The following is a 115343-nucleotide window of genomic DNA, read 5'->3' as shown; positions in this document are numbered from 1 at the left end:
CACTTTTAATTCAACTATAACTTTATTATTTACTAGAATATCAACTCTATATCCACAATCCATTTTAATATCTTCATAAATAACTGGAAATGGATATTCTTGTTTAACTTCTAATCCGCATTTTGTTAACTCATAAGCTAAACATTCTCTGTACACTTTTTCCAACAATCCTGGACCTAACTTTGTATGAACTTTATAGGCACAATCTAAAATTATTCGGCTTATTTCGTTTTCTTCAGTCATATTTATTTTTTTGTTACACTATGTTACTCAAAGTTTTCACTAAGTTTCGCAATGTTAAAAATATCTTTGTGTGACTTTGTGCATTACATTGTGAAACTTCGTGCTACCATTACTTCTCAACAACATCCAACTCCACTTTCAAATTATTGATGATGAAATCTTGTCGGTCTGGGGTATTTTTACCCATGTAGAACTCTAACAACGTTTCAATCGTTGTGGCTTTATCTAACATGACTGGATCTAAACGAATGTCTTGCCCGATAAAATGCTTAAACTCATCTGGCGAAATTTCTCCTAATCCTTTGAATCGGGTGATTTCTGGTTTTGGTTTTAGTTTTTCGATGGCGTTAACTCGTTCTTCTTCGCTGTAACAATATATCGTTTCTTTTTTGTTTCGTACACGGAATAATGGCGTTTGTAGAATATACAAATGTCCGTCTTTGATTAACTCAGGGAAAAACTGCAAGAAAAACGTAATTAACAACAAGCGAATGTGCATACCATCCACGTCGGCATCGGTGGCGATTACGATATTGTTATAGCGCAAATCTTCCATCGATTCTTCAATGTCTAATGCGGCTTGCAATAAGTTGAATTCTTCGTTCTCGTAGACGATTTTTTTCGTCATTCCATAAGAATTCAGAGGCTTTCCACGTAAACTGAACACCGCTTGTGTATTTACATCGCGACTTTTGGTAATCGAACCCGAAGCCGAATCTCCCTCGGTAATAAAAAGCGTACTTTCTAAACTTCTTGGATTTTTAGCATCGGTTAAATGGACACGACAATCGCGTAATTTTTTATTGTGTAAACTTGCTTTTTTAGCACGTTCTTTGGCTAATTTTCGAATTCCTGAAAGTTCTTTACGTTCGCGTTCGGCTTGTAAAATCTTACGCAATAACGCATCGGCTACTTCTGGATTTTTATGTAAGAAGTTATCTAAATTCGTTTTGATGAAATCATTAACAAACGTACGAACCGTTGGACCATTCGGACCGATATCGGTTGAACCTAATTTGGTTTTGGTTTGCGATTCGAAAACAGGTTCTTCCACTTTCACTGAAACTGCAGAAACAATCGATTTACGAATATCAGAAGCTTCGAAAGGTTTGTTATAAAACTCTTTGATAGTTTTTACAATCGCTTCACGGAAAGCCCCTAAATGCGTTCCTCCTTGTGTTGTATTTTGACCATTAACAAACGAATGGTACTCTTCTGAATATTGCGATTTACTGTGCGTAATGGCTACCTCGATATCGTCTCCTTCTAAGTGAATGATTGGATACACCATATCTTCTGCCGAAATATTCTCTTCTAATAAATCTTTCAATCCATAGTCCGAAACATACTTTTCGCCATTGTAATAAATCGTTAAACCACGATTTAAATAACAATAGTTTTTAAGCATTTTGATGATGTACTCGTTTCGGTATTTGTAGTTTTTGAAAATCGTATCATCGGCAACGAAAGAAACTTTTGTTCCTTTACGTTTTGTTGTTTCTTGAACGTCTTCTTCAAGTGTCAGATTTCCTGCAGAAAACTCCGCTGCTTTTTGTTGGTTATCACGAACGGATTCTACTCGGAAGTAATTTGAAAGCGCATTAACTGCTTTTGTTCCGACACCATTTAAACCAACAGATTTTTTGAAGGCTTTGGAATCGTATTTTCCACCTGTATTCATTTTGGAAACAACATCGACTACTTTTCCAAGCGGAATGCCACGACCATAATCGCGAACGGTTACCAATTTATCTTTGATAGTAACTTCAATGGTTTTTCCGGCCCCCATAACGAATTCATCGATACAGTTGTCCATTACCTCTTTTAACAGAATATAAATACCATCATCGGGCGACGAACCATCTCCTAATTTTCCGATATACATTCCGGGACGCATACGAATATGTTCTTTCCAATCGAGAGAACGTATGTTGTCTTCGGTATACTGATTTTGCTCTAACATAGACAGATTTTGGATTTTGTGCAATATAACATATATCTTAAAAGAATGAAAGTAATAAAACCAGAAGTTATTGACAATAAAAGTAACAATTAAAAAAAATAAAATTTATTGTTTTATAATAAATATTTTTTATTTTTGAATAAATTTTAAAACTAATTCAATATGAACAATCAAACAACAAAAATAATTGTAACTATAATGAATGTATTATTTTGGATAATATTCATTGGATTGAGTATCGAAACTGGAGCTATATTAGTTAACTACTTTTATAGTGTATTCATTAATCCAGAAGCAACTTATAATTTATACAATAAATTAGACTTAAGTATTTTATACAAAAAGGATATTTTGAGATACCATGTAATTATGTCGTCTTACTTAATATTCTCCTTTTTAAAGGTTTTCATATCATATAGAGTAATAAAATTGTTTACTTTTTTAAAGTTTGACAAACCTTTTAATGCAAAAAGCACAAAAAGCATTTTTGATATAAGTTATTTTACTTTTACAGCGGGTATTTTTAGTTCAGTTGCAAAATCACAAGCAACTTTCGTTAGTCATAAAATTCAAAATGTACCAATTGAATGGAATACAAATGAAATGTTGTTTTTTGCTGGTTTAATTTACATAATAGCAGTGATTATGCAAAAAGGAACAGAAATTCAGGAAGAAAACGACTTAACCGTATAAATTATGCCAATTATAGTAAACCTAGATGTAATGATGGCAAAACGAAAAATGTCTTTAAACGAACTTTCTGAAAAAGTTGGTTTAACATTGTCTAATTTATCTATTTTAAAAACTGGAAAAGCAAAAGCGATTCGTTTTAATACGTTAGAAATGATTTGCAAAGTATTAGAATGTCAACCAGGAGATATTTTAGAGTATAAGGAAGACTAATTTAGTTATAATGCCTAAAGAAAATCACTATACAGCCTTTCAAATTAAGAGAACACAACTCATGCTGTCTTGTCCACGGTATACTAAGTTTTAATTTTCTACAAATTTACATTTATTTCCAAATTTAAGTCCTAAATACAAAGTGTTTTTATTAAAATAGTTCAACAAAAGACAAGTCAATTTATGAATTAAAAATCGAACTTTAATCAAAATAAAAATATCTATATTTGCACTTATCTCTCAAAACTCTAAAAGCAAAATAAGAATGTTACAACTTAAGGAATTGAACAATAAAGTAACTCATAATTTTACAAAAATTAACTTTTGGTTTTTAGTCTTTCCGTTCTTGATTTTACTAGCTATCTTTTTATATTTTTCTTTCGTATTAGAAGGTAATTTTATCAAAAACTATAGTGCTGTCCAAAAAGATTTATTTTATTTTTTAAATCATAAATTATCTCAATTTCCGAGTTTTCAATTTAACATTACGCAATTAGGAGACGCTTTAATCGCATTTTCATTTTTGTCTTTATTATTTGCTTATGCTCCGAAATTTTGGCAAGCACTTTTGGCTTCTTCATTACTTTCTTTAATTGTTTCAGCAGTATTAAAAAGAATATTTGCAATGCCAAGACCTGCAGCGGTTTTTAACACGGACGAGTTTATAATAATTGGAAAAAAACTAACAGGCGCAACATCTTTGCCATCTGGACATTCGATGACTATTTTTATGGTAATTACTTTGCTTTTATATGCTTTTATGCCAAGTAAAAATAAATATAAAGTGTTCTGGACTTTGCTCATTCTTAGTTTAGGACTTTTATTTGCCTTTTCTAGAGTTGGCGTAGGAGCTCATTACCCACTTGATGTTATTATTGGATGTTTGATTGGCTATTCAGTTGCTGTTTTAGGAATCATCATCAACGAGAAAAAAAAATGGCTAAATTGGATTGGTAACTTAAAATTCTATCCTGTTTTTATTTTACTTTTTATAATTTTCATTGCAAGTCTTACTAAAAAAATCTTTGAAAACAATTTAGTTGTTTTTTACCTTTCTATTGTTGCGTTGCTTATTACATTATACTTAATGATTACCATTTATGTTAAAAGAAAAAATTAAATTAGGCTATTTAGTATTAGTATTTAGCGTTGTAAATATAATTTTATACAACATTCCTTTTTTTAATTTTGTTATTGATTCTATTGATATCAAAAGCTTTAATGGGATTTTATTATTCTTTAGTTTAATTATTTTAGCAATTGTTTTAAATGCTTTTGTATTTTTTCTATTGCTTTTTCTATTACGTAAAATTGGGAAATGGTTAATTGCCTTATTGTTTGTATTGAATTCGGTTGCGTTATATTTTGTAAACACTTATAACATATTAATAGACCGAACAATGATTGGTAATGTTTTCAATACCAATTTTGAAGAGTCGAGTAGTTTTTTATCGGTTTCGATGATTTTATATCTTGTTTTTTTAGGAATAATTCCCGCTTTTTTTGTTTTAAAAACATCATATATTCAAATAAAATTAAAAACTTTCTTAATTAGTTTTTCGCTTACTTTAGTATTCTTATTGTCATTGATTTATGCCAATGCTACTAACTGGTTATGGATTGACAACAATTCTAAAACATTAGGCTCTTTAGTTATGCCTTGGTCTTATGTGGTAAATACTTGCAGATACTATCAAAAGAAAAACAAAGAAAACAAACAACAAATTTTACTACCTGATGCAACTATAAAAAACAAAGAAAAGTCTATTGTTGTGCTTGTAATTGGAGAATCTGCGAGAAGTCAGAATTTTTCGTTATATGGTTATAATAAAAACACGAATCCATTGCTAGCTGAAATTTCAAATGTTCATGCTTACAAAACCCAATCTTGTGCTACTTATACCACTGCAGGCGTAAAATGTATTTTAGAATATAAAAACTCTAATGAATTATATGAAACTTTACCCAACTATTTAGATAGAAATGGCGTAGATGTTATTTGGAGAACAACAAATTCTGGAGAACCTAAAGTTAAAATTAAAAACTACTTTAGTAAAAGTGATCTTGAAAAGAATTGTAACAACGCTAATTGCGAATACGACGAAGTTTTACTTAATGGACTAAAAGAACAAATCGCATCTTGTAAAAAGGATAAGATTCTAATAGTTTTACATACAAGTACTAGTCATGGTCCAACCTATTACAAAAAATACCCATCTCAGTTTAGTAAATTTAAACCTGAATGTAAAAACGTTGAAGTTGCAAAATGTACTCAAGCTGAGCTTATAAACTCATACGATAATACCATTTTGTATACTGATTATTTACTTGCCACTATTATTGATGAACTTACGCAATTAAAAGATTTCAAATCTTCTATGATGTATATATCCGATCATGGTGAATCGTTAGGTGAAAACAATTTATACATGCATGGATTACCAGTAAGCATTGCCCCAAAAGAGCAATTTGATATTCCATTTATTGTTTGGGCTTCAGAAAAATCTAGAACTTTAAAGAATGTAAAAAACGCGGAACAACACAATGTATTTCATAGCGTTTTGGATTTTCTAGATATCGAAAGTCCTATTTATGATAAAAACATGAGTCTTTACGAAAAGAAATAACCCAATTATTTAAATAAATAATTGCTTTCGTATTCGAATCCATCTTTTCGTAAAAGTTTTCTAAAATGAGCTCTCGAAGGAGTTAAAGTAACATGAAGTGTGTCATTTTCATTCATTTTAGTTGCGAATGGAATTTTTAGTTCTGAATTTAACTTCTTGAAATCCTTTTTGGTTCCTAGTTGAATGTGTTTTGCTCCAATAGTAGATAATTTTAAAATACTTGTTTGGTATTTTCCATCTACTTCCTTATTTAAAACAATTGAAGATTTATATTGTTTAGCGATTTCGTTTTTGGCGAAGGAAAAAATGGTATCCAAACGTTCGATTTCAAAAGCTATCGTATCGCCTTTTACAAACGTTTTATAAGCTTTATTTTCCGACTTATCAAAAACTTGATTGTTACGCAATTCAAATTCTGGAATAGAATCTAATTCCGATTTTAAAGCAGTTAAAGTTTCAATTTCTAGAATATATGCACATTTGGATTGTACTACTAAACGGTGTGAATAATCCATGGAATACGTTCTAACAAACCTCTTTGGAAATTCATCTATCTCATCCACATTTGTGGGTTGTGCTTCAGAAAAATATATAAAACTGTTATTTAATCCTGAATCTTTACAAGAAACCATAGCCAAAGCAAATGAGGCTAGAATAAGATATTTTTTCATGGTAGTTTGTTTTGTTTTGCAAACGCAAATGTTGTGCCACAAAAAAACCGCTGAATTGCTTCAACGGTTATATCTATTTTCTTTATTCTAATTTCTTTGCTCTAAAAATTACACATTAAAACGGAAATGCATTACATCACCATCTTTTACAATGTATTCTTTTCCTTCTACTCTTAATTTTCCAGCTTCTTTTACTTTTGCTTCTGAACCAAAGCTTGAATAATCATCAAAAGCAATTACTTCAGCTCTAATGAATCCTTTTTCAAAATCAGTATGAATTACACCAGCTGCTTTTGGCGCAGTATCTCCAATGTTAATAGTCCAAGCACGAACTTCTTTAACACCTGCTGTGAAATATGTTTGTAGATTTAATAATTTATAAGCTGCACGAATTAACACTGCCGAACCTGGCTCTGTTAATCCCATATCTTGTAAGAACATTTGACGCTCTTCGTAGCTTTCTAATTCGGTAATATCAGCTTCTGCTCCTACTGAAAGCACAATAACCTCAGCATTTTCATCTTTTACCATTTCACGAACTTGGTCTACATATTTGTTTCCGTTTACAGCCGAAGCTTCATCAACATTACAAACATATAAAACTGGTTTTGTAGTAATTAATTGGAAACTTTCCAACATTACTTCCTCATCTTGATTTTGAGGAACCACTGTACGAGCTGATTTTCCTTCTAATAAAGTTTCACGAATTCTATCTAACAAAGCTTTTTCTGCTTGTGCTTCTTTGTTTCCTGTTTTTGCAGCACGATTTGTTTTTTCTAAACGTTTTTCAACCGTTTCTAAATCTTTTAATTGCAATTCAATATCGATAGTTTCTTTATCTCTAATTGGATTTACATTTCCATCTACGTGAACAATATTATCGTTATCAAAACAACGTAAAACGTGAATAATTGCGTTACACTCTCTAATGTTTCCTAAGAATTGATTCCCTAAACCTTCTCCTTTACTTGCTCCTTTTACTAAACCTGCAATATCAACAATATCAACAGTTGCCATTTGCACACGCTCTGGTTTAACCAATTCCTCTAAACGAGCAATACGTGGATCTGGAACGTTTACTACTCCAATATTTGGCTCAATAGTACAAAACGGGAAGTTTGCACTTTGTGCTTTAGCATTTGATAAACAATTAAATAAAGTTGATTTTCCAACATTTGGCAATCCTACAATTCCTGCTTTCATATCTATTTGATATTTTTATTAAGTGATATGCAACGCAAAGCGTTTCATTATGAATGTATATTTTTAAAAAGTGTGCAAATATACTTCAAACTTGAATAGTATCAAAGAATTAAATAAAGGTATAAAAGAACCCCTTAGGTGAAATTAATTATTGTTTTCGTTTTTCGTCAGTTTGAGTGATTTTCTGAAAGAAAATTGTATCGAAAACAAGAAAAATGTTATTCAAAAAAAAGTTCTCGATACATTTTTTGTTTCATTTTATTACACAAAAAACACTCGAACAGACGTTTATAACAATAACACCAACGAGATATAAAAGAGTTGGAATTATTCTGTTGGGCTTTCCTTTTCATCAGGGTCAACATCTGGTCCTTTTGCCAATCTTTCAATTATGCCTTTTTCTTCAGAAGTAGAAACAAATCCGGACTCAACATCCCAATAATTAGTAAAAAATGACGTTTTTTTATTAATTAAGGACTTGTCTTTAAAAACATTTCTATCGCTATATTCGAATGTTTTTTTATCAAAATCAGTAATTACCATGTGATTTTTTACCTCAATTCGTCTTCCTTTATTTTTAAATTGTTTTTCAAAACCAATAACTTCTTTTGAATTGGCCAAATAATAATAACTTCCTTCTTGACGGAAAATATTTTTAAATTCCAATTTGTAAACCTTTCGACTCGAAAACAAACTTTCTTTATACTCTTGAAGACGAGCAGATGAAACATAAGAACTTACTTCAACTATGATTTTTTTATTACTATCATAAACCACAATAAAATCAGACAATATTCCTTTCGATTCTGGTAGCGGAACAACTTTAATTACTAAATAATCTTCATTTGAAGGATAAGTTTTAACCGAAAAATCATAGGTTTTCTTTGCTCTTGAATCCAAAATCTCATCCAAATATTTAAATTGGTAATAATTTTCAATAATGTTATTCAAATTATAACCCAAAACATCAGGCGTAATATCACCATCTAAAACCCCAACAGATCTGTTTTGCTCAACTAAAATATCAGTTTTTATATTCTTTTCACTTCCTAAAATTTGAAAATTGATTAATCCATCATTAAAAAAAACAATTTGATTGTCTTGCTTGTAAAACTCCCGTAAATAAACTTTGAGATTAATAGGGATCGTTATTTTACTTTTTGAATTTTCAATAACACGTTTTAATATTTCTTGTGGATGATCTTTTGTTATGATGTATTCTTCTAACTCTTGCGTATATGGTTCCATATACACAACATTCTCTTTTTTATTTAGTGTGGAAATTTTTACGATAACGGACTTGTAGGTTGAATGTACAAATTCTAAATCTGAAGATTTTGACAAACTTATAAAAGCCTTACCCTCTTTATTAGTTAAAAAACCTTGACGACTTCGTAAAGAAGTAATAGTTACTTCTTCTATAGGCAAATCGGTATCATAGTCTTTTACAATTACCGTAAACTCGAGGCTTTGAGAAAAGACAATTGAATTTAAAAACAATAATAAAAAAGTAAGTTTTTTTATCATAAAATACCGATTATCAACCAAATATAATGATTTTAAATTATATTTAATAAAATTCAGTAGTGTTAAAAAACAAAAAAAGAGAACTTTCACAAGAAAGCTCTCTTTTTTGATATTTATAAAAAAATATCTTATTCGTTATGTAAAAACGATTGTCTGTTTAACAATGTTTCTTCGCTTTCAACATGATTATCATCAGGAACACAACAATCAACAGGGCAAACAGCAGCACATTGTGGCTCTTCATGAAAACCTTTACACTCTGTACATTTACCAGGAACAATATAATAAATATCGTCAGAAATTGGAGTTTGAGCAGCATCTGCATCCACTTCAGTTCCATCAGGTAAAATTAATTTCCCACTTAATTTTGTACCATCTTTCCATCTCCAATCGTCAGCACCTTCATAAATAGCTGTATTAGGACATTCTGGTTCACAAGCACCACAGTTGATACATTCGTCTGTTATTATAATTGCCATATCTTCAAAAGTTAGAAGTTAGAAGTTAGAAGTTAGAAGTTAGAAGTTAGAAGTTTTATAAAAATCTACTTTTAGTCTAACTAAATGATTATTTTTGTGCAAAAATACAACGTATACCAAATATAAACAAGTTACAAATGTTACAAAGTGAAATTAAATCGAGTTTTATTGAATTAGGAAAATTTTTACACCAATTTTCAGTAGACGGAAACGTTAAATCGTCATCGGTTTTACAAAACGATTTGTACTTTGATAACTTCGTAAATTTAATCGAATTATCGCAATCGCATAACGGTTGGTTTACTCCAGAACAAGTCTGTTTTAGTATTCAAGCTTGGGCAAAAGCCTTATCATATGAAAATTTAACGCAATGGCTTTCCAATTATGATTTTTCTAAAACTGAAACTAAAAAAGTTGGACTAGTTTTAGCAGGAAACATTCCATTAGTAGGTTTTCATGATTTTCTTTCGGTTTTAATTTCAGGTCATGATGTTTTAATTAAAACGTCTTCAAACGATCAACATTTATTGAAATTTTTAGCTAATTATTTAATTTCGGTTGAACCAAAACTTACTTCCAAAATAACTTTTGTAGAAGGAAAATTAGAAGGTTTTGATGCCGTAATTGCAACAGGAAGTAATAATACCGCTCGCTATTTTGAATACTATTTTAAAGATAAACCAAGTATTATTCGTAAAAATAGAAATTCTGTAGCTGTTTTAAATGGAAAAGAATCTTTAGAAGATTTAGTAAATTTAGGTGAAGACATTTTTAGATATTTTGGATTAGGTTGTCGAAATGTTTCAAAACTATTTGTTCCAAAAGGTTACAACTTTGATAATTTCTTCAAAGCAATGTACGAATATCGCGACGTAATTCAATACGAGAAATATGCAAATAATTATGACTATAACAAAGCGGTCTTCTTGATGAGTAATTTCCAATTATTGGATAACGAATTCATGACTATTAAAGAAGACACGAGCTATTCCTCTCCTATTTCATCTGTTTTTTATGAGTTTTACGAAGTCTTAGAAGAAATACAAACAAGACTAAATCAAGATTCTGAACAAATTCAATGTATTGTATCGAATAATTTGATTCCTAACTCAGTTTCATTTGGACAAACACAGCAACCTCAACTTTGGGATTACGCAGATAATGTGGATACTTTGGATTTTTTATCTAAAATTTAATTCGTTTTTTCCTAAAATTTTTCATTTACGCAAACGTTTTCGTTAATAACCTCTAATAATTTAAGGTTATTTGACTTCTGTTTTTTGTGTAAGAATCACGAAATTTGTTTTTTTATAACAAAATAACTACAACAACAATGAAAAAACACAATTACAGTGCCGGTCCATGTATACTTCCTCAAGAAGTTTTCGAAAAATCGGCACAAGCTATTTTAGATTTCAACAACTCAGGATTATCTATTTTAGAAATTTCACATAGAAGTAAAGATTTCGTTGCCGTTATGGACGAAGCTAGAGCTTTAGTATTAGAACTTTTAAACTTAGAAGGAAAAGGTTACGAAGTATTATTTTTAGGTGGTGGTGCCAGTTTAGAATTCTTAATGGTTCCTTATAATTTAATGAAAGAAAATGGTAAAGCTGCTTATTTAGATACAGGAACTTGGGCAAGCGGAGCTATTAAAGAAGCAAAACATTTTGGAGAAACAGTTGTAGTTGCCTCTTCAAAGTCTGAAAATTACAACCACATTCCAAAAGGTTACACGATTCCTGCAGATGCAGATTACTTTCACTGCACGAGTAACAACACTATTTTTGGAACACAAATGAAATCATTTCCAGAAGTTGGTATTCCAGTTGTTTGTGATATGAGTTCTGATATTTTCTCACGTGTATTAGATTTTTCCAAATTTGATATAATTTATGCTGGAGCTCAAAAAAATATGGGACCTGCTGGAACAACATTAGTAGTTGTAAAAACAGAAGTTCTTGGAAAAACAGGGAGGACAATTCCAAGCATGTTAGATTACCAACAACACGTTGCAAAAGAGAGTATGTACAATACACCACCAGTATTCCCTGTTTATGCTTCTTTATTAACTTTACAATGGTTGAAAAAATTAGGTGGAATTGCTGCAATAGAAAAAATTAATGAAGCTAAAGCGAATTTGTTATATAACGAAATCGACAGAAATCCATTATTTAAAGGAACTGCTTCAAAAGAAGACAGAAGTAACATGAATGTAACTTTCTTATTAGAAAATGAAGCACATCAAGAAAAATTTGATGCTATGTGGAAAGCAGCTGGAATTTCCGGATTAGCTGGTCACCGTTCTGTAGGCGGTTATCGTGCATCAATGTACAATGCTTTACCTATCGAAAGTATACAAGTTTTAGTTGATGTAATGCAAGAATTAGAGAAAAACATTTAGTAATTAGTGACTAGTAAACTAGCAAAATAAAATATAAAATTAGAATGAAAGTTTTAGCAAATGATGGGATTTCTAAAAGCGGTATTAAAGCTTTAGAAAAAGGTGGTTTTGAAGTAATCACTACAAAAGTAGCACAAGAACAAATTGCCAATTTTATTAATACTCACGACGTAAAAGTAATTTTAGTTAGAAGCGCAACTAAAGTTCGTCAGGATATTATTGATGCATGTCCTGGATTAAAAATCATTGGTCGTGGTGGTGTTGGAATGGACAATATTGATGTAGAATATGCTCGCAGCAAAGGATTACATGTAATTAATACACCAGCTTCATCATCTGAAAGTGTTGCAGAATTAGTTTTTGCTCATTTATTTACAGGTGTTCGTTTCTTACATGACGCAAACAGAAATATGCCTTTAGAAGGCGATACTAATTTTGATGGTTTAAAGAAAGCTTATGCAAATGGTATTGAACTTAGAGGAAAAACTATTGGTATTATTGGTTTTGGTCGTATTGGTCAAGCTGTAGCAAAAATGGCTTTAGGACTTGGAATGAAAGTAATTGCTGCTGATAAATATGTAAACGAAGCGGTTATTCGTGTAGATTTCTATAACGGACAATTTATTAATGTAGAAATTGTTACAGAATCTTTAGAAGATGTAATCAAACATTCTGACTTTATTACATTACACGTTCCAGCTCAAGATGGTTATGTAATTGGTAGAGAAGAATTAAAATTAATGAAAGAAAACGTTGGAATCATCAACTGTGCTAGAGGTGGTGTAATTGATGAAGTAGCATTAGTTGAAGCTTTAGACGAAGAAAAAGTATTGTTTGCTGGTTTAGATGTTTTTGAAAACGAACCTACTCCTGAAATTAGAATTTTAATGCACCCGAAAATTTCTTTAACTCCACATATTGGTGCTGCTACATTAGAAGCGCAAGATAGAATTGGAACAGAATTAGCCGATCAAATCATTAGCCTTTTAAAAAACAATTAATTTTTGTACATTAGTAGATTCAACAAATAAACTAAAATTATGTTTGATCAACTTTCAGAATTAGTAAAACAATTTGGTAATGATGCTGTAGTGAATAATCCTGCAGTTCCAAATGAACAAAATGACGCTGTAATGAATGAAGCCGGAAGCTCTATTCTTTCGGGTTTAAAAGATATGGTAGCAAATGGTAACATTAATGATTTATCTGGATTATTAAGTGGAAATTCTGCTATTAATGCAAACAATCCTGTTGTAAAACAATTGACAGATAAAGTTACAGGAAACTTAGGTGAAAAATTTGGTTTATCATCTGATGCTGCAGGAAGTGTTGCAGGTGGTTTAATTCCTCAGATTTTAGGAGGATTGGTTAATAAAGCCAAAGATCCAAATCAGCCAGGATTTAACATGAGTGATTTAGTTAGTGCTATTTCTGGTGGTCAAGGCGGTGGACTTATGGATGCCGTTTCAAAATATGGAGGGCAATTTGGATTGGACCAAAATAATGACGGAAAAGTAGACATGGGAGATATTACTTCTGCTGTTTCTAAAAAAGGAGGTTTAGGAGGTTTATTAGGTAAACTTTTCGGAAAATAGTATTTCCTATATTAAAGTTAAAAGCATCGACTTTGTCGATGCTTTTTTTTATCTTTATACTTTCAAAACTTAAGCTATGAAACGTATATTATTACTTTTAATTGCTACACTTTTTATCCTGATAGCTTGTAATTCTACTCAGAACAGAAAGAGTTTTGATGATAAACCAAAACTAGAAAGCGACACTATTCGTATTGCAAATGACGAAATTGAATACGAAGTTTTAATTTTTGATCCTGGATTTTCGTCATGGTTCAATAGCAATGCAAAACCTAGAAATTATTATTCGCAATCTTTTTTAGAATCTAGAAATAGAATTTGGGTAATTGAATGGAACAGAAGAACAATGTTATCTTCACAATACAATCCTAATTTATATGAAATGTCAATTAACTATGAGCAAAGCATTGATTATGGTTACGAAGTAAACTACATGCTATACAATTACTTAGTTTACTTTCAACTCAAAAATAATCAAAGATTAGGAGGATTTACCCCAAGAATTTAATTTTATGAACAAACTAAAAGAACGCTGGAATATAAAATCAAACTGGCAGTTAATTATTATTTTCATTGTATTTGCAATAACTGGGTCGACTGCAGCTTATCTTTCTAAACCATTAACAAATTTACTAGGAATTACTAAAGAAAATCTATCGCTTTGGTTGTATTGGCCTATACGATTACTTATAATATTCCCAGCTTATCAAGTTTTATTGGTTATAATAGGTACTATTTTTGGACAATTTACATTCTTCTGGGAATTTGAAAAGAAAATGCTAGATCGAATGAAATTAGGATTTATAGGAAAATATATAGATGCTCAACTAAATAAAAAGACCGACTAAATAGTCGGTCTTTCTTATTATAAAGGAATATTTCCGTGTTTGCGTTTTGGAGTGTCGACTACTTTATTTTCCAACATGCTAAAAGCTTTTATCAGTTTTCTTCTGGTATCTCTTGGTAAAATAACCTCATCAATAAATCCGCGTTGCGCCGCTGTATATGGATTTGCAAATAACTCTGCATATTCTGCTTCTTTTTCTGCTAATTTAGCCACAGGATCTGCTGCTTCACCAATCTCTTTTTTGAAGATAATTTCCGATGCTCCTTTTGCTCCCATTACAGCGATTTCAGCGCTTGGCCAAGCAAAATTCATATCAGCTCCAATATGTTTTGAATTCATTACATCATAAGCTCCACCATAAGCTTTACGCGTAATTACAGTAACTCTTGGAACAGTAGCTTCGCTAAATGCATATAATAATTTTGCTCCATGTGTAATGATTCCGTTCCATTCTTGATCTGTTCCTGGTAAAAATCCTGGTACATCTTCTAAAACTAAAAGAGGAATATTGAAACAATCACAAAAACGAACAAATCGAGCTGCTTTAATAGAACTATTTACATCTAAACATCCTGCTAAAACCATAGGCTGATTAGCTACAATTCCGATACTTCTTCCTCCTAAACGAGCAAAACCTACAATAATGTTATCGGCAAAATCTTTATGAATTTCAAAAAATGAATCTTCATCTATAATTCCACCAATTACTTCATGCATATCATAAGGCTTGTTTGCACTATCTGGAACAATAGTATCTAATTTTTCGCGAATTTCTTCTTGAAAAACGAATGGTAATTTCGGAGTAGTTTCTCTATTGTTCTGCGGAATATAACTTAACAATCGTTTGATATCCTCCAAACATTCAACCCCGTTTGGAGATGTAATATGACAAACTCCCGATTTTGAAGCATGAGTTGCTGCTCCACCTAATTCTTCAGAAGTTACCTCTTCATTTGTTACTGTTTTTACAACATTTGGCCCCGTAACAAACATATAACTGTTGTTTTCTACCATCATGGTAAAATCGGTCATTGCTGGAGAATAAACTGCCCCACCAGCACAAGGTCCCATAATTGCAGAAATTTGCGGAATAACACCAGAAGCCTGAACATTTCGGTAGAAAATATCAGCATATCCACCAAGTGAACGTACACCTTCTTGAATACGAGCTCCACCAGAATCATTCAATCCAATCATTGGTGCTCCATTCTTAACCGCCATATCCATTACTTTACAAATTTTTTCAGCATGAGTTTCAGAAAGTGAACCACCAAAAACGGTGAAATCTTGTGCAAAAACATAGACTAATCTTCCATTTATAGTTCCGTAACCAGTAACAACTCCATCACCATAAATGATTTCTTTTTCCATTCCAAAATCGGTTGTACGATGTGTAACCAACATTCCGATTTCTTCAAACGAACCTTCATCTAATAAATATTCGACACGCTCTCTTGCTGTTAAACGTTTTTTTGCATGAAGTGATGCAATTCTTTTTTCGCCTCCGCCTAATTTAGCTAAAGCTATTTTATCGTTTAATATTTTAATTTTATCTTCCATTTTCTTTCAATGAGTCAATTAGACGATTTGTCAATTAGTTTGGTAATCTAAGTACTTTTTGATCTTCCACATATTGCTGAAATGCAATCATAGCAGCAATTTCTGCTTCAGTATCTAATTTTGATTTTAATTTTTCAGCATCGTAATACGCTTTCACAAATCCTGTATCAAAATCACCTGAACGGAATGCATCGTGTTCCATTACAAATTTTCCAAAAGGTAATGTTGTTGCAACACCTTCTACTATGTAATTGTCAATTGCTTTAATCATCAATTCGATTGATTCTTCACGGGTGTTTCCATACGTAATCAATTTGGAAAGCATTGGATCGTAGTAAATTGGCACGTCCATTCCTTCTTCAATTCCGTTATCTACGCGGATTCCTTCTCCTTCTGGTAATTTATAAGTACTCAAGAATCCTACGTTTGGCAAGAAATCATTCATTGGATCTTCCGCATATACACGAAGTTCCATGGCGTGACCTTTGATTTGTAAATCTTCTTGTTTCATTGGTAATGCTTCGCCACGTGCAATACGAATTTGCAATTCCACTAAATCCAATCCCGAAATTAATTCTGAAACTGGATGTTCTACTTGCAAACGGGTGTTCATTTCTAAAAAGTAGAAATTATGGTCGGCATCCATCAAAAACTCAACTGTTCCTGCTCCAAGATAATCACAAGCTTTAGCCACTTTTACAGCAGCCTCACCCATTTCTTTTCTCTTCTCAGGTGTTAAAATTGCAGATGGTGCTTCTTCAACTACTTTTTGATGACGACGTTGAATACTACATTCTCTTTCAAAAACATAAACAATATTTCCATGACTATCAGCCATAACTTGTATTTCGATATGGCGAGGTTTTGTTACATATTTTTCGATGAAAACCGACCCATCACCAAATGCGTTTGTAGCTTCTGAAATTGCTCTATCCATTTGAGAAACAAAATCTTCAGCTTTTTCCACAACGCGCATTCCTTTACCTCCACCACCGGCAGATGCTTTAATTAAAATTGGAAAACCAATATCAGTTGCAATTTTCTTAGCCGCTTCAATATCTGTAATAGCATCTTCAGTTCCTGGAACCATAGGAATATTGTAATGTTTAACAGCTTCTTTTGCTGCTAACTTACTTCCCATCATTTCAATAGCTTTAGATTTTGGACCAATGAAAATAATATTGTTCTTTTCACAAGCTTCTGCAAAAGTGGAATTTTCACTCAAAAATCCATATCCTGGATGCACCGCATCAACTCCTAATTCTTTACAAACTTCTATAATTTTATCACCACGCAAATATGACTGACTTGATGCTGCTTCACCAATTAAAACGGCTTCATTGGCATACTTAACATGCAATGCATTTCTATCGGCAGAAGAATAAACTGCTACCGTTTTTATTCCCATTTTTTTTGCAGTTTTCATTACCCTAATGGCAATTTCACCGCGATTGGCAACTAATATTTTTTTAATTTCTTTCATTTTATTCGAATTCAATTAATAATTGACCTTTATCAACTGCATTTCCTTTTTCTACAGCAATAGATTTTATAACACCATCTCTAGGAGAAAGGAAACTGTTTTCCATTTTCATGGCTTCTAAAATTAATAAAGGATCATTTTCTTTTACTTCTTGTCCTACAGTAACATTAATCTCTAAAATTAAACCAGGCATAGGCGCTTTTATAGCATTAACCACTTTGGTTTTACCTCTTTCAATTCCCATGTTTTTGATTAATTCATCTAAAGCATCAGAAATGTTTACTTCGTAAGAATTGTTGTTTACTTTAACTGTGTATTTTTTAGAAATAAAATCGGCTGAAACAATTTCTGCCTTGTAAGGTTTATTGTCTTTTAGTACATGAAAATTAGACGCATCTAATTTAACTGCATCTAAATTTTGAAGACTTTCCTCAGTTACTTCAAACGAAGCAGCGTTATTTACTAAAAGTTTATAATTTGTGCTCATATGAGATTATTTTAGTGGACGTAAACTTACAAAAAGAAAACGTTTTCGTAAATGATAATTCTCATAAATTTGGAAAATAAGTATAGCTATTCCCTTTTCATATATTTTTTAATTAAAGCGAATAACTTTTCTTTTTTAATAGGTTTTGAAATAAAATCTGTGAATCCTAAGTCTTTAATTTTAAGAAGTTCTTCTTCAAAGCTATATGAAGTTTGAGCAATGATTGGGATATTTTTATTAAATTCTCTTATAGCGATAAAAGCATCATAACCATTCATATTTGGCATTTTAATGTCCATTAAAACCAAATCGATTTCCTTATTTGTTTTACAATGTTCTACAGCTTCAAGACCATCATGCGCTCTGATAATCTTAAAGTTGCAACTTTTTACCATTTTTTCAATCAATAAATAATTGATATTATCGTCTTCTGCAATTAAAATAATTTCTTCTTCACCTAAATCTATCGGCAAAACAGTATCCGAATTTTCTAAACTATCCTCAACATCAGTAACAGAATAATTTAAAGGAATTGAAAAATAGAAAGTAGAACCAACACCTTCTTGCGAATTAAATCCAATTGTTCCGCCTAAAATCTCAACATACGCTTTAGAAATTGCTAAGCCCAAACCAAGTCCTTCATTTGCAGAAATTCCTTTTGCGTTTATTTTACTAAATCTTTTAAATATATTTTCTTGAAAAGCATTAGGAATACCAATTCCAGAATCTTTTATACTAAATGAAATTGTATTGGTTTCTTTATCCAACGAATAATCTAAAATGATAAATCCTTCTTCTGTAAACTTATATGCATTATTCAAAAGGTTTGTAATCACTTCTCCCAATTTCACTTTATCAGAAAGTATATTTTGTTCTAATTTTTCATCAGGAGCAGATAATTTAAAAACAACTTTTTCGCTGTTATACAATTTCTCATAAGAAGTAAAAATTTGTTTCACAAACTCATCCAAATCAAAAGATTGCAGATTTGGTTTTATTAATTGCGAATCAATTTTAGACATTTCAACTAAATCATCTATTATTTCTATAAGATTTTGACCACTTTGTTGAATCACTTTTATGTATTCGTTTTTATCTTCTTCAGTTAAATTTGAATTTGATAACAAATCCGAAAACCCCAAAATCGCATTCATTGGTGTTCTAATCTCATGTGACAAATTCATTAAGAAAGCTGATTTGAGTTTATCGCTTTCTTCTGCTTTATTTTTAGCAATTTCAAGTTCCTTTGCCTTGATTTGATTTTCTTCAAACAATTTACCAATGTAACGAAATTCACCTCGAATATTTTTTAGAGACTGAATTGCATTTTGATCGCCATTTTTTAAAATCTTTTTAATAAAACTCAAAGGCAAACGCGACCATTTATTAGCATAGTAATAGTATACAACCCAAGAAACCATTATGGCAATTGCAACAACGATTAAAATAAATTTTGTTATCCAAAAATCGATATCATAAGCTCTTTTATAAACTAACTTTTCAACAACATTATTTTGATAATCTTTTAACGGTAAAGTAAAATGTACTGCTTTTGAATCAACAACAGATGATTTATAAAATGCAATATTAGAAGTGCTTATTTTTTCAAAATTGGCAAAATAATCATTATCTAATAAACGAACCATAAAGAAACATCCCGAAGGTTTGGTCTTGTTTTTATAAGGATCATCAGATGGATGAATTGTAGCTCCATAAACCTCCACAACACCTTCTGGAATTTTTAAATAAAATCTGTCTGCTTTTTTTGTTAATAATTTGTTAATTGCAGCTTTAGGAATAAATTGAACGGTTTTTATTTTTGGAGTTGAAACCTTAGTAATAAAATTCCCTTTTGCATCATACACACAAATATATTCCGACTTGTAAGTATCTAAAATAATAGCAATAGAAGTATTGAACCATTTTAAATCTTTAGTTGCAATAAAATCGACAAATTCATCCCAATAAGTAACGTCAGCCGCTAATGAAGAATAATTTTCCGAATCTAATTTTATCAAAGAATTAATTTCGTTTCTATATATTTTATTACTAGAATCGTAAATATTCTTCTCTTGCACCTTCATATAATAATACAAGGAAGCTACTAGAATTAATAGCGCAAGAGACATAAGCGAAAGTAAACTAATTACTTTTGCGTAAGTAGAATCGGTATTTCTGAGTAAAAATAATCGCAAATTTTATCAAATAATTTGTTAAATATATGCTTTTTAAAATCAAAAATTAAATATTTATCGATAAAATAATAAAACCTTAACAAAAGAATTACAATACCAATAACGAATAATTTCTTAGACTTTGAATTGGTTTACTGTACCAAAACAGTTCAAAATCTTCAAAATTTTGTTCAAAATCAGACTTTAATTGAGAGAAAGTTGTCTTAGAATCGTTGTAAACTGAAAGTTGTTCTAAAGCAGTAACCAACCATTTTCCTTCATCAACATTCAAAGTAATATCAAAAGTTTGGGTTTTATTATGAAAAATCAATTTCATCATTTCCCAAGATCTTCCTTTTTTAGATTTTACAAAAACTTCAGTTTGAGGCTTTCCTCCTAACCAAACAATTTTAGCGTTAGGTTTTGTTGAGAAAACATTATCTTTTTCCAAACAGTTGTATATAAAATCAGAAGGGATTTTTGTCTTTGGAATTTTAAAATCGAACCAATCTTGCAAATCGTAATCAAAACAAATTCCGTGCATATAATTGAACAACGATTTTTTTAATCCAAAACTAAACTTGTCGTGATCGATTCCAGTTTTATCTTTAAAATTGATATCGTTATTAGCAAACGAAATTTCTTTTACATCTGGAATTACACCAAACTCTTCCGGATTTAACCCAACGGGACTATGCGCTGTCATGGCAAATTGATGCCAAAATCCACTTTGTAAAATACCCAATTCAAACATTTGACGCACCATTTCCAAACTATCAACAGTTTCTTGAATAGTTTGTGTTGGATAACCATACATCAAATAGGCATGCACCATAATCCCACTTTCGGTAAAATTTCGAGTTACTTGCGCAACTTGTTCAACGGTAACTCCTTTTTTGATTAATTCTAAAAGTCGGTCAGAAGCCACTTCTAATCCTCCAGAAACCGCAATACAACCCGATTCTTTCAGAAGCAAACACAAATCAGCCGTAAAACTTTTCTCAAAACGAATATTAGTCCACCAAGTAATTACTAATTTTCGTTTGATAATCTCCAAAGCCAATTCTCGCATTAAAGCTGGAGGCGCAGCTTCATCAACAAAATGAAATCCATTTTCATTGGTTTGCGTCATAATCTCCTCCATTCTATCAACTAAAATCTTAGCATGAATGGGTTCGTAAACTTTTATATAATCTAATGAAATATCACAAAACGTGCATTTTCCCCAATAACATCCGTGCGCCATAGTAAGCTTATTCCATCGACCATCACTCCACAAACTATGCATAGGATTTGCAATTTCAATAACCGAAATGTATTGATCTAAAAGCAAATCAGAATAATCGGGCGTTCCAACTTCCGATTGTTTATAATCGTGTGATGTTGTATTGTTTTTGTAAACTACTTGGTTATTTTCGAGAAGAAAAGTTCTTTTAAATTGGACTTCGACAGGCTCAGTTTGACAAATATTGCGATACAATAACTCAACTGGTAACTCACCATCGTCAAGTGTGATAAAATCGAAGAATTCAAAAACGCGTTGGTCTTTTAAATCACGTAATTCTGTATTTGGAAAACCACCGCCCATTGCAATTTTAATATTGGGATAGTTCGCCTTTAGAAACTGAGCGCAACGAAAAGCACTAAATAAATTTCCTGGAAATGGCACCGAAATCAAAACCAATTTGGGTTGAATTACTTCGATGCGTTTGCTTAAAGTTTTAATCGTGATTTTATCAATAAAAGATAAGTCTCTTTGCAAATTATCGTAAATCTCATCAAAAGAATTAGCACTTCTTCCTAAACGTTCCGCGTATCGACTAAATCCAAAATTTTCATCAATACATTCCACTATAAAATCCGATAAATCTTCAAGATACAGAGTAGCCAAATGTTTAGCTTTGTCTTGCATTCCCATATTTCCAAAAGCCCAATCCATATCGTCGAGTTGTTCAAAACGAGAAGCTTCCGGAAGAAAATTACCAGAACAAATTTGCCTAGCAAGCGATGGATTATTTCCTTGAAGAAATGCAATTACAGAATCAATAGTTTTGATGTAATCATTTTTCAAAAAGTAGATTCTTTCAGAATTAGAATTAGTTTCTACTTTGTTTGAATAAATTTCATTAAAAACTGAAGTTAATCCTTCTTTTGAAAACAATTCTAAAATCACTTCGATACCCAAATCCATTTGGAAAGCCGAAATGTTTTTGGTATTCAAAAAACCTTTTAAATAAGCAGTTGCTGGATACGGTGTATTCAGCTGTGTAAAAGGAGGCGTGATTAAAAAAATGTCTTTCAAGTCGTAGGATTTTTGCAAAGGTAAAATTAAAAAGAATGTTTTTAACTATTATTTAGCTAATTAAAGAATCCTAAAAAATGAAAATTCTGTATTTTAGCAGAAAATAATTGCCAAAATGCCAAACGACTGTATTACGTACCAAAATTCAGGATATTTTTCTAGACTAATTGTAGATTACTTAGACCAAAAAACTGAATTAAAATCTTTATACAATAGATTTCCTACTATAAACAACTTTAAACTTCAAATTGAAGAGAAGAATAACAACTTCCCTATTGAAAATAGAGCTATTTTAGTAGATGCATTGAAAAAGCAATATGAAAAATTTATTGTTTCTGAAGAAACATTAAATCACATAGATTTATTAAATCAATCCAACACTTTTACAATAACCACTGGCCATCAATTAAATCTATTTACAGGTCCTTTATATTTTCTTTACAAAATCATCTCAGTTATCAACTTAACTAAGGAACTAAAAGCTGAATATCCTGATTATAACTTTGTTCCTGTCTATTGGATGGCAACTGAAGATCATGATTTTGATGAAATTAATTTTTTCAATTTTAAGAACAAGAAAATACAGTGGAAAAAAGAAAGTAGCGGACCAGTTGGAAGACTAAACACATCAGGATTAGATGAAGTTTTTGAAGTATTTTCTAACGAATTAGGACTTGGTGACAATGCTTTTTATCTTAAAGAATTATTTAAAAAATCCTATTTAGAACACAATAATCTTGCAGATGCTACTCGTTACTTAACAAACGAATTATTTAAAAATAATGGATTAGTAATAATAGATGGTGACGATAAAAATTTAAAAAAACTATTTATTCCATACGTTAAAAATGAATTAATTCATCAAACATCATATAAAAAAGTAACTGACACTTTACCTTTATTACAAGATTATGATGTTCAGGTAAATCCGAGAGAAATTAACTTGTTTTACATTCAAGATAATTTAAGAGAACGCATCATTTTTGAAAATGGAAATTATAAAATAAATAATTCTTCTTTAACTTTTTCAGAAAGAGAAATACTTACAGAACTTGAAAATAGACCTGAAAATTTTAGCCCAAATGTCATATTACGACCACTATATCAAGAAGTAATTTTACCAAATTTATGTTACATAGGTGGTGGTGGAGAAATCGCGTATTGGCTAGAATTGAAATCTAATTTTGAAGAGAACAATGTTACTTTCCCTATTCTGCTATTGAGAAACTCTGTTTTAATTGCAACAAAAAAACAAGAAGAGAAAATGACTAAATTGAATCTTTCTTGGGCAGAGGTATTTGAAAAACAAGATAACCTAATCAATAAGAAAACTGAAGAATTTTCTAGTTTTACTATTGACTTTAGTAACCAAAAGAAAACATTAGAAGAGCAATTTAAATTGATGTATGAAATTGCCAACAAAACCGATAAATCTTTTTTAGGCGCAGTTAAAGCTCAAGAAGCAAAACAATTAAAAGGTCTTGACAAATTAGAAAAAAGACTTCTTAAAGCAGAAAAAAGAAATCATTCTGAAAAACTAGAACGAATAATTCAAATTCAAAATGAGTTATTTCCCAATCAAACTTTACAAGAGAGAAAAGCAAATTTCGCGCTTTTTTATAATGAGATAAATAATTTTGAGGCTTTTTTCTCACTTTTAAAGACTCAATTACAACCTCTTACACAAAATTTTTCTATTGTTATTATCTAAAATAATCGACTAAAAACACTTTTTTTCGATTAAAAGCTATATATTTAATTTTTTAACAAAAATTTATGTTTAAAATTCAGTTTTGTAACATTTTAAGTATAAAATGTTACAAAATTACTATATTTACACACCTAAATTAATAACAAATCTTATGAAAAAAATTACATTTTATTCTACATTATTAATTACCCTTTTATCATTTTTTGCATTTAAAAACAACTTGATTGACACCGATTTAATAAAAATCCAAGGAGGCACTTTCAAAATGGGTTCTAAAGACTCAGATGGTCTAGCTGACATCGATGAACAAAAAGAACATGCAGTTGAATTAAATACTTTTGAAATAAGCAAATTTGAAGTTACCGTTTGGGAATGGAAACAATTCATAAAAGCAAACAAAATGAAAATGCCAGAAAAACCTTCTTGGGGATGGCAAGATAATTATCCAATTAATGGAATAACATGGAATGAAGCAATTGCATATTGTAATTGGTTAAGTACAAAAGAAAAATTACAACCTGTTTATTCGAAAAAAGGACCAAACTTTATTTGCAATTTTAAAGCAAATGGATATAGATTACCTACAGAAGCTGAGTGGGAATTTGCTGCGAGAGGTGGTTTTCAAACAAAATCATTCAAATACAGCGGCGGAAATACTTTAGATGAAATTGCTTGGCATAAAGGAAATAGCAAAGGAACTCCTCATACTGTTGGTACAAAATTACCAAACGAATTAGGCATCTATGATATGAGTGGAAATGTTTGGGAATGGTGTTGGGATTGGTACAATAAAGATTTTTACAAATTAGAAAAAGGAAATAATCCAAGAGGACCAGAAAGAGGAGAAAGAAGAAATGTAAGAGGTGGTTCTTGGGATAGTCATCCAAACTATGTTAGACCTGCTAACAGAATTTCAACTGAACCGAACAAAACTCACGAGTTTTACGGCTTTAGAATTGCTAGAACAATTGTAAAATAATTTAAAAACTACCTTGCAAAACCTATTTATAATAGTACCTTTGCAAAAAATTTAAAAAAATGGCAACAAACAGAACTTTTACAATGATTAAACCAGATGCTGTTGAGAACGGACACATCGGTGGAATTTTAAATATGATTACTGAAGGTGGTTTCAGAATTGTAGCAATGAAATTAACGCAATTAACTGTAGCTGACGCTCAAAAATTTTATGCAGTACATGCAGAGAGACCTTTCTTTGGAGAATTAGTAGAATTCATGACAAGAGGTCCTATCGTTGCAGCTATCTTAGAAAAAGATAATGCAGTTGAAGATTTCAGAACTTTAATTGGTGCTACAAACCCAGCTGATGCTGCTGAAGGAACTATCCGTAAAAAATATGCTACTTCAATTGGAGAAAATGCTGTTCACGGTTCAGATTCTGATGAAAATGCTGCTATCGAAGGTGCTTTCCACTTTGCAGGAAGAGAGCAATTCTAAAAAAAGCAATGTTCTTAATTGAACAATTGACATAATTAAAAAGCCGATTTGAAATTCAAATCGGCTTTTTTTATCTTAAAACGAGACTAGTAATTAAATCTTTCCGTATCTCTTCGTTAATCATCTTAATGATTTTTTCCTTTCCATAACTCAACTCTTCTCGCAATACAGCAGAAGAAAGAACAACATAAAGTGTCGTTCCCTTTAATTGAATTTCGGTAGTGTAATTGTTAACTCCATTTCCCATAACGTTCTTCCAAGCATCGCGAACATTTACAACATCCATTCCTGCTTCTAACTTGTTTTGAGAAATAAATTGTTTCAACACATCTCCTATTGGACTTTCTTCATTAAATCGCTTCGCCATAATTACTTCACTGAAAATTTTGCAGGTCTTCTATAATGATATTCTAATTCTTGCTGATTTTTTATCACTAACTTCTCATTAGTCAATTCAAGAATTTCTTCTTTCCAACTCGCATAATTCGTTTTGTACTGAATATTTGCGTTCCCATCTTTTATTTCAACAAAAACATCTTCTTTAATATCATTCGTTAAATAAGTACCATTCAATTGAGGCATTACTTTTTTCCTAAAACCTTTATTATTTTCAATCTTAAAATAATCTATTGTTTCATTTACTTTATATTCTTTCTTATCGCCATCCGGAAGAATAACTTCTTCAATTTCCCAATAACCATTTAAATTTGAGACATCTGACTCTGTAATATTTTGTTTACACGAAACAATACCAAATAAAACAATAAATAAAAATATTCGCTTCATACTTTTTTAAACCATTTAGACTATAAAATTACAATTAATATTATTTGAATTAAACTATTCACTAATTTTATTGTCTAACTTGTACTGATTCTAAACTAATCGCATCAATGAAAAAAATTGCGCTACTCTTATTCACTGTTTTGTTCTTTGGTTGTAATTCTGAAGATGAAAATTCAAACGCTACAGAAAACATGTATTTTCCTCCAATTGGTTCATCAACATGGGAAACCAAAACAGTTTCTTCATTAGGTTGGAATGAATCACAAGTACAACCATTATTAGATTATTTAGAAGAAAAACACACAAAAGGATTTATCGTTTTACAAAATGGTAGAATTGTATTAGAAAATTACTTTAATGGACACAGTGCTACTGCTGCAACTTATTGGGCAAGTGCTGGAAAAACATTAACAGCTACAGTTTCAGGAATTGCAGAACAAGAAGGCTACATCAATATCAATAACAAAGTATCTGATTATTTAGGAACTGGTTGGACGAGTGCACCATTAGCAAAAGAAAATTTGATTACCAACAAACATCTTTTAACCATGACTTCTGGTTTAGATGACACTAGAGGAGATGATGTTTCTCCTGCAAATCTACAATATATTGCAGATGCAGGAACACGATGGGCTTACCATAATGTTTATGTAAAATTACAAGACGTTATATCTCAATCAACAGGTCAAACTTGGTCTGCCTATTTTAATGCAAAATTAAGAGATAAAATTGGGATGACAGGTATTTGGCTACCTTATCAAGGATTAAGTGTTTATAGCAGCAATACTAGAAGCATGGCGCGATTTGGATTACTTGCTTTAAATGAAGGGAAATGGGAAAACACTCAAATTGTACCAGCAAATTATATGATAAATGCTACTACTACGTCCCAAAATATTAATTTGGCTTATGGCTATTTATGGTGGTTAAATGGAAAAACAAGCTATCATTTACCGCAAACACAATATCAATTTTCAGGAACATTAATACCTTCTGCGCCAAGTGAAATGTATTGTGCATTAGGAAAAAACGATCAAAAAATATATGTAATTCCTAGTAGAAAAATTGTGATTGTTCGAATGGGTGATGCCGCAGACGGAACTAACTTCGCCTTATCAGATTTCGACGAAACGTTATGGCAAAAAATAAATGCTGTTATTAACTAACAGCATTTATTTTATTTTTTAGTTTTCTTTTTCCTACTAGTAAATTTTATTAATAAATACATAAAAATAGCAAAAGAAGCTAATCTTAGTGTAAGATAAATATAATCATAATCACTAAAAGGGATAGCAACTAAGGTCATTCCAACAGCTAACAAAAAAAGCTGTACCGTTCTATATTTTAAAAGTTCCATCTCGTAACTTACTATTTCTTATTTAAAAAATGAATCTACAAATTCATATTTATTGAAAACTTGTAAATCTTCAATACCTTCTCCAACTCCAATGTACTTAACAGGAATTTGAAACTGATCTGAAATTCCAATTACAACACCACCTTTTGCCGTTCCGTCTAATTTTGTAACAGCTAAACAAGAAACCTCAGTAGCGGCTGTAAATTGTTTTGCTTGTTCAAAAGCATTTTGACCTGTAGATCCATCTAAAACCAAAAGTACATCATTAGGTGTATTTCCAACCACTTTTTGCATTACTTTTTTAACTTTAGAAAGTTCGTTCATCAAACCTACTTTATTATGTAAACGTCCAGCCGTATCAATTATTACAACATCGGCATTTTGTGCTACAGCACTTTGTAATGTATCAAATGCCACAGAAGCTGGATCACTACCCATTTGTTGTTTTACAATAGGCACACCTACTCTATCTGCCCAAATTTGTAACTGATCGATAGCAGCAGCTCTAAAAGTATCAGCAGCTCCTAAAACCACATTATAACCAGCCTTTTTGAATTGATATGCTAATTTACCTATTGTAGTTGTTTTACCAACTCCATTTACACCGACAACCATAATAACATATGGTTTTGTGTTCGCAGGAATTTCAAACTGAGTTCCTTCTCCAGAATTCGTTTCAGATAATAATCCTGCAATTTCCTCACGAAGAATACCATTTAATTCTTCAGTTCCTAAATACTTATCTCTTGAAACACGTTCTTCTATTCGCTCAATAATTTTTAACGTTGTATTTACACCAACATCTGAAGAAACTAGAATCTCCTCTAAATTATCCAGTACTTCTGCATCTACTTTAGATTTTCCAGCAACAGCTTTTGTAAGCTTAGAAAAAAAAGATGTTTTCGATTTTTCTAAACCTTTATCTAAAGTTTGCTTTGCCTCTTCACTTATTTGTTGCTCTTTCTTATCTGAAGAGAAAATTTTTTTAAAAAAACTCATACTAATGCTGTGGGGTAAGTTTTATTAATTGTCTTTTTGGCTACAAAACCAATTATCAGACAAATGTAAAAATAAAAAAGCTACTTTCAAACGAAAGTAGCTTATCTATATAATGTAAAATGAATTATTTCTTTTTCAAGAATTCATCAACTTCTTCTGGAGTCATAACTGATTCAACGAAAGTATAAGCACCAGTTTTTGGAGACTTAACCATTTTGATAGCTTTAGTTAATCTTTTAGAAGCTGTTTGTAAAGTTGCTACGGTTTTCTTTGCCATGACTTATCTTATTTAATTTCTTTGTGAACAGTTACTCTTTTTAAGATTGGATTAAATTTTTTAATCTCTAATCTATCTGGAGTGTTTTTTTTATTTTTTGTAGTAATGTAACGAGATGTTCCAGGAACTCCTGAAGTTTTGTGCTCTGTACACTCTAAAATAACTTGGATTCTATTACCTTTCTTTGCCATTTTATTCTATGTTTTAAGGATTATACAGATTTAACAAATCCGTTAGCTTTTGCATTTTTCAATACAGCAGCAATTCCATTTTTATTAATCGTTTTTAAAGCAGCGGTTGAAATTTTCAACGTTACCCATCTATCTTCTTCAGGAATATAAAAACGTTTTTTAACTAAGTTAACAGAGAATTTTCTCTTTGTTTTGTTCATGGCGTGAGAAACATTGTTTCCTACCATCGCTCTTTTACCTGTAAGTTCACAAACTCTTGACATTATTTCTAATCTTTATTTCGTTATCTAAAATCAGGGTGCAAAGAAACAAAAACGATTTCATATACACAACTATCTTTTATTATTTTTTTAAAATTTCTTTATAAATCAATTCCAACGCTTTACTAACGGCTCTATCTATAACCTTTTCACGTGGTTGACCAAAATTAAATTCTTCTACAAAAACCTCATTTGGAGTTGCGATTCCAATAAAAACTGTTCCTAATTCCGCATCTTCATCGCCTTTTGTTGGACCCGCATTTCCTGTTGTTGCAATTGCAAAATCGGAAGCCATTATTTTTTGAACAGATGTAACCATAGCTTCTGCAACTTCTGCGCTTACAACACCATTCTTTTCAATCAATAGATTTGGTATTTCTAACACTTCATTTTTCACCTGAGTTGCATAACTAACAACACTTCCTTTAAAATACTTAGATGCACCTGAAACAGCAGACAAAGTTGACGCTATTTTTCCACCTGTACAACTTTCAGCAGTAGCAATTGTCAATCCTTTTTCGGCTAACAATCTACCTAAAACTACTTCAATTGGTTCATCTTCATTATAACCCACAATTACATCATGAATTAACAAATCTAACTTCTCAACTTGACGTGCGATTTCATTTTTTAAAACCTCTTCATTATCACCTCTAGCTGTTAATCGCAATCGTACTTTTCCAGGACTAGGCAAATAAGCCAATTTTATAAAATCGGGTAAATTATCTTCCCAATTCTCTATTTGTTCCGCCAACATACTTTCACCTCTTCCATAAGTCATTATGGTTTGATGAACAATATATGGTCGCTTGAATTTTTGAACTAAATTTGGAATCACCTCATTATCAACCAAACATTTCATCTCATAAGGAACACCTGGCAAAGAAATAAAAACCGTGTTTTCTTTTTCCATCCACATTCCTGGAGCAGTTCCCACTTGATTAAAAAGTACTTTTGCTTTAGTAGGTACTAATGCTTGATCTCTATTAATTTGAGTTATTGGTCTTTTATAAATGCCTTCAATGATTGATTTTACATGCAACAAAACTGTTTCATTCTCTATCAATTCATCATCAAAATATTCGCAAAATGTTTTCTTAGTAATATCGTCTTTAGTTGGACCCAAACCACCAGTCACGATAACAACATCAACATTGTTTTGAAGTGCATTTAATGTATCTAAAATATGTTGTTTGTCATCCGAAATTGACAACATTTCATGTGTTGCAATTCCTATTTTATCTAAAGCTTTGGCAATATAAGACGAGTTTGTATCAACAACTTGACCAATAAGAATTTCATCTCCAATAGTAACTATAGCAGCTTTCATTTTATAATTATAAGAATTTAGGGAAATGGGAAATTGAATTATAACTTGAAATCTTTTTTAATTTCTTTTACAGCTAAATCTATTCTGGCTTTTAAAGATTTGAAAACTTCTTTGATTTCTTTTCTTTTGCCTTCCGCTTTAGCCCAAGTCATAATTTGAAGGTTTTCTTCATAAGCTAAATCCATCCCTAATAAATCTAAAGTTGGTTTTATTTTATGACATGAAGAATAGGTTCTTGTATAATCTTTTTCTTCGATTGTGACTTTTATTGATTTTATTTCAGCTGGAACTTCCTCAAGAAATAAGGTTACTATTTGCAATGCAAACTCAATATCGTTTTCAGAAATTTCATAAACCTTTGCTAAATTATATTGTAAAGCCATAACTACCTGATTTGAATTTTAAACATTGATTTCCCTTCTATAAAACCTTCCAAAACATCACCTTCTGTAACTCTTGCAACACCTTTTGGCGTTCCAGTAAAAATAATGTCACCTATTTTTAACGTAAAATATTGTGATACATAAGCAATTAACTCATCTATTTTCCACAACATTAAATTAGTATTACCTTCTTGAACAGTAACGCCATTTGATTTTAACTCAAAGTTAATATTTTCTAATGAAGAATAATTTTTTTTCGATGTAAAGTGTCCAATAACCGCTGAATGGTCAAATGCCTTTGCTTTTTCCCAAGGCAAACCTTTCTCTTTCAGCTTACTTTGAACATCACGAGCAGTAAAATCGATACCCAAGCCAATCTCTTCATAATACTTATGAGCAAACTTAGCATCAATATGCTTCCCTACTTTACAAATCTTAACCAAAATCTCCACTTCATGATGAATATCATTACTAAAAGCTGGAATTACAAACGGATTTTTATTTGGTAAAATCGACGAATCTGGCTTTAAAAAAATAACCGGTTCAGTTGGTCTTTCGTTATTAAGTTCTGATATATGATCAGCGTAATTACGCCCAATACAAATTATTTTCATCTTTTTTAGGTTAAGGGTGAATGGTTAAGGGTGATGGGCAAGACCTTTTACCTATTACCCATTACCTTTCATCTTATTTTGTGTTTAACTTTCTTAATTTAATTCCAGTTAGTACTTTTTTAGTGTATAACGGAAAATCTGCATTTTGAATCCATCCAAAATAACCAGGTTCTTTCTCAAAAACATCATCAACTAATGCTCCTTTATGTTTACCAAAGGTAAAAATTTCTTTTCCTTCGTTATTTAAAGCGATAAATCCTGCAAAATCAACTGATTTTTTTCTTGTTGTAAATTCAGATAACGATTTCATATCATTTTCTAAATTCTCATATCGATCCAATTGTGCTTTTAAAATTTCATAAGTAGCCATAGTATCAGCCTGTGCACTATGCGCATTCTCCAAACTTTGTCCGCAATAAAATTTATATGCCGCACTCAAAGTACGCTCTTCCATTTTATGAAAAATAGTTTGCACATCTACAGAAACTCTATTTTTCATATCAAAATCAACCTCAGCACGTAATAATTCTTCTGCTAACAACGGAATATCAAATCTGTCCGAATTGAATCCAGCCAAATCAGAATCTTTAATCATATTGTGAACTTGTGATGCTAATTCTTTAAACGTAGGTTCATTTGCAACCTTTTCATCAGTTATTCCATGAACAGCAGTTGTTTGAGGCGGAATTGGAATTGTAGGATTAACTAACCAAGTTTTACTTTCTTTATTTCCGTTAGGATATACTTTATAAATAGATATTTCTACGATTCGATCTCTAGCTACATCAATTCCAGTAGTTTCAAGGTCAAAAAAACAAATTGGGCGTGTTAATTTTAATTCCATAGCGTTTATATAATAATACAAAGATAAATGAAGATTTTTTTATTTACTAATTCTTGAAAATTTATAGTAAATAATTAATTTTGCAATTAACAGATTAAAAGTCCAACCTGACCAAGCTGCTATTCGATAAGCATCCATCGGAAAAGGTTCGAAAAATAAAACCAACAAATACTTAAACAAGCGTAATGAAATTGCAGAAAGTGTTAATGCAAAACTTCTGATTGCAAATTTTTGATGTTTTACAACTTGCCTTTTAAGTATAAAATAAAAAGACAAAAATGTAAACAACATCCAAAAACTAGACAATAATAAAAATGAAATTTGTGCAACCAAACCTCCGTTTGCATAATACGACATTATTAAGCCACTTGGTCCCGATAGTAACAAAAGAATAGCAACATACAACCTTCCAGAAACTCTATGCAATTTTATATAGTTCTTTTGAATGTATTTTGAAAACTGAATTGCTCCAAAAACCATTAAAAAAATACTCGTATACACATGCGTAAAAAAGGCAACTTTATAGTGATTGAGAACTATCACATCTTGTTTAATTCTTAAAAAAGCCACATCCGTATGATAAGGAATATACTGAAGTGTAATTAAAAACAGTAAATATGAAAAGTAAGCATAAGCCAACCACAAAAAATATTTAGAATATTTAAGCCACATTATCTTCCGAATGTATCATAGTATTCTTCAGCATTTTGCTCATAACGAAGTAGTAATTCGATATTTTTCCTTTCTATTTCAGTTAAATCATCTTTTACATCGCCAAAAACAGGCATATACCAATCGAATTGTTCGAAATACATACGCAATTGCTTATCGCGAAAAGCAAATCCGTGACGCGCAAAAATAGAATTTCTAAGAATAAAAATATCGGCTTTCGTTAAATTAGCAGCAAATTCAGCAGTTAATTCTTCGCTTGAAGCATTCTTTTCGAAAAGTTTATCTGTAGTAGAAAAATATTCAGTATCAATATATTCTTCAACTTTTCCATCAATAGTATCAGTTGTATAAACAAACTCTTTTGATTTGTCTGTATCAAAAAATGTCATTTCAATTTTTTGATCTTTATCATAAACAAACAACTTTTTCTTTAAGTCAAAAATTCGAGATGAAATTTTCACTTCTTGAGGATGGTAAGCAACCCAATCACCTTTCATAATAGAATCGGCTTTCTTTATTCGGATTGCAAAATTACCATCGGTTCTTTCTTTTTTAAATTCATTAACTTTCATTTCAAAATTCGAAGCATTTTCAACTAAAACTCCTTTAAAAGGACTAATATTACCGGCAGAAATAGAATGCCCAATTATAGAATCGCCTTTGATTTCATCTATTGAAAATGTAATTCTTCTATATAAATAATTCACTAATCCATTATCATTACTATAAATTGAATCTAACTCTTCATCAGATAAATTTGCTTTAAAATCGCCAACCCAATAGCCTAACAAGTCTTCCTTTGTATTTACAACCAAGCTATTATTAACTTTTGGTTCTACAAATTGAATTTCTTCAAAAGTTTGTTCGGCTTTAAATTTCACTTCATTTTTTATTGCTTCTTTACAAGAAATTGTCAAAAATAAGATACACAACAATTGGTAGAATAATTTCATATGATTTGTTTTATTGAACCAAAAATAACAAAAAACCCGACACTTTACAGTATCGGGTTTTAATTATTATTTAGATTCTGAACCAAGTTCAGAATGAGAAAATTTATATATCTCTATTGATATCCCAAGCTTCTAAGTAATCTGCAACACGTTTTACAAAACTTCCTCCTAAAGCTCCATCAACAACTCTATGATCGTATGAGTGCGATAAGAACATTTTTTGACGGATTCCGATGAAGTCACCTTCTGGAGTTTCGATAACCGCAGGCACTTTTCTAATAGCGCCTAAAGCTAATATACCTACTTGTGGCTGGTTAATGATTGGCGTTCCAAAAACAGAACCAAAAGTTCCAACATTTGTAACTGTATAAGTTCCACCTTGAGTATCGTCTGGTTTTAATTTACCAGCTTTTGCACGGTTTCCTAAATCGTTAACTGCTTTTGCCATACCCACTAAGTTTAATTGATCTGCATTTTTAATTACAGGAACAATTAAGTTTCCGTTTGGTAAAGCTGCTGCCATTCCTAAGTTGATATTTTTACGTTTAATGATGTATTCTCCATCAACTGAAATATTCATTCCTGGGAAATCTTTCAAAGCTTTCGCAACTGCTTCCATGAAAATTGGTGTAAAAGTTAATTTCTCACCTTCTCTCTTTTCAAAAGCATTCTTAACTTTATCTCTCCATTTTACGATATTCGTAACATCAACCTCAATAAACGATTGAACGTGAGCTGAAGTTTGAACTGATTCTACCATATATTTAGAAATCAGTTTACGCATTCTGTCCATCTCAACGATTTCATCTCCACCATTCACAGAAACTGGAACCGCTTGAGTTGAAGGTTGAGAAGCAACAGCTGGAGCTTCTACTTTTGGAGCACTAGTTACTGGTTGAGCAACTGGTTGACTTCCTCTATTTTTGATATAATTTAATAAATCTTCTTTGTTTACACGACCATCTTTACCAGAACCTGAAATTGATTCTAATTCCGCCAATGAAATTCCTTCTTCTTTAGCAATGTTTTTTACTAATGGTGAAAAGAATTTATCTGAAGCTGAAAAATCGGCTGGCGCAACAGTTTCTTTTGCAACTTCAACTGCTTTTGCAACTTCAGCAACAGCAACTGGCGCTTCTACTTTTACTTCAGAAGTAGCCACCTCAGCTCCACTTTCTGTTTCAATAATTGCAATTGTTTGACCTACCTGAACAACATCATCGGTATTAAAAAGAATCTCGACAAGTGTTCCTGCTACTTCAGAAGGCACTTCGCTATCTACTTTATCAGTAGCAATTTCAAGTACTGCTTCATCCATTTCAATTTTATCACCAACTTTTTTTAACCAGTTAGTAACTGTTGCTTCTGCAACACTTTCACCCATTTTAGGTAATTTCAATTCAAACTTTGCCATATCTTTAAACTAAAGTTGTGTTTTTCTATTTGGTTTGCAAAAATAATAATTTTTAGTTCGTTTTTTAAACAATTCAATAATTTTTTACAATAAAATAATTTGTCCTCTATCATTAGAATTATTACTTCCAATTATAAATTCCGAACTAGCTAAATAATTCTTGAAACTAAGATTATTACTCTTGTTTGACTGCATAAAAGTAATAATTTCAGTAAAACTAAAAGTGGTTGTATCAAATATTATTTCAATACTTTTTTGAGGTTGATTTACAAAATCATTAAAATCAGATAAATATGTTGCTTTTTTAGATAATTTCAATTCTAAATTTGACTTTGTAAACACAAAATACGTATCTATTTCCCGAACACTATTCTTCTGTTGATTTTTCTTCAAAAGGCTAAAAGCAAAACTTCCAACTTGCATCATTACATCAAAAACGAAAGATTTTTTAAAATGCTTCTTATAAAAAAATTGCATTGCTTCTCGAAAACGTTTCATATATGTTCCATCTCGAACAGTACTTTCTCCTTTATAATGAATTACCGAAGTTTCATGAAAATAATAATTCTTTTTTCCTGTTTTTAAAACCAAATAACTCAAATCGATATCATCGGAATACATAAAACAGTTTTCATCAAAACCACCAACTTCAAGATATAAGTCGCGCTTCATCATCATAAAAGCACCAACTAAAATATCAACATTTCCAGATTCATTTTCAGTGATGTGCTGAGCATAATACTTATTGAATAAATTCACTTTGGGAAAGATTTTATACAATCCAAAAATCTTTGTAAAAGCCACCCAAGGAGTTGGAACACCTCGTTTACTCTCAGGAAGAAAATTTCCAGAGCCATCAATTAATTTACAACCGATGATGCCAGTATTACTAGAGATTGCTTCGTACCTCGCAATGACTTTTAAAAAAGTATCTTCTGCAACAACCGTATCAGGATTTAAGATGCAAATGTATTCGCCTTTTGCTTCAGCTACTCCAATATTATTTCCTTTGGGAAAACCTAAATTATCCTTATTTTCAATAAGTTTTATTTGAGGAAACTTGGTTTTCATCATTTCGCAACTATCATCAGAAGAAGCATTATCTATAACAATAATTTCACCTTCAATATTTTCTAAAGCTTTTTGAACACTAAGTACACATTGCTCTAAAAAATAGCGCACATTATAGTTGAGAATGATTACGGATAGTTGCATTTAGCAAATATAATGCGAAATTGTAATAGTTTGAAAATTTGAAAATGTTACTTTTGCAAAAAATAAAGCAAAGTGAATTACCTTTCAGTAGAAAATATTTCAAAATCGTATGGCGAACGTATTCTTTTTAAAGACGTTTCGTTTGGAATTAATAAAGACCAAAAAATAGCATTTATTGCAAAAAATGGTTCGGGAAAAACCACCATCATGAACATGATTAATGGTATTGACGAACCCGATACTGGTCAGGTTGTGATAAGAAAAGATATTAATATGGCTTTTTTATCGCAAAACAATAATTTACAAGACGAATTAACTATTGAAGAAAATATTTTCGCTTCTGATAATGAAATTCTGAAAGTAATTGAACGCTACGAAAAAGCACTTGAAAACCCTAAAGACGTAGAAACTTATCAAAGAGCTTTTGACGATATGGACCGCCATAATGCTTGGGATTTTGAAACGCAATTCAAGCAAATTTTGTACAAACTGAAGTTGGAAGACTTGAAAATGAAAGTCAAAAACATGTCGGGTGGACAAAAAAAGCGTCTTTCGTTAGCCATAATCTTAATTAGTAAACCTGATTTATTGATTTTAGACGAGCCAACCAATCACTTGGATTTAGAGATGATTGAATGGTTAGAAGATTACTTTGCAAAAGAAAATATTACGCTATTCATGGTAACACACGACCGTTTCTTTTTAGAGCGTGTTTGTAACGAAATCATAGAATTAGACAACGGAAAAATATACCAATATAAAGGCAACTATTCGTATTATTTAGAAAAAAAAGAAGAACGAATTGCTTCTGAAAATGCAACCATCGATAAAGCGCAAAACTTATTTGTAAAAGAATTAGCTTGGATGCGTCGTCAACCAAAAGCTAGAACGACCAAATCGAAATCACGTCAAGATGATTTTTACAAAATCAAAGCGGTTGCTGAGAGTCGAAGAAAAGAAAATGTAGTGGAGCTCGAAATCAACATGGAACGCATGGGAAGCAAGATTATCGAAATGGTAAAAGTGAATAAAAAATTCCCTGACAGAACCATTTTAAATGACTTTTCTTACTCATTTCAACGTGGTGAGCGCATTGGAATAATTGGTAAAAACGGAACAGGAAAATCTACTTTCTTGAATATTTTAACGCAAACCATGCAGCCTGATTCGGGTAAAGTAATTATAGGTGATACAATTAAAATTGGGTATTATACACAAAGTGGAATCAACCCAAAACCAGGTCAAAAAGTAATCGACATCATTAAAGAATATGGCGAATATATTCCGTTAACGAAAGGAAAAATTATCTCGGCTTCACAATTATTGGAACGCTTTTTATTTGATGCAAAAAAGCAATACGATTTTGTTGAAAAATTAAGTGGTGGCGAATTAAAACGTTTGTATTTGTGTACAGTTTTAATTCAAAATCCGAATTTCTTGATTTTAGATGAGCCAACAAATGATTTGGATATTGTAACGCTGAACGTTTTAGAAAGTTTCCTTTTAGATTATCCTGGCTGTTTGTTAGTGGTGAGTCACGACAGGTATTTTATGGATAAAATTGTAGACCACTTATTTGTTTTTAGAGGCGAAGGCGAAATTGAAGATTTCCCAGGAAATTATTCTGATTTTAGAGCGTATGAAGATTCGGCGGAACCAAAAGTTTTAAATTCGGTAAGTACTGAAAAAACAAATTGGAAGGAAAAACAAACGACTTCAACTGGTTTGAGTTTTAATGAGCAAAAAGAATTCAATAAAATTGAAAGAGAAATCAAAGATTTAGAAATTCAAAAGAAAGCTATCGAACAAGAATTCGCGGACGGAAAAGTAGCTGATGAAAAAATAGAAACCAAAGCAAACGAATTACAAAAAATAATTCAGACCTTAGAAGAAAAAGAAGAGCGTTGGTTTGAGTTGAGTTCTAAAATGGATTAACAAAAGTAATTAGTGAATAGTAATTAGTGAATAGACAAACTAATTACTAGTCACTTTTCACTAATCACTATAAAATGCAACACATTATAAAAGCTTACATAAAATTCCTTTTACATTCCAAAAACGAACATGGAGTGCATTCGCCTTTTGTGTTTGATTTGGTTACCAAATGCTTTTATAACACTTCAGATTATCCAGAATACAAAGTTTTAAAAAACTATAGAAAATCACTTTTAAATAATAAAAACACGATTGAAGTTACCGATTTTGGAGCTGGTTCACGTGTTTTTAAATCCAACACAAGAGAAATTGCTAAAATTGCGCAAACCGCAGGAATTACTCCAAAAAATGCAGAGTTGCTTTTTAGAATTGTTCGTTACTTTCAACCAAAAAGCGTTTTAGAAATTGGAACTTCGTTAGGATTGGCAACTTCTGCCCTTTCATTAGGAACTGAAAAAGCAAAAATTATCACTTTGGAAGGTTGTCCAAATACGCAAAAGCAAGCACAAGTTCAATTACAATCCCAAAGTTTCGGGACAAATTCAAGTTTTCAAAATATTGAATTTGTCAATACTGAATTTTCAAGCTATTTCAAAACCCTTCACCTTTCACCCATTACCCATCACCTAATTTATTTCGATGGCAATCATTCTAAAAAAGCAACTTTAGATTATTTTGAAGCCTTACTTCCTACTATTACAAATGATTCTGTTTGGATTTTTGATGACATTCATTGGTCAGCTGATATGGAAGAAGCTTGGGAAACTATCAAAAACCATCCGAAAGTTACCGTTACCATTGATACTTTTCAGTGGGGAATAGTCTTTTTCAGAGCCGAACAACAAAAAGAACATTTTGTTATTAATCCGAATAAAACGATTAGTTCGCACTTGTTTGAAAGAATTCGTTTTTAGTTGTAACAAATTCCTTTCTTTTTCTACTTATAATAGAATTCCAGAATTAAAAACTTCTGAAATCATTATTCGTTAATCATCATTCGACATTCAAAATGGCAAATCCGCTAATTCAAATTTCAAATATCAAAAGAGATTTCCCTTTAGGAAACGAAATTGTTTACGTTTTAAAAGGCATCAATTTAGAAATTAATAAAGGAGAATATGTTGCTTTAATGGGGCCATCAGGTTCAGGAAAATCAACTTTAATGAATATTTTAGGCTGTTTAGATACGCCTACTTCTGGAACTTATGTTTTGAACGGAAAACATGTAAGTGAAATGCAAGACGATGAATTGGCAGGAATTCGTAATAAAGAAATTGGATTCGTTTTTCAAACGTTCAACTTAATGCCAAGAACAACGGCTTTGGATAATGTGGCTTTACCAATGGTATACGCGGGTCATTCTAAATCGGAACGAGTTGAAAGAGCTACCGAAGTATTGACACAAGTGGGACTTCAAGACCGTATGGATCACAAACCGAATCAATTATCCGGTGGTCAACGTCAGCGTGTAGCAGTTGCAAGAGCTTTGGTCAACAAACCATCTATCATTTTAGCCGATGAGCCTACAGGAAACTTAGACAGTAAAACTTCTGTGGAAATCATGAATTTATTTAACGAAATTCACGCTAACGGAAATACGGTAATCTTGGTAACACACGAAGAAGATATTGCGGCTCACGCACACAGAATTATCCGATTACGAGATGGACTTATTGAAAGCGATTCACAAAATCCTGCTTTTAAGAAATAATTTTTAAAATATATAAATTATAAGCCTGTCTTGATATTACATCTCGACAGGTTTTTTTATTGTAATCCTAGTAAAATAACTACCTTTGCCAACTAATTTTTCAGAATGATTTTTTCAGAATACACTAAAGAGTTTTCATATAATTTAAAATTGGCTTACCCGATTATTTTGGGTATGCTTGGTCATACTATTGTTGGAATTGTTGACAATATTATGGTTGGGAAATTAGGACCTACAGAATTAGCTGCAGTTTCATTAGGAAATAGTTTTGTTTTTATTGCCATGTCATTAGGAATTGGCTTTTCTACAGCTATTACACCTTTAGTAGCAGAATCTGATGGAAAAAATGATGTAGCTGGTGGTCGTTCTGCTTTTCATCATGGATTGTACTTATGTACAATTTTAGGTGTAGCGTTATTTACATTAATCTTTTTTGCAAAACCATTAATTGCTTTTATGGGACAACCCGAAGCTGTAGTGCAAATGGCAAAACCGTATTTAGATATCGTTGGTTTTTCGTTGATTCCGTTAATTATGTACCAAGCGTACAAACAATTTGCGGATGGTTTAAGCGAAACTAAATATTCGATGTGGGCAACCATTATTGGAAATATTACCAATGTAGTTATCAATTATTTCTTAATTTATGGTATTTGGATTTTTCCAAAAATGGGAATTATTGGAGCTGCAATAGGAACAATTGCTTCGCGTTTTGTTATGCTTGGTTTTATGCATTATATGATGAATTTAAAACCAAAATTTCATCCCTATTTTAAAGGTTTTAGCTTTAAAGAAATTAAGAAAGAAGTCAATTCAAAAATCATAAAATTAGGTTCGCCTTCTGCTATGCAAATGTTTTTTGAAGTAGCATTGTTTACAGGTGCAATTTGGCTTTCTGGAATGATTGGAACAACGAGTCAAGCGGCTAATCAAATTGCGCTAAGCCTAGCTTCTCTAACTTTTATGTTTGCTATGGGATTAAGCGTTACAGCAATGATTCGAATTGGTAATCAAAAAGGATTAGGAGATTATGTAAAACTTCGAAAAGTAGCTATTTCGATTTTTCTATTAACAATTATAATTGAAGTCGTTTTTGCATTATTATTTGTTGCGCTTCATAGTGTTTTACCATACATCTTTGTTGATATTAATGATGTAGAAAACCTAACCAAAAACCTTGAAGTAATTGCTATTTCAGCCAATTTACTTTTGGTTGCAGCTATTTTTCAAATTTCCGATGGATTACAAGTAGTAGTTTTAGGAGCACTTCGTGGTTTACAAGATGCAAAAATTCCGATGTATATTACCTTTATCGCTTATTGGGTGATTGGTTTTCCTATTTCTATTTATTTGGGATTAGAAACTGAATTAAAAGCAGTAGGCGTTTGGATTGGGCTTTTATCCGGATTAACAGCTGCCGCATTATTTTTGTATATTCGCTTTAATTATTTGACTAAAAAACTAGTTCAAGGACAAACTCAAGAACAAGTTCAATTACAATAAAAAGAAGAAATTAAAATCATAAAAACATGAACTTACCAAAATTTGTAATCGGTGATAATACTGATTTTCCAGAAGATATTTTCGTTATCCATTTAGAATATCCAAGATTTGTTATCAATTTAAAAGATGACGAAGTGGAATTTTTAGAAGACATTGAAGAAGAAGATGAAAAAGAATTGGAATCTGAAATGGAACATTTAATTACTATTGCTGGAGAATTCTACGATAGAGAAATTGAAAGATACGAGCAAGAATAGTGTTCTGTGTTAAACAAAAAGTGTTCAGATTTAGAATAAAAGCTAATTACTAATTACTAATCACTTTTCACTAATCACTCTTCATTAAAATACTGTTCCAACAAATGCATAGCCGCTGCAAAAGGTGATACTTCATTATTTTGCACGGCTTTTTTGTTTTCTTCTAAGAGTTGCATGATATCCGGGTGATTATAAAAATGATTTTTCAATTGTTCATTAATGGTTTCCATCATCCAAAATTGGTTTTGATTTTGACGCTTTTCTTCAAAATAGTGATTGGCTTTCACCATTTCAAAATATTCCGAAATAATTTCCCAAATGCCATCAATTCCTGATTTTTCAAAAGCACTACAAGTGGTTACTTTTGGAATCCAACCAGAAGATTTAGCTGGAAATAAATGCAATGCTCTATTGAATTCAGTTTTTGCTAACTTGGCTTTTGCAACATTATCGCCATCCGCTTTATTAATTACGATAGTATCCGCCATTTCCATAATACCGCGTTTGATACCTTGTAATTCATCACCAGCACCAGCAATTTTCAATAACAAAAAGAAATCAACCATACTGTGCACAGCTGTTTCACTTTGCCCTACTCCAACCGTTTCAATGATAATTGTATCAAATCCACAAGCTTCACACAAAATAATAGTTTCTCGCGTTTTTCTAGCAACGCCACCTAATGTATCTCCCGAAGCACTTGGTCGAATATAGGCGTTTTCATCTTTTACCAATTCTTCCATCCGGGTTTTATCACCCAAAATACTTCCATGACTAATAGACGAACTTGGGTCAACCGCCAAAACCGCAACTTTTTTACCAATTGAAGTTAGGTATTTTCCAAAAGCTTCAATAAAAGTACTTTTTCCTACACCTGGAACGCCTGTAATCCCAATTCGAACCGAATTATTTGCATGTGGTAAACAACCTTTGATTACTTCGTTCGCTTTTGATAAATGATCAGGATTCGTACTTTCAACCAAAGTAATAGCACGACTTAAAGCCGTTTTATCTCCTTTAACAATTCCAGAAATCAATTCTTCTGCCGAAGGTTGTTTTCTTCTGAATTGTTGAATTTGAGAAGCCACAACATTACTCAATGTTTCAGGTTGTTCTACACCGTGAATTTCAGAAAGAGCCGATTTTTTATTTGGTGTTTTCAAAAGGAATTTTGCTTTGTGTAAAAATACAAAAAATGTAGGAATATAAAACATCGAAATCTTTCTGTTTAATTACCTTTGCGTTATCGATCTTGCCACATGGAAAACATTTTACTTTTATTTTTGTGTTTATTAATCGGAATTGGGCTTCAAAGAGTACCACAAATTCCTAAAAACGCCTATCAAAGTTTAAATCAATACGTGATTTATGTTTCGCTACCTGCATTAGCATTATATTATATTCCTAAAATAACCATTTCTCTTGCTTTGCTTTACCCGTTAGGAATTGCTTGGTTAGGTTTTGGATTATCATTTGTGTTTTTTTATACAATTGGAAGTTATTTCAAATGGTCAAAAAAACTTATTGGTTGTTTGATTTTAACTGGAGGATTAAGTAATACTTCATTTGTAGGGTTTCCCATTATCGAAGCTTTATATGGTGCAGATGGATTAAAAACCGCTATCATTGTTGATCAACCAGGTTCATTCGTAGTCGTAACCACTTTAGGAATTTTAGTCGCAGCTAGTTTTTCAAGAGGCAATTTAAGTACTTCTGAAATACTATTAAAAATTGTAAAATTTCCGCCATTTATTGCTTTTTCAATTGCGCTTTTCTGTACAATATTTACATTGGAATTTCCTGAAGCATTGCAAAACTCTTTCTTACGAATTGGAAACACCGTAACTCCAGTTGCTTTGGTAGCCGTTGGATTACAGCTAAAAATAGATATCCGAAGTAAACATTGGTCTTTTTTAACTTTAGGGCTATTCTTCAAACTCTTCATAATGCCCACATTTTTTTTCCTACTCTACAAAGTATTACTTGATGGAAAAGGATTGGAAATCGATGTTTCAATTATGGAATCTGCAATGGCACCCATGATTACTGGTGCAATTTTAGCCTCAAACTACGGTTTAAAACCAAAATTAAGTAGTATGATGATTGGAATAGGAATTCCATTATCGCTGTTTACAGTGGCTTTTTGGTATTATGTTTTGAGTAGTTTTTAATATCTTTACAATTCAATTTTAGATTATGAATCCTGAAATATTACTTGCGTTAGAAAACATTGTTGGTTCGGCTTATATCTTTACTGATGAAGCTACTCGAAAAACGTATGGTCACGATGAAACGGAAGATTTGAGTTTTCCGCCTCATGTTGTGGTGAAACCTGCTAATACTGAAGAAGTAGCCCATATTTTAAAAATTTCAAACACTTATAAAATTCCAACAACTCCAATTGGAGCTCGAACTGGTTTGAGTGGTGGCGCTTTATCGATTTATGGTGGCATTGCGATTTCAATGGAACGCTTCAATCAAATTATTGAAATTGATGAACAAAATTTACAAGTTACTACCGAACCAGGTGTAATCACACAAGTTTTACGAGAAGCTGTGGCTGAAAAAGGCTTGTTCTATCCCGTAGATCCAAGCAGTATGGGAAGTTGTTTTATTGGTGGCAATATCGCAGAAAATTCAGGTGGCGCAAGAGCTTTGAAATATGGTGTTACCAAAGATTATGTCTTAAATTTAGAAGTGGTTTTACCAACAGGTGATATCATTTGGACAGGTGCTAATACCTTGAAAAATTCGACTGGTTATAATTTAACGCAATTAATGGTGGGTAGCGAAGGAACATTAGGAATTGTTACTAAAATTGTATTGAAATTATTACCTCAAAACAAACATAACGTTTTGCTTTTAGTTCCGTTTTACAAAGCCGAACAAGCCTGTGAAGCAGTTTCGGCCATATTTAGAGCCGGAATTGTACCAAGTGCGTTAGAGTTCATGGAACGTGATGCTATTGATTGGTCTTTGAAATTTGTAGATGGATTGAATGTAGAGGTAAAAGACAATGTTCAAGCGCATTTATTAATTGAAGTGGATGGTAATTATCCGGAAATTTTAATGCAAGAAGCCGAACAAATTTTAGCTGTTGTAGAACAATTTGAAATTGACGAAGTATTATTTGCCGACACAGATGACCAAAAAAATGCACTTTGGAAAATGCGTCGTTCAGTAGCGGAAGCCGTGAAAACAAATTCGATTTATAAAGAAGAAGATACGGTTGTTCCAAGATATGAATTACCTAAATTATTAAAAGGCATTAAAGAAATTGGTGCAAAATATGGTTTTCAATCGGTGTGTTATGGACACGCTGGCGATGGTAATTTACACATCAACATCATCAAAGGCAATATGACCGATGATAATTGGAAAACAGAAGTTCCTAAAGGAATTCGTGAAATTTTTGAATTGACGGTTAGTTTAAAAGGAACACTCTCTGGCGAACACGGTATTGGCTTGGTTCAAAAAAACTACATGGATATTGCGTTTTCAAAAGTACATTTGGAACTTATGGAACGCATTAAAGCCATTTTTGATCCAAATAATGTATTGAATCCTGGAAAGATTTTCCCTGATGGAGAATAATAAAAAAGGCACTTAAAAGTGCCTTTTTTATTTCAGATATTTTAGAAATCAATTAAATTTTGATCTGCATTTTTGAACGTTGGTGGTTGTTCAATAATGCTAGCATTTCTTTTTTTGTTTATTTTCATAGTAATATCGGCTTCTGTAGTAAAAAGTAAAACCGACATAAACGGATTAGCAATGTAAGGCGTTAACTCGGCTTCCATATCTTCCATTTTGATGATTTTTTCCACTTCTTGCAAACCTTCATTGTAAATTTTAAACGTTACCGAAAGTTTCAAAACACCATCTTGCGCAAGTGTTCTTACATAAATATTTTGCAATTCTGGTTTTCCAATAGTTTTAGCCAATGTAAGCTTTGCAAAAGTTTTATTTACAATACTATCTCTTACGTGATTGAAAAATTCGGTATAAACAATCGTATTCTCATTCATATTACAATCCTAATCCTTTTTTAATATTATCATTGAAAATCATCGAAAATAATTGATTGCTTTTGTCTTTATTTAAAAACTTCCATTTATTCTTAGTCAATTCATCTGCCACAGCAATAAGCGTTGCACGCAATTCGATTCTGAAAGTACCCGTTAATTTATCATAAGTAACTTTATCTGCAGCCATAGACGATTTGAAAATATCTACCATAGATTCAGGATCTTCCATTGGTTCTTTAAACTTCATGGTCATTACATTATTGTAATCTACTAAACAAAAGGATTTGCCTTCAATCTTTTTAATTTCGCCAAAAGAAAAATTTGGTTCAACTTCAACCAATTTAATAGAGAATTGTTCATTATCCATCATTTGGCCAAACATTTCTTTCATTTGATCTTGCGGAATAATATCAAAAACTTTTGGATATGTAGTTTCAAAAATCGCATCAAAATTCATAGTTACACTTGCCTTGTAAGACTTTAATGCTTCTACTTTTAATGAAGCCATATCTTGTGCTAAAAGTGTAAAAGATTGAAATAAAAATAATGCAATGATTAGAATTCTAGTTTTCATTTTGAGTAATTTAATTTTTACCAAAGATAGAAAAACATCAAGTACTTTATAGGAAAACTATTTTTTATTTAAATATTTGATTTTCAAAACTTATAAAAAGAATAGAAAAATGCGTGCTTGATTGCAGGATTTTTTTATTACCCAAATTCAAACTTTAACAAAAACTGCAGAAAAACTACAGCAACACTTTTCTGGCTTTCTTGTAATTTGCACTTGTCTTTTTAGAAGTGATCCTTACCCCCTCTTTCTTATTAAAGCAACATAATAAAACTAATAGAAATGCAGCGTTTTTTAATTTATTTAGTGATTTTGATTAAAAATTTATTGTTTATGAGTATTTTTTTATTCTAAATTTTAAAGAGAGGTTCGGGAAATTTTAACTGAAACCAAATTTATAAAATATGCCTATAGTAGTCAACCTAGATGTTATGATGGCCAAACGTAAAATGTCTTTAAACGAGTTATCCGAAAAAGTGGAAATTACGTTGGTAAACTTATCGATTCTTAAAACCGGAAAAGCAAGAGCAATACGATTTAGCACTTTACTTGCAATTTGCAAAGTATTGGATTGTCAGCCGGGTGATCTTTTAGAATATTTAGACGATAACAATCAGGAGTTATTTAACATAAATTAATTTCAAAATCGAAAGAAATTTCGTAACTTTAAGTGCAATTAATTTTTAAAACCAATTCTTATGTTAGTTCAAATAAACACCGATAAAAATATTGAAGGAAGCAGCCGTTTCAATGACTTTTTTACTGAAGAAATAAACAACACCTTAGAGCGTTTTGATGCTATAGTAACAAGAGTTGAAGTTCATATAAGTGATGAAAACGGAAGTAAACCAGGAACAAACGATAAAAAGTGTGTAATTGAAGCTCGAGTTGAAAAAAAACAACCACTAGTTGTAACCGCTTTTGCAGACACAACAGAAAAAGTATTTTTTGCCGCTCTTGAAAAAATAGAACGTGCTTTAGATGCAACATTAGAAAAAATTAAAGAACATTAATTCTTTATTGAAATAAAAAAATCCCGAGCATTAAGCTTGGGATTTTTAATGATTAAAAAACACAATTGAAACTGTGCGCTGTTAGATAATTTGTAAGATTATTTCATTATTTTTGAAAAAATAATGTATGATGTTTATCATACATATCTACCCAAAAATAGAGAGATATGTATGACGCAGTCATACATATAAACAAGTTGCCCACAATATGAAAAAAATACTTGCAATCATAATCCTATTTATTTCAAATTTTAGTTTTTGCCAATTAAGAGCAGTAATTATTGACAGTGAAACGAAATCGGTTATACCTTATGTAAATATTTGGATTGAAAATGAAAACATTGGAACAACTTCTAATGAAAAAGGCGAATTTTCAATAGATATTACTAGTGGTAAATTTTTAATATTATCAAGTTTAGGATACGAAAAAAAGAGAATTGAAATATCGTCAATTTCAGAAAAAATAGTTCTAAGTCCTAAAATAACAGAATTGAATGAAGTCATAATTAGTTCAACAAAAAAACAAAAAGAAATCGTAATTGGGAAATTTAATGATTTGGATGTTGGTTATTATTATGCCTCTTTTGACAAACCCGAAATAAAAGCAAGATATTTTCCATTTGACTCAAGTTACTCAAAAACACCTTATCTTAATAAATTAAAATTTAGGATTTACAGTAACATTAAAAATGCAAAATTTAATGTTAGAATTTACTCTATAGGAGAAAATGGAGAACCAAAACATCCTATTTACAATAAAAACATTATTGGAATTGTAAAAAAAGGAACGGAAAATATCGAGCTGGATTTGTCGGAATTAGATATTATGTTCCCAAAAAACGGAGTTTTTATTAGTTATGAGTGGTTAATTATACCAGAAAATGTATTCAAACCTTCATTTCCAATAAAAGATTCTAAAAAGCGAATAGAAAAAATAATGTACGAACCTAAAGTTGGATTATTACCGAGTGAAACAGACGAGAATAGCTGGACTTATAAAAATGGGAAATGGGAAAAAGTTAAGGCTTTTGATACGAAAACCAATCACCCAAAAGAATACATAAATAAATTTGGACTTTTAGCAATAGAAATGACATTAACAAATTGAAAAATACTGTGGGCAACAGCGGTTTGCTTCAATGGCTACTTCCGGATTTTCCTGCGGAAAATCCGCTGCTGAATGGAATGTTTTGTTATATTTGTAATGGCTTGGTGTTGGTTCATCGCCACTGAGAGCAAGCCACAAAACGTTAAAAAGACATCTAGGCTACTCACCATTTATAAAGTATAAAAAAATCCCGAGCTCACACTCGGGATTTTTTATTTAGATTCTGAAATACTATTTTAAACTTGCAATACTTTGTTCTAAAGTAGCAATTTTAGCTAAAGCATCGGCTTCTTTTTTGCGTTCGTTTGCAATTACTTGTTCTGGTGCACCGCTAACAAATTTTTCGTTAGACAATTTCCCTTGCACCGAGCGTAAGAAACCTTGCGTATATTTTAACTCTTCGGTTAATTTAGCAACTTCGGCTTCAACATCAATATTACCCGTAATTGGGATAAAATATTCGTTAGATTTTACACGATATGATAATGCGCCATCTACTTTTTCTTGAACGTAAACTAAATCTACAACATTACCTAATTTCATAATTACCGTATCAAAATATGTAGAAGCTTTTTCATTGTTCACCACTTTCAACTCAATAGTATCTTTAAACGGAATGTTTTTATCTTTTCTAATTGTTCTAATTCCAGAAATAACTTCGGTAGCAAAATCAAAATCGGTAATTAATTTTTCGTCATACGATTTCATTACTGCCCATTCAGAAACTATTAACGCTTGCTCTGGCGTTCTCTCAGCAATGTGATGCCAAATTTCTTCTGTTAAGAATGGCATAAACGGATGTAACAATTTCAAGTTATTTTCTAACATTTCAATTGCTTTATCAAACGTAGCACGATCTATAGGTTGTTGATATCCTGGTTTGATCATTTCTAAGAACCACGAACAGAAATCGTCCCAAACCAATTTGTAAATTGCCATTAAAGCATCTGACAATCTGTATTTACTAAAGTTATCTTCGATTTCAGCTAAGGTTTGTTGCAACTTCGCTTCGTACCATTCAATAGCAACTTTAGATGCTTCTGGTTGTGCAATATCGGCAACTTCCCAACCTTTTATCAGTTTGAAAGCATTCCAAATTTTGTTAGAGAAACCTTTTCCTTGGTTGCATAATTCTTCGTCGAATAAAATATCGTTTCCTGCCGAAGCACTTAGTAATAATCCAACACGAACACCATCGGCACCAAATTTTTCAATTAGTCCCAATGGTTCAGGAGAATTTCCTAAAGATTTCGACATTTTACGACCTTGCTTATCACGTACTAATCCTGTCAAATATACATTTGAGAATGGTTTTTCGCCTGCATATTCATAACCTGCAATAATCATACGCGCTACCCAGAAGAATAAAATATCTGGACCCGTAACTAAATCGTTCGTTGGATAATAATATTTAAAATCTTCACTTTCAGGATTTAAAACGCCTCCAAAAACAGCCATTGGCCATAACCATGATGAAAACCATGTGTCTAAAGCATCAGCATCTTGTGTTAAGTCATTTGCAGTTAATTGACTATTGTTTGTTTTTGCTTGCGCTAAAGCTAAAGCTTCTTCTTTTGATTCAGCAACAACAAAATCTTCTTTTCCATCACCATAATAGTAAGCCGGAATTTGTTGTCCCCACCATAATTGACGGGAAATGTTCCAATCGCGAATGTTGTTTAACCAATGCGCATAGGTATTGTTAAAACGACTTGGATATAATTTGATTTCGTCTGATTCTAAAACGGCTTTGATAGCTGGTTTAACTAATTCTTCCATTTTTAAGAACCATTGATCAGATAATCTTGGTTCGATTACCGCTTTTGTTCTTTCAGAAGTTCCTACTTTATTTAAATGCGTTTCTGTTTTTGCTAAAGCTCCAATAGTTTCTAGTTCTTTAGCAATTTCTTCACGAACAACAAATCTATCTTTTCCTTGATAGTGTAACCCGAAAGAATTTAAAGAAGCATCTTCATTAAAAATATCGATGATTTCTAAATTGTGTTTATCACCTAAAACTTTATCGTTTGTATCATGAGCAGGCGTTACTTTTAAACATCCTGTACCAAATTCTACATCTACATATTCGTCTTCGATAATTGGCACTACTCTACCACAAATAGGAACAATAGCTTTCTTCCCTTTTAAATGTGTAAAACGTTCATCATTTGGATTGATACAGATTGCAGTATCTCCAAAAATAGTTTCAGGGCGTGTAGTGGCAACCGTTAAGAAATCTTCAGAACCTTCAATTTTATATTTTAAGAAATATAACTTCCCTTGACGTTCTTCGAAGATAACTTCCTCATCAGACAATGTTGTTTTTGCTTCTGGATCCCAGTTTACCATGCGGTAACCGCGATAAATCATTCCTTTGTTATATAAATCTACAAACGATTTAATTACAGAAGCAGACATATCGTCATCCATTGTAAATTTTGTACGACTCCAATCGCAAGAACAACCTAATTGTTTTAATTGTTCTAAGATGGTTCCACCGTATTTTTCGGTCCAATCCCAAGCGTGTTTTAGGAATTCTTCACGAGTTAAATCGTTTTTATTGATGCCTTCTTCTTTTAACTTCGCTACTACTTTCGCTTCGGTTGCAATTGAGGCATGGTCTGTTCCTGGCACCCAACAAGCGTTGAAGCCTTTTAAACGCGCACGACGAATTAATACATCTTGAATGGTATTATTCAACATATGTCCCATGTGTAAAACTCCGGTAACATTTGGTGGCGGAATTACAATGGTATAAGGCGTTCTATGGTCTGGCTTAGAGGTGAAATAATCATTTTTCATCCAGTAATCATACCATTTCTGTTCTACTTCTTTTGCGTTGAATTGTGCAGGAATCATTATATATTTTTCTTATTTAATTATTGAATTAATGAACTATTAAATTGTTCATTTAACTTTCCAAAACTTAGTTTGGTATATTTTTTGTATTACTAAATGCAAAAGTAACTATATAACGAAAATAAAAAAAATGTTAGGAGTAGTTTGTTGGTTGCTTATATTTAATTAATTTTACAACAACCTATTAATTTATAAGATGATGAAAAAATTACTTGTTTATTTAACTGTATTAATCGGAATATCTTCCTTTGCTCAATCTGGCGCAAAGATTGAATTTAAAGAGGAAACCATAAATTATGGAGAAGTAGAAAAAGGAAAGGATGATGGTATTAGAGTTTTCGAATTTACAAACACTGGTGATGAGCCTTTAATTATTAAAAACGCAAAATCAAGTTGCGGTTGTACTGTTCCAGAATGGCCAAAAGAACCAATTGCTCCAGGTGCTAAAAGCCAAATCAAAGTACAATACAACATGAACCCAGGACCGATAAGTAAAACAATTACTATTGAAACTAATGCAATTAACAAACCTAACGGAATGGTGCCATTACGAATCAAAGGAACTGTAATTGTTAAAGAAGAAGTTAGTCCTCTGGTAAAAAAGAAAACATTTCCAAATTCATAAATAAAAGTCCCAATTAAATTGGGACTTTTTTTATAGTACTTTTTCTAAATTAAATTTGAACGTTAGTATTTTACCTTCTCGTTCAACAACTATTGTTATTGGTTTACCTTCTTCTGATTGAAACAAGTCGGTTATACTTTGGATAGAAAGTTTATGAGCTGGTCTATTGTTAATTTCAATTATTTTATCACCTATTAGAAGTCCTGCCTTATCGCCTGGAGAATCTTTTCTTACCGAATAAATTTCAAAATTTGGTTTTAATTCGAAAATAAATCTCTCAGAAGAATAATCAACACCTCTGTTGTCCAAATTAATAACATTTGTTGAAAACGCATTCTCCATTTTTTCACTTATAACATGAAATCCACTATGTTGCACTTCAATTCCGGCCATGTTGTAATTAAAAGGTTTATCAAAAAGTGTGTTTTTTCTAAAATATACCTTTTGGTTTTCATAATCTAAAATCCAGTTGAATCTTTTAATTACTTCACCTCCAAGAGATCCGTTTCGCTTATCAACAATCATCGTCTTATCGAAATAATTAATATCAGGATATGAAACTAAAACTCCTTTAAGAACATTATTTTCTAAAGTTACTTCTTCTACCCTAGACTTTTTTCCAAAAATATCACCTGAAAGACCTTTCCCTAAATAATCAATAAAAAAGATGGAATTACTTTTAATTTTATCGTTTTCAAACAACCATAATCCATCTCCTAAGCCAGTATCAAACAAAAGTTTTAAATCATCTATCTCATTCTCAAGCTTGGTTTTTAAAAATATATAAGGTCTTGATTTATTAATTTCAATTGTTGATTCCACATAATCATTGGCTATTTTTTTAAGCTTTTTTTGCTTTGATTTATGCAAGAATATCTTCTTTCTCTCATAATCAATTTCGACCAAATACTTTTTAAAAAAAGAACTTCCCAAAATTCCGTTAATCGGAATACCTAATTTATTTACCAAACTAATATCGTGATTAAATACAAATATTGCTTCAAAGTTATTGTCTTGAAATCCATGAATTTGAAGTGTATTTTTTTTAGACAAATAGCCTTCAACTTTTTCACTGATTCCAGCACCTGAAATAGATATTAAATTCGCTTCTTTAACTTCTAAAGAATCATTTTCTGGTAAACTAAAAACAATACTTTTAGACGCTCCAGTATCGGCAATCATTTTCAATTTCACTCCATTAAAAACAACATCTACTATCATCAGATTGTGAGAAAGTTCAAAAGGAATTTTAATTATATCTCTTTTTGACTTCCAAACAATTGAATCTTGAGCAAACGAAAAAAAAGTAAAGAAAATTAATATTCTCAAGAAGAATAATTTTGTCATATTTTTTTTATTCTAAGATAAGAAAATTCAGTCAATAAATAATTGATTTAACATTTTTTAATGCTATGTTTTAATAATATCACAAAAAAAAATCGCAATTTTGCGCAACTAAAAAAAACAGTCATGCCAAAAGTTTCCGTAAAAGGGCAACAGATGCCAGAATCGCCAATTAGAAAATTGGTTCCTTATGCAGAAATTGCTAAGAAAAAAGGTCATAAAGTATACCATTTAAATATTGGACAACCAGATATTAAAACTCCTGATGTAGCTATACAAGCAGTAAAAAATGCTGACATCTCTGTTTTAGAATACAGTCATTCTGCTGGTTTTGAAAGTTATAGAAACAAACTTTCTCAGTACTACAAAAATCATGGATTACCTATTGATACTCAAGATATCATTATCACAACTGGTGGTTCAGAAGCGCTGCTTTTTGCAATGGGTAGTACGATGGATGCTGGTGATGAAATAATTATCCCTGAGCCTTTTTATGCAAATTATAATGGATTTTCAACTGCCTCTGGTGTAAATGTTATTCCTGTTATTTCTGGTATTGAAACTGGATTTGCATTGCCTCCAATTGAAGCTTTTGAAAAATTAATTACTCCAAAAACAAAAGCAATTTTAATTTGTAACCCTGGAAACCCAACAGGTTATTTATATTCTAAAGAAGAAATTTTAAAATTAGCAGAGATTGTTAAGAAACATGATTTATTCTTAATTGCCGATGAAGTTTACCGTGAATTCATATATGATGGAGACAAACATTTCTCTGTTATGAATGTTCCTGGTTTAGAAGAAAATGCAATTATGATTGATTCCGTTTCTAAGCGTTATAGTATGTGTGGAGCTCGTATTGGTTGTATTGTTTCTAAAAACAAAGAAGTAATGGCTACTGCTATGAAATTTGCTCAAGCTAGATTGAGCCCTCCTACTTATGCTCAAATTGCAAGTGAAGCTGCTTTAGAAACTCCTCAAAGCTATTTTGATGATGTTATTTCTGAATACAAAGATCGTAGAGATACTTTAATTTCTGAATTAAACAAAATTGAAGGAGTTAAAGTTGCAACACCAAAAGGAGCTTTTTATTGTATTGCTAAATTACCAGTTGATAATGCTGATGACTTTGCGCAATGGTTATTAGAATCTTATGATTTAAATGGAGAAACTGTAATGGTTGCTCCTGCTGCTGGTTTCTATTCAACTCCAAATGTAGGATTAGATGAAGTTCGTATTGCTTATGTTTTAAAGAAAGACGATTTAATTAAATCTGTTCAAATATTAAAAGAAGCTATTTCAGCTTATAATAAAAGATAATAGGAAAAGTTATTAAAATAAAAAAGAGCTCAAATTTGAGCTCTTTTTTGTTTTATTAAGTAAGGTAACCCGAAGGCTACCTTACTTTTAAATTAATTATCTCAACAATGAGAAGTGCGCTTTAAATTGTTTAGCCACTCCATTTTCTGTATAATCTAATGAGAACCAATAATCGGTTGCTGGTAACAATTCTTGATTATATGTTCCATCCCAACCTTGACTATCTGTTGTTGCACTTAATTGTTTTAATAGTTTACCATAACGGTCAAAAATGTACAATTTAGCATCTGGTTGATTCAATCCAATGATATTCCATGTGTCGTTGATACCATCTCCATTTGGTGTAAAGTAGTTTGGATAATCAATTATCATTACTACTTCAGTCATATACGTACATCCCTCTGAATCGATAACGGTTACTGTATGCTCTCCTGCACTTACTCCTGTAAATACATTTGATGATTGGAACGACCCTTCATCTAATTGATACAATAATGTTCCTGTTCCATCTGGTACTGTTATCGTTATAGTAGCATTATCACTAAAGTACTCACTTTGAATCACCGTCATTGTTGTTGCTGGCATTGTCTCTTTTACCGTTGCAGTTGCACTTGGTAATAAAGGATCTGATGAACATCCCGTTAACCAATTCGTTGCTATTACACTATACGTTCCTGCTGCATCTACAACTAAAGTTGAACTTGTTTCTCCTGGAATTGGATCACCATTTGTATCAAACCATTCAAAATCATAATCTGTATCATTTAGTCCTGTATTTAATGTATAGGTTTGATATACCTCTCCTGATGCTGTGATACAAATATTACCATCAGCTAATACTGGTAGTGGCGCTGGATTTACATTTACTCTAAAGTCTGTATAACCTCCTTGACAATCTCCTAAACTCGAACGAACTCGATAAATAACATATCCTTGTGCATTTGTTGTAGTTGTTAAAATATCATTGATAGTTACTGGCGCTACTCCTGTTCCTGGCGCTGCTCCAATCAAATTATTCGACATCGTTAAAACTTCCCATGTTAACTCAGTTCCTGCAATAAGTGGTGAAACATCAACAACCAAGTCTGATCCTTCTCCACTACAAATTGTTTTGATTGGTGAAGGAATTGGCAAGCCTGGATTTGGATTAACTGTTATAACTCCACTTTGCATTGTATTTCCAACACATCCATTGCGGATTGCACTTACTTCAAAATAAATTGTTCCTGCAACTAATGGATTACTTGTAACTACTTGTAAATCGAATCCTGTTGTAGTTGATGTAGCTGTTATTGTTCCAGATGTAGCTCCTCCTACAACATTAACACCATTTGTGATTGCGGTCCAAGTGTAGGTAATACCACTAATGTTACCTGTAATTTCTACATGTACATTTGATCCTGAACATACTGAATCATCTGCTACTGTAACAGTTTCAACTACTGGATTAGGATTTACAGTTATTTCAATTGTTCTTGGTGTTCCATCACATCCATTAGCATAAGGAATTATTGTCATTGTAATATTTCCAATAGTTTCTGGATTATTTAATGATGCAATCTGATTAATATCTGCTTCGGTACCACTCGTTACATATGATCCTGTAATATTAGATACTGTTGCACTCCAAGTATAGGTTGTGCCTGGCACATTACTACTCAATACGATATTAGTACTACTTCCATCACAAATATTTGAGCTAAATGCAACATTTGTTATAACTGGTCTTGGAGTAATTGTAATACTAGTCGATACAGTAAAAGATGAACATGCTCCATTATTTGGCACTAAATAATTAACTTGATAAGTACCTGGTGTACTAGCTGCTGGTGTAACTAATCCTGTACTCGAATTAATAGATAATCCTGCAGGTGTTGCACTAAACTGACCTCCTGTATAACTACCTGTTCCTGCTAATACTACAGCTACTGGAGATTCCGTAACACAGTAAAGAGGTTGTGGATAACTAATAGTTGCAGTATTTGGAGTATTAACAGTAATTGTTCCTGTGGCTGTCGCTAGTGGACAGCCTCCTGTTGCAGTTACTGTATAATTAAACGTACCACTCACTGTTGGTGTTCCGCTAATAGTAACAACATTCCCCGCCCATGAACCTGTAACTCCTGCTGGTAATCCAGTAAATGTAGCTCCTGTAGCTCCTGTTGTTGCTAAGGTAATATTCGTAATTGCGCTATTGATACAAACCGTTTGATTTGTTCCCGCTGCAATAGTGTTTTGTGGGGTAACAGTAATTGTTCCTGTTGTTGTCGCTGGTGGACAGCCTCCTGTTGTAGTTACTGTATAGTTAAATGTACCACTCACTGTTGGTGTTCCACTAATAGTAACAACATTCCCTGCCCATGAGCCTGTAACTCCTGCTGGTAAGCCAGTAAATGTAGCTCCTGTAGCTCCTGTTGTTGCTAAGGTAATATTCGTAATTGCGCTATTGATACAAACCGTTTGATTTGTTCCCGCTGCAATAGTGTTTTGTGGGGTAACAGTAATTGTTCCTGTTGTTGTCGCTGGTGGACAGCCTCCTGTTGTAGTTACTGTATAGTTAAATGTACCACTCACTGTTGGTGTTCCACTAATAGTAACAACATTCCCTGCCCATGAGCCTGTAACTCCTGCTGGTAAGCCAGTAAATGTAGCTCCTGTAGCTCCTGTTGTTGCTAAGGTAATATTCGTAATTGCGCTATTGATACAAACCGTTTGATTTGTTCCCGCTGCAATAGTATTTTGTGGGGTAACAGTAATTGTTCCTGTTGTTGTCGCTGGTGGACAGCCTCCTGTTGTAGTTACTGTATAGTTAAATGTACCACTCACTGTTGGTGTTCCACTAATAGTTACAACATTCCCTGCCCATGAGCCTGTAACACCTGCTGGTAATCCAGTAAATGTAGCTCCTGTAGCTCCTGTTGTTGCTAAGGTAATATTCGTAATTGCGCTATTGATACAAACCGTTTGATTTGTCCCTGCTGCAATAGTGTTTTGTGGGGTAACAGTAATTGTTCCTGTGGTTGTCGCTGGTGGACAGCCTCCGGTTGTAGTTACCGTATAGTTAAACGTACCACTTACTGTTGGTGTTCCGCTAATCGTAACAACATTCCCTGCCCATGAGCCTGTAACACCTGCTGGTAATCCAGTAAATGTAGCTCCTGTAGCTCCTGTTGTTGCTAAGGTAATATTCGTAATTGCGCTATTGATACAAACCGTTTGATTTGTTCCCGCTGCAATAGTGTTTTGTGGAGTAACAGTAATTGTTCCTGTTGTTGTCGCTGGTGGACAGCCTCCTGTTGTAGTTACTGTATAGTTAAATGTACCACTCACTGTTGGTGTTCCACTAATAGTAACAACATTCCCTGCCCATGAGCCTGTAACTCCTGCTGGTAAGCCAGTAAATGTAGCTCCTGTAGCTCCTGTTGTTGCTAAGGTAATATTCGTAATTGCGCTATTGATACAAACCGTTTGATTTGTTCCCGCTGCAATAGTATTTTGTGGGGTAACAGTAATTGTTCCTGTTGTTGTCGCTGGTGGACAGCCTCCTGTTGTAGTTACTGTATAGTTAAATGTACCACTCATTGTTGGTGTTCCACTAATAGTTACAACATTCCCTGCCCATGAGCCTGTAACACCTGCTGGTAATCCAGTAAATGTAGCTCCTGTAGCTCCTGTTGTTGCTAAGGTAATATTCGTAATTGCACTATTGATACAAACCGTTTGATTTGTTCCCGCTGCAATAGTGTTTTGTGGGGTAACAGTAATTATTCCTGTTGTTGTCGCTGGTGGACAGCCTCCGGTTGTAGTTACTGTATAGTTAAACGTACCACTCACTGTTGGTGTTCCGCTAATAGTTACAACATTCCCTGCCCATGAACCTGCAACTCCTGCTGGTAATCCAGTAAATGTAGCTCCTGTTGCTCCTGTTGTTGCTAAGGTAATATTCGTAATTGCGCTATTGATACAAACCGTTTGATTTGTTCCTGCTGCAATAGTATTTAATGGTGTAACAGTAATTGTTCCTGTAGTTGTCGCTGGTGGACAGCCTCCGGTTGTAGTTACTGTATAGTTAAATGTACCACTTACTGTTGGTGTTCCGCTAATAGTAACAACATTCCCTGCCCATGAACCTGTAACACCTGTTGGTAAGCCAGTAAATGTAGCTCCTGTTGCTCCTGTTGTTGCTAAAGTAATATTCGTAATTGCGCTGTTGATACAAACTGTTTGATTTGTTCCCGCTGCAATAGTGTTTTGTGGTGTAACAGTAATTGTTCCTGTGGTTGTCGCTGGTGGACAGCCTCCGGTTGTAGTTACTGTATAGTTAAATGTACCACTCACTGTTGGTGTTCCACTAATAGTTACAACATTCCCTGCCCATGAGCCTGTAACACCTGCTGGTAATCCAGTAAATGTAGCTCCTGTAGCTCCTGTTGTTGCTAAGGTAATATTCGTAATTGCGCTATTGATACAAACCGTTTGATTTGTTCCCGCTGCAATAGTGTTTTGTGGGGTAACAGTAATTATTCCTGTTGTTGTCGCTGGTGGACAGCCTCCGGTTGTAGTTACTGTATAGTTAAACGTACCACTCACTGTTGGTGTTCCGCTAATAGTAACAACATTCCCTGCCCATGAACCTGCAACTCCTGCTGGTAATCCAGTAAATGTAGCTCCTGTAGCTCCTGTTGTTGCTAAGGTAATATTCGTAATTGCGCTGTTGATACAAACTGTTTGATTTGTTCCCGCTGCAATAGTGTTTTGTGGGGTAACAGTAATTGTTCCTGTTGTTGTCGCTGGTGGACAGCCTCCGGTTGTAGTTACTGTATAGTTAAATGTACCACTCACTGTTGGTGTTCCACTAATAGTTACAACATTCCCTGCCCATGAGCCTGTAACACCTGCTGGTAAGCCAGTAAATGTAGCTCCTGTAGCTCCTGTTGTTGCTAAGGTAATATTCGTAATTGCGCTATTGATACAAACCGTTTGATTTGTTCCCGCTGCAATAGTGTTTTGTGGGGTAACAGTAATTGTTCCGGTTGTTGTCGCTGGTGGACAGCCTCCGGTTGTAGTTACTGTATAGTTAAACGTACCGCTCACTGTTGGTGTTCCGCTAATAGTAACAACATTCCCTGCCCATGAACCTGTAACACCTGCTGGTAAGCCAGTAAATGTAGCTCCTGTTGCTCCTGTTGTTGCTAAGGTAATATTCGTAATTGCACTATTGATACAAACTGTTTGATTTGTTCCCGCTGCAATAGTGTTTTGTGGAGTAACAGTAATTGTTCCTGTTGCTGTTGCAGCAGGCGAACAACCTCCTGTTGTAGTAACTGTATAGTTAAATGTACCGCTTACTGTTGGTGTTCCACTGATGGTAAAAGTTCCAGATGAAAAACTTCCTGTAATACCAGCTGGCAACCCTGAAGCAGTAGCTCCAGTAGCATTCGAAACTGAATAAGTTATAGCAGTCACAGCTGAATTCACACAAATAGTCTGATTATTTGTAGCTGGAGCTGATGTCAGTGAAATAGTAGGTAATGGAGTTATTGTTATATTAAAAGTACTACTTCCTGCCGCTCCACATGATGTTGCTCCATAAAAATAAGTCACAGTATATGTACCTGCCGAACTTAATGACAAATTAATTTCCCCTGTTGAACTATTAATTGATAATCCTGCTGTTGAACTATAAACACCTCCTGTTGTAAAACCAGGAACTGTAGTTGGTGTAGGATTAGCTGCATTAATACAAACTGGTGTAGAATAACTAAAACCTGTTACTGGTGTAGCAGTAGGATTAACAGTGATCGTTCCTGTGGTTGTCGCTGGTGGACAGCCTCCGGTTGTAGTTACTGTATAGTTAAACGTACCACTTACTGTTGGTGTTCCGCTAATAGTAACAACATTCCCTGCCCATGAACCTGTAACTCCTGCTGGTAAGCCAGTAAATATAGCTCCTGTAGCTCCTGTTGTTGCTAAGGTAATATTCGTAATAGCATTACCTACACAAACTGTCTGGCTTGTTCCTGCTGCAATAGTGTTTTGTGGGGTAACTGTAATTGTTCCGGTTGTTGTCGCTGGTGGACAGCCTCCGGTTGTAGTTACTGTATAGTTAAATGTACCACTCACTGTTGGTGTTCCGCTAATAGTAACAACATTCCCTGCCCATGAGCCTGTAACACCTGCTGGTAATCCAGTAAATGTAGCTCCTGTAGCTCCTGTTGTTGCTAAGGTAATATTCGTAATTGCGCTATTGATACAAACCGTTTGATTTGTTCCCGCTGCAATAGTGTTTTGTGGGGTAACAGTAATTATTCCTGTTGTTGTCGCTGGTGGACAGCCTCCGGTTGTAGTTACTGTATAGTTAAACGTACCACTCACTGTTGGTGTTCCGCTAATAGTAACAACATTCCCTGCCCATGAACCTGTAACTCCTGCTGGTAAGCCAGTAAATGTAGCTCCTGTTGCTCCTGTTGTTGCTAAAGTAATATTCGTAATTGCGCTATTGATACAAACTGTTTGATTTGTTCCCGCTGCAATAGTGTTTTGTGGGGTAACAGTAATTGTTCCGGTTGTTGTCGCTGGTGGACAGCCTCCGGTTGTAGTTACTGTATAGTTAAACGTACCACTTACTGTTGGTGTTCCACTAATAGTAACAACATTCCCTGCCCATGAGCCTGTAACACCTGCTGGTAATCCAGTAAATGTAGCTCCTGTAGCTCCTGTTGTTGCTAAGGTAATATTCGTAATTGCGCTATTGATACAAACTGTTTGATTTGTTCCCGCTGCAATAGTGTTTTGTGGGGTAACAGTAATTGTTCCGGTTGTTGTCGCTGGTGGACAGCCTCCGGTTGTAGTCACTGTATAGTTAAACGTACCACTTACTGTTGGTGTTCCACTAATAGTAACAACATTGCCCGCCCATGAACCTGTAACTCCTGCTGGTAAGCCAGTAAATGTAGCTCCTGTTGCTCCGGTTGTTGCTAAGGTAATATTCGTAATAGCACTATTGATACAAACCGTTTGATTTGTTCCCGCTGCAATAGTGTTTTGTGGGGTAACAGTAATTGTTCCGGTTGTTGTCGCTGGTGGACAGCCTCCGGTTGTAGTTACTGTATAGTTAAACGTACCACTTACTGTTGGTGTTCCACTAATAGTAACAACATTACCTGCCCATGAACCGGTAACACCTGTTGGTAAGCCAGTAAATGTTGCTCCTGTTGCTCCTGTTGTTGCTAAAGTAATATTCGTAATTGCGCTATTGATACAAACCGTTTGATTTGTTCCTGCTGCAATAGTGTTTTGTGGGGTAACAGTAATTGTTCCTGTAGTTGTCGCTGGTGGACAGCCTCCGGTTGTGGTTACTGTATAGTTAAACGTACCACTTACTGTTGGTGTTCCACTAATAGTAACAACATTCCCTGCCCATGAACCTGTAACTCCTGCTGGTAAGCCAGTAAATGTAGCTCCTGTTGCTCCTGTTGTTGCTAATGAAATAGTAGTAATTGAACTATTGATACAAACTGTTTGACTTGTACCAGCAGCAATCGTATTCAATGGAGTAACTGTGATTGTTCCTGAAGTTGTCGCTGGTGGACAGCCTCCGGTTGTAGTTACTGTATAGTTAAATGTACCACTTACTGTTGGTGTTCCGCTAATAGTAACAACATTCCCTGCCCATGAACCTGTAACACCTGTTGGTAAGCCAGTAAATGTAGCTCCTGTTGCTCCTGTTGTTGCTAAAGTAATATTCGTAATTGCGCTATTGATACAAACCGTTTGATTTGTTCCTGATGCAATAGTGTTTAATGGTGTAACAGTAATTGTTCCTGTAGTTGTCGCTGGTGGACAGCCTCCTGTTGTAGTTACCGTATAGTTAAACGTACCACTTACTGTTGGTGTTCCGCTTATCGTTACAACATTACCTGCCCATGAACCAGTAACTCCTGCTGGTAATCCAGTAAATGTAGCTCCTGTTGCTCCTGTTGTTGCTAAGGTAATATTCGTAATAGCACTATTAACACAAACCGTTTGATTTGTTCCTGCTGCAATAGTATTTAATGGTGTAACAGTAATTGTTCCTGTAGTTGTCGCTGGTGGACAGCCTCCTGTTGTAGTTACCGTATAGTTAAACGTACCACTTACTGTTGGTGTTCCACTTATAGTAACAACATTCCCTGCCCATGAACCTGTAACACCTGCTGGTAATCCAGTAAATGTAGCTCCTGTTGCTCCTGTTGTTGCTAAGGTAATATTCGTAATAGCACTATTAACACAAACTGTTTGATTTGTTCCTGATGCAATAGTGTTTTGTGAAATAACGGTAACTGTATTTGACATTGCAATCGGAGTTGAACAACCTGGTAAAGTTATTGTATATTGAACTCCATCAATCCAAGTAGTTCCATTTACTCTTGTAATGGTAATAGTATTTGTAGCTACTGTAGTTATTACCGTAATTTGTTGTAAGGCATTATTAGGACCTGCATTAAAAGCTCCAATATTGGTTGTTCCATCGGAAATATTAACATTTCCTTGATTATTAGATCTAGCAATACTAATGGTTATTACAGTACCTGCTGGAACCAAATGTTGCAATGTTATTGTTTGGGTATTATTTGCATTATCAATTGTAGCACAATTTGTTGTATTAGCAGCGGCTCCCAAAGCAGAAATAGCTCCTGTAGCATTTCCTGGATTAACTCCCCCAGAAGCCGATAATCCATTACCTGTAACAGTAGTACCTGCAGTAGCAACATTAGTTGCATTCAATGTAGTATTTGCAACTACAGAAGAAACTGTAACAGTTGCAGTTCCAGTAGCACTTAACGTTATAGTTTGTGATGCACCACCATTTATATTATAGGTAATAATTGCATTAGGGGTTCCTGTAAGTGTATATACAGCATTGTTTCCAGAACAAATAGGAGTTGTTGATGTAATATTTATTAAAACTGGGGCAGTATTTACATTAATAACACCAGTCGCTGTAGCTGCAGTACATCCCCCTCCAGTAGTTGTAACGGTATAATTATATGTACCTGATGTTGTTGGAGTTCCAGATATCGTGAATACTCCAGCTGCATAAGAACCAGTAACTCCAGCAGGTAAGCCTACAACGGTAGCACCCGTAGCTCCACCTGCAACAGCATATGTAATGTTCGTGATTGCTGAATTAGCACATACAGATTGATTTGTTGTTGCTGCAGCTGATGTTAATGTTAAAGTTGGTCCTGATGTTACAGTTACTAATACAGTATCTGTCACTACACACCCTCCAGCTCCATAAGCCGTTAATGTATAAGTTGTAGTGGATGTTGGACAAACAGATGGTGTTAAAGTATTAGCTCCAGTCATCGCTGTAGTAGGCGACCAAACAAATGGTGGATATGAATTATTAAATGTAATTGTCCATCCTGTTATTGAACCAGAAACAAACATTGTATCATCCTGAACAAATAGCTGCCACGTACCATTTGCCGTACAACCATTCAATGTAGAAAAAGCTTGCTCTGGAGCATAATTACCTGTAAATGGAGCTGTTGTGTTTCCAGCCGAACCAATTACATTAGTAGCAACAGGTGTAAAACATGTACTTGTGTAATTAGAGCCCGAACCACCATTATCAGTTGACAACTCCAACAAAGTACCATCTGGACATCTTAAAAAAATATCTAAATCTGAATCCCATCCATGATCCAAATTAATACAAACTGAAGCGATAGAACCAGCTCCAATAGTTACAGGAAAAACACCTGAAACATTTATAGGGGAATTAACACCTGTTGTACTATTATCTGGAATTGCATATGAAGTTGAATTTGAAAATGAAAGAGGACCAGTATAACCAGTAGCATTTGTAGATCCAGACAAACTAACACAAGCTCCTGAACATGTAGACGTATCAGCGCCTGCATTAACAGTCGGAATAGGATTAACCGTTACAGGGATTGTCACTTGATTTTGACAACCTCCAGGAACAGTAGTAACTAATAAAGTTACATTATATGTACCTGCAGCAGCATAAGTATGTGACGGATTTTCTAAATTTGATGTAAATCCATCTCCAAAGTTCCAACTATAAGTATTACTTCCGTTTGTAGTATTTGTAAAATTTGTAGCTTGACCTACACACGCACCACTTGATGTAAAAGTTGGTGATGGACTTGTAAATGTTGCTGTTGTACCTGCAAAATTCATCACAAAACCAAAATTTGAAGATGCCGTATACCTATCTACTAATATAGCATATGTTTGACCTGCAGTAACAGTTATTGTATTTTCACAGCCGACCGCTGCACCACATAACCCAGTAGCTCCAGTTGTCGCATCCCAATTACATACTAGCTCTGTACCAGGACAACCAGTAGTTACATTGTAAACAGCAAAATCATAATCTACAGATCCATTAGGTGTAATTGTAAAATTCAATGTCCCTGAAGTTGCAACAGTAAACGAATACCACCACGCAGCACGCTCTCCAGGCGAACCAAAACATGATGGATTTGTTTGGACTAAGCCCGGTCCTCCAGTACCGTTTGGTATTGAAACATTATTTGTATTACATAAAAATTGTGCTGTATCACAATCTTGAATTGGAGATGGAGGAGCAACTGGCAAAGTCTCTTGTGCACAAATTCCAAAAGTCCCAGTATTATTACCATTCCCATCAACCATTGCATAATAAGTATTTCCAATAGTTAAACCATGTAATATAACATTTGTGTGTAACAAACCGCCTGTTGTGTTAACATCTTCTTGACAAGCCAATTGAGTTAAAGAACCACAAGTACCACTATAGACTGCTATCTGTGTATTAGCTAATGTTCCTCCAAAGTTAGTAGACAATTCAATGTCTGCAGTAGTGGCAACAAATGAAAACCAAACCGTATGACTTCTTGTTGTAGGACTCCAACATGCTGGAGCTGGATCAGAGCCCACTGTTGTCGCACCTACATTTGTATAAAGTATAGAAGAACAAGAACCATTTGTTACTGTAATTGGAATAGCACTTGAACAAGCATCATTAGAAGGCTGAGCAAATATGTTTTGTACATTACCAAATATAAATAATATAACTATAGCTAAGTATTTTTTAAATCCCATATTCGTAATTTTTAATATTAGATATATTATTTTTTATTCGCTCTTAGATATTTTAAATAAGTAACCCTATCAACTGGTTTATCATTTATAATATAAAATTCTTCAGGTGCTGTTTTAACATTATCAGGATAATTCTTTTTATCCATCACTTTATTAATCTTATTGGAATCACTACTATTAGATTTAGAAACAACAATAATATCTTTTGTGTCTTTAACACTGCTATCTTTTGAATTAGAAGCTGTATTTTTCTTCTCTTGAGCTGAAAGAAAAAAAGAAAGAAAAGTAAAAAAAATCGTTAAGAGAAATTTCATATATATTTGTTTTTGGTTGATTTCATTTTGCAACAACAAACTTCTTAGAACCTTTTTTGTTAAAAAAAGTAACTAATTATTAAAGTTTTGTTAATAAACAAATATTGAAATATTTTTTTAATTTTCAAATAATTAACTATAATATTTTAAAAATATTTAAAAAACTCAGAAAAGACCATAATTATAAACAAACAAATAACTTTTAAAATGCTTTTTTAACAAAAAAACCACCTTAAACAAGGTGGTTTTTAAAAAATATTAATCGTAAAAATTATCGTTTCATCGAAAAATGCGCTTTAAATTGTTTAGCGACTCCATTTTCTGTGTAATCTAATGAGAACCAATAATCGGTTGCTGGTAACAATTCTTGATTATATGTTCCATCCCAACCTTGACTATCTGTTGTTGCACTTAATTGTTTTAATAATTTACCATAACGGTCAAAAATGTACAATTTAGCATCTGCTTGATTCAATCCTGTTATGTTCCATGTATCGTTGATACCATCTCCATTTGGCGTGAAGTAGTTTGGATAATCAATTATCATTACTACTTCAGTCATATAGGTACATCCTTCTGAATCGATAACGGTTACTGTATGCTCTCCTGCACTTACTCCTGTAAATACATTTGATGATTGGAATGATCCTTCATCTAACTGATACAATAATGTTCCTGTTCCATCTGGTACTGTTATCGTTATAGTAGCATTATCACTAAAGTATTCACTTTGAATCACCGCCATTGTTGTTGCTGGCATTGTTTGGTTTACTGTTGCTGTTGCCGAACCTAACATTGGATCTGAAGAACATCCTGTTAACCAGTTTGTAGCTATTACACTATACGTTCCTGCAGCATCTACTACTAAAGTTGAACTTGTTTCTCCTGGAATTGGATCACCATTTGTATCAAACCATTCAAAATCATAATCTGCATCATTCAACCCTGTATTTAATGTATACGTTTGATATACCTCTCCTGATGCTGTGATACAAATATTGCTATCAGCTAATACTGGTCGTGGTGACGGATTTACATTTACTCTAAAGTCTGTATAACCTCCTTGACAATCTCCTAAACTCGAACGAACTCGGTAAATAACATATCCTTGTGCGTTTGTTGTAGTTGTTAAAATATCATTTATTGTAACTGGTGCCACTCCTGTTCCGTCAGCTGCTCCTGAAACACCAAATTCTGTCAATACTTGCCATGTTAACTCAGTTCCTGCAATAAGCGGTGAAACATCAACTCGTAAATCTGCTCCTTCTCCACTACAAATTGTCTTGATTGGTGAAGGAATTGGTAAGCCTGGATTTGGATTAACCGTTACAATATTACTTTGTTTAATTAATAATGCAGGACATCCGTTGCGAATTGCACTTACTTCAAAATAAATCGTTCCTGCAACTAATGGATTACTTGTAACTACTTGCAAATCGAATCCTGTTGTAGCCGATGTAGCTGTTATTGTTCCAGATGTAGTTCCTCCTACAACATTAACACCACTTGTAAATGCTGTCCAAGTGTAGGTAATACCACTAATGTTACCTGTAATTTCCACATGTACATTTGACCCTGAACAAACAGAATCATCGGTTACTGTAACAGTTTCAACCACTGGATTAGGGTTTACTGTTATTACAACTGTTTGAGGAGTTCCATCACATCCGTTGGCATTTGGAACAATAATCATTGTTATGCTTCCAATAGCTTCTGGATTATTTAATGTTGCTACTTGATTAATATTAGCTTCTGTACCACTTGTAGTAGTATTATAATCTCCTGTGATATTCGATACTGTTGCACTCCAAACATAGGTTGTACCTGGTAAATTACTACTTAGTACAAAATCTAAAGTACTTCCGTCACATACTGTATTAGTTACCGTATAGCTCAATACTGGACGACCTGTTATCGTTACAGAACCATTTGCTACAGCCTGAGGACTACATCCTCCTGAAGTAGTAATTGTATAATTATAAGCACCTCCATTATTAGCAGACCCAGAAATTGTAACCAAACCTGTAGCTGCATTATAACTAGAAGTAATACCTGTAGGTAAACCAGTAACTACCACATTTGTTGCTGTTCCTGTTACTTGATATTGAATTGGATCAATAGTAACTCCTGCACATCTTGTTTGATTATCAGTTCCTGATGCAGAAACTAATGCAATAGTTGTGTTTGGATATAACGTAACAGTTGAACTCACAACTACATTTGAAGAGCAGATACCATCCGACACGCTTATTGTACTCAATGTAGTACTACCTGTAACTCCTGTAACCGAAACCACTCCAACTCCTGATGCATTAATTGCAACTGTTTGTGGTGCATTTCCATTAATACTATAACTTACTTGTGTATTAGACGTTGCATTTATTGTAAATGTTGCTGTTCCGTTAACACAGATAGGTCCATTATTAGTAACACTTACAATTGTTGGTTGTGGCAATTGTTGTGATATACTAAACGATGATGATTGTGCTGAAGTACAACTTCCATTACCTGTCGTAACTGTATAAGATGTTGCTAGAGTCATCCCTGAGATCAATCCTCCCGCTCCCACTGTTGGGCCTGCTGGAGTAAAAGTATAGGTTAAACCTGCATTATAATTGGTAATCGTAGCAAAACCATTCGCCATACACGTTGGTGGTGTTACACTAACTGTTGGTACTGCTGGTATAGCTAAAACTCCCGAAATCGTAAATGGTGCTGATTGCGCTGAAGTACAACTTCCATTACCTGCTGTAACTGTATATGATGTTCCAACTGTCATTCCTGAAATCAATCCTCCAGCCCCTACTGTTGGTCCTACTGGAGCAAAAGTATATGTTAAAGCTGCATTGTAATTGGTAATCGTTGCAAAGCCATTTGCAGAACATGTTGGTGCTGTAACACTAACTGTTGGAACAGCTGGAGTAACCAACATTGAATTTACTGTAAACGATGCTGATTGTGCTGAAGTACAACTTCCGTTTCCTGCAGTTACTGTATATGATGTTCCAAATGTTACTCCTGAAACTAATCCTCCTGCTCCTACTGTTGGGCCTGCCGGAGTAAAAGTATAGGTTAAACCTGCATTATAATTGGTAATTGTTGCAAAACCATTTGCTGAACACGTTGGTGCCGTAACACTAACTGTTGGTACTGCTGGTGTAGCTAACATAGCTGCATTGCTAAATGATGCTGAAGCCACTGAAGTACAACTTCCATTACCCGCTGTAACTGTATATGATGTTCCAACTGTCATTCCTGAAATCAATCCTCCTGCTCCAACTGTTGGTCCTGCTGGGGTGAAAGTATAGGTTACTGTACCGTCATAATTTGAAATAGTACTGAAACCATCCGCTGAACATGTTGGTGCTGTTGAAGTAATAGTCGGTACTGCTGGAGTAACCAACATAGAGTTTACTGAAAACGACGCTGTATCCGCAGAAGAACAACTTCCATTTCCAGCATTAACCACATAACTTGTTCCAAATGTCATTCCCGAAACCAATCCTCCTGCTCCAACTGTTGGTCCTGCTGGAGTAAAGTTATAGGTTAAACCTGCATTATAATTGGTAATCGTTGCAAACCCATCAGCTGAACATGTTGGTGCTGTTACACTGAATGTTGGTACTGCTGGTGTAGCTAACATAGCTGCATTGCTAAATGATGCTGAAGCCACTGAAGTACAACTTCCGTTTCCTGCAGTTACTGTATATGATGTTCCAACTGTCATTCCTGAAATCAATCCTCCCGCTCCAACTGTTGGTCCTGCTGGAGAAAAAGTATAAGTTGCTGTACCATCATAATTTGAAATAGTACTAAAACCATCTGCTGAACATGTTGGCGCTGTTGTAGCAATAGTCGGCACTGCTGGAGTAACCAACATTGAGTTTACTGTAAATGATGCTGTATCCGCAGAAGAACAACTTCCATTTGATGCATTAACCACATAACTTGTTCCAAATGTCATTCCTGAAACTAATCCACCCGCTCCAACTGTTGGACCTGCTGGTGTAAAAGTATATGTTAATGTATTATCGTAATTTGTAATTGTCGCAAAGCCATCTGCCGAACACGTTGGTGCTGTAACACTAAATGTTGGTACTGCTGGTGTAGCTAACATAGCCGCATTACTAAATGAAGCTGAATCCGTAGATGTACATGTCCCATCTCCTGAAGTAACAGTATAAGAAGTACCAAATGTCATTCCTGAAATCAACCCTCCTGCTCCAACTGTTGGTCCTGCTGGAGTAAATGTATATGTTAAAGCCCCATTGTAATTGGTAATCTCACTGAAACCATCTGCCGAACATGTTGGTGCTGTTGTCGAAATGGTTGGGACTGCTGGAGTAACCAACATTACATCAACAGTAAACGATGCTGAATCTACAGAAGAACAACTTCCATTTCCAGCATTAACAACATAACTTGTACCAAATGTCATTCCTGAAACTGTTCCTGTTGCACTTACTGTTGGACCAGTAGGTGTAAAAGTATAGTTTAAAGCTGCATTATAATTGGTAATAGTAGCAAATCCATCGGCTGAACAAGTTGGTGCAGTTATTGCAATTGTTGGCACTGCCGGAACAGCTAATGTAGCCGCATTACTAAATGATGCAGAATCTACAGATGTACATGTTCCATTTCCAGATGTAACTGTATAAGAAGTACCAAATATCATTCCCGAAATTAATCCTCCTGCTCCCACTGTTGGTCCTGCTGGAGTAAAGGTATAAGTAGCTGTAGCATCGTAATTAGTGATTTCACTAAAACCGTCAGCCGAACATGTTGGTGCAGTTGTCGAAATTGTTGGTACTGCCGGAGTAATCAACATTGCATCAACACTGAATGAAGCTGAATCTACAGAAGAACAACTTCCATTTCTAGCATTAACTACATAACTTGTACCAAATGTCATTCCGGAAATTACCCCACCAGCTCCCACTGTTGGTCCCGCTGGAGTAAATGTATATATTAATGTATTATCATAATTTGTAATTGTAGCACCTCCATCTACTGAACAAGAAGCTGCATCAACACTAATTGTTGGAACCGCTGGAACAGATAATGTAGCAACGTTTGTAAATGAGGCCGAAGCTACTGAAGTACAAGTTGCATTACCAGCCGTAACAGTATAAGAAGTTCCAAATGTCATTCCAGATATTAAACCTCCTGCTCCTACAGTTGGCCCTGCTGGAGTAAAGGTATAAGTTACTGTACCATCATAATTAGTAATTTCACTAAAACCATCTGTCGAACATGTTGGAGGTGTAGTAGTGATAGTTGGGACTGCTGGAGTAGGCGAAACTGTAACAGTTGCTGTATTTGTTAACGCAAGTTCACAATTTCCAATTTCAATTTCACTTAATAAAATAGTTACATCTGAAGTTGCACCAGCAACAGTAACTGTTCCATTTCCTGAACCATCTAAAATTAAAATCTGTACTGGACCCGAACCTATTGTATAAAGAACAGTTGCTCCAGATGTACCTGATAAATCAAAAATTGCATCAGCACCTACACAAATAGGTCCATTTGCAGTTAAAGAATTAAAAACAGGGTTAGGATTAATTGTAATAGTACCACTTAAAGATAAATTAGGAGTACAACCAATTGTTTCAACTGTATAATTAAAAGTTCCAGTTTCTGTTGGAGTTCCACTAATGGTAAATACCCCAGAATTATAAACTGCAGACAACCCTAATGGTAAACCTGTCACACTAGCATCTGTTGCATCACCTGTAGCTGTATAAACAATATCTACAATAGCGTTATTTAAACATATTGATTGATTAGCCGTATTAGCAGCTGATGTTAAATCGATATCACAAGTTGCTGGAACACAATCTACAAATAAATCAAAAGTTGTTAATTCCTGACAAGATCCTGCTGATATAAGAACAATAATTGTCGTATCATCGTTAGTAGTATAATTCGCTGGGTCAGTAATAACATTACCAGTCATACCATCAGTAAATTCAAATGTAAAACTCGAAGGATCATTTGGCGCAACCAAATCATCTAAGTATTCCGTCAAATCAAATATTGGATCACACTCACCTGCTGGACTTGAAAAAGGCCCAATATCATTATAAGGTACTGCTCCAACAATATTTACCAAAACATCATCCGTTGCAATATCTGAACAACCAGGTCGTGTAACACTCACACTCCATACCCCATTCTGAGTTACAGTAGTTGTATTAGTTGTTGTTGTATATTGAAATACACCATCTAAAAACCAAGAATATACTGGAGAACCAGCAGCTGATGGCGCTTGTAAAAAATTAGCAGTTAAAGTTACATTTGTAGCAGACCCACATAAAATTCTATCAGGACCTAAAGTTACACCACAAACAATACTACAACTAAGACCACCTGTACCACCAGTCTGATTCAAAGTATAAGTTCCTGCTTGACCAGAAAAATTGGTAACTAACAACATATAATATTGACCAGCAACTGCACCAGCAATATTAACTTGCTCTGTTGCAGAAGCCGAATAACTACAATCTACAACATTATTAGGTCCTGTATAACCAGGAGAATAAAGTGCCAAGTTGTTACATATGTTATTCAATGTATTGAATGGTCCCCACATGATAAAATCAACATCAATACCATTTCCACTAGCATTTGATGTTTGAAATAATGTCATATCAATATTACCTGAAGTACCTACTTGTAAGTAAAACCATGCAGGATTAGGTGTGCTTCCTAGACAACCTAAATTTCCAAAACTTGGAGTACCGGTAACATTATTAAAAGGTCCTTGATTTCCAGAACACATCGCCTGAGCTGAATCACAAGTAGGTGATGTTACTTGAGCTATTGTAGTTGTAAAACCAAATAAAACAAGTAATAATAGTAATTTCTTCATCATGATTTATTTTAAAAATGAAAAATAAGACCAATCTGAAACTTGTTCTGACTTCGCCTCTTTAACAACTACTCTCCACTTGAAACATTTAGCCATTACATCTAAATGTATTAATTGATAATTTCCTTTAACCTTAAAATTATCTTTATTTAATACAGAAAATTTTGATTTAAAATCAGATGCATTTTCTTCATTAAAACAATCGTAAATGGTAACCACTTCAATTGAAACTTGTTTTCCTTTCAAATCTGTTGAAGTAAAATCCCATGAAACTTGAGCATTATTAATGTAATCAAATTTAGTATCAGCAATTTTCTCAACTGTAATTGCCTTTAAAATTGGCGCCTTTAAATCGAGTTTTGATTGAGAAAAACTAAATTGAAATAAAAGAATAACACTTAAAAGTAAAATTTTTTTCATTATTAGTTATAGTTTGATAATTATGTATAGCGTCACAAATTTAACAAAAAATTAAACTAGTTTACTTTTTTTTCAATAATTAACATTTAAAAACGAATTTTAAAGTTTATTAATTATCTTTGCATCACTTTTAAAATTGCTAAAAAAAATCAATTAGTACAATGACATTAAACGAGGATTTTCAGGACGAAATAGGAAATGACCATATCGCTACTAGCGCTCAAACTCCTTTGCGTGACGATGCTTTTAACATTTCTGATGATGAAAAAATAGAATTAATAAAAAAAGATGTTGAAAGCATTTTAAATACATTAGGTTTAGATTTAACTGATGATAGCTTAAAAGGAACACCTAACCGTGTTGCTAAAATGTTTGTAAAAGAAATCTTTGGCGGTTTAAATCCTAGCAAAAAACCAGGTTCATCTACATTTGACAACAAATACAAATATGGTGAAATGCTAGTTGAAAAAAACATTGTTGTTTATTCAACTTGTGAACACCACTTACTTCCTATTGTAGGTCGCGCTCATGTTGCTTATATTTCTAATGGTACTGTAGTTGGTTTATCAAAAATGAATCGTATTGTAGATTATTTTGCAAAAAGACCTCAAGTACAAGAAAGATTAACTATTCAAATTGTTCAAGAATTACAAAAAGTTTTAGGAACTGAAGATGTTGCATGCGTAATAGATGCTAAACATTTATGTGTAAACTCTAGAGGAATTCGTGATATCGAAAGTAGCACAGTTACATCTGAATTTGGAGGACAATTTAAAGAAGAAAAAGTTCGTAGAGAATTTTTAGACTACATTAAATTAGATACACAATTTTAATCTAGAATTCTGAAGTTAGAATTTAGAAATCAATAAATACAAATATTGAGCAATTGCAATAATGGAATTATATAAAAATCATACATTAAAAATATACAACACCCTTTCTAGCGAAAAAGAAACCTTCACTCCTATTCATGAAGGAAATATTGGTATGTATGTTTGCGGACCTACGGTTTACAGTAATGTTCACCTAGGAAATGTGAGAACATTTATGTCGTTTGATGTTATTTTTAGATATCTATTACATTTAGGATACAAAGTTCGTTACGTTAGAAATATAACCGATGCTGGTCACTTAACTGATGATGGCGATGTTGATAATGACCGTTTTGTAAAACAATCGCGCTTGGAGAAATTAGAACCAATGGAAATCGTTCAGAAATATACTGTTGATTTTCATAAAGTTTTAGACACATTTAATTTTCTTCCACCAACGATTGAACCAACCGCAACTGGTCATATTTTAGAACAAATTGAATTAACTCAAAAATTAATTGATTCTGGATTTGCATACGAAAGCAAAGGTTCTGTTTATTTTGATGTTTTTGCATACAACCAGAAAGGAATGAATTATGGCGAATTGAGTAATCGTAACATCGAAGAACTTTTTGCTAATACACGTGATTTAGACGGACAAAACGAAAAGAAAAATCCTCAAGATTTCGCACTTTGGAAAAATGCATCACCAGCTCATATTATGAGATGGAATTCTCCTTGGGGAGAAGGTTTCCCAGGATGGCATTTAGAGTGTACTGCAATGAGTACAAAATATTTAGGAGAAACTTTCGATATTCACGGTGGCGGAATGGATTTAAAATTCCCACATCATGAGTGTGAAGTTGCTCAAGGTAAAGCTTGTAACGGTCATTCTCCAGTAAATTTCTGGATGCATACTAATATGTTAACGATGAATGGTTTACGCATGAGCAAATCAACTGGCAACTATATTCTTCCAATGGAGTTAGTAACTGGTGAAAATACATTCTTTGAAAAACCATTCCAACCAAATATTGTTCGTTTTTGTTTCTTACAAGCGCATTATAGAAGTGTTCTAGATATTTCAAACGATGCAATGTTGGCTAGCGAAAAAGGATACAACCGTTTAATGGATTCATACAAATTAATTCCAATGTTAAAAGCCGGCAAAACTTCTACTTTAGATATTGCTGCATGGAAACAAAGTTGTTATGATGCTATGAATGATGATTTTAATACTCCTATATTGATAGCACAATTGTTTGAAGGCGCTCGATTCATCAACTTAGTAAACGACGGAAAAGAATCGCTTACTCAAGAAGATATTCAACTATTAGAAAATACCATTTCAAGTTTTTTATTTGATGTATTGGGAATTAGCAATGAAGCTTCAGGAAATTCAAATACCACTGAAAAATTAAGCGGTGTAGTCGAAATGCTAATTGGAATGAGAAACGAAGCGAGAGCGAACAAAAACTTTGCTTTATCGGATCAAATTAGAGATCAATTATTAGCATTAGGCATACAATTAAAAGACGGAAAAGACGGCACTACTTTTAGTGCTTAATTTTAAATATATAGAATCTCTTTATGAGATTCTTTTTTTATCTAATAGAATTCAAAACCATGTGTAGCAATCACACTTCTTCAAATCCGAAAACTTTAAAACAGTGGATAATATTTCCATTTGTTTTATTGGTACGATTTTATCAAGTTGTCATTTCTCCATTAACACCCGCAACATGTCGTTTTGAACCTACTTGTTCAACCTATACAATTCAAGCATTACAAAAACATGGCATTTTCAAAGGAGGTTGGTTAGCTTTAAAAAGAATTTTTAGTTGCCATCCTTGGGGAAGAAGCGGTTACGATCCAGTTCCTTGATTTTAGATTTAGAAGTTTCAATCACTAAATTGACTTTGAAAATTTCTTATCGGAATTTTAACATGTTTCCCAATAATAATATTTATTTTTACGCTTTAATCAGATATTAAAAATATGATACACGCACTTAATATGGTTTGGAATCCTTCCGAAGGAATTGATTTAGGTTTTTTCATGTTACGTTTTTACAGCTTATCTTGGGTATTGGCTTTTGGATTAGGTTGGTATGTTATGAAACCTATTTTCTTAAGAGAAAACGAATCAGTTGAATCATTAGATAAGTTATTTGTTTACACTTTAGTAGCAACTATGTTAGGAGCTCGATTAGGACATGTAATTTTTTATCAATCCGAGTTATTTCATGAAGACCCATTAAGTATATTGTTACCAATAAGTACAAAACCTACATTACACTTTACTGGTTTTGCCGGTTTAGCTAGTCACGGAGCAGCTATTGGTATCATTATTACGATGTTTTACATCCAAAGAAGAGTTATAAAACGTTCTTTTTTATGGATTTTAGATAGAATTGTAATTCCGGTTTCATTAGGCGCCATTTTCATTCGATTAGGAAATTTTATGAACTCTGAAATTGTAGGAACTGAAACCACTTCATCGTTTGGAATTAAATTCTTAAGAGATAAATTTAACGCTAGAGATGCAATGGAAAAAACTCAAATTGGAGATGTTTCTGAAGCTTACAAAGCCATTGAAACCAATCCTCAATTTTCAGAATTATTAGCTACAGTAACACCAAAACACCCAGCTCAGTTATACGAAGCTATATGTTACGTTTTTGTATTTGCAATATTGATGTTTTTATATTGGAAAACTAATGCTAGAAACAAACCTGGTTACTTATTCGGATTGTTCTTAGTCTTATTATGGTCGATACGATTTGTAGTAGAGTTTGTAAAAGAAAGTCAAGGAGGTTTTGAACAATATCCTATTTTTAATGCGCTTTCAACAGGACAATGGTTAAGTATTCCGTTTATATTTATTGGACTTTACTTTGTAATAAAAGCTAAAGAAAACAAAGAGGTTTAACAATCTACATTATAATAAAAAAAGTCGGTTAGAAATTCTAACCGACTTTTTTATTTCTGTTTTTCTACTATAATTCCAACTCCAAGAACATTAGGTAAAAAAGGTCCAGCGAAAGTACTTTTCACAGCAACCTTATACTTTCCTTGTTCAAGTTTTTCAAAAGTCTTAATACTTTGATAAACGTCACAAATATCACCAGAGCAATCTCCTAAATCATTCCCTGATTCATCCATTAGTTTTAAAATCACAGGCAATTTTTCGACATTACCATCTGGAGATGTAATTTCCACTTCTAAAGGCACTTCTTTAAACTGAAATCCTCTTATGTGACCAAAATGTAGTTTTAAATCACTTGTGCCTTCAGATTGCTTATTTTCAAACTCAAATGATTTAACATCACTAACTTCCCAACGATTGTCTGTAAAATCGCTATTAAATTTATCAAACAATTGATTCTGATTACAAGACATCAATACTAACACAAAGGCAATTAAAAGAAATTTAGTTTTCATATATAAATGTTTTAGAATTATAAATATAAAAAAAGTCCTGACATAAATCAGGACTTTTCTCTATTATGATAACTAATTGTTTAGTCTTCTTTTTTGAATTCAGCCATTTTACGACCTTCTTTTTCACCAATTGTATCTTGCATTACCGGAGTTGCAATGAATAAAGATGAATAAGTTCCTACTAAAATACCTACTAAGATAGCGAATACGAAACCTCTGATAGTTTCACCTCCAAAGATGAAGATTGCAACTAATACAACTAATGTTGTAGCAGAAGTATTAATTGTTCTACTTAATGTAGTATTTAAAGCTTTATTTACTAATCCTTTAAAGTCTGGAGACGAATTGTAGTCTAAGAATTCACGAACTCTGTCAAATACAATTACCGTATCATTTAATGAATATCCAATAACCGTTAAAATTGCAGCAATAAACGCTTGGTCAATTTCCATATTGAAAGGTAAAATTGTATAGAAGAATGAGAAAATACCTAATACAATGATAACGTCGTGAGCTACAGCAACAACTGCTGAGAATCCAAACTGCCATCTACGGAAACTAATCATTAAGTAAGCAAATACAACGAATAACGATCCTAAAACTGCCCATAAAGAGTTTGTTTTAATATCTTTTGAAATTGTACCAGTAACTTTTCCAGAAGATAAAATTCCAACTGTTTTACCTTCGTATAAATTAGCGAATTTCTCGTAAGTTAAATCAGCAGGTAAATATTTCTTTAATCCTTCGTATAATTTTTGGTTAACTTCTTTATCTACTCCTTCTCCTTCGTCTTCAATTTTATACTTAGTAGTAATTTTTAACTGATTTGTATTACCATAAACTTTTGCTTCAGCACTTCCAAAAACAGCAACTAAATCAGCTGTAACTTCTGGAGCAGAAACAGGTTTATCGAAACGCACTTGGTAAGTTCTTCCTCCTACAAAATCAACACCTTGGTTTAATCCTTTAGTAACTAATGAGAAAATACTCAAAGCAACTAAGATTCCAGAAATAGCGTAAGCAATTTTCTTTTTACCTAAGAAATCGATATTTAAGTTTTTGAACCAAGTTTTAGTTAATGAAGTAGAATAAGCTAATTTTTCATTTCTGCTTAAACTCCAATCTAAGAACATTCTTGTAATGAATACAGCTGTAATTACAGAAGTAAAAATACCAATTAATAATGTAGTAGCGAAACCTTGAATTGGTCCTGTACCAAATACTAATAAGATGATAGCTGTAATTGCAGTAGTAACGTTTGCATCGATGATAGAAGACATAGCTCCTTTCCATGTAAATGCATAATCAGTTGCTTCTTGAACCGTTTTACCACTATCTAATTCTTCTTTAGCTCTTTCAAAGATGATTACGTTAGCATCTACCGCCATACCAATTGTTAATACGATACCTGCGATACCTGGTAATGTTAATACAGCACCAAAACTTGCTAATGTTCCAAAAATGAATAAAATATTTACTAATAACGCTAAGTTAGCATAGAAACCAGTTTTACCATAGTAAACTACCATCCATAATAATACAAGAGCAAATCCGATAACGAATGAAATCATACCATTATCAATAGCTTCTTGACCTAAAGATGGTCCTACAACTTCTGACTGAACAATTTCAGCAGCTGCAGGTAATTTACCAGCTCTTAAAATGTTTGCTAAGTCTTTTGTTTCTTCAATTGTAAAGTTTCCAGAAATTTCTGATCTACCACCAGTAATTGCACCTTTACTAACTCCAGGAGCTGAATACACAATATTATCTAAAACAATTGCAATTGCATTTCCTTGTTGAGAAACAGCACCTGTAATTTGTTCCCATTTTCTTGAACCATTACCATTCATTTGCATAGAAACAGCTGGCTTACCTAATTGGTCAAATGTATCTGTTGCATCAACAATTACACCACCACTTAAAGGAGCAACATTATCTCTTGTTCCTTTTAATGCATATAACTCAGTTTGATCTGGAGTTTTCTCGTTCGTTTTTCCCCAAGCAAATTTAACATTAGTTAAGTTAGCAGGTAATAACGCTTTAATATCATCTCTTTTGAAGTAAGCATTGATTGCAGCAGTATCTTTAGTAGCAAAAACACCTACAAACGGAGAACCTTGCTGACCTGGAGCTAACATTTTACCTAAGAAAGGACTATTCTTAGCAGCAGCTGTAGTATCAGCTTTATCAGTTAATAATGAATCAATACTATTTGTTTTTGCAGGAGCTTCTTTAACAGCAACTTCTGTTTTCTTTAATGCCTCTTCAACTGACATTAAATATTGCCCGATTTCTTCTATTTTATAAGTTTCCCAGAACTCTAATTGAGCCGTACTTTGTAATAATTTCTTAATACGGTCAATATCTTTAGCACCTGGTAATTCAACTAAAATTCTTCCAGAATTTCCTAATAATTGGATATTAGGTTGAGTAACTCCAAATTTATCGATACGCTCTCTTAATACTTTGAAAGCACTTTCTACAGATTCTTGAACTTTTTGTTTGATGATTGGCTCAACTTGTTTGTTAGTCATATCAAACTTGATTACTTCATCTAAGTTTCTGTTTCCAAAAACATCAGCAGCAGCTAACTTAACATTAGCAGCATTTGCAGCTTCAAAGAAAGCATCAATATAATCTTGATTTCCTTGTTGATTTGCTTTTGCATCAGCTAAAGCTTTGTTGAAAGCTGGATTTTTAGAATCGTTAGCCAATTGCTTTAAAACATCTTTAACTGAAATTTGAAGAATTACGTTTAATCCTCCTTCTAAGTCAAGACCTTTGTTTATTTGGTTATTTGTAACTTCTTTGTAAGTATGACCTAAGTATACTTTTTCTTTCCCTATAGAATCTAAATAGCGTAATTCTTTAGCAGTATCTCCTTTAGCAAAAGCTTTTGCATCAGAAACAATACTATTCGCTACGAAAGTAAAAGAAAGCTGGTATACACATACCAAAGCAAAGATAATTGCGAAAAATTTAATTAGTCCTCTATTCTGCATTATTCTAAAATTTATTTATTCTATTTTATAAAAACGGACAAATATATAATTTACAATAGGATTAAGCAATTTTATTTTAGATTAAAATAGCCTTTTTATCGAAGTTTACCCACAAAACCCTATTAGAACCTAATAATGAAACACTTGCAACTAAAAAAAGTATTTCACATTAGCGAAATTATTGTTAAAAACTTCTTGATTCACCCTAAAAAACACATTTTTAAGTCATTTTTAAAATTGTATAAAACAAAAAAAAACTGCCAATTTCTTGACAGTTTTTTAATTCTATATTGAAATAAAATTACAATACTGATTTTAAATCTGCGTTCATATTACGAACTGCTTCTGCACTTTTAGCAAATAATGCTTTTTCAGCATCATTTAATTGTACATCAACGATTTTTTCAACACCATTTTTTCCAATAATACATGGTACTCCCATGCAAATATCTTCTTGTCCATACTCTCCTTCTAAGAATACTGAACATGGAATCATACGTTTTTGATTATTTAAAATACTATCTACTAAATACGCTACAGATGCACCTGGAGCATACCAAGCTGAAGTACCTAACAATCCTGTTAAAGTAGCACCACCTACCATAGTATCAGCAGCTACTTTGTCTAATTCTGCTTGAGATAAGAAATTAGAAACTGGCACTCCATTATAAGAAGCCAATCTTGTTAATGGAATCATAGTTGTATCACCATGACCACCAATAACCATTCCTTGAACATCATTAGCTGGTTTATCTAAAGCTTTTGATAAGAAATATTTGAAACGAGAACTATCTAAAGCTCCACCCATTCCAATTACTCTATTTTTAGGTAATCCAGTTGCTTTTAAAGTTAAATATGTCATTGTATCCATTGGATTAGATACTACAACAATAATAGCATTTGGAGAATGTGTTAATACATTATCCGCAACCGATTTAACGATTCCTGCATTGATACCGATTAACTCCTCACGAGTCATACCTGGTTTTCTTGGAATTCCCGATGTAATAACTACTACATCACTTCCTGCTGTTTTTGAATAATCTCCTGTTGTTCCGCTTAATTGTGTGTTGAATACAGTTGTAGTAGCACATTGCATGATATCCATAGCTTTACCTTCAGCAAAACCTTCTTTGATATCTACTAATACTACTTCGCTTGCAATTCCTCTGTACGAAATAACATCTGCACATGTTGCACCAACGTTACCCGCACCTACTATTGTTACTTTCATTTTGTTGTGTATATTAAAAATTGTTAAATTAAAATTGATATTGAACTCCAAGGTTTGCGTTTACAAATTTACCAAAAGCAATTGAACTTTGCAGATAAATTTTGCTTATTTGATATCTACCTGAAATTTCACCCATGGCATTCCATTTTGTTTCTTCTAGTTGAGGAATAATTTGATTTATTGGATCAAGAAATAAAGATGGCTCTGAACTATCACTATAAACTTCAAAATTAAAATTACTAACATTTGTTATAAAACTCCCTATAATCTCAAAATCTTTAATTTCTTTTGAAAAAGCTAATTGAAAATGAAAAGTGTTAATTTTACTACTAAAACTATCAAGTCCTAAATTTCCAAATGTTGCAGTTTGAACATCTAAAAAATCAAATCGAATCTCTTCATTTGAATAAACAGTAAGAAATGATATATTGATTTTTTTTTCTTCTAACTTTTTAAAGTATTGACTAAAGTTATGTTTTAATCCAAAGCCATAAACTTGATAATCTCCTTTTTTAAGTTTTGTTCGGGTTGAATATCTTCCTACTAGTTCAAAACCATAAGGCAATCCTAAACTAGCTTGCAAATAAGGATAAACCACAACTTCTTGATTGATTCCTTCTGGAGTTTTAAATCTTACTTCTTGACCATCTAAATCTCCAACTAAATAAACTTGATTGTCGTTTCCTAAAGTAGAAGGAACTACCGCTGTTTCAGCGTTTTCAATTTGAAAAAACTGAAAATCATCATTACTTATTTGAAATTCTCTATCTTTTTTTGGAACGATAAATGTATTAACATGTATTCCTAAATCAAATTTCCATTTTTCTTTCTTCTTTGCCGAATTCATCCAAGAAGAGGAAGCTTGATAAACCGCAGCATCAGTTGCTGGAGTTATGTATTTATCTGAATAGAAAAGGGCATCTGCTAACAGATACCCTATTTGTTCATTTAAAGTTTGAGCCTTACTTTTTTGACTAAAAAAGAAAGCTACAAACATTCCTATTATATATACTAGTTTACGCATCAATTTTAGCGTAAGCAGCGTTTTTCTCTATAAACTCTCTACGTGGTGGAACCTCATCTCCCATTAACATAGAAAACACTCTATCTGCTTCAGTTAAACTATCAATAGTTACTTGGCGAAGTGTTCTATATTCAGGATTTAAAGTTGTTTCCCATAATTGTTCAGCGTTCATCTCCCCAAGACCTTTATAACGTTGAATAGCCGCACTACCTCCCATTCTTTCATTAGCTAAATCACGTTGGTCATCGTTCCAAGCATATTCTTTCTTGTTTCCTTTTTTAACTAAATATAAAGGTGGTGTTGCTATATAAACGTGTCCTCCTTCGATCAACTCCTTCATAAATCTGAAGAAGAAAGTTAAAATTAAAGTAGAAATGTGAGAACCATCGACATCGGCATCACACATGATGACTACTTTATGATAACGTAATTTAGAAATATTTAAAGCTTTACTATCTTCTTCTGTACCGATTGTAACTCCAAGTGCTGTAAAAATATTACGAATCTCTTCGTTTTCGAATACTTTGTGATGCATTGCTTTTTCAACATTTAAAATCTTACCACGTAATGGTAAAATTGCTTGAAATGCTCTATCACGACCTTGTTTTGCAGTTCCACCCGCAGAATCTCCCTCAACAAGGAAAATTTCACATCTTGCCGGATCTTGCTCAGAACAATCTGAAAGTTTACCTGGTAATCCACCGCCACCCATAACGGTTTTACGTTGCACCATTTCACGTGCTTTTTTAGCAGCATGACGTGCTTGAGCAGCCAATATTACTTTTTGAACTATAATTTTAGCATCATTTGGATTTTCTTCCAAATAATTCTCTAACATTTCTGCAACCGCTTGCGAAACTGGAGAAACTACTTCTCTATTTCCAAGTTTTGTTTTTGTTTGACCTTCGAATTGAGGTTCTGCAACTTTTACCGAAATAATTGCTGTTAAACCTTCACGGAAATCATCTCCAGAAATTTCAAATTTCAATTTATCTAACAACCCAGAAGCATCGGCATATTTTTTCAACGTACGAGTTAATCCCATACGGAAACCTTGTAAATGCGTTCCTCCTTCGTGAGTATTAATATTGTTTACATAAGAAAAAATGTTTTCTGAATAACTTTCATTATAAATTAAAGCTACTTCTACTGGAATTTCACCTTTTTCGTTCTCCATCGAAATTACGTGACCAATAATTGGCACACGGTTTCCATCTAAGAACTTAACAAACTCTTTTAATCCTTCTTTAGAATGAAAAGTTTCTGTTCTGAATTCACCTTTTTCGTTTACGTCTCTTTTGTCTGTTAAAGTGATTGTAATTCCTTTATTTAAGAAAGAAAGTTCGCGTAAACGAGAAGCTAACGTATCGTAAGAATACTCTAAAGTTTGTGTAAAAATAGTTCCATCAGGTTTGAAAGTTACAATTGTTCCTCTCTTATCTGTAGTTCCGATTTGTTTTACTGGATAAAGTGCTTTACCTCTTTCGTATTCTTGCTCATAAATTTTTCCTTCTCTATGAACTGTAGCTCTTAAGTGGTCAGAAAGTGCGTTAACACACGAAACCCCTACACCATGCAAACCTCCAGAAACTTTATATGAATCTTTGTCGAATTTACCTCCAGCACCAATTTTAGTCATTACAACCTCTAAAGCTGAAACTCCTTCTTTTTTGTGGATATCAACTGGAATACCACGACCATTATCTTCTACACTAATGGAATTATCTTCGTTTATAGCTACATAAATTGTATCACAATGACCGGCAAGAGCTTCATCGATAGAGTTATCTACTACTTCATACACCAAGTGGTGTAAACCTCTTACTCCAGTATCTCCAATATACATGGAAGGACGCATTCTTACGTGCTCCATTCCTTCTAGTGCCTGAATACTGTCTGCCGAATAATTGTTTTTCTTAACTTCTTCGCTCATATAATTATACTCTTAAATATTCGATTTTTATAAAACAGACAAATATAACCATTCTTAAAAAAAATCGACTATAAATACTCCTAAAAAGCCATTAAGTTATTAACAAATGTTGACAAATACCAACAAAAAGAAAGCGCCAATTATAAATATTTGACGCTTGCTTAACAACAAACCAAACCTATGTAAATATTACACTAATTCTGTACTTGAGGCGATACTAACATCTGCCTTAACGTGAGCTGCATTTGCTCTACCACTTGGGTCTTGATTTTCCTGCCATTTTGGAATCCACTTACGAACTGTTTGCGCAGCGCTATCTTGTGGAAAATGTTTATGAAAAATTGTTCTGTAAAAGAACGCTTCTTTTGTAACTGGCGTATTATAAGGGAACAATGCTTTTGCTTTTGCAAATTCTTCATCAGTAACTTGACTTGAGCAATATTCGATTAACGTATCAATCCAGTTATAGCCAACTCCGTCTGAAAATTGTTCTTTTTGACGCCATAAAATCTCTTCGGGCAAAAAAGGTTTTTCTGGAGTGTCAAATGCTTTTCTTAAAATATATTTTTCAACACCTTCATAGGTTTTTGGCATTTTTTCTTCTGGTTGTACTTTAATTGCTAATTCTAAAAATGCTTTGTCTAAGAAAGGCACACGAGCTTCTAATCCGTGAGCCATTGTTGATTTATCTGCACGAAGTAAATCTGCTGTAAACAACTTCTGTACACGCTCAACAGTTTCTTTTTGGAAATCCAAAACAGAAGGAGCATTTCTGAAATACAAATAACCTCCGAAAATTTCATCCGCACCTTCTCCTGACAATACCATTTTGATTCCTTTTTCCGTAATTGCTTTCGACAAGAAATACATAGGCGTACTCGCACGAATTGACGTTACATCATAGGTTTCCAAATGCCAAATCAATTTATCTAAAATTTCGATTCCTTGTTCGACTGTGAAATGAATTTCGTGATGTGTTGTTCCAATGAAATCTGCCACTTTTTTTGCTGCTACTAAATCCGGAGCCGAAGCATCTAATCCGATAGAAAACGAATGCAATTCTTGTCCGCTTCCTTCTAATAATCTTGAAGTAATGGATGCAATTAAAGATGAATCTAATCCGCCAGAAAGTAAAACTCCAAATGGTACATCACACATTAAACGTTTTTCAACTGCTTGAGTCAAACTTGCGTTTAAAGCTTGTAAATCTAATTTCTCAACTGCTTTTTCGTGTGCTTCCCATTCTGGTTTGTAGTATTTAACAAAACCTGTTTTTTCAGTATAATAATGTCCTGGAGGAAAAGTTGAAAATGACTTACATTGGTCGGTAATCGCTTTCATTTCTGATGCAAAATACAAACGACCTCTTTCGTCCATTCCATAATATAAAGGTTTTACTCCAAGCGGGTCGCGAGCTACGATGTAATCATCTCCATCGATAACGACTAATGCGAAAATCCCATCCAACATGTCGCAGAAATCATAACCAAACTCTTCGTACAAATGCACTATAACTTCAGAATCCGATGTAGTTCTAAACGTGTGATGTTTCAACATGGTTTCTCTTAATTTTTTGTGATTGTATATTTCGCCATTATGCACCATCCAAGCGGAATCGGTTCCTTGAATGGGTTGTTTTCCGGTGTGTAAATCGACAATTGACAAACGTTCGTGCGCCAAAATATGTCCTTTCTCCGTAACATGAATATCACTTTCATCTGGACCACGATGACTCATTCTTTTAGACAATTGTTGTACTAATGTTGCTTCTTTTCCTTTTCCTATAATGGCTAATATTCCGCACATAATCTTTAAGTTTAATCGTTGAAATGTTTAATTGTTTAAGTGAAAGAATTAATTCACTTAATTTGATTAAGCAAAATTGAATATATAAGTTTAAATAATAAACCTTAAGATTAATTTTAGTTATAAATTAAAACTAAAAATTGATTTTTTAATTATATTATAAATCAGAAAAGCTGTTTTACCTTTGTTTGGTTACAAATCAAAAAAAAACCACTCGCTTGAGTGGCTTTTATTTTATTCAATTGATTTAATTTGAAATCGATTATTATTAATTATAACTTCATCTCCGAGACTTTTTCCCATTAATTGACTTCCTAATGGCGATTGTGGCGAAACTGCAATTATCGTTTTATTTTCGAGTTGGATTTTAGGTAAAGCTGCGCTGATGTAAAATAACATGTCATTGGTTTGAACCAAACTTCCAAGTGCTATTTTGGTGTAATTTGCTTCAGCATCAATCTTATCTACAACATTTTTTTGTTCGATGATTTCTGCTAATTTTTGATTGAGTTTTTCTTGCTCTAAATGCATCATCGATAAAGCGGTTTCGTGCTTATCGCCAGCCGAACCTTTGGCATCGTTTTGTGCATCTTGAGCCAAATCAGAAATCATGAAACGCAATTCGTTTATTTTTTCGGATAATAGGTTTTGATAATGCAATTTTATTTTTTGTTTGAATGTCATTTTATCGTTTAACCTCAAAAGATTATTTTTTTAATTGCATCACTTCTTCTAACAAAGGTGACAAACCATTTTCTGTTATATTATCATTATTCCAAAAACTCAAACAACAACTCACATAGTTCCCCCTAACCTCGCAAGCTACATAATAAACAGTTAATGTTTTTGCTCCTGACATTCCTGCTAACAAAGATTTTACACCTGTAAAATCATAAATTATTTTTTTAGCCTTGGTATCTGTTCCTTCAAAAACTATATCAATTTCTTCCTCAGAAACTACTTTCCCTCCCTTTTTACTCTTAGTAATACTGAACTGATTTTCTATAGCATTTTTTGCACTTTCGTATGTTTTATGAACAGACCAATTCATTTCACCATTATACGGACATTGAACAGTGTTTATATTTGTCCAATAACAACCATTCCCTAGTTCAATTTTTCTTCCAGCGAAATCGATACTTCCAATTGTAGTTTCTTCAAATACTTCTTTCGGTATTTCATCATTGATAATTCTATTTACATATTGGCGTTCAAATTCTTTATTAAGTTGGTTAAAATAACCAAACCATATTATTGTGACTTTCTTATACTTGTTCTCTACAAAGTAATATGAATTTATTTGAGTAACGTTATCCGTAATGTTCTCAGATTTTGTAAAGTAGAAATTATTATAAGTCAAATTTTCATCTTTTACTTTTACATCTTCATCTTTAATTCCATACTTTCTGAAAAGTTTTTTTAATCCTTTTTCAGAAAATTCATTACTAAATGTTTGACTTGAAAACTCAACTCCATCAACGTTGTAAAAAACAATAGTTTTATTATTAATTGCTTTTAATCGTTTTGAGAAATCATCATCGTTTTGAGAAAAAACAAAAGTAAAATTTAAAAAAAATAATATGTAGAAAATTTTTTTCATAAAAAAGGATTTAAAACTTAGAAAATCATTTTACTAAAATCAAAAATTCGTTATACAAATTCCGAAGTTTCAGAATTGGAATAACGAATTTTGACAGATTGCTTCGTTCCAGCAATGACCTTAAAAATCAAACTTATAATTTGCTCCTAACAACACTTGAATTCCTTGTACTGGAAAATTTGCCCAACGATTGTATTGTTGGTTCGCTAAGTTGTTTCCTTTTAAGAAAGCAGTTAAACGAGCATTGTATTTATAGCCGATATGAGCATTTAAATCGAAATAGCTATCTAAACTTACTTCTTGTGTACTGAAAGTTCCAGGATTGATTAATATATCGTCTTGAACTGTAACCAAATCTTTTCTTTCTCCAACAAAAAACACTTTTGCTCCTGCATACCATTTTTCATTGATGTCAAAATCTACTGTTGAACCAATTTTTAACTGAGGTAAGTTCCATGCTTCAGCTTGTAAATCTGTTGAAAAATTATTGTAAGTTCCGTTAATTCCAAAAGTAACACTTTTAGAAAAATCTGCTTTTAATTCTCCAAAAAAGCTAAGAGTTGTAACATTATCATACACTACACCAAACGAATTTCCGTAAGCATACCCTTCTGTATTTCCGTAAGCAGGATTGTACTCGTTGCTAACAAAAAGCGCTTTATCGTCTTGATTTAAATAAGATGCACGAACATTAAAAGCAACTGAATTTGCTAATTTACCTTTCATACCAACATAAATATCATATTTGTTATCTGTTGGAGCTACAAATAATGTAGGCGAAACAAAAGCATTTTGGTCAACGAAATCAGCATATGAATTTTGTTGCAAATCACCTTCTGCACCAGCATAAGCGACTAAAATATCGCCAACCAATTTATATGATGCTTTTACATTTGGATAAACGAAAATTTTACCATCGCTTTCTCCATTTACTTTAGCTGTAGCGTAATAAACTCCAGCTCCTATTTGAACAGATAAATCATCTTGTTGATATAAAATACTTGGTTTAGTTCCAGCAATAACGGTACTGTATTTTAATTCTGAATCTACATCATACATTCTATCAAAAGAACCTCCAACATAATCAACCACAAAATCAGCTTTGAATTTTTGTCCCATTACATCAATATCAAAATCAGGTTTGATGAAAAAACGATTTTCTCCAGAACTTAATCCATCTGAAAAGCGTTTGAATTGCAAACTAGCATCTTTAAAGAAACTGTCTTTAAAACTCATTTTTCCGCCTAAAGCAATCGTATTGTAAGTTTGTTTCGAATCGATTGCATCAATTGTTGGATCATCAAAAAAGATAACTTCTGTTGGCAAACCATACCAGTTATAAATTTGGTTTTTCACACCTAAATCAACATTCCAACTCATATCGCGCTCACGCACTCCATAAGTTACATCCAAACTAGTGTTGTAAAATTTATCGTCTAAAACTAAATCTTTGATTCCGCCTTGAGAAGACAAATGGCGCAACATTCCTCCAACATAACTACTACGACTTAAATTTTGTGTAATGAATAATTCCGCATTAATTGTAGGAAAATTTCCGAAACCTAAAGTTGCGTAATTGTTATACAATTTTTCTTTTTCGGTTTTATCAACACCAGCTGCTTTTCCTTTTGCAGGTGTAAACGTAGACGCTACAGGAAACGAAAAGATATTGTATTGAATAACTTCTTTTTGCTGATTGTCTTGATCGTCTAACAAAGGCGTTTCTTTTACTTTAAAAGCATCCGAAATGGTTGGCGTATATGGTTTTACAATGTTTACTACTTCTGAACCAATGTTTTCATCTTTTACCTGAGAAAATGAATTTTGGATTCCGAATACAACTAAAACAAAGGCGATTATATTTAATTTCTTCATATTTTATATTTTTAAATGAGATGCTAACTTCTCATTAGTTAAGCATGACAATTATCTTCTTATTATTAGTCCGTGATTGATGAATTACGTTTTGCTTCTTCTCCTTTAATAAAATCCAATTCCTTTTGAGCTTCTTCAATTACATCAGTATATTCTTTGAAGTTTTCAATTACACTTTCTAAAATATAAGTTGCTTGGAAACTATCTTTTAATCCGTAGAAGTTCTTAGCCATAATTACCAAACTTTTAGCTCCGTAATATTTATAACCAGAATAATCTTTCGCAATTTTTTGAACTACCACATTTGAAGGTTCGAATTTACCTTCTTTATTTTTGAAATAAGCATCATAATACAATGCTTCGGCAGCTAATTCTCCTTTTGCAATCTTTTGTAATTTAGCATACGCTTCTTTTGCTTTTGCTTCATCATTGGTTTTAATAGCCGCGCGCGCTACGATTATTTGCGCATCACTTTTAATTCGGTCATCAATTTTATCATTTTTCAATACTTTATCTGCATAAACTACAGCATTTGTATAATCTTGTTTTTCATAATACGATTTCATCAAATTCGATTGCGCGTACGTAATGTTTTGAGGAAACTCAGCTTCTGTTTCTAATCGTTTTAAAACCGGAATAGCACTATCATAACTTTTAGCTTTTAAATGTACTTGACATAAACGTGCTAAGGATTGTTCTGTGAATTCGTTTCTTGGTTTATCAACAACAAATTCATAGTGTTTAACTGAATTTGCCTCTAAATTATCAGCAAAATACAATTGTGCTAAATAGAAGTTTGCTTTCAATGAATGTAATCCGTTTGGAAATCTACTTACATAACTTGTAAATCCAGAAATCGCTTGTTTCGAATTGTTCATTAAGTATTGTTTCTCGGCAGATTCGTAAGTATCATTATCTAAATCAGCATCCGAAACTTCTACAAATGATAATGTTTTAACCCAATCAGCATATTCATCAACTTTTCCTTTATCTACATAAATTAAACGAGCTGTAGAAACCGCTTCAATTGATTCAGGTGAATTTGGATATTCTGCAACTACTTTTTTGAACTTCGCAATTGCTAAATCTTCTTTGTTTGAATTGTAATAAATTAAACCTTGTTTTAAAATAGCTTTCGCTACATAAGAACTTGATTTGTATCCATTAATCAATCTATCATACGTTGCAATTCCTTTATCGTTTTGATTTTGATTTACGTACGTATTTCCTAATTCATACAAAGCATCATCTGCATATTGAGAATTAGGGAATGTTTTTGAAAATTTCTCTAAATCTTCAATTTTACGATCTGGTTTGCTTACAAAACCATAGCTAATTCCTTTTTGAAAAGCTGCATAATCAGCATCAACACTTTTCATATCGATTGCTTTGTTGTAAGCATCCATAGCTGGCCAATATTTTGCTGCCATGAAATTACAATCACCCAAACGCAAATAAGCATCCGTTAAACGTACTCTATCATCTTTAACTGATTTTGAATACACATCAAAATATTGAATTGCATTTTCGTATTCTTTTAATTTAAAATACGAATACGCCAAGTTGTAGTTAGCATTTGCAAATTCTGGTGTGTTTGAAGCTTCAGAAGAATTTAAAAATTGTTTGAAACTCAATTTTGCTTCTTCAAACTGATCCAAATTATATTCTGTTTCAGCTTTCCAGAAAGTTGCTCTTGCTGTAAATTTTGCGTCTTTATTTTCAGCAATTGATTTTTTAAATAAGCTATAAGCTCCTTTGTAATCACTATCTGTGTATAACTCTAAACCTCTGTAAAACGTTACTTTTTGATACGCTAATTTGTTTTCAGGAGTTTTGCTTTTCTCTAATAAAATTAAGGCTTCTTTATAGTTTTTAGAAGTTATGTACGAACTAATTAATAACGTATTGATTTCTGATTTATAAGGTGTATTTGGGTATTTTGCCAAATAAGCATTCATAACTTCAGGAACCGATTTGTAAGGATTTCCAATATCATAACTCAATTTAGCATAATTTAAAAATGCATCTTCTTGAATTTTTAAATCAAACTCCATTTCTGAAGCTGTTTTAAAAGCATTTAAAGCTTGTTGCTTCTTGTCTGTTTTTAAATAACTTTCTGCTAAATGATAGTATGCATTTTGAGCAACTCCGTCATTACCATTGATAATTTTATTGAATTGCGAAATGGCATTTTCATAATCTTTTTGTTGGTAATACGTGTATCCCAATTGGTAAAAATCCGTGTTATTCCACTTTCCTTTTTTCCCGTTATAAGCCAACAAATATGGAAGTGCTTTATCGTATTGTTTTAAATTGAAATAACTTTCACCTATAATCTTTGATAATTCGCTTTTCTCTTCACCTCTTGATTTTGGTAATTGTTCCAAACCTAAATCGATAGCTTTTTGAAAATTTCCAAGCTTGAAATTCATATCTGCTTGAAAATATCCCATTTTTTCTTTGTACTTGTCTTGGTCAGAAACTTGCTCAAAATACTGATTCGCACTTTTGTAATCATCTGTTTCATAAGACATATAACCCAAATAATATTTAGCTTGACTACCAAATGTTTTTGAGTTGATTACCTGATTGAAGTATTTTGTAGCTTCTTTAGTGTTTTTAGCCGTAAAATAAGCATATCCTTTTTGGAAATTATACTTTTCTCTATCCGCTTGTGACATATTACTTGAATCAGCTTTATCGAACCATTCTAATGATTTTGGATAATTTCCTTCATCAAAATAGTAATGTGCCACTTCAATATAAGCCTGGTTTGTTTTTGTACTTGTTGGATAATCTTCTACAAAACTTTCTACCAAAACATCAGCTCCCGTTTGATTTAAACGAATAGCGCAATTGGCAATGTAATAGGCACAATCTGACTCAACTTCCATGTTGTCAGTTTGCGATTTTACTTTATCGAATAAAATTTGGGCTGATTGATATTGTTTGTCTTTGTACAATTCTACTGCTCGGTTAAACTCAGTTAAATCGTGCGTGTAAATTGAAGATTGTTGGGCAAAAAGTGTTCCTGAAAAGAAAACAATTAAAAAAGAAAGTTTTAAATACTTTATCATGTGATTCGTTATTTATAAGTTCCAAATATAAGGCTTATTGAAAGTATTAACGAAGATTCTTAACATATTATTGTACTTTTTTTGAACATAGTTTTTAACCAATATGGCATTTTTTAATTGAAATCTGTCTAAAATTTTGAAACAGAAGTATAAGTTACTACTTTTACATTTTAAAATCCATTTTACATATGTCGCAATCTGTTCTTTCTTTAAAAAACGTAAACATTTATCAAGATAAAAATCCTGTTTTAACCGATGTTAATCTAGATGTTAATCATGGAGAATTCCTTTATTTAATTGGTAGAACTGGTTCTGGAAAAAGTAGTTTTTTAAAAACATTATATGCCGATTTAAAACTTCAGGATGGTGAAGGAAGTATTGTTGATTACGATTTAAGAACTTTGAAAGAAAGTGACATTCCGTATTTGAGAAGAAAATTAGGAGTTGTTTTTCAAGACTTCAAATTATTATCTGATAGAAGCGTAAAAGAGAACTTACTATTTGTTTTAAAAGCAACAGGTTGGTCTGAAAAAGAAGAAATGGATGTTAAAATTGAGGAAGTTTTAGATAAAGTTGGGATGAAAGGATTTGCCTTTAAAATGCCGCATCAACTTTCTGGTGGAGAACAACAACGTGTTGGCATCGCCAGAGCTTTATTAAATGACCCAGAAATTATTTTAGCAGACGAACCAACAGGAAACCTGGATCCTCAAACAAGCGTTGAAGTAATGGAAGTTTTACGAAAAATCAATCAAAACGGAAAAACCATTTTAATGGCAACGCATGATTACGCTTTGGTCTTAAAATATCCTGCTAAAACATTGAAATTTGAAGGAGGAAAAATGTTTGAAGTTGTACAAAGAACGGTATAAATGCTATCTGTTTTAATTACCATTTACAATTACAACCTTTTACCTTTAGTAAGAGAAATTCATAAACAATGTACCGATTTAGGTATTGAATTTGAAATTTTAACGCAAGACGATGCTTCAAATTCGATTCATAATTTAGAGAATGAAAAAATTAACTTGCTTTCAAATTGCAGTTATGTTTCTCTTGAAAAAAATGTAGGTTACCGCGAAAACAAAAACATTTTAGTTAGTCAATCTAAATATGAAAATTTAATCATTTTAGATGGCGATTGTGTTTTACCTTTTCCAAATTTTATTAAAAATTACGTTGATCAAATTCCGGATTACGAAGTGGTTTATGGCGGAAGAATTCACGCTAAAAAAGCGCCTTCCAACCAACAATTACTTCGATGGAAATATGGTAAATTCATGGAAGACCAAACGGTTGACCAAAGAAACCAACATATTTACAGAGCAACGTTGTTTAATAATACATTGATTAAAAAATCGGTTTTTAACCAAATAAAATTTGACAGTTCATTTAAAAAATACGGAAATGATGACACTTTATTTTCATTTGAACTTCAAAAAATGAATGCTAAAATCAAACACATTCACAATCCTGTTCAACATGATGATATTGATACAAATACTGTTTATGTTGAAAAAACGAAACATTCGTTAGAGAATTTGTTTCAACTTTATCAAAAACAACTTATCACGTATGATTACAGTAAAATGTTGCGTTTAACATCTAAATTACATTCGTTAAAAATAACATATTTATTAGCCTTTTTTTATTCGATATTTGGAAAAATTATAGAAACACATTTAAAAGGAAATCACCCAACATTATTTGTGTTCAATGTTTTTAGACTTACTTATTTTAGCAAGATTTACATAAAATGAAAATACTTATAATCAATAATTACGATAGTAAAAATCGACTTGGAGGAGTTGAACACTATTTGTATGAATTGATTAATTATGCTGAAAAAAGCAAGTCAAATATTACTTTCAGATGGTTTGGAAAAGCTAAAATATCAACCAATTGGATTGAGAAAATAAATCACAAAACCATAACTCGAGAAATCATTCAAGAAATTGATACTTTTCAACCCGATGTTATTCATTGTTTTAGTATTGGCGCACCAGTTACGCCACACTTCATGAAATATGCAAAGCTAAAAGGTATTCCAATTGTATTTTCATTTCGAGATTACTATTACATCTGTCCAAAAAACTACATGATAACCGATAAAAATGAAGTTGTCAAAAATCATGAAAGTGGATTAGCTTGTATTTTACATCACACTCCTAAGCGAAATATTCTTTTTGACACGTTATTGCATTTCAAACAATCGTATCACAAAAAGATTATAAAAAAACATATTGATTATTTTTTAACTCCATCTGATAATCTAACACAGTTTGTTAAAAATCATTTCCAGAAACCTGGAAAAACTTTACCAAATCCAATCTTATTATCACAAAATCAAAATTCTAATGCGGAAGGTGATTACATTTTATTTGTTGGAAGATTGGTTCCTGAAAAAGGTGTTTTAACTTTACTAAATGCTTTTCATAACATTTCAAAGCAATTTCCAAGTGAAAGACTATGGATTGTTGGTGATGGAATTCAGAAAAAAGAACTTGAAAATTTTACAAAAAACAATAACATTTCAAACGTTACTTTTTTAGGAAATAAGAATCGAGAAGAGCTGCAAGAAATCTATTCAAATTCTAAATTTTCGGTAGTTCCAAGTGAATATTTAGAAGCGTATGGCAATGTAATTTTAGAAAGTTTATCTTTTGGAAAAACCGTTATCACAAGTGATTTGGTTGGAATTAAAAATGAAATCGAAGAAAATCAAGTAGGTTTAACCTATGCTTTTCAAAATCAAAAAGCATTAGAAGAAAATATTGTAAAACTTCTTTCAAATCCTGATTTAAAATCGGAATTAGAACACAACATTCCGAACTATTTAGCAACCAAAACTTTTGAAAATCATTTTATTGAATTACAAAAAGTATATGAAAATTTAGTTGGAAGAAACGGATAAGAATTCATCAAATTCGCGAATATAATCGTCTTCATCAAAAACATCAGAAGCCACAACTAAACAAACGGCACCAGAAGAAAAATCTTTCAATTCACGCCAAATACCATTAGGAATTAACAAACCTTCATAAGGCTTATTTAAAGTAACTTTTTGAACTTGTTTACCATTGTTTAAAATAACATCAAAACTACCCGAAAGCGCTACCAAAAACTCGTGTTGTTCTTTGTGTGAATGACCGCCTCTTTCTGCTCCAGCTGGAACATCGTACAAATAGTAAACGCGCTTGATTTCAAAAGGAACAACGTCTTTTTCAATAACAGATAAGTTTCCTCTTGGATCTTCTATTTTAGGTATTTTGATTATTTTAATTTCCATAATTTAAAAGTTGCAACCAATGGTTTACAATTACATTTGACTGAAATTTTGCCACACTTGAAACCGCATTACGCTTGCAGTTTTGATACAAAGTTTCGTCTTCTACAAATATATTCATTTTGTGAGTTAATTCAGTAAAATTCTGATTCTCGACTAAAATTCCGTTTTCGTTATTGATAATCATTTCGTTTGGGCCACTTTCGCAATCGAATGAAATTACTGATGTTCCCAAACTCAATGCTTCTAAAACTGTCATTGGAAAACCTTCATATTTGCTCGATAAAACCAAGAATTTAGCATTTGAAATATAATCTGAAACATTGGATTTGAATCCTAGTAAATGAACAAACGCACTTACCTTATTTTCTAAAATAGTCTTTTCGATTTGCTCTTGCTCATCTCCTACTCCTAAAATTACCAAATGAATATTCTTTTGCGGTAAAATCGAATTGGAATAACTTGCAACCAATTTATCAAATTGCTTTAACGGAACCAATCTTCCGACTGCAATACAATAATCAAATGGTAATTTTTCAGCTGTTGAAACTGGTTTTAAATCAAAAGCATTTGGAATAACATTAGCCGAATCAAAATTGTATTTTGTTACAAGTTGCTGCTTGATAAAATTCGAAACCGTAACCACTTTATAAGCTTTTTGCAACATTTGCTTTGCAATAAAATCGTTAGTGGTTAAATACGTTGTATTTTGACTACTATGAATAGTATAAATGAATTTTAGGTTGCGATAAATAAAATTCAAAAACAACCATTCCATTTTAGGATTAATTCGATGGCGAAAATCGATTATATAATCGAACTTTTGACTTATTAAGTAATTTCTTAATTTAAAATACTTTAGAAACTTAGAGTAATTCCCAAACGCAACTAACTTGCCTCCGTGTTCATATTCGATTAAGTTTTCCAAAACCAAAGTATGCACATCAATTCCAGCATCATGGAGCATTTTGGTTGTAGTTCCAAAAACGCGTTCCAAACCACCTTCGGCCAATTTATAGCCAATAACGGCTACTTTTAATTGTTTTTTTGAATGGTTTGTCATTTCGATGCGATTAGTTTCTTAATTTAGCATAAAAATAGATTTAAAAACCCAATATGCAAAATTTTCCACTTGTTAGTGTTATTTGTTTGTCTTACAATCACGAAGCTTATGTAGTGGAAGCCTTGAATTCGGTCATTAACCAAAGCTATCCAAATGTAGAATTATTAATTGCTGATGATTGTAGCAAAGACAATTCTGTTTCGGTAATTAAAGATTGGTTAAAAGAGCATTCTAGTGTTCATTTTATAGCGAATGAAATTAATTTAGGAAGTAATAAAACGTTTAATCAATTAGCCAAAATTGCAAAAGGGGAATACATTATTGATTTAGCTGCTGATGATGTTTTACTTCCAAATTGTATTGAAAAGCAGATTGCAACTTTTCAAAATTCGAAATATAAAAACCTTGGAATTGTCTATGGAAATTTGATCGAAATAGATGAAAATGGTGTTTTTTTGCAGAATTATTATACTGAAGAAGAACATCCTGAAAGTGGCGACATTTACAAAATGGTCATTGGTAGAACAACCAAAATTTGTTCGGTTTCATCGATGGTAAAAAAATCAGTTTTTGAAAAATTAGGTTATTATGATGAAACCTTAGCTTATGAAGATTTGGATTTATGGATAAGAGCTTCAAGAGTTTTTGAATTTGAATATACTCCGGAATTTTTAGTTAAAAAGAGAATCTTAACCACATCATTAAGTACTTTTTTTACTCAAAAAAAGAATCCAAGAACAAAAAAACTTCATGAATCTTCTCTAAAAATTCTTTACAAAGCATTTGAATTGAATCAATCAAAAGAAGAGCATAAAGCGTTATTAGGAAGAATTCGATTTGAATTTCACAAATTCTTAAAATCGAGAGACTTTGTACTCTTAACCAAGTTATTTTTCTTAGAACTAAAAACCCGACTAAAAATTGCTTTCTAAATTAAGATTGAATTTTGTTTTTCAGTTTAACAACTGCATATATTGAAGTCAAAATAAACAGTCCCCAAATTACTGGATTCATATAAGAGAAATCAAACCAATTAAACGAAAGCAAAGCGATTGCTCCTATTACCATTGAAAGCACAATTATTCGTTTTGTTTCTGTAGAATAGGAAAAATTATAGTTTTTATTAACCGTAAAGAAGTTATAAAACAAAGACACTAAAAACATTAGCGCAAAAGCCATCCCCAATCCTTTTAGTCCAAAATAGTAGGTAAAAACTACAGAACAAACAACATTGATAATATCGCTTAACAAGTTTTGTTTGAAGAACAATTTCTTATTTCCTTTAACCAATGAAATAAAACCAATTGGCCAAGCAATAGTTTTAAAAATCAATCCAATCAAAGCAATTTTTAAAATCAATAAAACATCTAAAAACGAATTAGAATACAACAAAACAACTAATTGAGGTGCAATTAAATACATTAATAACACTAGTGGCACCACTAAATATAAAGCAAACTGAGTTTGATCGTTGATGTACTTTTCAAATGTTGGTTTATCACTTTCTAAATTACATAATTGAGGATAAAAATCATTAGACATTACTACGAAAATAATTCCCAAATAGCCAACTAAAACAGTGTAGCTCACTTGAAAAACTCCCAAAGCTTCAATTGATAAAAAATCTTTTAAAAAAAGTCGAATAACATAAAAAGCCAATTGATTGATCAGAGTTCCTAATGATAAAATTATTCCTAATTTCACCATAGGCAAACCTTCAGAAAAAACTTGTTTTAATGTCAGATTGTTCTTTTCAACTCGGATTGTATTTTTTGTGCTAAAGTAAACCACCAAAAATGAAACAATAGCAGTAAATAAAATGGCAATAGCAATTCCGTTTAATCCAAAAAAGTAATAACATCCAATTGCCAAAAGCATTTGAATTATTGAAATTACAACCTGAATTTGTACCATTTTATTGATTTCTCTCTTCCCTTGCAAAATGGACATTCGGGCTGAAAAAAGAGCAAAAAAGACAAAATACAAAGCAATTGAAACAAACCACAAATAAGAACTATCTGTTGGATATGTGTTTTTGAAAAAAGAATAAGAAATCAGTACAAAAAAAACAGCACCTAAAAAACCCGAAAACAAAGACCAATAATAAATGATGCTAATCATTCTGCTTTCTTTGGCTTTGGCTTCTTCTGTTTCGTAATTAAGTAAGGCAATTTCTCTAACGCTACTAGAAGTCAATCCGAAATTCACTAATCCAAAAAGAATGCTCAATAAATTTTCGACAATTCCAATAATTCCAATTCCTACAGCGCCTAAATAAATGGCTGCAATTTTATTCGTAATGACTTTTGTTCCAACTTTAACAAGATGCGAAGCCCCAAAAATTCGGGTACTTTTAAAAATTAGATTATGAAAATTTTTTTCTTGCATTCGTTAGAAGTTGGCAAATTATTGCAATTCTTTAATAACATTCGCTGGATTTCCAGCTACAATAACATTAGAAGGAATCGATTTTGTCACAATACTTCCATTTCCAATTACAGCATTATCTCCTATTGTAACTCCTTTTAAAACGGTAACATTATCACCTATAAAAACGTTATTTCCTATTTTAATTGGAGCACTATTTGGAATACCATTTTTTCTGTTTTCAACAGCCAAATTATGACCATCATTATCGATAAAAGAGCAATTTACCCCAACTAAAACATCGTTTCCAAATTCTATGTAATTTACTGCTTCAATTGAACAATTGTTGTTAAAGTAATTGTTATTACCAAAAACAATGCTTGTATCAGGGTTTCTTGCTTCAACATAAGAATAAGTAGCATAAAATTGTGCTGATTCTTTGTAACCAAACTTACAATTTGAACCAAAAGAAATTTCACCTTTTCCCATTAATAGCAAAGGCTGATTCTTAATAGGTTTTCCAATAACATTTTGACATTCAGACAAAAAATTATATTTCCAAACTCTACATTTGACAAAAAATAAATTTTTAAAACTACTTGCTACACCCATTTAAAACTTATTTAAAACTGTTATGATATGTTGAATCTCTGATGCTTTCAAACCTGAGTTCAACGGAATACTCAACACTTCATTGTGTATTTTTTCTGTAATTGGAAAAGATAACGATTCCCAATTTGACAATGCTTTTTGCTTGTGTGGCGGAATTGGATAATGAATCATGGATTCAATTCCGTTTTCTTTCAAATAATCTTGTAATTGAATTCGGTTCGCAGTACGAACTACAAACAAATGAAACACATGATTTTTTGATAAATCCCAACTTGGCATAGTAATTTTATCATTTTTAATTTCAGATAAAAAACGTTTTGCCATGCTTCTTCGGAATTCATTCTCAGCATCTAAATGTTTCAATTTTATATTCAAAAATGCTGCTTGTAATTCGTCTAAACGAGAATTAACACCTAACATCTCATTTTCATATTTTACTTTTGAACCATAATTTCGAATAGAAAACAACACTTTTGCAAGTTCATCATCATTAGTTGTAATAGCCCCAGCATCTCCAAGTGCTCCTAAATTTTTACCTGGATAAAAACTAAAACCAGCAGCATGACCTAAGTTTCCAGCTTTTTCGTTTTCAGAAAGCTGACTTCCGTGAGCTTGTGCAGCGTCTTCTATAACCAAAAGATTGTGCTTTTTTGCAATGGCATTAATTGCCTTCATTTCGCACAATTGACCATATAAATGAACAGGTAAAATAGCTTTTGTTTTGGAAGTTATTTTAGCTTCAATTTCTTCAGGATTTATGTTGAAACTATCTAATCTCGGTTCTACCAAGACTGGAACTAAATCCGCTTGTAAAACTCCAAGAATACTTGCAATATAGGTGTTTGCAGGAACAATTATTTCGTCTCCTTTTTGCATTTTACCTAAATGCATATAGGCTTTAAAAATAAGAACCAAAGCATCTAAACCATTGCCAACACCAATACAATATTTAGTGCCACAATATTCTGCAAAATTAGATTCAAACTGTTTGACTTCATTACCTAAAATATACCAACCATTATTTAAGAAATCTTTCATTTTTTTCTGAAAAGCTTCTTCAAATGGGCGATTTAATTTATTTAAATTTAGAAATGAAATCATATTAAAATGGAATCTAAAAGTGTGTAATTCTTGGTTTCTATTTCGTAAAAATTTTGAACAATAGTTCTTGCTCCAAATCCTTCTTTCCAAAACAACAAACCTTGATTTATATTTTGACCTTGATTTTCATTGGAAATTCCGAAGTCTAAATACTTCTTATTTCGAAATGTATACGTAATTAATCTATCGTATAAAAAATCCAAACTTCCTGTTATATTTTTGGAATCATCAGCCGAAATATATTGAGAATGCGCTACAAAATCGCTTTCAAAAATGGTAGTTCCTGCTATAATTTTTCCATTATTATAAACATTAAACTGTCTGATATTGTTTGGAAATTTTGATTTCAAATATCTAATTTCTTCTAAAGAATGTACAGGATTTGTATCAAACTTTTGATTCAAATTAGGTACTAAAATCTCATTCCAAAACAAATCAAAATCTTGTTCTTCTTTAATTTCTAATCCTAAATTTAAACCTTTTTTTATTCCTTCTGCTCTACTTGCGCTAAATTCAAAATCAGTTTCCAAGTTAATAACCGATAAACTATCGCGTCGTATCAATTTAGATTTTAAGATAAAATTCAAATACTCCAATTCATCAGCAGGAGATTCGTGGTAAATAGATGGCAATTGTTTTAAATAAAGAGTTGAAATAGCATTCTGATTAAAAAATTCTAGTAATTGGTACATTATTTCGATAACATCTTGAAGCTTGATTTTTTGATTAAAAACCAATCCTCCATAGGTTAATCCTTGATGTGAATGAAGTGCATTTCCAACTTTATTAGCTGGCAAAACTGCCTTAACCTTGTCTTTTTCGTCAAAAATTAAAAGTGAATAATCTTCGAATCTATCACTATGATATTCAATAAAATCTCTATGAAATAAAAACGTAGCATTTTTCGCATTAGCTACAAATTCATTCCATAAACGATAGCTTTCAGTACTATATTTTTGAATCCTATATTTTTTCAATATTCTTTTTTAAAGTGGAAAATTACTAATTTTTTAATTGCCATAGTTTGAATAATGTATTTTTTAAAAAAATAATAGTAAATTAGAACCAAATTTTCACGAAATCAAGATGTTAAAAAAACTACTTTGCATCATTTTACTGACCCAAATACTATTCCCTACTTTATCAAAGGCTCAGGATATAGCTTTATATACTCAAATAAACGGAAGATATGATTTTACATTTATTGGAAATACTCTAAATCCTTCTGAAAACACAAATTTTTCGCCAACATTTCTCTATACAGAATCTTCCGCAACTTTAAATTTAGGAATTAATGACCGAATTGAAAGAGCTTATTTATATTGGGCAGGAAGTGGACCAGGAGATACTGATGTAAAATTAAATGGTGTAGATATGACACCCGACATCTTAAGTACTATGGTTGGAACAGCAAATAATTTTACGTATTTCAGTGCTTTCAAAGATATTACTCCTTTTGTTCAATCAACTGGAAATGGAGTTTATACTTTATCAGACCTTGATTTAAACAGTTATGTATCTACCTATATTTCAAATGCTACCCATTTTGGTGGTTGGGCAATATTAGTTGTTTATGAAAACCCAAGTTTAACTTTGAATCAATTAAACATTTACCAAGGTTTAGAAGCTTTATCACCTAATCTTCCTTTAGGAATAATTGATAATATGACAATTCAGTTAGACAACCTTTACCTAATAAGTAATACTGGTGCTAAAATAGGTTTCATCGCCTGGGAAGGGGATCGTTTTATACAAGTTAGTGAACGATTAACCTTTACTGCAAATGCAACAACTAATATATTAAGCAATACATTAAATCCTAGTAATAATGCTTTTAATGGAACTAATACAGAAACAAATTCTACGAATCTATACAATATGGATTTAGATGTTTACTCGATTGAAAACTATATTGTACCTGGAACAACATCTGCTACAGTTTCACTACAATCAGGTCAAGATTATGTAATGTTGAACACTGTTGTTACTAAACTAAACAGTCAATTACCCGATGCAACAATAGTTGTAGAGAACCCTACTTCTACATGTGATTCAAGAGAAGTGACTATCGATTATACCGTTTCAAATTTAAATAGTACAGAAGTTTTACAAGCAAATACTCCAATAACATTTTATGCAGGAAGTACTGCTATTGCAACAACTTTTACGCAAAATGTAATTCCAATTGGTGGAAGTGAAAATGGCACTATAACGCTAACAATTCCAATTACGGTTCCTTTAAATTTTACATTAACAGCTATAGTTGATGATACTGGAAACGGAACAGGAATTGCCCCAGAATTAAATGAAAACAACAATTCATTTCAAATTGAATTTGAATTAATCGTATCACCTACTTTTAACACTTTAGAAAATATAACTACCTGTAATTTAGGGTTAACAAGGGGAATATTTGATTTTTCTGAATATTCCGAATTAGTAAAAACAAATCCATTACATATTGTATCATTCCATGAAACTTACAATGATGCCGTTCAAAATATAAATCCAATTTTAAATACTTCAAACTACGAAGCCTTAACCACTCCAAAAGAAATCTTTGTTAGAATTGATAATGGATGTTTCTCTATTACCTCATTCTTTCTTCTAACTGAAAATTGTCCACCAACAGTTTATAATGCAGTTTCACCAAATGGAGATGGTTCAAATGACACCTTTTTTATTGATGGTCTTCGTGATATTTTCATCAATTTTAAATTATTGATTTATAACCGTTGGGGAAAACATTTGTGGACAGGAAATAATGACAAACCCGATTGGAATGGTTATGTAGAAGAAGGTGTTGGAAGCACAATAGCTCCTGCCGGAACTTACTATTACATTTTGTATTTGAATGACCCTAACTATCACGAACCTCTAACAGGATATTTGTACATAAACCGATAAAATTATTCAACAAAAGTTAAAAATCATCTATTATAACTTCAATAATTCTTAAATCGAAGATTATTTTTATCTTTAGCCTTTACTAAACCAAAAAACATGAGATACTTATCGTTATTATTGGTATTCTTCTTCACTTTAACGAGTCAAGCACAAGAATATTTTCCAAAAAATGATGGTGTAAAACAGAGTTTTAAAAACTATGTTGCCATCACAAACGCCACAATTTATGTTTCAGCAACACAGAAAATTGAAAATGCAACGTTGCTAATAAAAGAAAACAAAATTGTTGAAGTTGGCACAACCGTTTCAATTCCTAAAAATGCTACTATCATTGATGCTACTGGAAAAACCATCTATCCTTCTTTTATTGAATTGTATAGTGAATTTGGAATTAACAAACCAACTCCAAGACCAAATGGAAATTTCACCCCTCAATACGATACCAATCGTGAAGGGTATTATTGGAACGACCACATCAAACCAGAATACAATGCTTATGAAAATTTAAGCTACGATTCTAAAGCTGCTGGTAGTTTAAGAGAAGCTGGTTTTGGAACTGTTTTAAGTCATCATAACGATGGTGTAATTGCAGGAACTGGATTACTTTGGACATTAAATGATGCTGGTTCAAATGCAGATAGAATGCTAAAAGAAAAAGTATCACAACACTTTACGTTTAGCAGAAGTAAATTTACAAAACAAAGTTATCCTTCATCATTAATGGGAAGTATGGCTTTAATCAGACAAGTTTTCCACGATGCAAAATGGTATTCTCAAGGTAATGCTAAAAACAAAGATTTATCGTTAGAAGCTTTTAACGCAAACAAATCATTGTTACAAATCTTTAATGCTGGCGATAAATTAAATGCATTACGAGCTGATAAATTAGGCGATGAATTTGGCGTTAAGTACCTAATAAAAGGAAGCGGGAACGAGTTTGAGCGTATTGACGAAATCAAAAAAACGGGAGCAACTTATATTATCCCAATAAACTTCCCAGATGCTTACGATGTTTCAGATCCTTACCTGGCACAGCAAGTAAGTCTAAGCGATATGAAATTTTGGAATCAAGCACCATTTAATTTAAAAATGTTGGCCGATAACAATGTTCCATTTGTAATTTCTACAACAGATTTAAAAGACACTAAATCTTTCTTATCTAACTTAAGAAAAGCGGTAACTTATGGTTTACCAAAAGAAAAAGCTTTATTAGCTTTAACAGAAACTCCAGCTAAATTGGTAAATCAATTTAATACCGTAGGTTCTATATCAAAAGGAAAATTAGCAAACTTTATAATTGTATCTGGCGATATTTTTGAGAATAAAAGTAATATTCTAGAAAACTGGGTTCAAGGAAACAGAAATATTATTGATAAAATCAATCCAACGGATATTAGAGGAACATATGATTTAACTTTCGACAATCATAAATTTGAATTAAAAATTGAAGGCGAAACTTCTAAACTTGAAGCTAAAGCAGTTAAAGACAGTATTAATTTTGGAACTAAAATTCAATTCAACGATCCTTGGGTTAACTTAGTAATAAAAAATCAAGATACAACAAAAGCAAATTTCGTAAGGCTTTCAGGAACTTTCGTTAAAGATATGATGCAAGGAAAAGCGGTTTTAGAAAATGGTAATGAAACTTCTTGGACGGCTACTAAACGTACAACTGAAACTAAAGAAGATAAAAAGAAAGAGGATAAAAAAGACGAACCAAAAGTTCCGTCTATGTATACGGTAACATATCCAAATGTTTCATTTGGAACGGAAGAAAAACCAAAACAAGAAACGATTCTTTTCAAAAATGTAACAGTTTGGACTGGTGAAAAAGAAGGAATTCTAAAAGAAACCGACGTTTTAATCCAAAACGGAAAAATTGCAAAAATTGGTAAAAACTTACCTTCAACAGGTGCGAAAGTAGTAGACGGAACTGGTAAACATTTAACGGCAGGAATCATTGACGAACATTCGCACATTGCTATTTCAAATGGTGTTAACGAAGGTGGTCAAAATTCATCTGCTGAAGTTACTATAGAAGATGTAGTTAATTCAGATGATATTAATATTTACAGAAATTTAGCAGGTGGTGTTACTTCTGCAAACTTATTACATGGTTCTGCAAATCCTATTGGTGGTCGTGCAGCATTCATTAAATTAAAATGGGGTTATTCTCCAGATGAAATGTTAGTAAAAGATGCTCCTAAATACATCAAATTTGCTTTAGGTGAAAATGTAAAACAATCAAACTGGGGTGATTTTGCTCGTAACCGTTTTCCACAATCTCGTATGGGAGTAGAACAAGTTTATGAAGACTATTTTACAAGAGCTATCGAATACAAAAACGAATGGGACGCTTACAAAACTGGTAAAGGCAAAAACAAAGTAATGCCAAGATTTGATATCGAAATGGAAGTTATCAACGAAATTTTAGCTAAAAAACGATTCATTACTTGTCACTCTTATGTACAATCTGAGATTAACATGTTAATGAAATTTGCTGAGCGTTATGGATTTAAAATTCAAACTTTCACACACATTTTAGAAGGTTATAAATTAGCAGATAAAATGTCGGCACATGGAGTTGCGGGTTCTACTTTTGCAGATTGGTGGGCTTATAAATACGAAGTAAATGATGCTATTCCGTATAATGCTGCAATTATGATGAACGAAGGTGTTAAAGTATCTATCAATTCAGATGATGCTGAAATGTCTCGTCGTTTAAATCAAGAAGCTGCAAAAACAGTAAAATATGGTAATGTTTCTGAAGAAGAAGCTTGGAACTTTGTAACCTTAAATCCTGCAAAAATTCTTCAAGTGGATAATAAAGTAGGAAGTATTAAAGTAGGGAAAGATGCCGATGTAGTTCTTTGGTCAGATAGTCCACTTTCAATCTATACAAGAGCAGAAAAAACATTAGTAGATGGAATTATTTTCTATGATTTAGAAAAAGAAACAGAAACTTTAGCATTAATTCAAAAAGAAAGAGCGGATTTAATCAACTCAATGTTAGACGCTAAAAACAAAGGAATGAAAACGCAATTACCTAAGAAAAAAGAAAACGGTCATTATCACTGTGACACTTTAGGAGAATATTGCAAAGAGTCTCACTATAAATACAACTAATCATGAAAAAATATATAGTTCTTTTATTTATTTCTTTGTTTGGGTTTGCCCAACAAACACCAGCACCAAAACAAACAAAGAGTATTTTAATCTTAGGTGCTAAAGCACATTTAGGAAACGGTCAAGTAATTGAAAATAGTTTAATTTCTATCATCGATGGAAAAATAGCAACTATTGGTGATGCTCGCGTAATGAAGCCTGGCAAACATGATATTGTTATTGATGCATCAGGTAAACATGTTTATCCGGGATTTATTGCTCCAAATTCTACTTTAGGATTAGTTGAAATTGATGCCGTAAGAGCTTCGGATGACGAAAGCGAAATCGGTGAATTCAACCCACATGTCAGAAGTATCATTGCTTATAACGCAGAATCTAAATTGGTAGAAACCACACGCCCTAATGGCGTTTTATTAGCGCAAATTACACCAAGAGGTGGAAGAATTTCAGGAACTTCTTCAATCGTTCAATTAGATGCTTGGAACTGGGAAGACGCTACAGTAAAAGCTAATGACGGAATTCATTTAAACTGGCCAAGAAGTTATTCTAGAGCTGGTTGGTGGGCGGAACCAGGAGGAATTGAAATGAACAAAAATTACGAGCCTCAAGTAAAAGCCATTCAAGACTACTTTGACAATGCTTTTGCTTATTTAGGAAGTAAAAATGATAAAAAAGACATTCCATACGAAGCTATGAAAGGGTTACAATCAGGCGAAAAAACGCTTTTTGTAAACGCAAATGGTGAAAAGGAAATCATTGATGCTGTCTTATTTAAAAAGAAAAACAACATTAAAAACATGACAATCGTTGGTGGTTATTATGCTTTTAAATCGGCAAAACTTTTAAAAGAAAATAACGTTTCGGTACTTTTAAAAAGAGTTCACGATTTACCGCTGTTAGAAGACGAAGATGTTAATTTACCTTATAAAAATGCTAAATTATTAGTTGATGCTGGAGTTTTAGTTGCTTTACAAAATGCTGGTGACATGGAACGTATGCAAACTAGAAATCTTCCATTTTATGCCGGAACTTGTGCTGCCTGGGGATTAACAAAAGAACAAGCATTACAATTAATTTCTGGAAATTCGGCTAAGATTTTAGGAATCGACAATCAATACGGAACATTAGAAGCAGGAAAAAGTGCTACTCTATTTATTTCAGAAGGAGATGCTTTAGACATGAAAACAAATGTTATTTCTTTTGCTTTTATCGATGGAAGACAAATTAGTTTAGAAAGTCATCACACCGAATTGTACGAACGTTACAAAGGAAAATTTGAACAACAAAAAAAATAAGACCAAAAGCCTTTCATTAACTGAAAGGCTTTTTTGTATTTTTGTCACATAATTTCGTATTCATGAAACAAATCACCTCGGTTCAAAATCCGTATATAAAATCGTTAGTTCAATTACAAGAAAAATCCAAAGTTCGTAAACAAACGGGCACTTTTTTAATTGAAGGACAACGCGAAATTGAATTGGCGCTAAAAGGTGGTTACGAATTAGAAACCATTCTATTTTTACCAGAAATAATTTCAGAAAAAGAAATTAAAAACTTTGTCAAATCGAGCGAAGTCGAGATTATCGAAATCTCAAAAGAAGTCTATCAAAAATTAGCTTATCGCGATACAACTGAAGGTATTTTAGCAATCGCTAAAACCAAATCATTAGCTTTGTCCGATTTAAAACTATCTAAAAATCCGCTTATTTTAGTTGGAGAATCTTTAGAAAAACCAGGAAATGTGGGTGCAATATTAAGAACAGCCGATGCTGCAAATATTGATGCTGTTATTATTGCTAATCCAAAAAGCGACTTATATAATCCAAATATTGTTCGTTCTAGTGTAGGATGTTTATTCACAAGACAAATTGCTGTTGGTACAACAGAAGAAGTAATCGCATTCTTAAAAAAGAATAATATTGCGATTTATTCGGCAACATTACAAGATTCAACTCAATATCACACACAAGACTTCTCCACTCCTACTGCTTTAGTTGTTGGCACAGAAGCAACTGGTTTATCAGAAAAATGGCGAATAGAAAGTACACAAAACATAATCATTCCAATGCAAGGTGAAATCGATTCTATGAACGTTTCAGTAGCAGCTGCAATTCTATTATTTGAAGCAAAAAGACAACGCGGATTTTAGTCTTTATTACAATCACTTTTTTCTATTTTCTCTACTTGCACATTTAGAAAAATTAGCTTACTTTTAGTTGGTTAAAGAAAATGTATGACAGAGTTAGAATTAGAAGCCGAAAACAAAGCCATTGCGCAAGAATATAAAGAACTACTTCGCATCAGTTATCAAACACTTACCGATGAAGACAAAAAAATCATTCGAAAAGCATTTGATGTAGCTGTAGATGCACATAAAGACCAAAGAAGAAAATCTGGTGAAGCTTATATTTTTCATCCCATAGCTGTTGCTAAAATTGTAGCAAGAGATATTGGTTTGGGAGCAACTTCTATTGCCGCTGCTTTAATGCACGATGTAGTTGAAGATACCGATATTACAGTTCAGGACATAGAAAAAATGTTCAATCCTAAAATTGCACAACTAGTTGAAGGTTTAACCAAAATTGCGAAAGTTAAAACAGACCAAGAAATTTCTATTCAGGCAGAAAATTTCCGTAAAATGTTATTAACCTTAAACGATGATGTTCGTGTAATTTTAATTAAAATTGCTGACCGTTTACACAATATGCAAACCATGGGAAGCATGGTAGATTATAAACAAGCCAAAATTGCTTCCGAAACATTATACATTTACGCACCTTTAGCACATCGTTTAGGATTGTATAACATCAAAACCAAACTAGAGGATTTAGGATTAAAATATACCGAACCTGAAGTTTACGAGGATATTGTTAGCAAAATAAAAGAAACGAAAGAAGAACAAGATGCTTATATCAAAACCATTTCTGATGTTTTAAGCAAATCTTTGGTTGATGAAGGAATTGATTTTACCATTAAAGGTCGTCCAAAATCGATTTACTCCATTCGTAGAAAAATGAAAGCGCAAGGCGTAACTTTTGATGAAGTTTATGACAAATTTGCTCTTCGTATCATTTACAATTCAAATCAACACGACGAAAAATTCATCGCTTGGAAAATATATTCTGTAGTTACTGATCATTATCGCCCTTCTCCAAGTAGATTACGCGATTGGATTTCTTCACCAAAATCAACTGGTTACGAAGCATTACACATTACAGTAATGGGACCTAAAGGAAGATGGGTTGAAATTCAGGTTCGTAGTGAACGTATGGATGAAATTGCAGAAAAAGGATATGCAGCACATTACAAATATAAAAACGGTGCTACAGAAGAGCACGGATTAGAAATTTGGCTAAACCAATTAAAAGAAGCGCTTGAAAATTCCACCGCTAATGCTGTTGACTTTGTTGAAGATTTTAAATTGAATCTTTATGCCAAAGAAATTTATGTCTTCACACCAAAAGGAGAAATTAAATCTTTACCAAAAGGAGCTACCTCATTAGACTTTGCCTTTAGTATTCACTCAGAAATTGGAGTAAAAACAAGAGGAACAAGAGTTAATGGAAAACTAGTACCGTTAAATCATGTTTTAAATAGTGGTGATCAGGTTGAAATTATTACATCGGCTAACCAAAAACCAACATCGCAATGGTTAGATTTTGTTACAACATCTAGAGCAAAAAATAAAATTAAAAACGTTCTAAACGAAAACACTAAAAAAATTGCTGAAGATGGAAAAGAAATTCTTACTCGTAAATTACGCCATTTAAAAATTGCTTTAAATGAAAATACAACAAATGAATTAGTAAATTTCTTCAAACTACAAACAAGCTTAGATTTATTTTACAGAGCTGGAATTGGTGCAATTGAAAACCAACAATTAAAAGAATATGCTGCTCAAAAAAGCAACACTCTGGTAAATTTCTTCAAGAAAACAATCAAGCGTTCGCCAAATTCTCCACCAGAACAAATCAGTAAAAATGAAATCAGTAAAAAATACGATTTATTAGTTTTTGGAACAGAACATGATAAATTAGACTACAAACTTTCATCTTGTTGTAATCCAATTCCTGGAGATGAAGTTTTTGGTTTCGTAACCATAAATGAAGGAATCAAAGTACACAGAAAAGATTGTCCTAATGCTATTAGTATGCAATCGAACTATGCGTACCGAATTATTCCTGCTAAATGGATAGATTCATCTCAAGAAGAATTTAAAGCTATCTTAAAAATTACGGGAATGGATATTTTAGGACTTACGAATGAATTAACGAAAGTAATTTCAAATCAAATGAATGTTAACATTCAAAGTATTTCACTAAACACTGAAGCTGGAATTTTTTATGGTCAAGTTGCGGTTGTTGTTCAAAACAATACCATTCTTAAAAAACTGATTGAAAATATTAAAAAAGTAGACGGAATTGACAAAGTAACTCGCGTTTATAATAATTAACAAAAGTTAATAACTAAAGATTTATTTCAATTTTGCGATTTATTCAAATCAAAAAATAACACTATCTTTGCCAATATTTCATTTACCAAAACGATGGATAACAAAAATCAGGAAATTGTAAAGAATGTATTTACTAAATATTTAGAAGAAAAAGCACACCGTAAAACGCCAGAACGTTACGCTATTCTTCAAGAAATTTACAATGCAACCGAACATTTTGATATAGAATCTTTGTATATCAAAATGAAAAATAAAAATTATCGCGTAAGTAGAGCTACGCTTTACAATACAATCGAACTTTTATTAGAATGCGGTTTAGTTCGTCGTCATCAATTTGGTCAAAACCAAGCGCATTACGAAAAATCGTATTTCGACAAACAACACGATCATATTATTTTAACCGATTCTGGTGAAGTTATCGAATTTTGTGATCCAAGAATTCAGCAAATTAAACAAACCATGGAAGAAATGTTTGGTATTGAAATTCAAAACCATTCACTTTATTTCTATGGAACAAAAAAGCAATAAAAACACACAACAAACATTAATTTTTAAAACTAACTACTAAAATGACTGTAGATTTACTACTTGGATTACAATGGGGAGATGAAGGAAAAGGAAAAATCGTTGACGTTCTTACCTCAAAATATGATATAATTGCACGTTTTCAAGGCGGACCAAATGCGGGACATACTTTAGAATTCGACGGAATCAAACACGTTTTAAGAACGATTCCTTCTGGAATTTTCCACAAAAACGCAATTAATATCATTGGAAATGGAGTGGTAATCGACCCAGTAGTTTTCCAAAAAGAAATTGAAGGTTTAGCAAAATTCAATATGGATGTTGCTTCTAAGTTATTCATTTCTAGAAAAGCACATTTAATTTTACCAACGCATCGTTTACTAGATGCTGCTTCTGAAGCATCAAAAGGAAAAGCTAAAATCGGTTCTACATTAAAAGGAATTGGTCCAACTTACATGGACAAAACAGGTAGAAATGGCTTAAGAGTTGGTGATTTAGAATTAGAAGATTTCGAAACTCGTTACCGTTCATTAGCTGATAAACATGAAGCTATGATTAAATTCTACGATGTAGAATTACAATACAACTTAAAAGAAATGGAAGATGAGTTTTTTGCTGCAGTAAAAGACTTGAAAAAATTAACTTTCATTGATAGTGAAGAATACCTAAACAAAGCCTTAAAAGAAGGAAAATCAATTTTAGCTGAAGGAGCTCAAGGTTCTTTATTAGATGTTGATTTCGGAACATATCCATTTGTAACTTCTTCTAATACAACAGCTGCTGGTGCTTGTACTGGTTTAGGAATTGCTCCAAACAAAGTAAAAGACGTTTTCGGAATTTTCAAAGCTTACACAACTCGTGTTGGTAGCGGACCTTTCCCAACAGAAGATTTTGAAGAAGCTGGACAAACAATGGCTAAAGTAGGAAACGAATTTGGTTCAGTTACAGGACGTGCGCGTCGTTGTGGTTGGTTAGATTTAGTAGCTTTAAAATATGCTGTTCAAGTAAATGGTGTAACACAGTTATACATGATGAAAGGTGATGTTCTTTCAGGATTTGATACACTTCAAGTTTGTACAGGCTACAACTATAAAGGAACAGAAATTCAACACTTACCATACAACATCGAACCAGAAAATGTTACTCCAATTTTAACTGAAATGAAAGGTTGGAAAGCAGATTTAACAGGTATGACAACGTATGATGAATTACCTCAAGAATTAAAAGAATACATCGAATTTATTGAGAAAGAAGTTGAAGTTCCAATTAAAGTAATCTCAGTTGGTCCAGACAGAAAACAAACAATAACAAAATAATTACTTAAAAACGCTTTCTTTTGAAAGCGTTTTTTTTATGTTGAATGATAAAAAAATCTTAATTATCAAATGCTTTTCGAGTTTTTACTTAAATTTGGCTCAAAATAAATTCGACTTGAAAAACACATTTTTTTATATCGCCTTTTTATTGCTAACAGTAACTTTTTCGTTAGCACAAGAAAAGAAAAAAATCATCATTGAAAATTCTGATTTCGTAGACATGAATCAGACCGAAATTCCAGGAGCAATTGTTTTTACTGGTAATGTTCGTATTATACACAATGGTGTAAAAATGTTTTGTAATAAAGCGTATCATTTTAAAGATGAAAATTACGTAAAAGCATTTGGGAATGTTCAAATGAATCAAGGTGACACCATCACTATGAACAGTCGTTATGCGGAATATAATGGTGATAAAGAATTTGCTTTTGCAACAGGCGATGTTGTTTTACGTTCGCCTGAATCAACTTTAACAACAGATACTGTTTATTTCGATAAGAAAAACCAACAAGCTTTTTACAATTCTTATGGTACAATTCGCAATAAAGAAAACACCTTAACTAGTAAATCTGGACGTTATTATGTGGATCAAAAAAAATACAAGTTTACTACTGCTGTAACTGTTACCAATCCAGAAAGCACTATCAAAACCAATAACTTAGATTTTTACGAAAATTCGGGTCACGCCTATGTTTTTGGACCATCAACTATTCACAACAAAGGCAACGTAATTTACACTGAAAATGGTTTTTATGACACTAAAAACAACATTAGTAAACTATCCAAAAATTCCAAAATAACACTCGATAATAAAATTATCGAAGGTGATGATTTGTATTATGACCGAAATAAGAATTATTCAAG

Annotated in this window: 92 protein-coding genes (2 of these 92 running past the window's edge); 42 read left to right on the top strand and 50 right to left on the bottom strand. The window is 32.5% G+C overall.

The window, feature by feature from the left end:
* Both LOS89_RS03975 and LOS89_RS03970 read right to left on the bottom strand, forming a co-directional pair.
* Positions 1-243, bottom strand: partial view of a GxxExxY protein gene (locus tag LOS89_RS03975; RefSeq protein ID WP_231836562.1) — the 5' portion only. 132 nt of this gene lie to the left of the window's left edge; only the first 243 of its 375 coding nucleotides appear in the window; it begins with the start codon at positions 241-243; its stop codon lies beyond the left edge, outside the window.
* 109 nt (positions 244-352) lie between these two features.
* The gene (locus tag LOS89_RS03970) at positions 353-2206 is read right to left on the bottom strand and encodes a DNA topoisomerase IV subunit B (RefSeq protein WP_231836561.1); all 1854 of its coding nucleotides are present in this window, start codon (positions 2204-2206) and stop codon (positions 353-355) included.
* A gap of 162 nt (positions 2207-2368) precedes the next feature.
* Between LOS89_RS03970 and LOS89_RS03965 the strand changes: the two genes are divergently transcribed.
* The 4 genes from LOS89_RS03965 to eptA all read left to right on the top strand — a co-directional run bounded on the left by LOS89_RS03965 (position 2369) and on the right by eptA (position 5736).
* Entirely contained in the window at positions 2369-2899 is a 531-nt protein-coding gene (locus LOS89_RS03965; RefSeq protein ID WP_231836560.1) for a DUF2975 domain-containing protein, read from the top strand.
* Between the two features lie 3 nt (positions 2900-2902).
* Positions 2903-3109, top strand: coding sequence for a helix-turn-helix domain-containing protein (locus LOS89_RS03960; RefSeq protein ID WP_231836559.1), 207 nt, complete (start codon positions 2903-2905; stop codon positions 3107-3109).
* Positions 3110-3374: 265 nt separating this feature from the next.
* Complete coding sequence (locus tag LOS89_RS03955) at positions 3375-4229, top strand: phosphatase PAP2 family protein (protein WP_231836557.1); 855 nt, start codon at positions 3375-3377, stop codon at positions 4227-4229.
* Positions 4210-5736, top strand: coding sequence for a phosphoethanolamine--lipid A transferase EptA (eptA, locus tag LOS89_RS03950; protein WP_231836555.1), 1527 nt, complete (start codon positions 4210-4212; stop codon positions 5734-5736). The genes LOS89_RS03955 and eptA overlap by 20 nt, the downstream gene beginning before the upstream one ends.
* A gap of 5 nt (positions 5737-5741) precedes the next feature.
* Here eptA and LOS89_RS03945 read toward each other — a convergent pair whose 3' ends face one another.
* The 4 genes from LOS89_RS03945 to LOS89_RS03930 form a co-directional block, all read right to left on the bottom strand.
* Positions 5742-6407: a hypothetical protein gene (locus LOS89_RS03945; RefSeq protein WP_231836553.1), complete on the bottom strand. Its 666-nt coding sequence runs from the start codon at positions 6405-6407 to the stop codon at positions 5742-5744.
* 108 nt (positions 6408-6515) lie between these two features.
* Positions 6516-7610 (bottom strand): redox-regulated ATPase YchF, encoded by a 1095-nt coding sequence (ychF, locus tag LOS89_RS03940; RefSeq protein ID WP_231836551.1) that lies wholly within the window; start codon positions 7608-7610, stop codon positions 6516-6518.
* A 327-nt stretch (positions 7611-7937) separates the two neighbouring features.
* On the bottom strand, positions 7938-9137 hold the full coding sequence (locus tag LOS89_RS03935) for a hypothetical protein (RefSeq protein WP_231836549.1): 1200 nt from the start codon (positions 9135-9137) through the stop codon (positions 7938-7940).
* A gap of 128 nt (positions 9138-9265) precedes the next feature.
* The gene (locus tag LOS89_RS03930) at positions 9266-9616 is read right to left on the bottom strand and encodes a 4Fe-4S dicluster domain-containing protein (protein WP_231836548.1); all 351 of its coding nucleotides are present in this window, start codon (positions 9614-9616) and stop codon (positions 9266-9268) included.
* 137 nt (positions 9617-9753) lie between these two features.
* On the opposite strand from LOS89_RS03930, the gene LOS89_RS03925 reads away from it, so the two are divergent.
* The 6 genes from LOS89_RS03925 (at position 9754) to LOS89_RS03900 (ending at position 14463) form a co-directional block, all read left to right on the top strand.
* Entirely contained in the window at positions 9754-10812 is a 1059-nt protein-coding gene (locus tag LOS89_RS03925; protein ID WP_231836546.1) for an acyl-CoA reductase, read from the top strand.
* Between the two features lie 137 nt (positions 10813-10949).
* Positions 10950-12020 (top strand): 3-phosphoserine/phosphohydroxythreonine transaminase, encoded by a 1071-nt coding sequence (serC, locus tag LOS89_RS03920; RefSeq protein ID WP_231836544.1) that lies wholly within the window; start codon positions 10950-10952, stop codon positions 12018-12020.
* Between the two features lie 44 nt (positions 12021-12064).
* Positions 12065-13021, top strand: a complete 957-nt coding sequence (locus LOS89_RS03915) for a D-2-hydroxyacid dehydrogenase (protein WP_231836542.1) — start codon at positions 12065-12067, stop codon at positions 13019-13021.
* Between the two features lie 39 nt (positions 13022-13060).
* Complete coding sequence (locus tag LOS89_RS03910; protein WP_231836540.1) at positions 13061-13615, top strand: DUF937 domain-containing protein; 555 nt, start codon at positions 13061-13063, stop codon at positions 13613-13615.
* Between the two features lie 76 nt (positions 13616-13691).
* Entirely contained in the window at positions 13692-14123 is a 432-nt protein-coding gene (locus LOS89_RS03905; protein ID WP_231836538.1) for a DUF6146 family protein, read from the top strand.
* Positions 14124-14127: 4 nt separating this feature from the next.
* Positions 14128-14463 (top strand): DUF6787 family protein, encoded by a 336-nt coding sequence (locus LOS89_RS03900; protein ID WP_231836536.1) that lies wholly within the window; start codon positions 14128-14130, stop codon positions 14461-14463.
* A 17-nt stretch (positions 14464-14480) separates the two neighbouring features.
* Here LOS89_RS03900 and LOS89_RS03895 read toward each other — a convergent pair whose 3' ends face one another.
* The 5 genes from LOS89_RS03895 to LOS89_RS03875 all read right to left on the bottom strand — a co-directional run bounded on the left by LOS89_RS03895 (position 14481) and on the right by LOS89_RS03875 (position 22468).
* Positions 14481-16022 (bottom strand): acyl-CoA carboxylase subunit beta, encoded by a 1542-nt coding sequence (locus LOS89_RS03895; protein ID WP_231836534.1) that lies wholly within the window; start codon positions 16020-16022, stop codon positions 14481-14483.
* Between the two features lie 34 nt (positions 16023-16056).
* Positions 16057-17496, bottom strand: coding sequence for an acetyl-CoA carboxylase biotin carboxylase subunit (locus LOS89_RS03890; RefSeq protein WP_231837036.1), 1440 nt, complete (start codon positions 17494-17496; stop codon positions 16057-16059).
* 10 nt (positions 17497-17506) lie between these two features.
* The gene (locus LOS89_RS03885; protein WP_231836532.1) at positions 17507-17992 is read right to left on the bottom strand and encodes an acyl-CoA carboxylase biotin carboxyl carrier protein subunit; all 486 of its coding nucleotides are present in this window, start codon (positions 17990-17992) and stop codon (positions 17507-17509) included.
* A gap of 86 nt (positions 17993-18078) precedes the next feature.
* Positions 18079-20187, bottom strand: a complete 2109-nt coding sequence (locus LOS89_RS03880; RefSeq protein ID WP_231836530.1) for a response regulator — start codon at positions 20185-20187, stop codon at positions 18079-18081.
* An 88-nt stretch (positions 20188-20275) separates the two neighbouring features.
* Positions 20276-22468 carry a B12-binding domain-containing radical SAM protein gene (locus LOS89_RS03875; RefSeq protein WP_231836529.1) on the bottom strand — a complete coding sequence of 731 codons (2193 nt, stop codon included), beginning with the start codon at positions 22466-22468 and terminating at the stop codon, positions 20276-20278.
* A 115-nt stretch (positions 22469-22583) separates the two neighbouring features.
* On the opposite strand from LOS89_RS03875, the gene bshC reads away from it, so the two are divergent.
* From bshC to LOS89_RS03860, 3 genes are all read left to right on the top strand, one after another.
* On the top strand, positions 22584-24179 hold the full coding sequence (bshC, locus tag LOS89_RS03870) for a bacillithiol biosynthesis cysteine-adding enzyme BshC (protein ID WP_231836528.1): 1596 nt from the start codon (positions 22584-22586) through the stop codon (positions 24177-24179).
* A gap of 151 nt (positions 24180-24330) precedes the next feature.
* On the top strand, positions 24331-25158 hold the full coding sequence (locus LOS89_RS03865) for a formylglycine-generating enzyme family protein (protein ID WP_231836527.1): 828 nt from the start codon (positions 24331-24333) through the stop codon (positions 25156-25158).
* A gap of 59 nt (positions 25159-25217) precedes the next feature.
* Complete coding sequence (locus LOS89_RS03860) at positions 25218-25637, top strand: nucleoside-diphosphate kinase (RefSeq protein WP_231836526.1); 420 nt, start codon at positions 25218-25220, stop codon at positions 25635-25637.
* A 70-nt stretch (positions 25638-25707) separates the two neighbouring features.
* Here LOS89_RS03860 and LOS89_RS03855 read toward each other — a convergent pair whose 3' ends face one another.
* Positions 25708-26004: a DciA family protein gene (locus LOS89_RS03855; protein ID WP_231836525.1), complete on the bottom strand. Its 297-nt coding sequence runs from the start codon at positions 26002-26004 to the stop codon at positions 25708-25710.
* Between the two features lie 2 nt (positions 26005-26006).
* A complete protein-coding gene (locus tag LOS89_RS03850; protein WP_231836524.1) occupies positions 26007-26423 on the bottom strand; it encodes a lipocalin-like domain-containing protein in 417 nt (138 codons plus the stop codon).
* Between the two features lie 107 nt (positions 26424-26530).
* Here LOS89_RS03850 and LOS89_RS03845 point away from each other — a divergent pair, with 107 nt between their 5' ends.
* Positions 26531-27589: a serine hydrolase domain-containing protein gene (locus LOS89_RS03845; protein WP_231836523.1), complete on the top strand. Its 1059-nt coding sequence runs from the start codon at positions 26531-26533 to the stop codon at positions 27587-27589.
* Positions 27590-27798: 209 nt separating this feature from the next.
* Here the strand turns inward: LOS89_RS03845 and ftsY are convergent, their stop codons facing one another.
* From ftsY to LOS89_RS03785, 12 genes are all read right to left on the bottom strand, one after another.
* A complete protein-coding gene (gene ftsY / locus LOS89_RS03840) occupies positions 27799-28779 on the bottom strand; it encodes a signal recognition particle-docking protein FtsY (RefSeq protein WP_231836522.1) in 981 nt (326 codons plus the stop codon).
* Between the two features lie 124 nt (positions 28780-28903).
* A complete protein-coding gene (locus LOS89_RS03835) occupies positions 28904-29056 on the bottom strand; it encodes a DUF4295 domain-containing protein (RefSeq protein WP_014389076.1) in 153 nt (50 codons plus the stop codon).
* An 8-nt stretch (positions 29057-29064) separates the two neighbouring features.
* Positions 29065-29247, bottom strand: coding sequence for a 50S ribosomal protein L33 (rpmG, locus tag LOS89_RS03830; protein WP_008253902.1), 183 nt, complete (start codon positions 29245-29247; stop codon positions 29065-29067).
* A 20-nt stretch (positions 29248-29267) separates the two neighbouring features.
* Entirely contained in the window at positions 29268-29510 is a 243-nt protein-coding gene (gene rpmB, locus LOS89_RS03825; protein WP_008253904.1) for a 50S ribosomal protein L28, read from the bottom strand.
* A gap of 79 nt (positions 29511-29589) precedes the next feature.
* Positions 29590-30837, bottom strand: a complete 1248-nt coding sequence (locus LOS89_RS03820) for a CinA family nicotinamide mononucleotide deamidase-related protein (RefSeq protein WP_231836521.1) — start codon at positions 30835-30837, stop codon at positions 29590-29592.
* Between the two features lie 38 nt (positions 30838-30875).
* Positions 30876-31220 (bottom strand): histidine kinase, encoded by a 345-nt coding sequence (locus LOS89_RS03815; RefSeq protein ID WP_231836520.1) that lies wholly within the window; start codon positions 31218-31220, stop codon positions 30876-30878.
* Positions 31221-31222: 2 nt separating this feature from the next.
* A complete protein-coding gene (locus LOS89_RS03810) occupies positions 31223-31834 on the bottom strand; it encodes a fumarylacetoacetate hydrolase family protein (protein ID WP_231836518.1) in 612 nt (203 codons plus the stop codon).
* Between the two features lie 73 nt (positions 31835-31907).
* On the bottom strand, positions 31908-32678 hold the full coding sequence (locus LOS89_RS03805; RefSeq protein WP_231836516.1) for a 3'-5' exonuclease: 771 nt from the start codon (positions 32676-32678) through the stop codon (positions 31908-31910).
* Positions 32679-32717: 39 nt separating this feature from the next.
* On the bottom strand, positions 32718-33350 hold the full coding sequence (locus LOS89_RS03800) for a DUF2306 domain-containing protein (protein WP_231836514.1): 633 nt from the start codon (positions 33348-33350) through the stop codon (positions 32718-32720).
* Positions 33350-34303: a YARHG domain-containing protein gene (locus tag LOS89_RS03795; protein ID WP_231836512.1), complete on the bottom strand. Its 954-nt coding sequence runs from the start codon at positions 34301-34303 to the stop codon at positions 33350-33352. Before LOS89_RS03795 ends, LOS89_RS03800 begins: the two co-directional genes overlap by 1 nt.
* A gap of 103 nt (positions 34304-34406) precedes the next feature.
* On the bottom strand, positions 34407-35717 hold the full coding sequence (locus LOS89_RS03790; protein ID WP_231836510.1) for a dihydrolipoamide acetyltransferase family protein: 1311 nt from the start codon (positions 35715-35717) through the stop codon (positions 34407-34409).
* An 84-nt stretch (positions 35718-35801) separates the two neighbouring features.
* Entirely contained in the window at positions 35802-36932 is a 1131-nt protein-coding gene (locus LOS89_RS03785; RefSeq protein ID WP_231836508.1) for a glycosyltransferase family 2 protein, read from the bottom strand.
* Between the two features lie 72 nt (positions 36933-37004).
* Here LOS89_RS03785 and LOS89_RS03780 point away from each other — a divergent pair, with 72 nt between their 5' ends.
* The 5 genes from LOS89_RS03780 to LOS89_RS03760 all read left to right on the top strand — a co-directional run bounded on the left by LOS89_RS03780 (position 37005) and on the right by LOS89_RS03760 (position 42338).
* Positions 37005-38867, top strand: a complete 1863-nt coding sequence (locus tag LOS89_RS03780; protein ID WP_231836506.1) for an ABC-F family ATP-binding cassette domain-containing protein — start codon at positions 37005-37007, stop codon at positions 38865-38867.
* 74 nt (positions 38868-38941) lie between these two features.
* Positions 38942-39781 (top strand): O-methyltransferase, encoded by an 840-nt coding sequence (locus LOS89_RS03775; protein WP_231836504.1) that lies wholly within the window; start codon positions 38942-38944, stop codon positions 39779-39781.
* Positions 39782-39876: 95 nt separating this feature from the next.
* The gene (locus LOS89_RS03770) at positions 39877-40578 is read left to right on the top strand and encodes an ABC transporter ATP-binding protein (protein WP_231836502.1); all 702 of its coding nucleotides are present in this window, start codon (positions 39877-39879) and stop codon (positions 40576-40578) included.
* A gap of 105 nt (positions 40579-40683) precedes the next feature.
* Positions 40684-42081 (top strand): MATE family efflux transporter, encoded by a 1398-nt coding sequence (locus tag LOS89_RS03765; protein WP_231836500.1) that lies wholly within the window; start codon positions 40684-40686, stop codon positions 42079-42081.
* Between the two features lie 26 nt (positions 42082-42107).
* The gene (locus LOS89_RS03760; RefSeq protein WP_008253940.1) at positions 42108-42338 is read left to right on the top strand and encodes a DUF8828 family protein; all 231 of its coding nucleotides are present in this window, start codon (positions 42108-42110) and stop codon (positions 42336-42338) included.
* A 74-nt stretch (positions 42339-42412) separates the two neighbouring features.
* Here the strand turns inward: LOS89_RS03760 and meaB are convergent, their stop codons facing one another.
* The gene (gene meaB, locus LOS89_RS03755; RefSeq protein WP_231836498.1) at positions 42413-43552 is read right to left on the bottom strand and encodes a methylmalonyl Co-A mutase-associated GTPase MeaB; all 1140 of its coding nucleotides are present in this window, start codon (positions 43550-43552) and stop codon (positions 42413-42415) included.
* Positions 43553-43597: 45 nt separating this feature from the next.
* Here meaB and LOS89_RS03750 point away from each other — a divergent pair, with 45 nt between their 5' ends.
* Together LOS89_RS03750 and LOS89_RS03745 are read left to right on the top strand one after the other, a co-directional pair.
* Positions 43598-44509: an AEC family transporter gene (locus LOS89_RS03750; RefSeq protein ID WP_231836497.1), complete on the top strand. Its 912-nt coding sequence runs from the start codon at positions 43598-43600 to the stop codon at positions 44507-44509.
* A gap of 25 nt (positions 44510-44534) precedes the next feature.
* Positions 44535-45932: an FAD-binding oxidoreductase gene (locus LOS89_RS03745; protein WP_231836496.1), complete on the top strand. Its 1398-nt coding sequence runs from the start codon at positions 44535-44537 to the stop codon at positions 45930-45932.
* Positions 45933-45973: 41 nt separating this feature from the next.
* Here LOS89_RS03745 and LOS89_RS03740 read toward each other — a convergent pair whose 3' ends face one another.
* Complete coding sequence (locus LOS89_RS03740) at positions 45974-46366, bottom strand: hypothetical protein (RefSeq protein WP_231836495.1); 393 nt, start codon at positions 46364-46366, stop codon at positions 45974-45976.
* Position 46367: 1 nt separating this feature from the next.
* Positions 46368-46940 (bottom strand): hypothetical protein, encoded by a 573-nt coding sequence (locus LOS89_RS03735; protein ID WP_231836494.1) that lies wholly within the window; start codon positions 46938-46940, stop codon positions 46368-46370.
* Positions 46941-47341: 401 nt separating this feature from the next.
* Between LOS89_RS03735 and LOS89_RS03730 the strand changes: the two genes are divergently transcribed.
* The 3 genes from LOS89_RS03730 (at position 47342) to LOS89_RS03720 (ending at position 49058) form a co-directional block, all read left to right on the top strand.
* Positions 47342-47575, top strand: a complete 234-nt coding sequence (locus tag LOS89_RS03730) for a helix-turn-helix domain-containing protein (protein WP_231836493.1) — start codon at positions 47342-47344, stop codon at positions 47573-47575.
* Positions 47576-47635: 60 nt separating this feature from the next.
* Complete coding sequence (locus LOS89_RS03725) at positions 47636-47950, top strand: HPF/RaiA family ribosome-associated protein (protein WP_231836492.1); 315 nt, start codon at positions 47636-47638, stop codon at positions 47948-47950.
* A 208-nt stretch (positions 47951-48158) separates the two neighbouring features.
* Complete coding sequence (locus LOS89_RS03720; protein ID WP_231836491.1) at positions 48159-49058, top strand: carboxypeptidase-like regulatory domain-containing protein; 900 nt, start codon at positions 48159-48161, stop codon at positions 49056-49058.
* A gap of 231 nt (positions 49059-49289) precedes the next feature.
* On the opposite strand, the gene LOS89_RS03715 is transcribed toward LOS89_RS03720, so the two are convergent.
* Positions 49290-51920, bottom strand: a complete 2631-nt coding sequence (locus LOS89_RS03715; RefSeq protein WP_231837034.1) for a valine--tRNA ligase — start codon at positions 51918-51920, stop codon at positions 49290-49292.
* Positions 51921-52116: 196 nt separating this feature from the next.
* Here LOS89_RS03715 and LOS89_RS03710 point away from each other — a divergent pair, with 196 nt between their 5' ends.
* Positions 52117-52542, top strand: a complete 426-nt coding sequence (locus LOS89_RS03710) for a DUF1573 domain-containing protein (protein WP_231836490.1) — start codon at positions 52117-52119, stop codon at positions 52540-52542.
* A gap of 30 nt (positions 52543-52572) precedes the next feature.
* On the opposite strand, the gene LOS89_RS03705 is transcribed toward LOS89_RS03710, so the two are convergent.
* Positions 52573-53889 (bottom strand): PDZ domain-containing protein, encoded by a 1317-nt coding sequence (locus tag LOS89_RS03705; protein ID WP_231836489.1) that lies wholly within the window; start codon positions 53887-53889, stop codon positions 52573-52575.
* A gap of 123 nt (positions 53890-54012) precedes the next feature.
* Here LOS89_RS03705 and LOS89_RS03700 point away from each other — a divergent pair, with 123 nt between their 5' ends.
* Positions 54013-55206, top strand: a complete 1194-nt coding sequence (locus LOS89_RS03700; protein ID WP_231836488.1) for a pyridoxal phosphate-dependent aminotransferase — start codon at positions 54013-54015, stop codon at positions 55204-55206.
* Between the two features lie 96 nt (positions 55207-55302).
* Here LOS89_RS03700 and LOS89_RS03695 read toward each other — a convergent pair whose 3' ends face one another.
* From LOS89_RS03695 to LOS89_RS03680, 4 genes are all read right to left on the bottom strand, one after another.
* On the bottom strand, positions 55303-66306 hold the full coding sequence (locus LOS89_RS03695; RefSeq protein WP_231836486.1) for a T9SS type B sorting domain-containing protein: 11004 nt from the start codon (positions 66304-66306) through the stop codon (positions 55303-55305).
* Positions 66307-66332: 26 nt separating this feature from the next.
* Entirely contained in the window at positions 66333-66620 is a 288-nt protein-coding gene (locus LOS89_RS03690; protein ID WP_231836484.1) for a hypothetical protein, read from the bottom strand.
* Positions 66621-66891: 271 nt separating this feature from the next.
* Positions 66892-73494: a T9SS type B sorting domain-containing protein gene (locus LOS89_RS03685; protein WP_231836482.1), complete on the bottom strand. Its 6603-nt coding sequence runs from the start codon at positions 73492-73494 to the stop codon at positions 66892-66894.
* A 6-nt stretch (positions 73495-73500) separates the two neighbouring features.
* Positions 73501-73914: a hypothetical protein gene (locus LOS89_RS03680; protein ID WP_231836480.1), complete on the bottom strand. Its 414-nt coding sequence runs from the start codon at positions 73912-73914 to the stop codon at positions 73501-73503.
* A gap of 161 nt (positions 73915-74075) precedes the next feature.
* Here LOS89_RS03680 and folE point away from each other — a divergent pair, with 161 nt between their 5' ends.
* The 4 genes from folE to lgt all read left to right on the top strand — a co-directional run bounded on the left by folE (position 74076) and on the right by lgt (position 77657).
* Positions 74076-74747: a GTP cyclohydrolase I FolE gene (folE, locus tag LOS89_RS03675; RefSeq protein ID WP_231836478.1), complete on the top strand. Its 672-nt coding sequence runs from the start codon at positions 74076-74078 to the stop codon at positions 74745-74747.
* A gap of 61 nt (positions 74748-74808) precedes the next feature.
* Positions 74809-76293, top strand: coding sequence for a cysteine--tRNA ligase (gene cysS / locus LOS89_RS03670; RefSeq protein ID WP_231836476.1), 1485 nt, complete (start codon positions 74809-74811; stop codon positions 76291-76293).
* A 59-nt stretch (positions 76294-76352) separates the two neighbouring features.
* The gene (yidD, locus tag LOS89_RS03665) at positions 76353-76610 is read left to right on the top strand and encodes a membrane protein insertion efficiency factor YidD (RefSeq protein ID WP_231836474.1); all 258 of its coding nucleotides are present in this window, start codon (positions 76353-76355) and stop codon (positions 76608-76610) included.
* Between the two features lie 114 nt (positions 76611-76724).
* Positions 76725-77657: a prolipoprotein diacylglyceryl transferase gene (lgt, locus tag LOS89_RS03660; RefSeq protein WP_231836473.1), complete on the top strand. Its 933-nt coding sequence runs from the start codon at positions 76725-76727 to the stop codon at positions 77655-77657.
* 50 nt (positions 77658-77707) lie between these two features.
* Here lgt and LOS89_RS03655 read toward each other — a convergent pair whose 3' ends face one another.
* From LOS89_RS03655 to LOS89_RS03610, 10 genes are all read right to left on the bottom strand, one after another.
* Positions 77708-78169: a gliding motility lipoprotein GldH family protein gene (locus LOS89_RS03655; protein WP_231836472.1), complete on the bottom strand. Its 462-nt coding sequence runs from the start codon at positions 78167-78169 to the stop codon at positions 77708-77710.
* Positions 78170-78249: 80 nt separating this feature from the next.
* Complete coding sequence (gene secDF, locus LOS89_RS03650; protein WP_231836470.1) at positions 78250-81174, bottom strand: protein translocase subunit SecDF; 2925 nt, start codon at positions 81172-81174, stop codon at positions 78250-78252.
* 301 nt (positions 81175-81475) lie between these two features.
* Positions 81476-82408 carry a malate dehydrogenase gene (mdh, locus tag LOS89_RS03645; RefSeq protein WP_231836468.1) on the bottom strand — a complete coding sequence of 311 codons (933 nt, stop codon included), beginning with the start codon at positions 82406-82408 and terminating at the stop codon, positions 81476-81478.
* A 28-nt stretch (positions 82409-82436) separates the two neighbouring features.
* The gene (locus tag LOS89_RS03640; RefSeq protein WP_231836467.1) at positions 82437-83432 is read right to left on the bottom strand and encodes a DUF6588 family protein; all 996 of its coding nucleotides are present in this window, start codon (positions 83430-83432) and stop codon (positions 82437-82439) included.
* Positions 83425-85365: a DNA topoisomerase (ATP-hydrolyzing) subunit B gene (gene gyrB / locus LOS89_RS03635; protein WP_231836466.1), complete on the bottom strand. Its 1941-nt coding sequence runs from the start codon at positions 85363-85365 to the stop codon at positions 83425-83427. Before gyrB ends, LOS89_RS03640 begins: the two co-directional genes overlap by 8 nt.
* Before the next feature lie 189 nt (positions 85366-85554).
* Positions 85555-87171 (bottom strand): asparagine synthase B, encoded by a 1617-nt coding sequence (asnB, locus tag LOS89_RS03630; protein WP_231836465.1) that lies wholly within the window; start codon positions 87169-87171, stop codon positions 85555-85557.
* Between the two features lie 234 nt (positions 87172-87405).
* Positions 87406-87855 carry a GreA/GreB family elongation factor gene (locus tag LOS89_RS03625; RefSeq protein ID WP_231836464.1) on the bottom strand — a complete coding sequence of 150 codons (450 nt, stop codon included), beginning with the start codon at positions 87853-87855 and terminating at the stop codon, positions 87406-87408.
* Positions 87856-87877: 22 nt separating this feature from the next.
* Entirely contained in the window at positions 87878-88771 is an 894-nt protein-coding gene (locus LOS89_RS03620; protein WP_231836463.1) for a hypothetical protein, read from the bottom strand.
* 120 nt (positions 88772-88891) lie between these two features.
* Positions 88892-90646 carry a porin family protein gene (locus LOS89_RS03615; protein WP_231836462.1) on the bottom strand — a complete coding sequence of 585 codons (1755 nt, stop codon included), beginning with the start codon at positions 90644-90646 and terminating at the stop codon, positions 88892-88894.
* Positions 90647-90711: 65 nt separating this feature from the next.
* Positions 90712-93723 (bottom strand): tetratricopeptide repeat protein, encoded by a 3012-nt coding sequence (locus LOS89_RS03610; RefSeq protein WP_231836461.1) that lies wholly within the window; start codon positions 93721-93723, stop codon positions 90712-90714.
* A 188-nt stretch (positions 93724-93911) separates the two neighbouring features.
* Here LOS89_RS03610 and LOS89_RS03605 point away from each other — a divergent pair, with 188 nt between their 5' ends.
* The 3 genes from LOS89_RS03605 to LOS89_RS03595 are packed head-to-tail and all read left to right on the top strand — an operon-like array spanning position 93912 to position 96637.
* Positions 93912-94595 (top strand): cell division ATP-binding protein FtsE, encoded by a 684-nt coding sequence (locus tag LOS89_RS03605; RefSeq protein WP_231836460.1) that lies wholly within the window; start codon positions 93912-93914, stop codon positions 94593-94595.
* Positions 94596-95483 (top strand): glycosyltransferase family 2 protein, encoded by an 888-nt coding sequence (locus tag LOS89_RS03600; RefSeq protein ID WP_231836459.1) that lies wholly within the window; start codon positions 94596-94598, stop codon positions 95481-95483.
* A complete protein-coding gene (locus tag LOS89_RS03595; RefSeq protein WP_231836458.1) occupies positions 95480-96637 on the top strand; it encodes a glycosyltransferase family 4 protein in 1158 nt (385 codons plus the stop codon). The genes LOS89_RS03600 and LOS89_RS03595 overlap by 4 nt, the downstream gene beginning before the upstream one ends.
* Here the strand turns inward: LOS89_RS03595 and LOS89_RS03590 are convergent.
* Positions 96617-97012 (bottom strand): sugar 3,4-ketoisomerase, encoded by a 396-nt coding sequence (locus LOS89_RS03590; protein ID WP_231836456.1) that lies wholly within the window; start codon positions 97010-97012, stop codon positions 96617-96619. The genes LOS89_RS03595 and LOS89_RS03590 overlap by 21 nt on opposite strands.
* The gene (locus LOS89_RS03585; RefSeq protein ID WP_231836454.1) at positions 97002-98072 is read right to left on the bottom strand and encodes a glycosyltransferase; all 1071 of its coding nucleotides are present in this window, start codon (positions 98070-98072) and stop codon (positions 97002-97004) included. The genes LOS89_RS03590 and LOS89_RS03585 overlap by 11 nt, the downstream gene beginning before the upstream one ends.
* 53 nt (positions 98073-98125) lie before the next feature.
* On the opposite strand from LOS89_RS03585, the gene LOS89_RS03580 reads away from it, so the two are divergent.
* A complete protein-coding gene (locus LOS89_RS03580) occupies positions 98126-99004 on the top strand; it encodes a glycosyltransferase (protein ID WP_231836452.1) in 879 nt (292 codons plus the stop codon).
* A 1-nt stretch (position 99005) separates the two neighbouring features.
* On the opposite strand, the gene LOS89_RS03575 is transcribed toward LOS89_RS03580, so the two are convergent.
* The 4 genes from LOS89_RS03575 to LOS89_RS03560 form a co-directional block, all read right to left on the bottom strand.
* Positions 99006-100460 (bottom strand): oligosaccharide flippase family protein, encoded by a 1455-nt coding sequence (locus LOS89_RS03575; RefSeq protein ID WP_231836450.1) that lies wholly within the window; start codon positions 100458-100460, stop codon positions 99006-99008.
* A gap of 18 nt (positions 100461-100478) precedes the next feature.
* Positions 100479-100985, bottom strand: a complete 507-nt coding sequence (locus LOS89_RS03570) for a DapH/DapD/GlmU-related protein (protein WP_231836449.1) — start codon at positions 100983-100985, stop codon at positions 100479-100481.
* A gap of 66 nt (positions 100986-101051) precedes the next feature.
* On the bottom strand, positions 101052-102152 hold the full coding sequence (locus LOS89_RS03565) for a DegT/DnrJ/EryC1/StrS family aminotransferase (protein WP_231836447.1): 1101 nt from the start codon (positions 102150-102152) through the stop codon (positions 101052-101054).
* Positions 102149-103129 (bottom strand): GNAT family N-acetyltransferase, encoded by a 981-nt coding sequence (locus LOS89_RS03560; protein ID WP_231836445.1) that lies wholly within the window; start codon positions 103127-103129, stop codon positions 102149-102151. The genes LOS89_RS03565 and LOS89_RS03560 overlap by 4 nt, the downstream gene beginning before the upstream one ends.
* Positions 103130-103238: 109 nt before the next feature.
* Between LOS89_RS03560 and LOS89_RS03555 the strand changes: the two genes are divergently transcribed.
* The 8 genes from LOS89_RS03555 to LOS89_RS03520 all read left to right on the top strand — a co-directional run.
* Positions 103239-105059, top strand: a complete 1821-nt coding sequence (locus LOS89_RS03555) for a T9SS type B sorting domain-containing protein (RefSeq protein WP_231836443.1) — start codon at positions 103239-103241, stop codon at positions 105057-105059.
* 96 nt (positions 105060-105155) lie between these two features.
* The gene (locus LOS89_RS03550; RefSeq protein ID WP_231836441.1) at positions 105156-108185 is read left to right on the top strand and encodes an amidohydrolase family protein; all 3030 of its coding nucleotides are present in this window, start codon (positions 105156-105158) and stop codon (positions 108183-108185) included.
* A 2-nt stretch (positions 108186-108187) separates the two neighbouring features.
* Entirely contained in the window at positions 108188-109480 is a 1293-nt protein-coding gene (locus LOS89_RS03545; protein WP_231836440.1) for an amidohydrolase family protein, read from the top strand.
* Positions 109481-109542: 62 nt separating this feature from the next.
* Positions 109543-110334: a TrmH family RNA methyltransferase gene (locus LOS89_RS03540; protein ID WP_231836438.1), complete on the top strand. Its 792-nt coding sequence runs from the start codon at positions 109543-109545 to the stop codon at positions 110332-110334.
* 84 nt (positions 110335-110418) lie between these two features.
* The gene (locus tag LOS89_RS03535; protein ID WP_231836436.1) at positions 110419-112638 is read left to right on the top strand and encodes a RelA/SpoT family protein; all 2220 of its coding nucleotides are present in this window, start codon (positions 110419-110421) and stop codon (positions 112636-112638) included.
* A 93-nt stretch (positions 112639-112731) separates the two neighbouring features.
* Positions 112732-113166 carry a Fur family transcriptional regulator gene (locus tag LOS89_RS03530; protein WP_231836434.1) on the top strand — a complete coding sequence of 145 codons (435 nt, stop codon included), beginning with the start codon at positions 112732-112734 and terminating at the stop codon, positions 113164-113166.
* A 41-nt stretch (positions 113167-113207) separates the two neighbouring features.
* Positions 113208-114479, top strand: coding sequence for an adenylosuccinate synthase (locus tag LOS89_RS03525; RefSeq protein ID WP_231836432.1), 1272 nt, complete (start codon positions 113208-113210; stop codon positions 114477-114479).
* Between the two features lie 115 nt (positions 114480-114594).
* Positions 114595-115343, top strand: the 5' portion of a protein-coding gene (locus tag LOS89_RS03520; protein ID WP_255671051.1) for an OstA-like protein. The gene runs 946 nt beyond the window's last position; only the first 749 of its 1695 coding nucleotides appear in the window; the start codon lies at positions 114595-114597; its stop codon lies beyond the right edge, outside the window.

The sequence above is a fragment of the Flavobacterium channae genome (assembly GCF_021172165.1).
Lineage (GTDB): Bacteria > Bacteroidota > Bacteroidia > Flavobacteriales > Flavobacteriaceae > Flavobacterium > Flavobacterium channae.
The sequence above is the reverse complement of the archived record's forward strand: the minus strand, read 5'-3'. Positions and strand labels throughout refer to the sequence as shown.

Bases quoted from the DNA above. Each gene is read 5' to 3' on its own strand.
- ftsY (WP_231836522.1), bottom strand. From the start codon at position 28,779: ATGAGTTTTTTTAAAAAAATTTTCTCTTCAGATAAGAAAGAGCAACAA.
- LOS89_RS03730 (WP_231836493.1), top strand. From the start codon at position 47,342: ATGCCTATAGTAGTCAACCTAGATGTTATGATGGCCAAACGTAAAATG.
- asnB (WP_231836465.1), bottom strand. From the start codon at position 87,171: ATGTGCGGAATATTAGCCATTATAGGAAAAGGAAAAGAAGCAACATTA.
- LOS89_RS03935 (WP_231836549.1), bottom strand. From the start codon at position 9,137: ATGATAAAAAAACTTACTTTTTTATTATTGTTTTTAAATTCAATTGTC.
- LOS89_RS03700 (WP_231836488.1), top strand. From the start codon at position 54,013: ATGCCAAAAGTTTCCGTAAAAGGGCAACAGATGCCAGAATCGCCAATT.
- eptA (WP_231836555.1), top strand. From the start codon at position 4,210: ATGTTAAAAGAAAAAATTAAATTAGGCTATTTAGTATTAGTATTTAGC.
- LOS89_RS03575 (WP_231836450.1), bottom strand. From the start codon at position 100,460: ATGCAAGAAAAAAATTTTCATAATCTAATTTTTAAAAGTACCCGAATT.
- LOS89_RS03960 (WP_231836559.1), top strand. From the start codon at position 2,903: ATGCCAATTATAGTAAACCTAGATGTAATGATGGCAAAACGAAAAATG.
- LOS89_RS03775 (WP_231836504.1), top strand. From the start codon at position 38,942: ATGCAACACATTATAAAAGCTTACATAAAATTCCTTTTACATTCCAAA.
- LOS89_RS03765 (WP_231836500.1), top strand. From the start codon at position 40,684: ATGATTTTTTCAGAATACACTAAAGAGTTTTCATATAATTTAAAATTG.
- LOS89_RS03685 (WP_231836482.1), bottom strand. From the start codon at position 73,494: ATGAAGAAATTACTATTATTACTTGTTTTATTTGGTTTTACAACTACA.
- LOS89_RS03820 (WP_231836521.1), bottom strand. From the start codon at position 30,837: ATGAAAGCTGCTATAGTTACTATTGGAGATGAAATTCTTATTGGTCAA.
- LOS89_RS03610 (WP_231836461.1), bottom strand. From the start codon at position 93,723: ATGATAAAGTATTTAAAACTTTCTTTTTTAATTGTTTTCTTTTCAGGA.
- LOS89_RS03945 (WP_231836553.1), bottom strand. From the start codon at position 6,407: ATGAAAAAATATCTTATTCTAGCCTCATTTGCTTTGGCTATGGTTTCT.
- LOS89_RS03925 (WP_231836546.1), top strand. From the start codon at position 9,754: ATGTTACAAAGTGAAATTAAATCGAGTTTTATTGAATTAGGAAAATTT.
- LOS89_RS03655 (WP_231836472.1), bottom strand. From the start codon at position 78,169: ATGAAAACTAAATTTCTTTTAATTGCCTTTGTGTTAGTATTGATGTCT.
- LOS89_RS03865 (WP_231836527.1), top strand. From the start codon at position 24,331: ATGAAAAAAATTACATTTTATTCTACATTATTAATTACCCTTTTATCA.
- LOS89_RS03565 (WP_231836447.1), bottom strand. From the start codon at position 102,152: ATGATTTCATTTCTAAATTTAAATAAATTAAATCGCCCATTTGAAGAA.
- LOS89_RS03760 (WP_008253940.1), top strand. From the start codon at position 42,108: ATGAACTTACCAAAATTTGTAATCGGTGATAATACTGATTTTCCAGAA.
- LOS89_RS03750 (WP_231836497.1), top strand. From the start codon at position 43,598: ATGGAAAACATTTTACTTTTATTTTTGTGTTTATTAATCGGAATTGGG.
- LOS89_RS03600 (WP_231836459.1), top strand. From the start codon at position 94,596: ATGCTATCTGTTTTAATTACCATTTACAATTACAACCTTTTACCTTTA.
- LOS89_RS03710 (WP_231836490.1), top strand. From the start codon at position 52,117: ATGAAAAAATTACTTGTTTATTTAACTGTATTAATCGGAATATCTTCC.
- LOS89_RS03815 (WP_231836520.1), bottom strand. From the start codon at position 31,220: ATGGCTTTACAATATAATTTAGCAAAGGTTTATGAAATTTCTGAAAAC.
- gyrB (WP_231836466.1), bottom strand. From the start codon at position 85,365: ATGAGCGAAGAAGTTAAGAAAAACAATTATTCGGCAGACAGTATTCAG.
- serC (WP_231836544.1), top strand. From the start codon at position 10,950: ATGAAAAAACACAATTACAGTGCCGGTCCATGTATACTTCCTCAAGAA.
- LOS89_RS03785 (WP_231836508.1), bottom strand. From the start codon at position 36,932: ATGCAACTATCCGTAATCATTCTCAACTATAATGTGCGCTATTTTTTA.
- LOS89_RS03580 (WP_231836452.1), top strand. From the start codon at position 98,126: ATGCAAAATTTTCCACTTGTTAGTGTTATTTGTTTGTCTTACAATCAC.
- ychF (WP_231836551.1), bottom strand. From the start codon at position 7,610: ATGAAAGCAGGAATTGTAGGATTGCCAAATGTTGGAAAATCAACTTTA.
- LOS89_RS03895 (WP_231836534.1), bottom strand. From the start codon at position 16,022: ATGGAAGATAAAATTAAAATATTAAACGATAAAATAGCTTTAGCTAAA.
- LOS89_RS03800 (WP_231836514.1), bottom strand. From the start codon at position 33,350: ATGTGGCTTAAATATTCTAAATATTTTTTGTGGTTGGCTTATGCTTAC.
- LOS89_RS03620 (WP_231836463.1), bottom strand. From the start codon at position 88,771: ATGAAAAAAATTTTCTACATATTATTTTTTTTAAATTTTACTTTTGTT.
- LOS89_RS03545 (WP_231836440.1), top strand. From the start codon at position 108,188: ATGAAAAAATATATAGTTCTTTTATTTATTTCTTTGTTTGGGTTTGCC.
- LOS89_RS03605 (WP_231836460.1), top strand. From the start codon at position 93,912: ATGTCGCAATCTGTTCTTTCTTTAAAAAACGTAAACATTTATCAAGAT.
- LOS89_RS03860 (WP_231836526.1), top strand. From the start codon at position 25,218: ATGGCAACAAACAGAACTTTTACAATGATTAAACCAGATGCTGTTGAG.
- LOS89_RS03735 (WP_231836494.1), bottom strand. From the start codon at position 46,940: ATGAAAACTAGAATTCTAATCATTGCATTATTTTTATTTCAATCTTTT.
- yidD (WP_231836474.1), top strand. From the start codon at position 76,353: ATGTGTAGCAATCACACTTCTTCAAATCCGAAAACTTTAAAACAGTGG.
- LOS89_RS03695 (WP_231836486.1), bottom strand. From the start codon at position 66,306: ATGGGATTTAAAAAATACTTAGCTATAGTTATATTATTTATATTTGGT.
- LOS89_RS03530 (WP_231836434.1), top strand. From the start codon at position 112,732: ATGGATAACAAAAATCAGGAAATTGTAAAGAATGTATTTACTAAATAT.
- LOS89_RS03795 (WP_231836512.1), bottom strand. From the start codon at position 34,303: ATGAAATTATTCTACCAATTGTTGTGTATCTTATTTTTGACAATTTCT.
- mdh (WP_231836468.1), bottom strand. From the start codon at position 82,408: ATGAAAGTAACAATAGTAGGTGCGGGTAACGTTGGTGCAACATGTGCA.
- LOS89_RS03625 (WP_231836464.1), bottom strand. From the start codon at position 87,855: ATGACATTCAAACAAAAAATAAAATTGCATTATCAAAACCTATTATCC.
- LOS89_RS03690 (WP_231836484.1), bottom strand. From the start codon at position 66,620: ATGAAATTTCTCTTAACGATTTTTTTTACTTTTCTTTCTTTTTTTCTT.
- LOS89_RS03845 (WP_231836523.1), top strand. From the start codon at position 26,531: ATGAAAAAAATTGCGCTACTCTTATTCACTGTTTTGTTCTTTGGTTGT.
- LOS89_RS03905 (WP_231836538.1), top strand. From the start codon at position 13,692: ATGAAACGTATATTATTACTTTTAATTGCTACACTTTTTATCCTGATA.
- lgt (WP_231836473.1), top strand. From the start codon at position 76,725: ATGATACACGCACTTAATATGGTTTGGAATCCTTCCGAAGGAATTGAT.
- LOS89_RS03770 (WP_231836502.1), top strand. From the start codon at position 39,877: ATGGCAAATCCGCTAATTCAAATTTCAAATATCAAAAGAGATTTCCCT.
- LOS89_RS03705 (WP_231836489.1), bottom strand. From the start codon at position 53,889: ATGACAAAATTATTCTTCTTGAGAATATTAATTTTCTTTACTTTTTTT.
- LOS89_RS03740 (WP_231836495.1), bottom strand. From the start codon at position 46,366: ATGAATGAGAATACGATTGTTTATACCGAATTTTTCAATCACGTAAGA.
- rpmB (WP_008253904.1), bottom strand. From the start codon at position 29,510: ATGTCAAGAGTTTGTGAACTTACAGGTAAAAGAGCGATGGTAGGAAAC.
- LOS89_RS03555 (WP_231836443.1), top strand. From the start codon at position 103,239: ATGTTAAAAAAACTACTTTGCATCATTTTACTGACCCAAATACTATTC.
- LOS89_RS03850 (WP_231836524.1), bottom strand. From the start codon at position 26,423: ATGAAGCGAATATTTTTATTTATTGTTTTATTTGGTATTGTTTCGTGT.
- LOS89_RS03745 (WP_231836496.1), top strand. From the start codon at position 44,535: ATGAATCCTGAAATATTACTTGCGTTAGAAAACATTGTTGGTTCGGCT.
- LOS89_RS03590 (WP_231836456.1), bottom strand. From the start codon at position 97,012: ATGGAAATTAAAATAATCAAAATACCTAAAATAGAAGATCCAAGAGGA.
- LOS89_RS03550 (WP_231836441.1), top strand. From the start codon at position 105,156: ATGAGATACTTATCGTTATTATTGGTATTCTTCTTCACTTTAACGAGT.
- LOS89_RS03720 (WP_231836491.1), top strand. From the start codon at position 48,159: ATGAAAAAAATACTTGCAATCATAATCCTATTTATTTCAAATTTTAGT.
- LOS89_RS03540 (WP_231836438.1), top strand. From the start codon at position 109,543: ATGAAACAAATCACCTCGGTTCAAAATCCGTATATAAAATCGTTAGTT.
- LOS89_RS03585 (WP_231836454.1), bottom strand. From the start codon at position 98,072: ATGACAAACCATTCAAAAAAACAATTAAAAGTAGCCGTTATTGGCTAT.
- LOS89_RS03595 (WP_231836458.1), top strand. From the start codon at position 95,480: ATGAAAATACTTATAATCAATAATTACGATAGTAAAAATCGACTTGGA.
- LOS89_RS03930 (WP_231836548.1), bottom strand. From the start codon at position 9,616: ATGGCAATTATAATAACAGACGAATGTATCAACTGTGGTGCTTGTGAA.
- cysS (WP_231836476.1), top strand. From the start codon at position 74,809: ATGGAATTATATAAAAATCATACATTAAAAATATACAACACCCTTTCT.
- LOS89_RS03725 (WP_231836492.1), top strand. From the start codon at position 47,636: ATGTTAGTTCAAATAAACACCGATAAAAATATTGAAGGAAGCAGCCGT.
- LOS89_RS03790 (WP_231836510.1), bottom strand. From the start codon at position 35,717: ATGGCAAAGTTTGAATTGAAATTACCTAAAATGGGTGAAAGTGTTGCA.
- LOS89_RS03910 (WP_231836540.1), top strand. From the start codon at position 13,061: ATGTTTGATCAACTTTCAGAATTAGTAAAACAATTTGGTAATGATGCT.
- folE (WP_231836478.1), top strand. From the start codon at position 74,076: ATGACATTAAACGAGGATTTTCAGGACGAAATAGGAAATGACCATATC.
- LOS89_RS03965 (WP_231836560.1), top strand. From the start codon at position 2,369: ATGAACAATCAAACAACAAAAATAATTGTAACTATAATGAATGTATTA.
- LOS89_RS03615 (WP_231836462.1), bottom strand. From the start codon at position 90,646: ATGAAGAAATTAAATATAATCGCCTTTGTTTTAGTTGTATTCGGAATC.
- LOS89_RS03855 (WP_231836525.1), bottom strand. From the start codon at position 26,004: ATGGCGAAGCGATTTAATGAAGAAAGTCCAATAGGAGATGTGTTGAAA.
- LOS89_RS03970 (WP_231836561.1), bottom strand. From the start codon at position 2,206: ATGTTAGAGCAAAATCAGTATACCGAAGACAACATACGTTCTCTCGAT.
- LOS89_RS03955 (WP_231836557.1), top strand. From the start codon at position 3,375: ATGTTACAACTTAAGGAATTGAACAATAAAGTAACTCATAATTTTACA.
- LOS89_RS03805 (WP_231836516.1), bottom strand. From the start codon at position 32,678: ATGGAATTAAAATTAACACGCCCAATTTGTTTTTTTGACCTTGAAACT.
- LOS89_RS03535 (WP_231836436.1), top strand. From the start codon at position 110,419: ATGACAGAGTTAGAATTAGAAGCCGAAAACAAAGCCATTGCGCAAGAA.
- bshC (WP_231836528.1), top strand. From the start codon at position 22,584: ATGCCAAACGACTGTATTACGTACCAAAATTCAGGATATTTTTCTAGA.
- secDF (WP_231836470.1), bottom strand. From the start codon at position 81,174: ATGCAGAATAGAGGACTAATTAAATTTTTCGCAATTATCTTTGCTTTG.
- LOS89_RS03680 (WP_231836480.1), bottom strand. From the start codon at position 73,914: ATGAAAAAAATTTTACTTTTAAGTGTTATTCTTTTATTTCAATTTAGT.
- LOS89_RS03810 (WP_231836518.1), bottom strand. From the start codon at position 31,834: ATGAAAATAATTTGTATTGGGCGTAATTACGCTGATCATATATCAGAA.
- LOS89_RS03915 (WP_231836542.1), top strand. From the start codon at position 12,065: ATGAAAGTTTTAGCAAATGATGGGATTTCTAAAAGCGGTATTAAAGCT.
- meaB (WP_231836498.1), bottom strand. From the start codon at position 43,552: ATGTTTTATATTCCTACATTTTTTGTATTTTTACACAAAGCAAAATTC.
- LOS89_RS03885 (WP_231836532.1), bottom strand. From the start codon at position 17,992: ATGAGCACAAATTATAAACTTTTAGTAAATAACGCTGCTTCGTTTGAA.
- LOS89_RS03640 (WP_231836467.1), bottom strand. From the start codon at position 83,432: ATGCGTAAACTAGTATATATAATAGGAATGTTTGTAGCTTTCTTTTTT.
- rpmG (WP_008253902.1), bottom strand. From the start codon at position 29,247: ATGGCAAAGAAAGGTAATAGAATCCAAGTTATTTTAGAGTGTACAGAG.
- LOS89_RS03835 (WP_014389076.1), bottom strand. From the start codon at position 29,056: ATGGCAAAGAAAACCGTAGCAACTTTACAAACAGCTTCTAAAAGATTA.
- LOS89_RS03900 (WP_231836536.1), top strand. From the start codon at position 14,128: ATGAACAAACTAAAAGAACGCTGGAATATAAAATCAAACTGGCAGTTA.
- LOS89_RS03525 (WP_231836432.1), top strand. From the start codon at position 113,208: ATGACTGTAGATTTACTACTTGGATTACAATGGGGAGATGAAGGAAAA.